The 92,313-nt window shown below is 64.3% G+C and carries 94 protein-coding genes and 1 pseudogene (1 of these 95 only partly in view); 55 read left to right on the top strand and 40 right to left on the bottom strand.

Features of this window, described 5'->3' with window-relative positions; genetic code table 11:
* Positions 1-133: 133 nt before the first annotated feature.
* The 12 genes from GGR45_RS14850 to GGR45_RS14795 form a co-directional block, all read right to left on the bottom strand.
* The gene (locus GGR45_RS14850) at positions 134-3,271 is read right to left on the bottom strand and encodes an efflux RND transporter permease subunit (RefSeq protein ID WP_018251208.1); all 3,138 of its coding nucleotides are present in this window, start codon (positions 3,269-3,271) and stop codon (positions 134-136) included.
* Positions 3,268-4,767: an efflux RND transporter periplasmic adaptor subunit gene (locus tag GGR45_RS14845; protein WP_043060764.1), complete on the bottom strand. Its 1,500-nt coding sequence runs from the start codon at positions 4,765-4,767 to the stop codon at positions 3,268-3,270. The genes GGR45_RS14850 and GGR45_RS14845 overlap by 4 nt, the downstream gene beginning before the upstream one ends.
* Positions 4,764-5,993: a TolC family protein gene (locus GGR45_RS14840; RefSeq protein WP_017980777.1), complete on the bottom strand. Its 1,230-nt coding sequence runs from the start codon at positions 5,991-5,993 to the stop codon at positions 4,764-4,766. The genes GGR45_RS14845 and GGR45_RS14840 overlap by 4 nt, the downstream gene beginning before the upstream one ends.
* 885 nt (positions 5,994-6,878) lie before the next feature.
* A complete protein-coding gene (locus tag GGR45_RS14835; protein WP_017980778.1) occupies positions 6,879-7,331 on the bottom strand; it encodes a DUF411 domain-containing protein in 453 nt (150 codons plus the stop codon).
* Positions 7,332-7,399: 68 nt separating this feature from the next.
* Entirely contained in the window at positions 7,400-7,765 is a 366-nt protein-coding gene (locus tag GGR45_RS14830) for a DUF305 domain-containing protein (RefSeq protein ID WP_018251211.1), read from the bottom strand.
* A gap of 160 nt (positions 7,766-7,925) precedes the next feature.
* The gene (locus tag GGR45_RS14825; RefSeq protein WP_017980780.1) at positions 7,926-8,663 is read right to left on the bottom strand and encodes a PepSY domain-containing protein; all 738 of its coding nucleotides are present in this window, start codon (positions 8,661-8,663) and stop codon (positions 7,926-7,928) included.
* A 25-nt stretch (positions 8,664-8,688) separates the two neighbouring features.
* Positions 8,689-9,273: a c-type cytochrome gene (locus tag GGR45_RS14820; RefSeq protein WP_024310687.1), complete on the bottom strand. Its 585-nt coding sequence runs from the start codon at positions 9,271-9,273 to the stop codon at positions 8,689-8,691.
* Positions 9,274-9,288: 15 nt separating this feature from the next.
* Positions 9,289-10,581, bottom strand: coding sequence for a copper resistance protein B (locus tag GGR45_RS14815; protein WP_043060765.1), 1,293 nt, complete (start codon positions 10,579-10,581; stop codon positions 9,289-9,291).
* A complete protein-coding gene (locus GGR45_RS14810; RefSeq protein ID WP_018251213.1) occupies positions 10,578-12,611 on the bottom strand; it encodes a copper resistance system multicopper oxidase in 2,034 nt (677 codons plus the stop codon). Before GGR45_RS14810 ends, GGR45_RS14815 begins: the two co-directional genes overlap by 4 nt.
* Positions 12,612-12,678: 67 nt before the next feature.
* Positions 12,679-13,248: an RNA polymerase sigma factor gene (locus GGR45_RS14805; protein ID WP_018251214.1), complete on the bottom strand. Its 570-nt coding sequence runs from the start codon at positions 13,246-13,248 to the stop codon at positions 12,679-12,681.
* A 10-nt stretch (positions 13,249-13,258) separates the two neighbouring features.
* A complete protein-coding gene (locus tag GGR45_RS14800; protein WP_017980786.1) occupies positions 13,259-13,699 on the bottom strand; it encodes a periplasmic heavy metal sensor in 441 nt (146 codons plus the stop codon).
* Positions 13,696-13,965 carry a hypothetical protein gene (locus GGR45_RS14795; RefSeq protein WP_020486670.1) on the bottom strand — a complete coding sequence of 90 codons (270 nt, stop codon included), beginning with the start codon at positions 13,963-13,965 and terminating at the stop codon, positions 13,696-13,698. The genes GGR45_RS14800 and GGR45_RS14795 overlap by 4 nt, the downstream gene beginning before the upstream one ends.
* A gap of 127 nt (positions 13,966-14,092) precedes the next feature.
* Here GGR45_RS14795 and copC point away from each other — a divergent pair, with 127 nt between their 5' ends.
* The 3 genes from copC to GGR45_RS14780 are packed head-to-tail and all read left to right on the top strand — an operon-like array spanning position 14,093 to position 15,714.
* Positions 14,093-14,461: a copper homeostasis periplasmic binding protein CopC gene (copC, locus tag GGR45_RS14790; protein WP_020486671.1), complete on the top strand. Its 369-nt coding sequence runs from the start codon at positions 14,093-14,095 to the stop codon at positions 14,459-14,461.
* A gap of 4 nt (positions 14,462-14,465) precedes the next feature.
* Positions 14,466-15,392: a copper homeostasis membrane protein CopD gene (gene copD, locus GGR45_RS14785; protein WP_017980789.1), complete on the top strand. Its 927-nt coding sequence runs from the start codon at positions 14,466-14,468 to the stop codon at positions 15,390-15,392.
* A 52-nt stretch (positions 15,393-15,444) separates the two neighbouring features.
* Complete coding sequence (locus GGR45_RS14780) at positions 15,445-15,714, top strand: flagellar biosynthetic protein FliQ (RefSeq protein WP_017980790.1); 270 nt, start codon at positions 15,445-15,447, stop codon at positions 15,712-15,714.
* Positions 15,715-15,759: 45 nt separating this feature from the next.
* Here the strand turns inward: GGR45_RS14780 and GGR45_RS14775 are convergent, their stop codons facing one another.
* From GGR45_RS14775 to GGR45_RS14765, 3 genes are all read right to left on the bottom strand, one after another.
* Positions 15,760-16,092, bottom strand: coding sequence for a four-helix bundle copper-binding protein (locus tag GGR45_RS14775; protein ID WP_017980791.1), 333 nt, complete (start codon positions 16,090-16,092; stop codon positions 15,760-15,762).
* 89 nt (positions 16,093-16,181) lie between these two features.
* Entirely contained in the window at positions 16,182-17,060 is an 879-nt protein-coding gene (locus GGR45_RS14770; RefSeq protein WP_017980792.1) for a DUF4396 domain-containing protein, read from the bottom strand.
* Between the two features lie 70 nt (positions 17,061-17,130).
* The gene (locus GGR45_RS14765) at positions 17,131-18,444 is read right to left on the bottom strand and encodes a hypothetical protein (RefSeq protein ID WP_017980793.1); all 1,314 of its coding nucleotides are present in this window, start codon (positions 18,442-18,444) and stop codon (positions 17,131-17,133) included.
* Between the two features lie 331 nt (positions 18,445-18,775).
* On the opposite strand from GGR45_RS14765, the gene GGR45_RS14760 reads away from it, so the two are divergent.
* Both GGR45_RS14760 and cueR read left to right on the top strand, forming a co-directional pair.
* Entirely contained in the window at positions 18,776-21,133 is a 2,358-nt protein-coding gene (locus tag GGR45_RS14760; protein ID WP_371262954.1) for a heavy metal translocating P-type ATPase, read from the top strand.
* Positions 21,130-21,513, top strand: a complete 384-nt coding sequence (gene cueR, locus GGR45_RS14755) for a Cu(I)-responsive transcriptional regulator (protein WP_017980795.1) — start codon at positions 21,130-21,132, stop codon at positions 21,511-21,513. The genes GGR45_RS14760 and cueR overlap by 4 nt, the downstream gene beginning before the upstream one ends.
* Positions 21,514-21,565: 52 nt before the next feature.
* Here cueR and GGR45_RS14750 read toward each other — a convergent pair whose 3' ends face one another.
* On the bottom strand, positions 21,566-22,087 hold the full coding sequence (locus tag GGR45_RS14750; RefSeq protein WP_017980796.1) for a DUF6118 family protein: 522 nt from the start codon (positions 22,085-22,087) through the stop codon (positions 21,566-21,568).
* 212 nt (positions 22,088-22,299) lie between these two features.
* Here GGR45_RS14750 and GGR45_RS14745 point away from each other — a divergent pair, with 212 nt between their 5' ends.
* Positions 22,300-23,547, top strand: coding sequence for a cytochrome P450 (locus tag GGR45_RS14745; protein ID WP_017980797.1), 1,248 nt, complete (start codon positions 22,300-22,302; stop codon positions 23,545-23,547).
* Between the two features lie 73 nt (positions 23,548-23,620).
* Here GGR45_RS14745 and GGR45_RS14740 read toward each other — a convergent pair whose 3' ends face one another.
* Positions 23,621-24,037: a MerR family transcriptional regulator gene (locus tag GGR45_RS14740; RefSeq protein ID WP_017980798.1), complete on the bottom strand. Its 417-nt coding sequence runs from the start codon at positions 24,035-24,037 to the stop codon at positions 23,621-23,623.
* A 62-nt stretch (positions 24,038-24,099) separates the two neighbouring features.
* Between GGR45_RS14740 and GGR45_RS14735 the strand changes: the two genes are divergently transcribed.
* The 3 genes from GGR45_RS14735 (at position 24,100) to GGR45_RS14730 (ending at position 26,202) form a co-directional block, all read left to right on the top strand.
* Complete coding sequence (locus GGR45_RS14735) at positions 24,100-24,516, top strand: mercuric transporter MerT family protein (protein ID WP_017980799.1); 417 nt, start codon at positions 24,100-24,102, stop codon at positions 24,514-24,516.
* The gene (locus tag GGR45_RS19850) at positions 24,516-24,737 is read left to right on the top strand and encodes a GDCCVxC domain-containing (seleno)protein (protein WP_081609171.1); all 222 of its coding nucleotides are present in this window, start codon (positions 24,516-24,518) and stop codon (positions 24,735-24,737) included. Before GGR45_RS14735 ends, GGR45_RS19850 begins: the two co-directional genes overlap by 1 nt.
* 262 nt (positions 24,738-24,999) lie before the next feature.
* A complete protein-coding gene (locus tag GGR45_RS14730) occupies positions 25,000-26,202 on the top strand; it encodes an aspartyl protease family protein (protein ID WP_081609172.1) in 1,203 nt (400 codons plus the stop codon).
* Here GGR45_RS14730 and GGR45_RS14725 read toward each other — a convergent pair.
* Positions 26,196-26,612, bottom strand: coding sequence for a MerR family transcriptional regulator (locus GGR45_RS14725; RefSeq protein ID WP_004212867.1), 417 nt, complete (start codon positions 26,610-26,612; stop codon positions 26,196-26,198). The genes GGR45_RS14730 and GGR45_RS14725 overlap by 7 nt on opposite strands.
* Positions 26,613-26,690: 78 nt before the next feature.
* Here GGR45_RS14725 and GGR45_RS14720 point away from each other — a divergent pair, with 78 nt between their 5' ends.
* The 13 genes from GGR45_RS14720 to GGR45_RS14660 all read left to right on the top strand — a co-directional run bounded on the left by GGR45_RS14720 (position 26,691) and on the right by GGR45_RS14660 (position 41,335).
* Positions 26,691-27,317 carry a cation efflux transmembrane domain-containing protein gene (locus tag GGR45_RS14720; protein ID WP_004212870.1) on the top strand — a complete coding sequence of 209 codons (627 nt, stop codon included), beginning with the start codon at positions 26,691-26,693 and terminating at the stop codon, positions 27,315-27,317.
* Positions 27,317-29,284 (top strand): cytochrome c/FTR1 family iron permease, encoded by a 1,968-nt coding sequence (locus GGR45_RS14715; RefSeq protein ID WP_020486673.1) that lies wholly within the window; start codon positions 27,317-27,319, stop codon positions 29,282-29,284. The genes GGR45_RS14720 and GGR45_RS14715 overlap by 1 nt, the downstream gene beginning before the upstream one ends.
* Before the next feature lie 73 nt (positions 29,285-29,357).
* Entirely contained in the window at positions 29,358-29,654 is a 297-nt protein-coding gene (locus GGR45_RS14710) for a hypothetical protein (RefSeq protein ID WP_017980802.1), read from the top strand.
* A 60-nt stretch (positions 29,655-29,714) separates the two neighbouring features.
* Entirely contained in the window at positions 29,715-30,992 is a 1,278-nt protein-coding gene (locus GGR45_RS14705) for a TolC family protein (RefSeq protein WP_004212875.1), read from the top strand.
* Positions 30,992-32,170 carry an efflux RND transporter periplasmic adaptor subunit gene (locus tag GGR45_RS14700; RefSeq protein ID WP_004212877.1) on the top strand — a complete coding sequence of 393 codons (1,179 nt, stop codon included), beginning with the start codon at positions 30,992-30,994 and terminating at the stop codon, positions 32,168-32,170. Before GGR45_RS14705 ends, GGR45_RS14700 begins: the two co-directional genes overlap by 1 nt.
* Positions 32,171-32,173: 3 nt before the next feature.
* On the top strand, positions 32,174-35,419 hold the full coding sequence (locus tag GGR45_RS14695) for an efflux RND transporter permease subunit (RefSeq protein WP_004212878.1): 3,246 nt from the start codon (positions 32,174-32,176) through the stop codon (positions 35,417-35,419).
* Positions 35,420-35,472: 53 nt separating this feature from the next.
* Positions 35,473-35,961, top strand: coding sequence for an SRPBCC domain-containing protein (locus GGR45_RS14690; protein WP_004212879.1), 489 nt, complete (start codon positions 35,473-35,475; stop codon positions 35,959-35,961).
* Positions 35,958-36,335 (top strand): hypothetical protein, encoded by a 378-nt coding sequence (locus tag GGR45_RS14685; RefSeq protein ID WP_004212880.1) that lies wholly within the window; start codon positions 35,958-35,960, stop codon positions 36,333-36,335. Before GGR45_RS14690 ends, GGR45_RS14685 begins: the two co-directional genes overlap by 4 nt.
* 47 nt (positions 36,336-36,382) lie before the next feature.
* On the top strand, positions 36,383-36,796 hold the full coding sequence (locus GGR45_RS14680; RefSeq protein ID WP_004212881.1) for a hypothetical protein: 414 nt from the start codon (positions 36,383-36,385) through the stop codon (positions 36,794-36,796).
* Positions 36,797-36,799: 3 nt separating this feature from the next.
* Positions 36,800-37,486, top strand: coding sequence for a ZIP family metal transporter (locus GGR45_RS14675; RefSeq protein WP_042469170.1), 687 nt, complete (start codon positions 36,800-36,802; stop codon positions 37,484-37,486).
* Positions 37,483-38,091, top strand: coding sequence for a cation efflux transmembrane domain-containing protein (locus GGR45_RS14670; RefSeq protein WP_004212885.1), 609 nt, complete (start codon positions 37,483-37,485; stop codon positions 38,089-38,091). Before GGR45_RS14675 ends, GGR45_RS14670 begins: the two co-directional genes overlap by 4 nt.
* Positions 38,088-40,589, top strand: coding sequence for a heavy metal translocating P-type ATPase (locus tag GGR45_RS14665; protein ID WP_004212886.1), 2,502 nt, complete (start codon positions 38,088-38,090; stop codon positions 40,587-40,589). Before GGR45_RS14670 ends, GGR45_RS14665 begins: the two co-directional genes overlap by 4 nt.
* Positions 40,586-41,335: an HAD-IIB family hydrolase gene (locus GGR45_RS14660; protein ID WP_042469173.1), complete on the top strand. Its 750-nt coding sequence runs from the start codon at positions 40,586-40,588 to the stop codon at positions 41,333-41,335. Before GGR45_RS14665 ends, GGR45_RS14660 begins: the two co-directional genes overlap by 4 nt.
* Positions 41,336-41,531: 196 nt before the next feature.
* On the opposite strand, the pseudogene GGR45_RS14655 reads toward GGR45_RS14660, so the two are convergent.
* Together GGR45_RS14655 and GGR45_RS14650 are read right to left on the bottom strand one after the other, a co-directional pair.
* Positions 41,532-43,175: pseudogene (locus tag GGR45_RS14655) on the bottom strand (Tn3 family transposase); the annotation flags it as partial.
* A 54-nt stretch (positions 43,176-43,229) separates the two neighbouring features.
* Positions 43,230-44,105: an MBL fold metallo-hydrolase gene (locus tag GGR45_RS14650; RefSeq protein ID WP_061780293.1), complete on the bottom strand. Its 876-nt coding sequence runs from the start codon at positions 44,103-44,105 to the stop codon at positions 43,230-43,232.
* Between the two features lie 68 nt (positions 44,106-44,173).
* Here GGR45_RS14650 and GGR45_RS14645 point away from each other — a divergent pair, with 68 nt between their 5' ends.
* The 3 genes from GGR45_RS14645 to GGR45_RS14635 are packed head-to-tail and all read left to right on the top strand — an operon-like array spanning position 44,174 to position 45,801.
* Positions 44,174-44,491, top strand: a complete 318-nt coding sequence (locus GGR45_RS14645) for an ArsR/SmtB family transcription factor (protein WP_042469298.1) — start codon at positions 44,174-44,176, stop codon at positions 44,489-44,491.
* A gap of 4 nt (positions 44,492-44,495) precedes the next feature.
* Positions 44,496-45,014, top strand: coding sequence for a rhodanese family protein (locus GGR45_RS14640; protein ID WP_042469176.1), 519 nt, complete (start codon positions 44,496-44,498; stop codon positions 45,012-45,014).
* A gap of 7 nt (positions 45,015-45,021) precedes the next feature.
* Positions 45,022-45,801 carry a sulfite exporter TauE/SafE family protein gene (locus tag GGR45_RS14635; RefSeq protein WP_042469177.1) on the top strand — a complete coding sequence of 260 codons (780 nt, stop codon included), beginning with the start codon at positions 45,022-45,024 and terminating at the stop codon, positions 45,799-45,801.
* Between the two features lie 23 nt (positions 45,802-45,824).
* Here the strand turns inward: GGR45_RS14635 and GGR45_RS14630 are convergent, their stop codons facing one another.
* Positions 45,825-46,451 (bottom strand): recombinase family protein, encoded by a 627-nt coding sequence (locus GGR45_RS14630; RefSeq protein ID WP_082052512.1) that lies wholly within the window; start codon positions 46,449-46,451, stop codon positions 45,825-45,827.
* A 129-nt stretch (positions 46,452-46,580) separates the two neighbouring features.
* On the opposite strand from GGR45_RS14630, the gene GGR45_RS14625 reads away from it, so the two are divergent.
* Both GGR45_RS14625 and GGR45_RS14620 read left to right on the top strand, forming a co-directional pair.
* Positions 46,581-49,550: a Tn3 family transposase gene (locus GGR45_RS14625; RefSeq protein WP_042491074.1), complete on the top strand. Its 2,970-nt coding sequence runs from the start codon at positions 46,581-46,583 to the stop codon at positions 49,548-49,550.
* A gap of 90 nt (positions 49,551-49,640) precedes the next feature.
* Positions 49,641-50,111 carry a YybH family protein gene (locus GGR45_RS14620; RefSeq protein ID WP_175311066.1) on the top strand — a complete coding sequence of 157 codons (471 nt, stop codon included), beginning with the start codon at positions 49,641-49,643 and terminating at the stop codon, positions 50,109-50,111.
* A gap of 79 nt (positions 50,112-50,190) precedes the next feature.
* Here GGR45_RS14620 and fliE read toward each other — a convergent pair whose 3' ends face one another.
* The 6 genes from fliE to GGR45_RS14585 all read right to left on the bottom strand — a co-directional run bounded on the left by fliE (position 50,191) and on the right by GGR45_RS14585 (position 54,490).
* Positions 50,191-50,643, bottom strand: coding sequence for a flagellar hook-basal body complex protein FliE (gene fliE / locus GGR45_RS14615; RefSeq protein WP_042469180.1), 453 nt, complete (start codon positions 50,641-50,643; stop codon positions 50,191-50,193).
* Between the two features lie 292 nt (positions 50,644-50,935).
* Positions 50,936-51,304 (bottom strand): SOS response-associated peptidase family protein, encoded by a 369-nt coding sequence (locus GGR45_RS14605; RefSeq protein WP_233419826.1) that lies wholly within the window; start codon positions 51,302-51,304, stop codon positions 50,936-50,938.
* Between the two features lie 516 nt (positions 51,305-51,820).
* Positions 51,821-53,110, bottom strand: a complete 1,290-nt coding sequence (locus GGR45_RS14600; protein ID WP_175311067.1) for a Fic/DOC family protein — start codon at positions 53,108-53,110, stop codon at positions 51,821-51,823.
* A gap of 2 nt (positions 53,111-53,112) precedes the next feature.
* Positions 53,113-53,370: a hypothetical protein gene (locus tag GGR45_RS14595; protein WP_042469301.1), complete on the bottom strand. Its 258-nt coding sequence runs from the start codon at positions 53,368-53,370 to the stop codon at positions 53,113-53,115.
* Between the two features lie 128 nt (positions 53,371-53,498).
* Positions 53,499-53,885 (bottom strand): DUF3768 domain-containing protein, encoded by a 387-nt coding sequence (locus GGR45_RS14590; protein ID WP_042469183.1) that lies wholly within the window; start codon positions 53,883-53,885, stop codon positions 53,499-53,501.
* Between the two features lie 305 nt (positions 53,886-54,190).
* A complete protein-coding gene (locus GGR45_RS14585; protein WP_042469185.1) occupies positions 54,191-54,490 on the bottom strand; it encodes a hypothetical protein in 300 nt (99 codons plus the stop codon).
* 274 nt (positions 54,491-54,764) lie between these two features.
* Here GGR45_RS14585 and GGR45_RS14580 point away from each other — a divergent pair, with 274 nt between their 5' ends.
* Together GGR45_RS14580 and GGR45_RS14575 are read left to right on the top strand one after the other, a co-directional pair.
* A complete protein-coding gene (locus GGR45_RS14580) occupies positions 54,765-55,274 on the top strand; it encodes a hypothetical protein (RefSeq protein ID WP_231738850.1) in 510 nt (169 codons plus the stop codon).
* Positions 55,275-55,279: 5 nt separating this feature from the next.
* Complete coding sequence (locus GGR45_RS14575) at positions 55,280-55,645, top strand: hypothetical protein (RefSeq protein ID WP_042469187.1); 366 nt, start codon at positions 55,280-55,282, stop codon at positions 55,643-55,645.
* Positions 55,646-55,811: 166 nt separating this feature from the next.
* Here the strand turns inward: GGR45_RS14575 and GGR45_RS14570 are convergent, their stop codons facing one another.
* The 10 genes from GGR45_RS14570 to GGR45_RS14525 all read right to left on the bottom strand — a co-directional run bounded on the left by GGR45_RS14570 (position 55,812) and on the right by GGR45_RS14525 (position 67,987).
* Positions 55,812-57,641 carry a ParB/RepB/Spo0J family partition protein gene (locus GGR45_RS14570; RefSeq protein ID WP_042469188.1) on the bottom strand — a complete coding sequence of 610 codons (1,830 nt, stop codon included), beginning with the start codon at positions 57,639-57,641 and terminating at the stop codon, positions 55,812-55,814.
* 44 nt (positions 57,642-57,685) lie between these two features.
* On the bottom strand, positions 57,686-57,877 hold the full coding sequence (locus tag GGR45_RS14565; RefSeq protein WP_042469189.1) for a hypothetical protein: 192 nt from the start codon (positions 57,875-57,877) through the stop codon (positions 57,686-57,688).
* 949 nt (positions 57,878-58,826) lie between these two features.
* Positions 58,827-59,144, bottom strand: a complete 318-nt coding sequence (locus GGR45_RS14560) for a DUF6488 family protein (protein WP_042469191.1) — start codon at positions 59,142-59,144, stop codon at positions 58,827-58,829.
* A 44-nt stretch (positions 59,145-59,188) separates the two neighbouring features.
* Entirely contained in the window at positions 59,189-59,791 is a 603-nt protein-coding gene (locus GGR45_RS14555; RefSeq protein WP_042469192.1) for a hypothetical protein, read from the bottom strand.
* Positions 59,791-60,438, bottom strand: a complete 648-nt coding sequence (locus GGR45_RS14550; RefSeq protein ID WP_042469303.1) for a HupE/UreJ family protein — start codon at positions 60,436-60,438, stop codon at positions 59,791-59,793. Before GGR45_RS14550 ends, GGR45_RS14555 begins: the two co-directional genes overlap by 1 nt.
* A 107-nt stretch (positions 60,439-60,545) precedes the next feature.
* Entirely contained in the window at positions 60,546-63,779 is a 3,234-nt protein-coding gene (locus GGR45_RS14545; protein WP_042469194.1) for an efflux RND transporter permease subunit, read from the bottom strand.
* The gene (locus tag GGR45_RS14540) at positions 63,776-64,930 is read right to left on the bottom strand and encodes an efflux RND transporter periplasmic adaptor subunit (protein WP_042469196.1); all 1,155 of its coding nucleotides are present in this window, start codon (positions 64,928-64,930) and stop codon (positions 63,776-63,778) included. The genes GGR45_RS14545 and GGR45_RS14540 overlap by 4 nt, the downstream gene beginning before the upstream one ends.
* Entirely contained in the window at positions 64,927-66,186 is a 1,260-nt protein-coding gene (locus tag GGR45_RS14535; RefSeq protein ID WP_042469198.1) for a TolC family protein, read from the bottom strand. Before GGR45_RS14535 ends, GGR45_RS14540 begins: the two co-directional genes overlap by 4 nt.
* Before the next feature lie 53 nt (positions 66,187-66,239).
* Positions 66,240-66,614 carry a hypothetical protein gene (locus tag GGR45_RS14530; RefSeq protein ID WP_128130747.1) on the bottom strand — a complete coding sequence of 125 codons (375 nt, stop codon included), beginning with the start codon at positions 66,612-66,614 and terminating at the stop codon, positions 66,240-66,242.
* Between the two features lie 47 nt (positions 66,615-66,661).
* Entirely contained in the window at positions 66,662-67,987 is a 1,326-nt protein-coding gene (locus GGR45_RS14525; RefSeq protein WP_084280083.1) for an MFS transporter, read from the bottom strand.
* Between the two features lie 86 nt (positions 67,988-68,073).
* Between GGR45_RS14525 and GGR45_RS14520 the strand changes: the two genes are divergently transcribed.
* Positions 68,074-68,343: a metal-sensing transcriptional repressor gene (locus GGR45_RS14520; protein WP_042469202.1), complete on the top strand. Its 270-nt coding sequence runs from the start codon at positions 68,074-68,076 to the stop codon at positions 68,341-68,343.
* 61 nt (positions 68,344-68,404) lie between these two features.
* Here the strand turns inward: GGR45_RS14520 and GGR45_RS14515 are convergent, their stop codons facing one another.
* A complete protein-coding gene (locus tag GGR45_RS14515) occupies positions 68,405-69,295 on the bottom strand; it encodes an Abi family protein (RefSeq protein ID WP_232252443.1) in 891 nt (296 codons plus the stop codon).
* 423 nt (positions 69,296-69,718) lie between these two features.
* Between GGR45_RS14515 and GGR45_RS14510 the strand changes: the two genes are divergently transcribed.
* Entirely contained in the window at positions 69,719-70,207 is a 489-nt protein-coding gene (locus GGR45_RS14510; RefSeq protein WP_061780290.1) for a helix-turn-helix domain-containing protein, read from the top strand.
* 337 nt (positions 70,208-70,544) lie between these two features.
* On the opposite strand, the gene GGR45_RS14505 is transcribed toward GGR45_RS14510, so the two are convergent.
* Together GGR45_RS14505 and GGR45_RS14500 are read right to left on the bottom strand one after the other, a co-directional pair.
* Entirely contained in the window at positions 70,545-71,105 is a 561-nt protein-coding gene (locus GGR45_RS14505; protein WP_004213255.1) for a recombinase family protein, read from the bottom strand.
* 170 nt (positions 71,106-71,275) lie between these two features.
* Complete coding sequence (locus GGR45_RS14500) at positions 71,276-71,698, bottom strand: MerR family transcriptional regulator (protein WP_014072603.1); 423 nt, start codon at positions 71,696-71,698, stop codon at positions 71,276-71,278.
* Positions 71,699-71,774: 76 nt separating this feature from the next.
* Here GGR45_RS14500 and GGR45_RS14495 point away from each other — a divergent pair, with 76 nt between their 5' ends.
* The 24 genes from GGR45_RS14495 to virB10 all read left to right on the top strand — a co-directional run.
* Positions 71,775-72,170: a mercuric transporter MerT family protein gene (locus GGR45_RS14495; RefSeq protein ID WP_014072602.1), complete on the top strand. Its 396-nt coding sequence runs from the start codon at positions 71,775-71,777 to the stop codon at positions 72,168-72,170.
* A 12-nt stretch (positions 72,171-72,182) separates the two neighbouring features.
* Entirely contained in the window at positions 72,183-72,512 is a 330-nt protein-coding gene (locus tag GGR45_RS14490; RefSeq protein ID WP_082052513.1) for a heavy-metal-associated domain-containing protein, read from the top strand.
* A gap of 79 nt (positions 72,513-72,591) precedes the next feature.
* On the top strand, positions 72,592-73,968 hold the full coding sequence (gene merA / locus GGR45_RS14485; RefSeq protein ID WP_021222959.1) for a mercury(II) reductase: 1,377 nt from the start codon (positions 72,592-72,594) through the stop codon (positions 73,966-73,968).
* A gap of 91 nt (positions 73,969-74,059) precedes the next feature.
* Complete coding sequence (locus tag GGR45_RS14480; protein WP_042469208.1) at positions 74,060-77,029, top strand: Tn3 family transposase; 2,970 nt, start codon at positions 74,060-74,062, stop codon at positions 77,027-77,029.
* Positions 77,030-77,216: 187 nt separating this feature from the next.
* Complete coding sequence (locus tag GGR45_RS14475) at positions 77,217-77,549, top strand: ArsR/SmtB family transcription factor (protein WP_042469209.1); 333 nt, start codon at positions 77,217-77,219, stop codon at positions 77,547-77,549.
* Positions 77,550-77,560: 11 nt separating this feature from the next.
* Positions 77,561-77,989, top strand: coding sequence for an arsenate reductase (glutaredoxin) (gene arsC / locus GGR45_RS14470; protein WP_042469211.1), 429 nt, complete (start codon positions 77,561-77,563; stop codon positions 77,987-77,989).
* Complete coding sequence (locus GGR45_RS14465; protein ID WP_042469213.1) at positions 77,989-79,275, top strand: arsenic transporter; 1,287 nt, start codon at positions 77,989-77,991, stop codon at positions 79,273-79,275. The genes arsC and GGR45_RS14465 overlap by 1 nt, the downstream gene beginning before the upstream one ends.
* Positions 79,272-79,706: an arsenic resistance N-acetyltransferase ArsN2 gene (gene arsN2, locus GGR45_RS14460; RefSeq protein ID WP_042469214.1), complete on the top strand. Its 435-nt coding sequence runs from the start codon at positions 79,272-79,274 to the stop codon at positions 79,704-79,706. The genes GGR45_RS14465 and arsN2 overlap by 4 nt, the downstream gene beginning before the upstream one ends.
* Entirely contained in the window at positions 79,706-80,482 is a 777-nt protein-coding gene (arsH, locus tag GGR45_RS14455; RefSeq protein ID WP_042469215.1) for an arsenical resistance protein ArsH, read from the top strand. Before arsN2 ends, arsH begins: the two co-directional genes overlap by 1 nt.
* A 207-nt stretch (positions 80,483-80,689) precedes the next feature.
* Positions 80,690-80,959 carry an HU family DNA-binding protein gene (locus GGR45_RS14450; protein ID WP_042469217.1) on the top strand — a complete coding sequence of 90 codons (270 nt, stop codon included), beginning with the start codon at positions 80,690-80,692 and terminating at the stop codon, positions 80,957-80,959.
* A 261-nt stretch (positions 80,960-81,220) separates the two neighbouring features.
* Positions 81,221-81,988 (top strand): hypothetical protein, encoded by a 768-nt coding sequence (locus GGR45_RS14440; RefSeq protein ID WP_042469218.1) that lies wholly within the window; start codon positions 81,221-81,223, stop codon positions 81,986-81,988.
* A gap of 361 nt (positions 81,989-82,349) precedes the next feature.
* Entirely contained in the window at positions 82,350-83,108 is a 759-nt protein-coding gene (locus tag GGR45_RS14435) for a helix-turn-helix transcriptional regulator (protein WP_004212758.1), read from the top strand.
* A gap of 422 nt (positions 83,109-83,530) precedes the next feature.
* Positions 83,531-83,845 carry a hypothetical protein gene (locus GGR45_RS14430; protein ID WP_246358241.1) on the top strand — a complete coding sequence of 105 codons (315 nt, stop codon included), beginning with the start codon at positions 83,531-83,533 and terminating at the stop codon, positions 83,843-83,845.
* Complete coding sequence (locus GGR45_RS14425; RefSeq protein WP_004212760.1) at positions 83,842-84,510, top strand: lytic transglycosylase domain-containing protein; 669 nt, start codon at positions 83,842-83,844, stop codon at positions 84,508-84,510. Before GGR45_RS14430 ends, GGR45_RS14425 begins: the two co-directional genes overlap by 4 nt.
* The gene (locus GGR45_RS14420) at positions 84,507-84,848 is read left to right on the top strand and encodes a TrbC/VirB2 family protein (protein WP_004212761.1); all 342 of its coding nucleotides are present in this window, start codon (positions 84,507-84,509) and stop codon (positions 84,846-84,848) included. The genes GGR45_RS14425 and GGR45_RS14420 overlap by 4 nt, the downstream gene beginning before the upstream one ends.
* Before the next feature lie 7 nt (positions 84,849-84,855).
* Positions 84,856-85,194 carry a VirB3 family type IV secretion system protein gene (locus GGR45_RS14415; protein WP_004212763.1) on the top strand — a complete coding sequence of 113 codons (339 nt, stop codon included), beginning with the start codon at positions 84,856-84,858 and terminating at the stop codon, positions 85,192-85,194.
* Positions 85,187-87,598 (top strand): VirB4 family type IV secretion/conjugal transfer ATPase, encoded by a 2,412-nt coding sequence (locus GGR45_RS14410; RefSeq protein WP_037512064.1) that lies wholly within the window; start codon positions 85,187-85,189, stop codon positions 87,596-87,598. Before GGR45_RS14415 ends, GGR45_RS14410 begins: the two co-directional genes overlap by 8 nt.
* Before the next feature lie 4 nt (positions 87,599-87,602).
* The gene (locus tag GGR45_RS14405) at positions 87,603-88,313 is read left to right on the top strand and encodes a TrbJ/VirB5 family protein (protein ID WP_004212766.1); all 711 of its coding nucleotides are present in this window, start codon (positions 87,603-87,605) and stop codon (positions 88,311-88,313) included.
* Positions 88,310-88,555, top strand: coding sequence for an EexN family lipoprotein (locus tag GGR45_RS14400; RefSeq protein ID WP_080604529.1), 246 nt, complete (start codon positions 88,310-88,312; stop codon positions 88,553-88,555). Before GGR45_RS14405 ends, GGR45_RS14400 begins: the two co-directional genes overlap by 4 nt.
* Entirely contained in the window at positions 88,555-89,499 is a 945-nt protein-coding gene (locus GGR45_RS14395; protein ID WP_004212767.1) for a TrbL/VirB6 family protein, read from the top strand. The genes GGR45_RS14400 and GGR45_RS14395 overlap by 1 nt, the downstream gene beginning before the upstream one ends.
* Before the next feature lie 20 nt (positions 89,500-89,519).
* A complete protein-coding gene (locus tag GGR45_RS14390) occupies positions 89,520-89,837 on the top strand; it encodes a hypothetical protein (protein ID WP_004212769.1) in 318 nt (105 codons plus the stop codon).
* Positions 89,838-89,839: 2 nt separating this feature from the next.
* Complete coding sequence (locus GGR45_RS14385) at positions 89,840-90,529, top strand: VirB8 family type IV secretion system protein (protein WP_004212771.1); 690 nt, start codon at positions 89,840-89,842, stop codon at positions 90,527-90,529.
* A gap of 23 nt (positions 90,530-90,552) precedes the next feature.
* Positions 90,553-91,383, top strand: coding sequence for a P-type conjugative transfer protein VirB9 (gene virB9 / locus GGR45_RS14380; protein WP_037512078.1), 831 nt, complete (start codon positions 90,553-90,555; stop codon positions 91,381-91,383).
* 5 nt (positions 91,384-91,388) lie between these two features.
* Positions 91,389-92,313: the 5' portion of a type IV secretion system protein VirB10 gene (gene virB10 / locus GGR45_RS14375; protein ID WP_175311069.1), read on the top strand. 314 nt of this gene lie beyond the right edge of the window; 925 of the gene's 1,239 nt are visible here — the first part of the coding sequence; its start codon is at positions 91,389-91,391; its stop codon lies off the right edge, out of view.

The following is a 92,313-nucleotide window of genomic DNA, read 5'->3' as shown; positions in this document are numbered from 1 at the left end:
GCTCGTCCGTCAGCCAAAACAGGTCGCTCATTACCAGTCTCCTCACGGAGCCTGAATCAGATCGCGACGCTCACATCAATGGGTCCTGACCCTAGTAGCATGAATGCGGCGCGCATGGAGAAAGTGGCTTTCATCAGATCTTCCTTTCGGGGCGGGTTGAAGCTCGCCGCCGCAAGAGCAAGTAGGCGGCTGGCAGGATGAACATGGAGAGGAAAGGGGCGGTCAGCATTCCACCGATCATCGGCGCGGCGATCCGGCTCATCACCTCCGATCCGGCGCCATGCCCGATCAGCACGGGGAACAGCCCGGCGACGATGACAGCGACGGTCATCGCCTTGGGACGTACCCGCAACAGCGCGCCCTCCCTGATCGCTTCCGATACTTGCTCGCCCGACGGTGACGGCCCGCGCTCGGCCAATGCGTGTTTCAGGTAGATCAGCATGACGACGCCGAACTCCGCCGACACGCCGGCGAGCGCGATGAACCCGACACCTGTGGCGACCGATTGCGCATAGCCGAGCAGCCATAATGTCCAGATGCCGCCGGTCAGCGCGAAGGGCAGTGTGCCCATGATAAGCGCCGCCTCGTCGAGGCGACCGAAGGTAAGGTAGAGGAGAAGGAAGATGATCGCGAGTGTCGCCGGCACGACGAGCATCAACCGAGCCTCGGCACGCTGCAGATACTCGAATTGTCCGGAATAGGCGATCGAGACGCCGGGGCTGAGCCGAACATCTTTGCCAACAGCACGGCGCAGATCGGCGACCGTGGAGGCCAGGTCGCGCCCGCGCACGTCGACATAGACCCATGTCGAGAGTCGACCATTTTCCGTCTTGAGCATCGGTGGACCTTCCGCGATCGACACGGATGCGACGGTGCCGAGTGTGATCTGCTGACCCGATGCGGTGACGATTGGGAGAGTTCGCAGTCCCTCCAGACTGTCACGCAGCTCGCGGGGGTAGCGGACGCTGATCGGGTAGCGGGCAAGGCCCTCCACCGTCTGGCCGATCGTCTCGCCGCCGATCGCGCCGGACACAATCTCCTGCACATCGGCGATGTTGAGACCGTAGCGCCCCGCGGTCACCCGATCGATATCGACATCGACATAGCGGCCTCCGGTCAACCGTTCTGCCAATGCCGAGCTGACGCCCGGCACGGTCCTGGCTACACGTTCGATGCTGCCGGCGATGCGGTCCAGCTCGGAGAGGTTGGACCCCGACACTTTCACCCCGATGGGACTCTTGATGCCGGTCGCGAGCATATCGATCCGATTGCGGATCGGAGGCACCCATACGTTCGTGAGGCCGGGCACGCGCACTGTGCGGTCCAGCTCCTCCACCAGCTTTGCCGGCGTCATCCCCGCGCGCCATTGATCGCGCGGCTTGAATTGGATGGTCGTCTCGAACATCTCGAGCGGTGCCGGGTCGGTCGCGGTCTCGGCGCGTCCGGCTTTGCCGAACACGGTTTTGACCTCGGGAACGGTTTTTATCAGCCGGTCTGTGCGCTGGAGCAGGGCCGAGGCGCTCGCGGCCGAAAGGCCGGGAAGCGCGGACGGCATGTAGAGCAGATCGCCCTCATCCATCGTCGGGATGAACTCGCCACCCAATCGGGTCAGCGGCCATGCCGTCGTCGCCAGTACCAGGGCGGCGATGCCGATCGCCGCCCAAGGCCGCGCCAACACGCGGTCGAGCGCCGGGCGATAGGCACGGGTGAGCACGCGGTTGATAATGTTGTCGTTCTCGGCCGGAATGCGTCCCCGGATCAGCCATCCCATCAGGACCGGCACGAGCGTTACCGACAGGATCGCCGCTGCCGCCATCGCATAGCTCTTGGTGAAGGCGAGCGGGGCGAACAGCCGTCCCTCCTGCGCTTCGAGCGTGAACACCGGCACGAACGACAGCGTGATGATGACGAGGCTGAAGAACAGCGCCGGCCCGACCTCGGCCGCGGCCTCGGTGATGACGCGCCAGCGTTCCTCGCCCGCCAGCGCCACGCCCGGATGGTCGTGTTCCCATCGCTCGATCCGCTTGTGCGCGTTCTCGATCATCACGATCGCGGCATCGACCATCGCGCCGATCGCGATGGCGATACCGCCCAAAGACATGATGTTGGCGTTCACCCCCTGCACACGCATGACGAGCAAGGCCGCGAGCACCCCCAGAGGCAAGGTGACGATCGCGACCAGCGCAGACCGGACATGCCACAGAAACAACCCGCAGATGATCGCGACGACGACGAACTCCTCGATCAGCTTGCCCGTCAAATTCTCCACCGCGCGGTCGATCAATTGCGAGCGGTCATAGGTGGTGACGATCTCGACGCCGGGGGGAAGGCTCGCTTTCAGTTCCGCGAGCTTGGCCTTGACGGCTTCGATCGTCTGCCGTGCATTCTTGCCCTGACGCAGGATGACGACTCCGCCCGCGACCTCGCCTTCGCCGTTCAGCTCGGCGATGCCGCGGCGCATCTCGGGGCCGATCTGGATCGACGCGACGTCGCCCAAGGTAACGGGGACGCCGGCACCGGCGACCTTGAGCGGGATCGCGCGGAAATCGTCGACGGTGCGCAAGTAACCTGACGCGCGCACCATATATTCGGCTTCGCCCAGCTCGAGGACGGACCCGCCGGCCTCCTGATTGGCGCGGCGAATGGCATCGACGGCCTGAGTGTGCGTGACACCGAATGCGGCGAGCCGCGTCGGGTCGAGCAGCACCTGATATTGCTTCACCATTCCGCCGATGCTCGCCACCTCCGCAACGCCGGGCAGCGTTTTCAGTTCATAACGTAGGAACCAGTCCTGCAAGGATCGGAGCTGCGACAGGTCACGGCGGCCGGTGCGGTCCAACAGCGTGTATTCATAGACCCAGCCGACCCCCGTCGCATCAGGACCCAGCGCGGCCTGCGCGCCTTGGGGAAGCCGTCCCTGCACCTGGCTCAGATACTCCAGCACGCGTGAGCGCGCCCAATAGAGGTCGGTCCCATCCTCGAAGAGGACATAGACGTAGCTGTCGCCGAAGAACGAATAGCCGCGCACGGTTTTCGCGCCAGGCACGGACAGCATCGTCGTGGTGAGCGGATACGTCACCTGGTTCTCGACGATCTGCGGGGCTTGGCCCGGCCAGCTCGTGCGGATGATGACCTGCGTGTCGGACAGGTCGGGGAGCGCATCGACGGGGGTGGCACGCATTGCGAACACCCCGGCCATGGCGAGCGCGATGGCCGCCAGGACGACGAGGAAGCGGTTCGCGACCGACCAGCGGATGATCGCGGCAATCATCGCCCAGCCTCGCGCGTCATGCGGCGCAGCGTTGGACCATCGGCGGGTTGATCAAAGCCGAACCGCACCCGCTCACCCTTGCGATACCCACGCACCAACGCGGGATCGGCGACGCGGAACGTCATTGTCATGGCCGGCCAGCCGATCGCCGGAACGGGCTGATGGGACAGGGTGACGGAACTGCGATCGATCGCCTCGATGCTGCCGACCGTCTCGTAGATCGACGCGGTGGGTTTCACGGCCGGCTTTGTTGCGGGTGACGCTTCGACACCAATCGGACGCGCATCGAGGCCAGCGAGGCTCGCTTCGGAGTCGATCAGGAACTGGCCCGACGCGACAACCTTCTCACCCTCGGTCAGGCCGGCGACTATCTCGGTTTTGCCGCCGCCTTCTGCGCCAGTGCGAACCTCGGCGGGTCGAAAGCGTCCACCCGGCCCTGCCAACATGACGAGTGTGCGCCGGCCGGTCCGGATCACGGCCTCACTCGGAACAAGGAGTGCATCGCGGCTCCCCTGGTCGAGCGCCACGCTGGCGAACATACCGGGGCGCAACCGGCCGGCACGGTTGGGGAGCTCGACGCGGATTGTGAGCGTGCGGCTCGCTGCCTCGGCCTGGGGCAGGATCGCAGCGATGCGGCCCCTGAAGCTTTCGCCCGGGAAAGCCGCCAGCGTGGCGATGACGGGCGTGCCGATCCGCAGGTTTCCTGCGAGGGCCTCAGGGACAGCCGCGTTCAGCCACACGGTGGCGAGGCCGTTCACCTCCGCCAGTGTCTGTCCTTGCGCGACCGTCATCCCCTGTCGGACGCCGAGCGTCTTGATGACGCCCCCCACGGGCGTGCTGATCGTCGTCACACCTTGCGGTCGGCCGCGCCACTCCGCCGATGCAATCGATCCGGCGGGCATCCCGAGAAGCAACAGGCGCTCTCGTGCCGCCCGCGTGAGCCCGGCATCCCCGGTGCGGCGCACGGCGAGATACTCCGCCTGCGCGCCCGCCCATTCGGGCACAAGGATATCGGCGAGCGGGGCGCCTGCCGGCACGACATCGCCTGGCGCGCGCGCATAGACGCGCTGAACGAAGCCGCCGCTGCGTGCCTGCACGACCGCAACGTTGCGGTCATTGAACTCGATGCTGCCGGTTGCCGAGGCCGAGTTTGACAACGATCCGCGTTCGACCGTGACGATCCGCGCGCCGAGCCGCTGGAGGCTGGCCGGATCGATCGCTACGCCCGGTGCGGCGCTACCGCCTGCGCCCTCGTCGGCATAGCGGGGGATCAGTTTCATCCTCATCGACGAGAGACCCGGGCCGTCGTGCCGCTCCCCCGGGATCATCGGATCATACCAGTAGAGGATCTTCTTCTGCGGGGCTGGGGATGCCGTTTGATCGGCAGCCGAAGACGTGCCAAGTTTCGCGAGCCCGAAGCCCACGCCCCCTGCGACCAGCACCAGCGCGCTTACCGCGGTGACAAGGCGGGCGCGGGTAATGGTAGTGTCGCTCATCGATCGGCGCTCCCGAAGGTAATGGTGAGGCGGACAGAGTCTGCGGCGACGAGCGCCTCACGGTCGAGCACGGTCAGCTCGGCGTCGGCGAGCGCGGTCTTGGCTTCGATGGCATCCGCAAGACTCGCGCGACCGGCAGAGTAGCTCGCTATCTCCAGATCGGCTCGCTTCCGAGCGAGCGGAAGGAGCACGTCGCGCGCGCGCTGCCATTGGCTGTGATGCATTTGGTGGTCCGCCAGCGCGGCCTCCAGATCGGCTGCCAATGTGCGCCGGGTTTCTTCGCGCGCGGCCTCGGCCTGCGCCTGTGCGGATTTGCGGGCTTCGATGCGCGGGTTCTGACGCGATCGAGCGAACAGCGGCAGGCTCATCGAAACTCCCGCCGACACCATGTCGCCATACCGGGGGTCACGGCGTTGATAAGCTACCTCTACCCCCCAATCGGGTCGCTTCTCCGCTCGCGCCGCATCCACGTCGGCCTGGGCGCGCTGAATACCGGCCTCGGCGAGAACCATGTCGGAGTGAAGGCTGAGCGCGTCCCGCAGCCGCGCCGGAGCCAGATCGATCGCGGGCATATCGCCGGCAATCTCGGGCGCCGATACGCCGGTCCAGCGAGCCAGCATCGCGCGGGCGCGCGCAACGGCGGCCATCAACTCGTCGCGGCGGTCGTCGAGTGCCGCGATCTCCTGATCGGTCGTCAGTGTCTGACCAGGGCGGACCGAACCGGTCGTCACGGCGGCCCGCGCAGCGGAAGGGAGAGATCGAAGGAATAGCAGAACGGTGTCGAGGGCAGCTAGTCGACGCTCGGCATAAGCAAGGTCGATCCATGCCTGCCCCGCTCCCAATCGCACCTCCCGGAGCTTGGTCGCTTGCGATGCTTCTGCCGTTGCGATCACGGCGCGTGCCTGCGCTTGCGCGGCATGACGCTTGGCAAGGTTGGGTAGGTCCTGTTGGAAACCGACACGCCCCATCGTCATGTCGTCTCTGGATAGGGAGAAGGCGGGTGGCCCAGAGACAGGATAATTCTCGATTCCGATCGACACACGGGGGTCCGGAAGGCTTCCCGCCGCACGTGCATCGGCTTGGGCGGCGCTGACCCCCGCGCGACCGGCAACCGCTCCCGGGGCGTTGGCAACCGCATCGCGCAGCGCTTGGTCATAGGTAAGTGTCTGCGCGTGCGCGGCGCTCGTCGTGAGCGCGGCGACCGCGAGCATCATGGATGCGCGCATCCCTCTAGTCCCTTCATGTCATAATGATGGCCGGGCTCCAAATGGTTGATCGGAGCCCGGCACCTGTTCAGGCTCGCCAGCTTAAGTTGACTGGCCGCCCTTCATTGACATGCAGGCGTCGCGACCGCGTTCCATCATCGGGCACACGCAGGCGCTCGACTGGGGAACGTCCGTAACCCATACGCGACGTGGGGCTTGAAGCGGCGCCCGCGGGCCCGGCTGGTAATTGGAACGCCACTCCCAATGACCATTGCTTTTATTTTCAGATGTGGCCGCCGTCGCTGCCGACGCGGCGAGGCTAGCGGCAAATACCGCCAAGATGAACGTTTTCATGTCACTTTCCAATTTGATCGAGATTTAAAATCGGCAGAGCCGCAACCGGCGAACGGCTGCAGCCTGACACGGCTTGACTCGATCAAACGGTAGGCGGTTCGGGCTCGGGAGCGACGTTGAGGCCGGCAAGTGCCCGGCTGGCAGGCCAGATAACGATTTGAGATGCGATCGAGCGCTTCAGCACTCTTGCCGGCTCCTCAAACGTCATGGGAACAACGCATCCCATTTGGGCGATACACGCCAGCGTCAGTCCTTTGCATGGGTGTTCCGATGACGGATCCGGGGTCGCCATACCCGCGCAATCCATGCGGGATGGGGTGACATGGCTCATCGCCATCTTGGGTGAGAGCGATGGGCCGGCCGCATACGCAATTCCTTGGCCCAAAAGGCCAAGCAACGCTCCAACAAGAAGCAAGAGAGAAAGACGAGCTTTCAACACCCGGATACTATCCCAATTGTCAACGCCGAGGTCAATACGGGTGGTTTGCCGGGTGCCGTAGTGCCGGCATGAAGCGCCGGGGAAGATTTGCCGCTCACAAGACAACCTGTCGTTTAGGCGCCGTGGCTAGCAAAGACACGCCGGCCAGCGGCACCGAACGCAATGACGTCATAGGGCTGGGTTCTCATGCCGGGCACCTCCATGCCCGGTGAGCCCATCGGCATTCCGGCCACGGCCAAGCCGCGCACGCCTTTAGGATGCTGGGCCAGCGCGCGCTTCATGTCCGCGATCGGGACATGTCCCTCAAACGCCATGCCGTCGATGATCGCGGTATGGCAGGACGCGAGGTCAGCGGGCAGGCCGATCTTACGCTGCAGCACCTCACGGCGATCATCGTCGATGATCTGGACCTTGCGGCCGAACTGCTGACGCACCTGCGCCGCCCATTTCTCGCAACAGCCGCAACCCGGATCGCGGTGCATGGCGATGTCGGCCGCGGCCGATGCGACCGCTGGGATGGTCATTAGCAAGGCGGCGACGGCGCCACGAACACCATTCTTCATCATCAGCTCCTAAAAGGAAATCCCCGCCCTGCCGGGGGGTAGGGGGATCGACAGGGCGGGGCAGCGCTCCCTTATTGCGGGCGCTTGCCGTGCTTGCTGAGCCACGCCTGCAGCTCGGCAATATCCTTTTCCTGTTTCGTGATCGTCATCTGCGCCATGCGCTTGGTCTCGGCGTCGCGCGCGTCACGCACCGCAACGCGCGACATGGCGATGGCGCCTCGGTGATGCTCGATCATCTTGCGCGTCCACATTTCGGCCGCGTCGCCCTGCTTGGCCGCCATCATCTTCTGATGCATGTCCATCTCGGCCTGGCCGTAGGGATTGCCGGCCATCATGCCCGCCATGTCGTCGTGGTTCATGCCGGCCATCTGACCGTGGTTCATGCCCTGCATTCCGCCGCTCTGCTGCGCGAGGGCGGGCGTGGCGAGCAGCGCCAAAGCTGCGAATGTTGGTGCGAAGCGCATTATTGATCTCCCTGGGTTCTAAGACTTCTACGCGTGCGAGGCGGCTATCCCTCACCCGGGGTGCTAGAACGCGCGAGAAATTGTCAGGAAACAGGACTTTATTTCCGAGGGCTACGCTCCTGAGCCGCGTATATTATGCCTCGATCACGATGTTGCGACGCCGCGTTTTGGGCCATCGCATGTAGAGAAGCACTGCCCCCCCTAACCAAAGCGCAAGCCCACCGATCGCGAAGGCGAGCAGCCAGGGCGTGTTGAAGTTCTCGTGATTCGTCCAATCCATGATGTGAAGGCCCCAGAAGAAGTCGTAGAGCCGCCAAGTGCCGGTTCGGACAGCCGAGATCCGACCGGTGTCGGCCGCGACAAAGACGCGGGTGGAATCGAGGTCGGCGAACGCGACGCGCCAGGCGGGGAGCGTGCCGCGATATTCGGGGCTGGCGCGCTCGATCCGCTCTACCTTCGCCGCTGGTCGAGCACCGCCACGCCATGCCAAACGCGCGATCTCCTCGGCCTCACGAGCCGTTGGTGCTGGCAGCGCTTGGCCCGTCGCGGCGTCGAACAGGCGCGTTCCCTTGGCTGTCGCGACCTCGGCGACCGGGCGGCCAAGCCACATGCGATAGGTGATGGCCTCGATGGGCGCATCTGCTGCGCCTACGATCGCCGATGGTGGGGCGAACGTGCTGCCGCGGGGAAGGGGCGCCGCGGCTTTGCGGTCAACGAGGTGATCGCCATGCACCCGATCGATCGGCAGGAAGCTCATCAGGGCGCCGCTTGCGAACCATAGCAGGAGCTGCGCGCCGATGATGATCGCGAGCCATTTGTGCGTGCGGCTCGCGAGTAGATGCAGCCTCAGTTTCGCGCTTTTCAGAACCACTCCTCCCTCAACCTCGTCGCCGGGGTCACTTCATACCCGGCATGTCCTTCATCATCTCGTCGTGATCGGCCGGGGCGCTCGCGACCAGTGCCTTATACTGTTCGGGCGTCATGCCGGGGAGCTTGCGGACGAACGCGACCATATTCCAAATTAGGGGGTCGGGATGCGTCTTGCCCCATGCCGGCATGGCGCTGAGCTTCACCCCGTGCTTGATGATCCAGAATTGCTGGGCGGGGGTGAGATCTTGAGCGCGCGCGAGTTCCGGCGCCTGTGGATAGAGGCCCTGGCTCATCTCGGATTTCTCGACGCCGGGGCCGAGATGGCAACCGGAACACATTTCTCCGTAAAGGCCCGCGCCGACTGACACGCGCTGCGCCGATGCCAGATCGGCCGGGGGTGTTATGCCGCGCGCGCGTGCCTCAATCGACCGATCGCGCAGGCGTTCGAGCATTGAATAGACCGCCGGCGTGTGCGGTTCGTCGGCCGCGATGTTATACACGCCAAGGTAGATAAACGCGGCTGCGCCCAGCGCCAGGACGATCGCCAGGGCGCCTACGAACGGCAGGCTCGGGAAGTGCTGCCTTATCGAGCGCCTGCCGTCTTGAGCCATCTGTTCCTCCATCGATCAGAACCAGACACGAACGCCGGCGACGATGCTCTTGGACGTTGCGCGATCCCCATCGGCGCGCGCGTAGCGGGCGGTGTCGCCGAAGCGGCGATCCCATGACACGCCGACATAGGGGGCGAACTCGCGCCGGATCTCATAACGCAGCCGCAATCCAAGCTCGGCGTTGGATAGGCCCGATCCGATCCGGTTTTCCGGCACGTCCTGCGCAGCGAAATTGAGCTCGGCGCGCGGTTGCAGGATCAGCCGCTGGGTGATGCGCTGGTCGTAATAGCCCTCAAGCCGCCCTAGCAGGTCGCCCTTGTTGGACAGGAATACCGCGCCCTCTAGCTCGAAGAAGCCCGGTGCCAGCCCCTCCAGCCCGACGGTCGCATAGGTGCGTTTCGGGGACGGCCCCAAATCCTGGCGGACACCCGCTTGTAGATTGAAATAAGGGCCAATGGTCCGGCTATAGAGCGCCTGCACCTCGGCGCTCTCGATGCCCTCGCGGAAGGCTCCCTCGCCCTCAGACTTGATGAAGAGGCGGTTGATGTCACCCCCGAACCACGCCTCGCCATCCCAGCGATAGCCGTCACGACCGTTGCGGAATTGATACTCAGCGAGGTTCAATAGCACCTGGCTGAAGTTTTGACCGCCGTGATGCTGCTGAAGGTGATGGCGACCCATCGCCATCGCGTCCGCGCCGTAAACGCTGTCGGCCGCATGGTCGGTCGGCAGGGGCGGGGCGGGGGCGTTTCCTGCGGGAAGCGCGGTGCCAGTCTGCTGCACCCCATCGGCCGCCATGCCTGGCATTCCGGCCATTCCCGACATGCCCTGCATGTCGTGGCCGCTGTGCTGGTCGGCTGGCATGGTCATCCCCGGCATCGCCGAATGGTCCATGCCCTGCATCGGCTGCTGGGAGCCCTGAGGGACCGTTTGGCCGTTTCCGGGCATCTGCATCCCCGGCATGGCTTCCATGCCCTGCTGTGAGCCCTGCGGAGCCGCATGGTCCATGCCGGGCATAGACGAGTGATCCATGCCCGGCATGGTCCCGTGATCCATACCATTCATGCCGGCCGTTGGCGCGGCGCGGCGTTTCGTCGTCGAAGCTGATGGTCGCCTCGCAGGAGCTGACCTAGTCTTGGCCGGCTTGCCTTTGGCCGTGGGCTTCACCACCGGCTTCTTTTTCGCAGGCATCGGCATGGTCATGCCCGGCATTGCCGAATGATCCATGCCCTGCATCGACTGAGCGGCGACAGGACCGGCGATGCCGAGCATGGTGGCGGCGGCGAGCGCCGCGGTCAGCCGGTTCATGCCGCCTCTCCCGCGAACGGGCGAACGGTGACGACGCGCATCATGCCTGCGGTCATGTGGTAGAGATTGTGACAGTGGAACGCCCAATCGCCGGGTGCATCGGCGGTCAGATCAAAGGTCATCTTGCCTCCAGGCGGCACGTTGACGGTGTGCTTGCGCGGCGCATGATTGCCGTGCCCCGTCACCAGCTCGAAGAAATGGCCGTGGAGATGGATGGGGTGCGGCATCATCGTATCGTTGACCAACGTCACCCGCGCCCGCTCGCCTTTGCGGAACGGGATGGGGTCGGCGGGATCGCTCAGCTTCTGCCCGTCGAAGCCCCACATGTAGCGCTCCATGTTACCGGTCAGATGGATCTCGAACTGACGCGACGGCGCGCGCACGTCGGGGTTGGGCGCGAGCGAAACGAGGTCGCGATAGGTGAGGACGCGGTGATCCAGGCCCTCCAGACCCTGGGGCGGTTCACCGCTACGGTCCTTCGGCATCGGGGAGATGGTCTGCACGCCCGGCCCCATCTTCACGCCCGGCGCATTCTTCGGGTCGCGCATGTTCATGTTCATGCCGCCACCCGACCCGTGGTCCATCCCGGCCATGCCGCCAGCCTGGCCCGATCCGCCCGACATGGCACTATGGTCCATGCCGGCCATGCCAGCACCGCCCGCTGCCATTTGGCTATGGTCCATCCCGGGCATTACAGCGCCGCCCATCTGGCTGTGGTCCATGCCCGACATGCCGGACATGCCCGCCATCGCTGCGCCTGCCGCGACCGTCCCGTGATCGGTCGGCCCCTTCCAGCCCGTCAGCTTCCAAAGATTGCGCGAGGCGTTCTGCATCAAGGTGGGGTCCGGCCCGCGCGTGGCGACCGGGCTCTCGTCCTTCATGCCGGACATGCCCTGCATCCCGCCCATGCTCCCCATGTCCATGCCCATATCGGTCATGGTCAGCAGCGTGCGCGGACGAAGCGGCGGGACCGGGGCGACCATCCCCTCACGCGGGGCGAGCGTCGCCCGGCCCATGCCGGAGCGATCGATAGCCTCGGAGACGAAGCTGTAGGCCCGGTCCTCGGGCGTCACGATCACGTCGAACGTCTCGGCAACGCCGATCTGGAACTCGTCGATCTTCACCGGACGGACATTCTGCCCATCGGCCTGCACGACGGTCATCGGCAGGTCGGGGATGCGGACGTTGAAGTTGGTCTGCGCCGCGGCGTTGATGATCCGCAAGCGGACCCGCTCGCCCGGCTTGAACAGCCCCGTCCAGTTGTCATACGGCCCGTAGCCGTTGACCAGGAAGGTATAGGTCGAGCCGGTGACGTCGGCGATGTCGGCGGGGTCCATTCGCATCTTTCCCCACTCGATCCGGTCCTTGAGCGGCATTTCCCGACCCGCGAGCAAGCCCGCGAGGGTCGGCCGCTGATAGTTGAAATAGGCGCCGCCCATCTGCTTCAGCTTCCGGAAAATCTGCTCGCCGGTCATCTGGCTGTGGTCGGACAGCACGATCACATGCTCGCGGTCGAACGCGATCGGATCGGCACCGGCCGGGTCGATCACGATCGGCCCGTAAAGTCCGCCCTGCTCCTGCTCGCCGGAATGGCTGTGATACCAGTAGGTGCCCGACTGGATGATCGGGAACTCGTAGATGAAGGTCGAGCGCGCCTTGATGCCGGGGAAGCTGATGCCGGGCACGCCGTCCATCGCGAACGGCACGAGCAGCCCATGCCAGTGGATCGAACTGTCCTCGTCGAGATTGTTGGTGACGGAGAGGCGGACCTTTTGCCCCTCCTTCAAGCGAATGAGAGGGGCCGGCACCGTGCCGTTGACGCCGATTGCGGGCGTCGACTTGCCGTCGACGGGAAGTCTGAAACTGTCGATCGTCAGCGCGATGTCAGTGCCCGAGACGGTCGGCAGCGGTTTGACGATCCCGCCCGAGACAGGCTGCGCCCACGCGGGCATATAGGCGGTCAGCGCCATGCCACCGCCAGCAAGGGCGGCGCCGCGAAGCATCTGGCGGCGATCGATAGTGCGGCTCATACGGTCCTCAAGGCTCTCGAACGGGAGTGTCCCTCTAGCCTTGATACGCAGCTCAGGGCGCTATCCCTCAGCGCCCGCCCAATCGCTCCAGCAACTTCGATCGCGCGCGATAGAGGCGGGTTTCTACCGCCTTTTCGCTGATCGACAACACTGCCGCGGTTTCAGCCTGGCTCAACCCCTCGATCGTGCGCAGCACCAAGGATTCCTTCAATGCGGTCGGCAAGCCCGCAATGGCGCGCGTCACGCGGTCGAGTTCCTGTCGGTCGCCCGTCGCGTCGTCGATCGCCACCTGGTCGTCTGCAATGGCTTCGGCTTCCGGGCCGATCGGTGCGGCGAACGCCAGAAAGCGCCGCACGGTGCGCTTGCGCCCCCAATCGCGGCACTTGTTGATCGCGATCGTCGATAGCCACGCGCGCATCGATCGATCGCCGTCGTAGCGGGGCAGGGCCTGATGCGCCGCGACGAAGGTCTCCTGCAGAAGGTCCAGCGCCTCGTCGGCCTCGCCGACGCACGCGCGCACCATGCGGAAGATTGACTGCCGATGGCGGCGCATGATCTCGGCGAAGGCGGCTTCGCGCCCGGCGATGCTGAGGGTCGCCAGCTCGCCGTCCGTAAGCGTGGTCCAGTCGAGGCTCACGCGCCGAACCTCAACGTGCGTCGTCGGTGAGCGCCTTCACCACGGCCTGATCGAACTGGCCGGTCTGATTGGGCCGCAAGAGCTGGCGCATGGCGAAGATGTGCGCCAGCGTCGCTTTCTGGAGCTCGCCCATGACGGCGTGGCTCTGGTCGACCGCTGCGGCGACGCGCGGCCCGTTGCCATGCTCGGCCTCGATCGCTTCAGCGAGCCGGGCATTGTTCGCCCGCAATTCCAGCTCGAATGCGCGCCGCTGCACGGCGAAACGCTGCTCCAGCACTTCAAGTCGCGCTTCCTGGTTGGCGTCCAGCGCCAGCTTATGATGCAGCACGTCGTGCAGCTCCGAGCCGGGCTGGGCACGTGGCGGAAGTAGCGCCCGCCCCACGAACACACCGATGATCGCGGCGATGAAGCACGCGACAATGCCAAGCAGAAGGCGGATGCGGCCGCTCATTGCACGCCGACGAGCAGCGTGGAGGGCGCGAGCGGCGACACCGGCCCCAAGGGCGATAGCGAAGCCGCGCTGGCTTCCTTCGCGGGCACACCGGCACCGAAGATGCCCATGACGAGCGCCGCAGCGATCGTCATTGCCCCAACGCCTAAGCCGGCGCGCGCCGCTGGACGTGCGGCGACCCGCGCCAGCACGCGATCTTCCATGCCATCAAGGCTCGCGGGCACGGGTGCTTGCGCCAGCCTCATCAATACTGCGTCGAGGTCCATGTCGTTCACTCCACCCCTCTAGCATGGATTACGCAAGCGACGCGCCCATCCCTCAAATCCATCCGTGAGGGGTGGTCGATCGGGGCGCGTAATGAAGGACAGGAACCCTCCTGTCGAAAGGCCCCCTATGCGCCGCCTATCCGTTCTGACTGCTGCTGCCGCTCTCGTCATGTTCGCCGGAACGGCGAACGCCCATCCTAAGCTGGTGTCGGCATCGCCGGCCGCCAATGCGACGGTCGCGAAGCCCGCTCGTATCGAACTTCATTTCAGCGAGAAGCTGATGCCAGCCTTCTCCAAGGCCGATCTCACGATGGCAGCGATGCCCGGCATGGCAGCCATGAAGATGGCCAGCGCCTCCGCGCTCTCGTCCGATGGCCGGACCCTCGTCATCACCCCGAAATCGCCGCTCCCATCGGGTCGGTATAGCGTCGCGTGGAATGTCGTCTCGACCGACACCCACAAGGTCGCAGGAACCTACGTCTTCGCGGTGAAGTGAGGCGATGGGGGACTGGTCGCTTATCGGCGTCCGCTTCGCGCTCTACGTGACGCTGGCTGCGCTGTTCGGCCTTGCCGCATTCAGCCTTTATGGGCTGCGGGCGCGCGAGCGCGGCGACGCGCTCGCGCTGCGTCCCTGGTTCATCGCCAGCGCTGGCCTGAGCCTGTTGTTTTCAGGCGCCTGGGTCGTGCTGATGGCCTCCTCAATGGCCGGAACGCCGGCCTGGCCGATCGACCGTGAAGCAGTCGGCGCGCTGCTCACCGGCTCTGCGATCGGAGCAGCATGGAAGCTGCGCATGGTCATGGTGGCCCTCGCGGCGCTGGCAGCGCTGGTCGCGGGCGGGCGCGGCATCTGGCTGAGCATCGTCGCGCTCTGCTCGGCCGTGGCACTCGCAACGCTGGCGTGGACCGGACACGGCGCGATGGACGAAGCCGTGATGGGCTGGGTCCACCTCATCGTCGACATTCTCCATCTGATCGCCTCGGGCGCTTGGGTTGGCGCACTACTGGGGCTGCTCCTGCTCGTCTCCCGACCCGCGGCGCGCGTAGACGCGGCGCATCTGGGGCTGACGCACCGCGCGCTGCACGGGTTCGGCGCGATCGGGACGGTTGTGGTCGGCACGATCCTCGTCACCGGCCTGGTCAATGGCTGGATGCTGGTCGGGATCGGCAACCTCGCCACGCTTCCTGCGACGCTCTATGGTCAGCTCCTGATCGCAAAGCTGGCGCTGTTCGTCGCCATGCTAGGGCTCGCCTCGCTCAACCGCTTCCGGCTCACGCCGGCATTCGAGCGGTCGATCGCAGCGGACGATCACAAGGGCGCCCTCGGCGCGCTGCGGACAAGTCTGGCGATCGAAACCGCCTGTGTCATCGCGGTTCTCGGGCTGATCGCCTGGCTCGGGACGCTCGCGCCGCCTGCATCGGCGATGTGATGCGCGGCCGGGGAGCCCTCGCGGTCCCCGGCCGTTCACGGGGCCGCGCCTGATGGATCAGTCGATCCTGCTCGACGAGACGGGGAGGATGCTGGCCGTGGCCGGCCTGATCTGCGTGGTGCTGCTCGTGCCGATGATGATCGTCGGGCTGATAATCAGCATCATCCAGGCGGCGACGTCGATTAGCGAACAGACGCTGAGCTTCGTGCCTAAGCTGATCGCGCTAGGCGTATGTTTGGTGATTTTCGGGAGCGCAGCGACCGAGCTCCTGACCAAGTTCACGGCCGAGCTGTTCGCTGTGATCGCGAGCATGGGCCGTTGATATGCAGATAGCTGCGCGGGCGGGCGACCGCCCGCGCAAGCCCCGCTATGCCGCCATCCGATCGCAGGAATCGGCGCACTTCCGGCACGCTGCCACGCAATCCTCCATGCCGCCCAGGGCCTCGCAGCTCGCTGCGCAAGCCCGGCAGATCTCGGCACACTCGCGGCAGATATGCTGATGGTGGGCGGACTTGCGCGCCATGAAGTCGATCGCAACCGCGCAAATTTGCGCGCAGTCGGCCATGATCTTCATATGCTCGGGCGCGGCGTGCTGGCCGCCCATTTCGAGGCAATGGTTCATCGCCATGTGAAGACAGGTCACATGGCATTCGTGGCAGGCGTCCATGCACGCCTTCATGCCGGGGTCGATCTGGTGCATCGCATTATCTCCGTATGAGCCCCCGCCTATTCCTAGATACGCGCGCCGCGCGATCACCCCTTGCCGCGATCTCCGTCGTTCGCGGCAAGTTACATGGCCCACCGACCGAACAGCGTCGCAACGATGATGCCCGCGCCAAGCATGATGAGCGTCAACACTGTCATCGCGGCGATCTGAGGTCCGGTCACGCGCGCGCCGGCCGCCATGCCGCTCATCCCTGCCATTGCGTCGTGTCCCATGTCCGGCATCGGCGTGGCCGATTGCCGGTCCGCGCCGACTTCGTGTCCGCCATGCCCCAGCGCGCGCACCGTGCCCATGCCGTGCTTCAAGCGCACGCCAACCAGCCAAAGGTTGATCGGATAGGCGACTGCGAACCCGACGAGTGTCGCCAGCGACATGACGCCCCAAAAGCGGAGCGAGCTGGCGTGCATCGCGGCCATGTCGCGGCTCATCAACACCACCATCGTCGGGATCATGCCGGCCATGACGGCATTCATCGACAGCCATTCGGGGATGAACGACATGCGAAGCGCGCCCCAATAGGAACCGCCCGCCATGTCGCGCATGAAAAGCGCCTGGAAAATCAGCAGTCCGAACGCGAAGCCGAACACATATTCCGCGATCACGTCCTGCCACATCGGCAGGCCGAGCGCCGTGGTGATCGCGGCTGCGGCGATGACGCCGGTTGCATCGCCCGCCATGCAATGGATGGCCGAGCCGAACGCCTGCTTCCAGAGCGGTCGAACGAAATCCTCGTGCCGCTCGTTCGCCGGCTCCTGGCAGGACAGGACATAGGCCGCGGCCATGATCGGGCCACCATAGAGCGTGACCAACAGCCACCCCCATTTCATCACGCGCAGCTCGGGGTTGCGGGTGAAGGCATCCCACGCGACGTAAGCGACCGAAAGGGCGGTCAGCACGAACCACCCGATCAGCACGGCGTCGAGCCAGGGGGCCGGGGATGGCATCGTCACGGCAGCACTCCTCTACATGCTAGAGGATACGCGGCTCTCCGGATCATCCCTTGCGCGGAGCGGGCTAGGCGAGCTTGCTGGAAACGGCCTTGATCGCTTTCAGTCCCGATCCGAACCGCGCGATGGCCTCCCGGTTCTTCTCCAGCTCGCCATAGGGCAGGTAGGATATGTCGAGGTCGGCTACGCGGCTGAACGCGGGCCGCTGCAACTGCGCGCGAACGTCCGTCTCGCGCGCGTCGGGCGCGACAAGGAACAGCCCCGCGGTCGCGTGAAGGTCGCCACCGCTCAAGGCCAGGTCGAGCATCCTGACGATGCCCGAATAGATCGAGGTCGAATGCTCCACCTCGAACGCCGCGGCGACATGATCGCCGGCCTTCTCAAGCCACAGCACGTCGATCAGCCGGATCGAGTCAGCGCCCTTCGACGTCGCGATCGTGTCGGGCAGGCGCTCAAGGCATCCTGCGCCCAAGGGTGATCCGTCGAAGGCGCGGCTGCGGTCGTTCGCGGCGATCCATACGTCATAGCCGAGCGCCAACCCTAGATCGCGAAGCCATGCCTGGATTTCGGTATGGGTGCGCTCGTTCTCGCCCTCGCGCTGAGCGGCCTTGCTGAGCGTGCGCGCTTCCTCGCGCGCCGCCTCAAGCCGCTGCCCCCAGCTCGCCAGCGTCGCGCCGCTCACGTCGAGGGGCGGAGCCGGATAGCGATCGGAGCCGATGTCGAACAACAGACCGCCGATCGCGCCTAAATCATTCGATAGCAGCTCGCGGAAGCGGTCGTTGAGATCGAGGATGCCGGTCCGCATCGCCAGAAAATGCTCCCAGCTCCCGAGCTTCACATTCGCCCCCGTCAGCGCGTTGTAGCCCTTAACGATTGCGGTGTTGAAGGGCGGCACCAGCGTCGGGTGAAGGAAGTAGAGGAGGTTGGCGACCGCCGGACCCAGCCCCTTGATCTTCAAACGGTCGATCGCGTGGATATGGCTGATGATCTCCTCGGCCGTGTCGCAACAGGAACAGGCGTCGAGCAAGCGGCCGAACGCGCGCTGATTGTCGGGGCTCTCGTAAATGTCGGGGATGCGGAGCTTCGGCTTCCAGAGGAACGCATGGTCCGCGCCCTTGAAGATTTGCCGCTGCTCGGCGACGGAATGGACGACGGTTTCGAGCGACGATCCGCGGTAGGCGACGCCGAACGTGCCGCGCTCGATCTCGCCGACAACCTGGGTGATGCCGCGCCGGATTGATCGGAAGTTCTTCAACCGCTCGTCCCAAAGAAACCAGCTCCGATAGGTCGCGCCCTGATCGTCACGCCAGCGGGCAATTAAGCGGCGCACCAGGCCGTCATGGTCGGTGCCAGTAGAAAGACTGTCGATCTGCGCTGCCATATGTCCCCGATTGCCCCCGGCCCGCGTTTGGCGAGCTAGTAATAGACCTAAGCTGCGGCCCTTATGGCGTCGAGGGTGTAGAGCTGGCCCCCGCAATATGAGGGCAACGCCGCTCCCGCGCGTAGATTCAACATACACGCCAGCGGTGCCGACAGGGCCTTGACCCTAACACGGTGTCATACCCTACATGCTCTCGGGTCGAAGGAGTCTTGCCATGAACGACCCTCATTCCCATTCCCAAGCCGGGGGTTGCGGCTGTTCGAAGCCTGCGCCTGAATCGGTCTCCACGCCCTCATCCTGTTGCGGGGGCGGCTCGGCCGCTCCCGCAAAGATCGAGCACGAACATCATCACACCGAAGCGGGCGGCTGCTGCTCGGGCAGTAAGGACAACGATGCCGCAGCAGCAGTGATCGACGCGGTGTGCGGCATGACGGTCGATCCCGCAAAAACGACACACCATGCCGAGCACGCTGGTCATGCCTATCATTTCTGTAGCGCAGGGTGCCGGAGCAAGTTTGTCGCCAATCCTGACGCCTATCTGAGCGATAAGCCGAAACCGGAGCCGATGGCGACGCCGGGGGCGATGTGGACGTGCCCGATGCACCCGCAAATTCGCCAGGAAGGGCCGGGAACTTGCCCAATCTGCGGCATGGCGCTCGAACCCGAAGAACCGTCGCTCGACGATACTCCCAACCCTGAGCTGGTCGACTTCACGCGCCGACTGTGGGTGGCGGGCGCGCTCACGATCCCGCTGCTCGTCGTCTCGATGTTCGCGGAAATGTTAGGCCTGCATGTGGTTAGCCCTGCGGCCTCGCCTTGGGTCCAGCTCGCACTCACCGCGCCGATCGTGCTGTGGGCGGGCTGGCCGTTTTTCGAGCGGGGGTGGACATCGCTTCGTACCCGCCATCTCAATATGTTCACACTGATCGCGATCGGCGTAGGTGCCGCCTTCCTCTATAGCGTGGTCGCGACGCTCGCGCCGGGCATCTTCCCAGCGACCTTCCGCACGCATGGGAGCATGGTTCCCGTCTATTACGAGGCGGCCGGCGTCGTGGTGACACTGGTGCTGCTCGGGCAAGTGCTCGAACTGCGCGCTAGGGCGGCGACAGGGCGCGCGATCCGCGCTCTCATGGATCTCGCCCCCAAGACGGCGCGACGCTTGCAGCCTGACGGTTCTGAAGAAGAAGTCGGGCTTGCCGACGTGGCAACCGGTGACCGGCTGCGGGTCCGCCCCGGTGAAGCCATCCCGGTCGATGGCGTCGTGGTCGAGGGTCGTTCGTCGGTCGACGAAGCCATGCTCACCGGCGAACCCGCGCCGGTCCTCAAGGAAGTCGAGGCGATCGTTACCGGGGGCACCGTCAACGGGACGGGCAGCCTGGTGATGGAAGCCCGCGCGGTTGGTTCGGACACGATGCTCGCGCGTATCGTCCGCATGGTCGCGGAAGCGCAGCGAAGCCGCGCCCCGATACAGGCGGTCGCCGATCGGGTTTCAGGATGGTTCGTGCCGCTCGTCGTGCTGATCTCGATTGCGACCTTCATCACTTGGTCGCTGGTCGGCCCTGAGCCGCGCATGGGCCATGCCCTGCTTAACGCCATCGCAGTGCTGGTGATCGCCTGCCCGTGCGCGCTCGGGCTCGCCACGCCCATGTCGATCATGGTCGGCACGGGACGCGGCGCTCAGGCCGGCGTGCTGGTGAAGAACGCGGAAGCCTTACAGGGGCTGGAAAAGGTCGATACCCTTGTCATCGACAAGACGGGTACGCTCACGGAAGGCAAGCCCAAGCTGATCGCGGTCGAGACGGTCAGCGCGGTCGGAGAGAACGACATGCTCGCGCTTGCCGCGGCCGTCGAAGGCCAATCCGAACATCCGCTCGCGCACGCAATCGTCGTTGCCGCCAAAGAACGAGGATTGCAGCTCGGCACAGTCGCGGACTTTGCCTCGCAAACCGGGCTGGGTGTCAGCGCCACGGTGGGCGGCCGCTCGGTCGTGATTGGCAATGCGGTGCAAATGAGCCGGATCGGCGCTGATCTCAAGCCGGTCGACGCCGCGGCCGATCGTCACCGTGGCGAAGGCGCGGGCATCATCCTCGTCGCGATCGACGGGGCGCTCGCCGGTCTGCTCGCAGTCGCCGATCCGGTGCGCGCATCGGCGCGCGACGCTATTGCCGCGCTTCGCAAGGAGGGCCTGCGGGTCGTCATGCTCACCGGCGACAATCGTGGGACGGCCGATGCTGTCGCGCGCGCCGTGGGCGGTCTTGATGACGTGCGCGCCGATCTGCTGCCGGAAGACAAGGCGCGTATCATCGGCGAGCTGAAAGCGAGCGGCGCAAGGGTCGCAATGGCGGGCGATGGGATCAACGACGCCCCGGCGCTCGCCGCCGCGGATGTCGGCTTGGCGATGGGAACGGGAACAGACGTGGCGATCGAAAGCGCCGGCATGACGCTCACGCGCGGCGATCTCTCGGCGATCGTGCGCGCCCGCAAGCTCGCTCGCGCGACGATGCGAAATATCCGCCAAAACCTGTTCTTCTCGTTCTTGTTCAACGGAATCGGCGTGCCGGTTGCGGCCGGCGTGCTTTACCCGGTTGCCGGTATCCTGCTGTCGCCGATGCTGGCCGGTGCAGCGATGGCGCTCTCGTCCTTCACCGTGGTCCTGAACGCACTGCGGCTCAACGCGGTAAAGCTGTGAACATCGGAGCGGCGTCGGACGCCAGCGGCGTCTCCCAACGCATGATCCGCCACTATGAAAAGATTGGTTTGGTGCCCGCGCCGCCACGGCGCGGGAACTACCGGGACTACGCCGACGCTGACGTTCATCGGCTGCGATTTATCGCCAACGCGCGCGACCTGGGGTTCCCGATCGAGGAAATCCGCACGCTGCTGGGGCTGTGGTCGGATCGCGATCGGTCGAGCGCGGAAGTGAAGACGCTGGCGGAAGCCCGCGCTGCCGAACTGGGCCGCAAGGTCCGCGTCTTGGACGCCATGCGCCGCTCGCTTACCGGGCTCGCCCAAGCCTGTCATGGCGATGATCGGCCTGATTGTCCGATCATCGAACGCTTGGCTGAATAACTTGCGCGGCTAACTTTTACTCCACTTGAGCGTGATCGTGCGTCGCACCGTTTCACGCGTTTCGCGCTGCGGCTTTGCCGCACCCCTCGATCGCCGCGCGGTTGGCCGTCACGATCCTGTCGGCCCCGACGATGGCGCGGAACGCGGTGGGACTGGCGCTCTGGATCATACGCTGCCCGGCTTCCCAGCGGGGCAAGTCGAGCGTCCGCGCCGCCATGCGCTCGGGCCATTGCCAGCTCGCCGGTGCGATCTCGCGCGCGACCAGGCCCGGCACGATCGCCCATGCGAGGATGCCGGCCGCCACCCCACCCAGGGCAAACCATAGCTGCCGATTCTTCTGGTCGGCGCGTGTCCATGCGGACCCGGCGATGGCGCGAAGATCGGCCATGATGCGGGCCTTGTCCTCGCCCGCCTTGGCGAGCGCCGCCTGATCCTCGCGCCGGGCGGCGCTGCCCGCCGCGGCGATGCGCTGCGCCATCTGCTCCGGCGTCATCGCCAGCGCCGGGGCCGCTTTCAGGAATTGGCCGATGCGCGCGACGTTCTCGCCTGCCGTGTTCACGTTCTGCTGGAGCACGCCAAGCGTCTCGGTATGGTCGGGTATGTCGATCGCCGCGCTCGGCCGCCAAGCCCTCCACGGCGCAGCGCCAGCTCGCCGCGCATGGCCTCGAACGCCTCGGCCGCGCCTGCTCCGCCCTGATCGTCCTCGTTCGTCACCTGTCGTGAGCCTGCAACCCGTGATATTCCTCCGAGTTAATCAAAGGAGACCCAACAATCACCGGACCGGTCATGCCTAAGACACCACACACGAAAGGCCCGGACGAAACCCTTTCTCTCCTCGCCGATCCCTATCGGTTCATCTCCAGGCAGTGCCAGCGCCTAGGCGCAAACGCTTTTGAATCCCGTTTCCTGCTGAAAAAGACCAACTGCCTTAAGGGGGCCAAGGCCGCCGAAATCTTCTACGATACGACCCGCTTCGAGCGCGAAGGTGCCATGCCGGTCGCTATTCAGAAGACACTGCTGGGCCAAGGCGGCGTTCAGGGTCTGGACGGCGAGACCCATCGGCACCGCAAGCAGATGTTCATGGGCCTGATGACACCAGAGCGCGTGCGGGCGCTGGCGCAATTGTTCGAGGCCGAGTGGCGCAGGGCGGTGCCGGGCTGGACGCGCAAAGGAGAGATCGTCTTCTATGACGAGTTGCATGAGCCGCTGACGCGAGCGGTATGCGCTTGGGCGGGAGTTCCTCTTCCGGACGATGAAGCCGGCAACCGCGCGGGCGAGCTGCGGGCGCTGTTCGACGCCGCCGGCTCGGCGAGCCCAAGGCATCTTTGGTCACGGCTGGCCCGTCGTCGCGTCGACGCATGGGCGAAGCGGATCATTGAAGGCATTCGGGCCGGGAGCATCGGCTCGGGCTCGGGGACCGCGGCTTACGCGATAGCCTGGCATCGCGACCGGCACGACGATCTTCTTTCGCCGCACGTCGCAGCGGTCGAACTGGTAAATGTCCTTCGCCCGACCGTCGCGATCGCAGTGTACATCACCTTCGTCGCCCACGCGCTGCAAACCTGTTCAGGGATCAGGGCGGCCTTGGTTCAGCAGCCGGACTATGCCGAGCTCTTCGTCCAAGAGGTCCGCCGATTCTATCCCTTCTTTCCCGCTGTGGTGGCGCGCGCGAGCCAAGATTTCGAGTGGGAGGGGATGGCCTTTCCGGAAGGGCGTCAAGTGGTGCTAGACCTTTATGGGAGCAATCACGACGCAGCGACCTGGGCCGACCCCCAGGAGTTTCGCCCTGAGCGTTTCAGGGCTTGGGACGAAGACTCCTTCAACTTCATTCCGCAGGGCGGCGGCGATCACTATCTCGGCCATCGCTGTCCCGGCGAATGGATCGTCCTCGCGATCATGAAGGTGGCGGCACACCTCCTCGTCAACGCGATGCGCTATGACGTACCGGACCAAGACCTGAGCATCGATTTCGCCAGGCTGCCAGCGCTTCCGAAAAGCGGCTTCGTGATGCGCAACGTCCACATAGGTGGCTAGGGCCGCGTGCCGTGGTGATGGTGATCGGCTCCGTTATCGACCGTTTGCGCGAGTACGGGGTGCGATGCGACATCTACGCAGTCGAATGTTGGTTCAGCAAGTCGATCACGGCGCACCTCGCCGCCCCGTCGCCTTCGCAACGGTCGATGGTCGCAGCCAGCAGGCTTTCTAGTTGCGCCAGATCCTCCATCTTAGCGCGCACACGCTCTAGATGGTGAGCCGCGATCTCGCGGACCTCACTGCATGACGCCTGCGCAGAACCGCCAAGAGACAGGATCGCGCGCACCTCGGCCGGGGAGAAGCCGAGTTCGCGCGCGCGACGGACGAACCCAAGTGCGCGGACGTGACCGGTCCCATATACCCGCCGCCCGCCGCTTGTGCGGGGTGGCGTTGCGAGAACACCAACGCGCTCGAAGTACCGGATCGTCTCGATATTCACGCCAGTCCGGCGAGACAGCTCGCCGATCGTGATGCTTTCCTCAACGCGCATATATTGCTTGCTCCTGTAGTCACTACAGGATGCATAACGGGCTAACCCGCTAGAGGCGATAGATGAACCAAGAGACCATCCCGCGTGAACCCCTAGGCGCACCAACGTCACGACGTCGCGCCGACACGGGGCTATCCGCCCTCGGCGCGCTTGCGAGCTTAGCCGCTGTTCTAGCTGCGGCGTCATGCTGCGTCCTGCCCCTCGCACTCGCGGCGCTCGGCCTGGGGGCGGGCCTGTCCAGCAACTTCGCCGCGCTGATACCACTACGGTGGCCGCTAACGGCGACCTCCCTCATCGGCTTGGCTGCTGGGTGGTGGGCCTACGCGCAGCGGCGGAGGTCCTGTGCTGGGGACCGGTCCTGCACAATGCCGCTGCCCTCGCGCGCGACACCTATCCTGCTCGCGATCGGAACGGTTCTGACGCTTATCGCGTTCGCCTGGGACCTCCTAGAAGCGCCGCTGATGAACGCGCTTTCCTGATGCAGCTCACCTCAACCCTGACCTGTCCCAAATGCGGCGGGGTGGCCACCGAAAGGATGCCCACCAACGCCTGCCAATTCTTCTATGATTGCCGGCATTGCGCGGTGGTGCTGCGGCCCCTGGCTGGCGACTGCTGCGTGTTCTGCTCATTTGGCGATGTCCCATGCCCTCCGATCCAGGAAGCGAAAGCAAACGGGACTGTGGCGGGCTGCTGCGGGTGAGGCGATAGCTTCACGTTTCTTCGTGAACTGGGGTCCTGCTCGCCAAGGTCGCGCAAGCGAAATTGCCTACTTCGGTCTTATTCGACCGGTTCCTGACCTGCCTCAACTGCTCATTTTCGAGAGGGCATTTGAACAGGATAGCATTTCGGGCGCTTCAAAAACCCTTGCTCCTCCAGTTGCTAGAGCATGTAACCGCAATTTGCTCTCCTGCGGACGGGGGGCTGGAGGTGGCTTTTTGACGGCCCGTGTTGAAGCAATCGGTATGTCTCGACGCTCATTAGTGGCGCGGCTGGTGGCCTGTGGAACCGGCTTGGTGCTCGGTTCTCCAACGCTCGCGCGACAGACTTCCCGGTCTGCGGCCTCGTGGAACTTCGGCGCGGCTCACCTCGAATGGGAGCCGCTGGAAGTCGGCACGGGTGATACCCTCCTTGTTTCGGCACAAGTGCGCGGAGTGCCGGCGCGGGCGGTGCTCGACAGTGGCAGCGGCGCGTCGATCATGAGCACGGCGCTCGCGACGAAGCTCGGCTTGAACAATGGTGAGCGGCGCATGATTAGCGGGCTGAGCGCCAAGGCCCCGGTGCTGCTGGTCCGCGACATCGACGTACAGCTCGCCCGCGAAACCCGTCGCTTACCCTTTGCCGTTGTTGGTGATCTGAGTTCAGTGTCGGCGGCCTTCGGACGACCGATCGACGTTCTCCTCGGTGCCGATATGTTCACGGGCAGCTGCATCGCGCTCGATTTCGCGAACAGGCGTATGGCGGTCGTCAAGTCAGGCACGTTTCTCGCCGGCCCCGACTGGCGCGCTGTCGCGCTCGGACGCGGTGCCAAGCAGGAGCTGTTCATCCGGGCCTCCGTCGAGGGCCTGTCTCCCGTGCCCTTGATGATCGATCTTGGCAGCTCGGCCGCGCTGATGCTCTCGTCGGCCTATGCCCGCGATCAAGGGCTGTTGAACGGGAAGCTCGTCTCGACCGCGGCGATCGGCGGCGTCGATGGCGTGCGGGTCAACGATGCTTTCACAACCCAGAACATCAACATTGAAGGGCTTGGCGTCTCGAACGTCCCCACACTCGGGATGAGAGCTTGGCTCTCCACCAGCACGGTTGGCAATGTCGGCCTACCGCTGATCGCTCAATTCGACGTGGTGTTCGACGTGACCGCCGGATTCGTGTGGCTCCGGCCACTCGGTCCTCGTCGTCGCCTGCCGATGCTGAAGGACCGTAGCGGCCTTGGCCTCGCAGCCTCACCAACGGCGCTCACCGTCGTTCATGTGGCGGCGAACAGTCCCGCGGAAAAGGCTGGCTGGGCGGTTGGCGACCGGATCGTGGCGGTGAACGGCCATTCGATCGATGCGAACTATACGCGTGGGGAGCTCTGGCAAGTGCGCTCCCGGCCTGCTGGCACCCTCGTAAAGCTGACGATAGCCTCGGGTGATGTGCGCGACCTCAGGCTAGCCGACTATTACTGATCGGCTTGAGGGTGGCCTTTGCCGATCGCCTTCATGATCCGACAATCGGCCATGCGCGCCTTGGTGCAGCTCTGGCTGAGCATTGCCAACTCATCCCGCAACACCGCGAGTTGCGCCAGCCTCTCCTCAACATCCTTGAGGTGCTGAGCAGCGATAGCTGAGGCGGCACCACAATCCTGGTCCGGGTTCTGCGCCAGCCCCATCAACGATCGTATTTCGTCGACCGAAAAGCCGAGCCGGCGACCGTTGCGGATGAAGTGCAAACGCTCGATGTCGCTGGCATCATAGGTTCTACGGCCCGACGCCGTGCGCGGGGCGGAGCGCAGCAACCCGATCGACTCATAAAACCGGATCGTCGTCACTTTTGTCGACGTCTCGCTGGCGAGCTGCCCAATCATCACCGGCTTCATCATGCCATCCTTGCTAATGCGAACGTGTCGCACATTTCGCTTGCTTCTACAGCGACTGGAGGTGGTAAGGAAGGCCGCATGAATGCTTCTACCGAAAGCTGCGGGTGCCACGGGGAGCCCGCGCGCGCGCAAACCGATCCGGCCTATCGCCGTGCGCTGCTGACCGTCGTGGTGCTCAACCTCGGCTTCGGAGTCGCCGAGCTGTTCGGCGGGTTCATCGCCGATAGCCAAGCGCTGAAAGCGGATTCCCTCGATTTTCTCGGGGACGGGTCGATCAGCCTTATCGGTCTTCTCGCGCTTGCCTGGTCCGCACGGGCGAGGGCAAAGGTCGCGCTGACGCAGGGGTTGTTTCTCGGTGCGCTTGGCGTGGGCGTAATCGGTTTCGCGATTTGGCGCGCCCTGAACGCAACCGCGCCGGATGCCGAACTGATGGGCACAATCGGCGTTGTCGCGCTCGCGATCAATGTCGTGTCCGCCTTGGTGCTTGCGCGTTTCCGGGAAGGGGACGCCAATGTTCGCGCGATCTGGCTGTTCAGCCGCAACGACGCGCTCGCCAATGTCGCGGTGATCGCCGCGGCCGGTCTGGTGGCGTGGACAGGAAGCGCCTGGCCGGACCTCGCCGTCGCCGGCCTCATCGCCCTCCTGTTCCTCCACTCCGCTTATGAAATCGTCACTGGCGCTCGGCGCGAACTGGGAGAGCGGTAGTGCGTCTGCTCACCTTGATCCGGGCAATGCTCTCGCTGCGGCTGCTCGCCGCGCTCGCTGCGCTGCTGATCCCTGCTGCGGCATTCGCCGAACCCGGCGACGTGCAAACCGCATGGCGGCTGCTCGACTATATGGCCGTCGATTATGGAGGCGCGGTCGCGAACGGTCGGATCAAGAGCGCGTCGGAATACGCCGAAATGAATGAGTTTGCCGCGTCGGTCTCGACACGGCTTCAAGGCCTGCCGGCGAAGCCGGAGCGCCAAGCCCTCATTCAGCGGGCCGCCAACCTCCAAGCGGTAATCGCGGAAAAGGGATCGACTGAACAGGTGGCAACACTGGCGCACGGGCTCGCGGCCGATCTGCTGCGCGCCTACCCGGTGCCGCTCGCGCCCGATAAGGCTCCGAACCTCGTCTCCGGCCATGCCCTGTTCCAACAATCCTGCGCGTCCTGTCACGGCATGACGGGCAACGGCCGTGGCCCCGACGCCGCCAAGCTCGCGACACCCCCGATCGCCTTTACCGATGCCGAACGTGCGCGCCAGCGCAGCGTCTTCGCGCTCTATCAGGTGGTGACGCAGGGCATCGACGGGACGGCGATGCAGAGCTTCGCCGATCTGCCGAACGATCAGCGCTGGGCGGTAGCATTCCGAGCCGGGAGCTTCGCCTTCACGGACGCGCAGGCGCGCGAAGGCGAGCGGCTGTGGAAATCCGATCCGACCCTTCGCCGTCGCATCCCGGACCTGAAAACCCTGGTCGCACTCACCCCGGCCGCGCTCGGCGCGGCGATCGGCGACGCCAAGGCTGACGCCGTGCTCGCGTTCCTGCGTCGCCACCCTGAACAGGTGATGCAACAGGCTCCCGGCTCGCTCGCGGTCGCCCGCGCCAAACTCGCCGAAAGCGTGGCCGCTGCCCGGCGTGGCGATGCGCGGATGGCAAAAGAGCTGGCGCTGTCAGCCTATCTCGATGGGTTCGAGCCGATCGAACCAACGCTCACCGCGCGCGACGCGACGCTGATGGGCCGAATCGAGGGCGCCATGGGGGAGTTCCGCGCCGCGATCGACCGGGGCGCATCGCCCGATGATCTCGCGGAGAAGGTCACGGTGCTGGGCGGCTTTTTCGATGATGCAGAAGCGGCGCTCGCGCCCGATGCCGCCACCGAGGCGTCCACGTTCCTGGGCGCGTTCACGATCCTGCTGCGTGAAGGGCTCGAAGCCCTGCTCATCGTCGTCGCCATGATCGCGTTCCTGCGTAAAGCCGAGCGCGGCGAGGCGCTGCGGTACGTGCATGGCGGCTGGGTCAGCGCGATCATCGCGGGCGGGATCACCTGGGCGGTCGCCACCTATGCGATCGGGATCAGCGGTGCGAGCCGGGAGCTGACGGAAGGGTTTGGCTCGCTGTTCGCCGCGGTCGTGCTGCTCTCGGTCGGGATTTGGATGCACGGCAAGGCGCAGGCCGATCAGTGGCAGCGCTATATTCGCGAGAAGATGTCGCGGGCGCTCTCGGGCGGGTCGGGCTGGTTCCTGTTCGGGCTGGCGTTCGTCGTAGTTTATCGCGAGGTCTTCGAGACGATCCTGTTCTATGCCGCGCTTTCGGCGCAAGGTGACAACGGGATGCTTCTCGCGGGGGCCGGGTCGGCGATTGGACTGCTCAGCCTGATCGCTTGGGCCATGCTTCGCTACAGTCGCAAGCTGCCGATCGCGCAGTTCTTCCGCTATAGCTCCTGGCTCATGGCGGTCCTGACCGTCGTGCTGGCGGGTAAAGGCGTCGCCGCGCTCCAGGAAGCCGGCCTTATCAACATCGCACCGCTCGCGGACGTGCCACGGCTGTCGATGCTCGGCGTGTTTCCCACTTGGCAATCGGTGCTGGCGCAACTCCTGATGGCGGTCGCCATTGCGGTCGGGTTCGCCTGGAACGGGCGCGACCGATCCCGCTCGGGTTCCGGCTCAGTGACCCTTGGTTCGAATTAGTGCAATGACATGAAAACCCTTCCGTGATAGAGGCAAGCTAGTGCGAGCCTTTTTGCCTTTCCTGACATGCCTGATGCTGGTCCTGACCAGCTTCTCCGGCATGGCCCATGCCGCCGATCTGGCGGGGGGAAGCATCGCGGGCATTGAGTTCACGGTCCATACCGCCGGTGACATCGATCAGGTGCCATCGGACTCGGACAAGAATGTCCCGCATCATCACAATTATTGTCACGGACACGACGTCGGCGCGCCTGCGCGCACGACGATGGAATATACCCCCGTCCTCACAGTGCCCAAGCCGACAATCTCCGCCTCTGCGTCGCTCGACGGCCGCACCGGCATGGTCCATTTGAGGCCCCCCCAAGCCTGACGTCCGATTTGGGCGTGCGTTGGCGCGCCCCTGTCGATCATCGTCAGGAGTCCTATTTTCATGAATCGTATCCTCGCGGCCATGCTGGCCGCAGCGTCTTGCGCCACGATGGCGCAGGCGCAGGTCGGACCGTCCGCGCCTGTTGCGCAGGATGCGCCGGTCTACACGCTTGACCAAGCGGTCAGTGCAGCGGGCGGTTCGGCCCCTGCTGCGGAAGCGGCGACAGCTGGAATCGACGCGGCCCGTGCAGGTCGCACAGTCGCCGGCTTGCGGCCCAATCCGGTGGTTCAAGGCCAAGTCGAGAATGTCATCGGCTCCGGGCCGTATCGGGGGGTCCGCAGCGCGGAAACCACGGTCGGCTTTGCGATCCCGATCGAGCTAGGCGGCAAGCGCGGCGCCCGCGTCGCGGTCGCCAATGCGCAATTGTCCCGGGCCGAGATCCAGGCCGCGATCATCGCGGCGGATGTCCGGCTTCAGGTAACGCAGCTCTATGTCGAAGCGGTCGCGGCCGATCGCCGGGTAATGACAGCCCGCGATCAGGCCCGGATCGCCAGCGATGCGCTGCGGGCCGCGAGCGTTCGCGTGCAGGCAGGGCGGGCATCGCCACTCGAGCAACAGCGCGCGGATGTCGCGCGTATCAATGCCGACGCCAATGTGGAGCGGCAGCTTCGCTTGGCCGAGGCGGCCCGCGCCAATCTGGCGCGTCGGATCGGACGGCCGATCGACGGCCTGCTCGATGACACGCTGCTCGATCGCCTTCCCGGTGTGAACGTCTATGGGCCGTTGGCACCGGTCAACACGACCGGCACACTCGCGCTGGCGGCAGCCAACGCGGATTTCTCCATTGCCGAAGCCGGCGTGCGGCTCGCGCGCGCCAATCGCGTGCCTGACCTGAACGTCGGGCCGTCGATCCGCCGCCTGGAAGCGACCAACGACATGGCGGCGGTGTTCAGCGTGTCGATCCCGATCCCGGTGTTCAACAATGGTCGCGCCGCGATTGCGCAGGCGACCGCGCAGCGGACCCAGGCGGATGCGCAGCGCCGCGTGACCGCGCTCGACATCGAACAGGCGATCACGGACGCGCAGGCGCAGGCGGCCAATGCCGCAACGACGGCTCGTGCGGCGTCGGGGCCGGCGCTGGCGGCTGCACAGGAGGCCGCCCGCATCGCGCGGATCGGCTATCGCGAGGGCAAGTTCGGCCAGCTCGAATTGCTCGATGCTGAACGCACGCTCGCCGAAACGCGGGTCGCCGCGATCGACGCGCTTGCCAATTACCAGAATGCCCGCGCGCAAGTGGAGCGACTGACCGCTCGTGCGCCCAATGGGGGGAATCAGTGATGAAGAGCTTTTATCTCGCGGGCGCGGCGTCGCTCGCCCTGCTCTTGGCTGCCTGCGGCGGCAAGGATGGCGGAAACGAGGCAACTGCCGAAGGCGCAGCTGCCAATGAGACGGCAGCGGGCACGGAAAAGGGCGGTGCTGAAGGCGGTCATGCCGGTGAAGGCGTCGTCACATTGGGTGCCGACCAGATCGCCACAGCGGGCGTCCAGGTCGGACGGCCGATCATCGGCGGGGCCGGGACGATCGAGCTGCCCGCGATCATCGAGGGCGACCCACAGGGAACGCAGGTCGTCTCGGCCGCAATTGCGGGACGCGTGGTCGCGCTCACCCGTAACCTCGGCCAATCGGTCGGACGCGGCCAGACCATTGCGGTCATCGAAAGCCGCGAGGCGGCGCAGATCAAGGGCGAGGTCGAGGCGGCGCGGGCGCGGCTTCAGCTCGCTAATTCGAACCTCGCGCGCGAACAGCGGCTGTTCGCGCAGAGAGTCTCCCCTGAACAGGATCTGATCGCCGCCCGCACAGCGGCGACGGAGGCGCGGATCGCCCTGACGCAGGCGCAGAGCATGGTTTCGGCGGCGGGTGTCGGCGGCGGCGGGCTCAACCGGCTCGGCATTGCCGCGCCGATCTCGGGCCAGATCATTGCGCGCCCCGTGACGCTGGGACAAACGGTCGCGGCGGATGCCGAACTCTATCGCATCGCCAACCTGAGCCAGGTGTCGATCGCGCTTAATCTCAAGCCCGAGGATGCGGGCCGGGTGCGTCCCGGCAATACGGTGCTGGTGAAGGCGGCAGGCCGTCAGGCGACCGCCCGCGTGACCTTCGTGTCGCCGGCGCTTGATCCGCAGACGCGGCTCGTGCCTGCGCTCGCCACCCTCGACAATCGCGGTGGCGAATGGCGGGTCGGCGAGCCTGTGACGGCAGCCGTGCAGCTCACGGGCAGCGGCGGGAGCGGGGCGGTCCGCGTGCCGACGACGGCGGTCCAGAGTTTCGAGGGCAAGTCGGTCGTGTTCGTGCGCACGCCCACCGGCTTCAAGGCGACCCCGGTCCAGCTCGGCGATGCGTCGGGCGACACGGTGATCGTCCGGTCGGGCCTGACCGGCAACGAACAGATCGCCACCACCGGAAGTTTCACGCTCAAGGCCGAGATCGGCAAGGGCGAAGCGAGCCACGAGGATTAAGCCATGATCGCCCGTATCGTAACCTGGGCGGTCGAGAAGCGCTGGCTAGTCCTGCTCCTCACCGTCATCGTCGCCGCCATCGGCGCCTTTTCCCTCTACCGGCTACCGATCGACGCGGTGCCGGACATCACCAACAATCAGGTCCAGATCAACGTCCGCGCGCCTGCCCTCTCGCCCGAGCTGGTCGAGAAGCAGGTGTCGTTTCCAATCGAAACCGCGCTCGCCGGCACCCCCGGCCTGGAATATACGCGCTCGTTGAGCCGCAACGGCTTCGCGCAGATCACGGCGGTCTTTTCGGACGCGACGGACATCTATTTCGCCCGCCAGCAGGTGGGCGAGCGTCTGCGGGGCGTGCAAGAGAATCTGCCCGACGGCGTGAACCCTGAAATGGGTCCGATCGCGACAGGCCTGGGCGAGGTGTACATGTACACCGTTCGTCTCGATCATCGCGAGGACGACAAGCACAAGCCCGGTGAACCGGGCCAACAGCCCGATGGCAGCTACATCACGCCAGAGGGCGAGCGACTGACGACCGAAGAGGACAAGGCGACCTACCTGCGCACCGCGCAGGACTGGATCGTGACGCCGCTTCTGAAGACCACACCGGGCCTCGCCGGTGTCGACTCGATTGGCGGTTACGCCAAGCAGTTCCTCGTCGTGCCCGACGTGCAGAAGCTGGCCTCGCTCGGCATCACGCTGACGGACCTGGGAAATGCGCTGGAGCGCAATAACACCAGCGTCGGCGGTGGCTTCGTCAATCGCAATGGCGAAGGTCTGGCTGTTCGCTCGGATGCGCTCGTTCGCAATGCCAGCGAGTTGGCCAGGACCGTGATCGCGACACGTAACGGCGTGCCGATCACGGTCGAACAAGTTGCGACTGTGAAGACGGGTCAGGCGATCCGCATGGGTTCGGCATCGGAGAACGGTACCGAAGTCGTCGTCGGCACGGCGATCATGCGGATCGGCGAGAACAGCCGCATCGTGTCGACCGCGGTCGCTGAGAAACTGAAGACGATCAACGCTTCGCTGCCTCCTGACGTCGTAATTCAGCCGGTGCTGAACCGCACCGAGCTGGTCAATTCGACGATCAAGACGGTCGCGAAAAACCTGTCCGAAGGCGCGGTGCTGGTCATCGTCGTGCTCTTCCTGCTGCTCGGCAACTTCCGTGCGGCCCTGATCGCGGCGTTGGTCATCCCGATCACCATGATGCTGACAGGCTTTGGTATGCTGCGCGCTGGGGTCTCGGCCAATCTGATGAGCCTTGGGGCTTTGGACTTCGGTCTGATCGTCGACGGCGCCGTCATCATTGTCGAAAACGCGCTGCGCCGGCTTGCCGAGCAACAGCATCATGAAGGCCGATTGCTCAGCGTCAAGGAACGGCTCGCGACCGTGGCAGCCGCTGCGCGTGAGATGATCCGTCCCTCTGTGTACGGGCAGGCAATCATCATCCTCGTCTACGTACCGCTGCTCACGCTGACCGGCGTGGAGGGTAAAACGTTCGGACCGATGGCGCTGACCGTCATCATCGCGCTCGCCTTCGCCTTCATCCTCTCTCTCACCTTCGTGCCGGCGATGATTGCGATCTGGCTGTCGAAGAAGGTCGAGGAGAAGGACGGCCGCATCATCACGTGGCTGAAGAAGCGCTACGAACCCGGTCTCGACCGGGCCATGAAGCGCCCGACGCTGACGATCGGTGCGGGTGTGGGAAGCCTTGTGGTGGCGGCGCTTGCTTTCACTACGCTCGGCTCGGTGTTCCTGCCGCAGCTCGACGAAGGCGATTTGCTGATCCAGTCGCTCCGCATTCCGGCAACGTCGGTCCAGCAGAGCCAGGCGATGCAGGTGCCGATCGAGCGGATGATGTCGAAGCAGCCGGAGGTGCAATTCGTCTATTCCAAGACGGGCACCGCCGAGCTGGCGGCCGACCCGATGCCGCCGAACGCGACCGACATGTTCGTCATCCTGAAGCCGCGCAAGGATTGGCCGGATCCTGAGCTTCCCAAGGAGGAGCTGGTCAGCCGGATCGAGGGTAATCTCGCGAAGATTCCGGGAAATGCCTACGAGATCACCCAGCCCATCCAGATGCGCTTCAACGAGCTGATCGCCGGCGTGCGCGGCGACATCGCGGTGAAGGTGTTCGGGGACGACTTCAACCAGATGAACCGGACGGCCGAGCAAATCGCGGCGGTGCTGCGCAGAACGCAAGGCGCAGCGGACGTGAAGGTGGAGCAGACGACCGGTCTTCCCATGCTCGACATTCGCGTCAACCGCGACGCGATGGCGCGGTTGGGCGTTACGGCTCAGGATGTGCAGGACACCGTGACTGCGACGATCGGCGGGCGAACATCGGGCCAGATCTTCGAGGGCGACCGTCGCTTCCCCGTGGTGATCCGCCTGTCGGAGGCGCAGCGTGCCGACATCGGCCTGCTCCAACAGGTGCAGGTGCCGGTGGCAGGCGGCGGCTATGTACCGCTGTCCAGCGTCGCCGAGATCAAGGTGGTCGATGGTCCGAACCAGATCAGCCGCGAGAACGGCAAGCGGCGCGTGGTGGTGCAAGCCAACGTGCGTGGCCGCGACGTCGGATCCGTCGTGGCGGATGCGCAGGCGGCGATCGGCAGCCAACTCCGGCTGCCTGCCGGCACCTATCTCGAATGGGGCGGCCAGTTCGAGAACCTCCAATCGGCAAGCGAACGGCTGAAGCTGGTCATTCCGGCTTGCTTCATCTTGATCCTGCTGCTCCTCTACGGGGCGTTGGGATCGGTCCGCGACGCCGCGATCGTGTTCACCGGCGTGCCTTTCGCGCTGGTGGGCGGCGTCCTGTTGCTGTTCCTGCGGGGCATGGACTTCTCGATCTCGGCGGCAGTGGGCTTCATCGCCCTCTCGGGCATCGCGGTCCTCAACGGCCTCGTCATGGTCAGCTCGATCCAAGATCTGATCCGATCAGGGATGAGCCGCGAGGAAGCCGCGCATGTTGGCGCGATGCAGCGTCTGCGACCCGTCATCATGACCGCGCTAGTCGCCAGCCTCGGCTTCGTGCCGATGGCGCTGGGCGAAGGCGCCGGCGCAGAGGTTCAAAAGCCTTTGGCGACGGTCGTCATCGGCGGTCTGATCTCGGCGACGCTTCTTACGCTGTTCGTGCTGCCGACACTCTATGCCCGGTTCGGGCAGAAAGTGATCGAGAAACCCGAGCACTACAATGAGGAGCATGAAGGGGACGACCACGGTCAGACCTTCGTGAACAACTTGGCCTGATGGATGGGCGGGGCGATCCGCGATCGCCCCGCCCATCTCTGGGAGATGGGGATATGCCTCGCACCATAACCAGCTCGATGCTTCACGGCGGGCCACTGCGCATCTGGTCGGCACTCACCGATCCGGATCATCGCCGGGCGTGGAGTCCGCTCGTATTTCTCGATGATCCGTCCCGGCTCGGCGACACAGAATGCACCTTTGCGATCCAGGGCATCACCCGGCCAATTCGGACGCCAGCACGGATTGATCGATTCGATAAACCGCACGCCTTCGCTTGGTCCTGCGGCATCCCCTATCTGTTCACGCTCGAAGAGCGGTACGAGCTGGCGGGGGACGATGGCGGCACCAGGCTAACGCATAGCTGCACGCTGCGCGGGGCGCTCTCCCTGCCGTTCGCGGCGATGATGTTGCGCCGCCTGCGATCCCTGATGGTCGAATCTGACGATCGCCTCGCAACCTATCTCCGCTGGCGGGTAGGTCAGCCTGCCCGGGCTATCAATCGTCAGCGCGTCCCCTTCCGCTACAGGAGGAAGGCGCGATGATGATGCACTGTAAGCGGGTGCTGCCCGCCGTCATCCTCGTTGTCGGGCTCGCGGCGTGCTCGGAAAGAAAGCCGCCAGCCCCGCCAACGGAGCAGCAGATCCATTCGTCCGACAGCGCCGTGGCGACCGGGGAAATGGGGCGGCATAGATATCGCTGTTCCGACGGGGAACCGCTGTTCGTCGATTACAAGGACAACGGCCTGCAGATCGATTTGCGGCGCTCCAACGGGGGACCGCCGATGATGCTGACCGCGCCAGCGCAGGGCCTGCAATATGTCGGCGAAACAGCCACCGCGACCTTCAAGGGGTCGCAGCTCACCATCGTGGAAGGCGATGGCCGTACCCGGATCTGCGAGCGGGAAGGCACGCGATGAACTGCCCTGCCTTCGAACGCCACAGGGCGCTTCGTCGGAAGAGACCGATGTCTGACACGTCGATTTCAAATGTGACAACCTTGTGCGGCCTGAATCGGGCCGGTCTGGCGATCGCGCGCCTCGGCGTCGTTCTCGTCTCCGGGGCGGTTATAGGGGCGTGTAATCCAGCGCCGACCCAGCCTACCGAGCCGGCGCATGAAAAGCATCTGACGTCGAAACTAATCGCGCAGCGCATCATGTACTGCGACGACGGCACACGCGCCGATGTCGACTTCATCGATGACGGCTTGAAAATGGCCGTCACCTGGCTGCCGAAGGGCAGGACCGAGATCCTGCGCGCGCAGCGAACCGGTGACGAGTTTCGCGGCGACCATTCGCGGGCTGTCGTGGCGGGCGGATCGATCGCGTTCACGCGACGCGGGAAGATCCGCGTCTGCCACCGAACCCCGGAGGAGTCCTAGGAAATGCAGGCACTGCTCTATACGCTTGCGCCTGTGCTGGCGGTCGTGCTCGGCGCGATTGTCGCGAGCCGCACCAAGTTGAAACCTGGCCTCGTGGCGGGCCTACAGCATCTCGCTGCCGGCGTCGTGTTCGCGGCGGCAGCGACCGAAATCCTGCCGCAGGTCAAGCATGAGGCATCGCCCAGCGCGACGTTGATCGGCGGGGCGGCGGGCGTCGCGACCATGCTGGGGCTCAAGGCTCTTGAGGCCCGCTTCAAGGGGCTGATGGCGCTACTCGCCGCGATCGGCATCGACATTCTGGTCGACGGCCTGGTGCTCGGCCTCGCTTTCGTGGCGGGCGAGAAGGCAGGTCTCCTGCTGACGATCGCGCTCACTCTGGAAGTGTTATTTCTGGGACTGACGCTGACCGACGAGCTGGCGGAAACCTATCGCTCGCGCTTGCGCATCATCGTGATCGTCTCGGCATTGGCCCTGCTGCTGCCGATCGGCGCGCTCGCTGCCGTGCCGGTCGCCGCGCTGTCGCCGGTGATGATCGCCGGCTTCCTCAGCTTCGGGCTGATGGCGCTGCTCTACCTCGTCACGGAGGAGTTGCTGGTCGAGGCGCACGAGAAACCCGACACCCCGCTCATCAGCTCGATGTTTTTCGTCGGCTTCCTGGCCCTGCTGACACTTGAGGAGATGATGGGATGATCCCGGGCAACGACAACAATGGCGGGCAGGAGCGCCGCACACTGTGGATCGTCCTGCTGCTGAACGCGGCGATCGCTGCGGGCTTCTTCGTTTCCGGCTTCTTCGCGGACTCGAGCGCGCTGATCGCCAACGGCGTCGACAACCTGTCCGATACGGCTGTGTATGCGCTGAGCCTTGTGGCGCTCACCCGGGGCCAGACATGGAAGACACGCGCCGCGGTCGCTTCGGGCGTCATGCTGCTGATCTTCGCGGGCGGCATCTTGATCGATGTCGGACGGCGCTACGTGCAGGGCAGCGAGCCCATCGGACCTACCATGATGGTCATGTCCGCGATCGCCGGCGTCGTGAATTACCTCTGCCTGCGGCTGCTCCAGCGCCTCAAGGATCCGGACGTCAATCTCCGGGCCGCAACCACCTTCAGCTTCAACGACTTCATTTCCAACGGCGGCATCCTGATCGCCGGCGTGCTGGTGCTGTGGTTGGGTACCAATTGGCCGGACCTGCTGGTCGGCTTCGCCACCGCCATCATCGCCATCAAGGGCGGTGTCGAAATCCTGCGCGACGCGCGCGCCGAAACCAAGAAAAGCGAAAGGAGGTCGTCATGAACGACAAGCTCGAACTCGACATTCCAGTGTTGTTGCCGGACCTTCCTGACGCGGCCGATGCCTGCCTGGACCGTCTCGTATCAACCCTGTCAAAGCGCGAAGGTGTCGAGCGGGCGCATGTGATCTGTCTCGACGGCAACACGCCAGCGGCGCTGTGCATCCATTTCGATGCCGCCAAGCTGCCGCTGCCACGGTTGCGCGAAATGGTGCGCGCCGCAGGTGCCGAAATCACCGAGCGCTACGGCCATGCGATCTGGCAGGTGACGGGGATCAACCACGAACGTCGGGCGCGCACGGTCAGCGATGCGCTGTGCGCCTTGCCCGGCGTGGTCCAGGCAAGCGCCAGCACCAGCGGGTCTGTCCGGGTCGAATATGATCGCCGCGAAACCACCGAAGAGGAGGTGCGCGCTGCGCTTCGCAAGCTGAAGGTGAGGGTGGGCAAGCGGGTCGCTGCCGATGAACATGCCGGCCACGACCACGGCCCCGGGGGCCACGGCGCGGGCGAAGAGAAGCACGGCCCCGGCGATGGCCACGACCATAGCCACGCCGAATTTCTCGGCCCCAATACCGAGCTGATCTTCGCGCTCGCCTGTGGCGCGCTGCTGGGGATCGGCTACGCGATCGAGAGGCTGGTCGCTGGCGCGCCCGAATGGCTGCCGACCGCCTGCTATATCGCAGCCTATTTCTTCGGCGGATTCTTCACGCTGCGCGAGGCGATCGACAACCTCCGGATGAAGAAGTTCGAGATCGACACGCTGATGTTGGTCGCTGCGGCCGGCGCCGCTGCGCTGGGCGCATGGGCCGAAGGTGCGCTGCTGCTGTTCCTGTTCAGCCTCGGCCATGCGCTTGAGCATTATGCAATGGGCCGCGCCAAGAAGGCGATCGAGGCGCTGGCGAAGCTCGCGCCCGAAACCGCGACCGTGCGACGCGGCGGGCAGACCAGCGAAATCCCGGTCGAGCAGATGGTCGTCGGGGACATTGCCATCGTCCGCCCGAACGAGCGCCTGCCTGCCGACGGCTTCGTCATCAAGGGCACCAGCGCGATCAACCAGGCCCCGGTCACGGGTGAAAGCATCCCGGTCGACAAGGTGCCGGTCGCAGATGCCGCAGCGGCACGCGCCAAGCCCGATGCAGTCGACGCGGAAAGCCGGGTTTTTGCTGGTACGATCAACGGCGGCGGCGCGATCGAGATCGAGGTGACACGCCGTTCCAATGAAAGCGCGCTTGCCAAGGTCGTGAAGATGGTGAGCGAAGCGGAGACGCAGAAGTCGCCGACGCAGCGCTTCACCGACCGGTTCGAACGGATCTTCGTGCCCGCCGTCCTGGTCCTGTCAGTGCTCCTGCTGTTCGCATGGGTGGTCGTCGACGAGCCGTTCCGCGACAGCTTCTATCGCGCGATGGCGGTGCTGGTGGCGGCAAGCCCGTGCGCGCTCGCGATCGCAACGCCGAGCGCGGTCCTGTCGGGCGTTGCCCGTGCAGCGCGGGGCGGCGTGCTCGTGAAGGGCGGTGCACCGCTCGAAAACCTCGGGTCGCTCAAAGCGATCGCTTTCGACAAGACGGGCACGCTGACCGAAGGTCGTCCGCGCATCACTGATGTCGTGCCCGTCGATGGCGCCGATGAAGGCGAGTTGCTGGCGCTGGCTGTCGCCGTCGAAGCGTTGAGCGACCATCCCCTGGCCCAAGCGATCGTCAAGGACGGCCGCGAACGTCTGAACGATCGTGCCGTGCCGACTGCCGGCGACCTCAAGAGCCTGACCGGTCGGGGCGTCACCGCGAGCGTGGATGGCGAGACGGTGTGGATCGGCAAGGCCGAGATGTTCGGAAGTGAGGGCATTCCGGCGCTGGGGCAGGGCGCGCAGGACGCAATCGCGAAGCTGCGCGAGAACGGCCGCACGACAATGGTGGTCCGCAAGGGGGACCGCGACCTGGGCGCGATCGGCCTGATGGACACGCCTCGCGAAGCTGCCAAGACCGCGTTGCGTCGGCTGCACGAGATGGGCGTGTCGCGGATGATAATGATCTCCGGCGATCACCAGAAAGTCGCCGAAGCGATCGCCGACGAAGTCGGGATCGACGAAGCGTGGGGCGACCTCATGCCCGAAGACAAGGTTGCCGCGATCAAGAAGCTCGCCGGCGAAGACAAGGTCGCGATGGTGGGCGACGGCGTGAACGATGCGCCGGCGATGGCAAGCGCCACGGTCGGCATCGCGATGGGCGCGGCGGGGTCGGACGTTGCGCTGGAGACAGCCGACGTGGCGCTGATGGCCGACGATCTGGCGCACCTGCCATTCGCAGTCGGTCTTAGCCGCCATACCCGTGGAATCATCCGGCAGAACGTCTTCGTCAGCCTGGGTGTCGTCGCCTTCCTGGTGCCTGCTACCATCCTCGGCCTCGGCATTGGGCCAGCGGTGGCGGTTCATGAGGGATCGACGCTGCTCGTCGTCATCAATGCGCTCAGGCTGCTCGCCTACCGCGATCCGGCAGGGAAGGCGGCATGAAGTGGCTGATCGCCTTCGACCTCGACGGCACGCTTGCCGAGAGCAAGCGGCCGTTATCGGAGGATATGGCCGCAATCCTCGCCCGATTGCTCGCCATCACGGATGTGGCGGTGATCTCGGGCGGGGACTGGCCGCAGTTCGAAAAGCAGATCGCCTCGCGCCTTCCTGCCGGCGTCGCGCTCGACCGTCTCTGGTTGATGCCGACCACAGGCACGAAACTCTATCGGTTCATCAATGGCGCTTGGCGCGCGGTCTATGCCGAACTGTTCGACGACGCGGAGAAGGCGAAGATCCGCATGGCCTTCGATCAGGCGCTGACCGATGCCGGTCTCGCCGACGAACGTATCTGGGGCGAACGGATCGAGGACCGGGGCAGCCAGATCACCTTTTCGGGCCTGGGGCAGGCAGCGCCGCTGAAGGAAAAGGAAGCGTGGGATCCTGACCGAAAGAAGAGGACCGCGTTGCAGGCCACGTTGCGCGCGAAGCTGCCGGAGCTCTCGATCAATCTCGGTGGCACGACATCGATCGACGTGACCAGAGCAGGGATCGACAAGGGCTATGGCCTGAAGCGCCTGAGTGCCGAGAGCGGTGTCCCGCTCGACGGGATGCTGTTCATTGGGGATGCGATATTCCCCGGTGGGAATGACTATCCCGCTGCTGAAATCGGCCTCGACACAGTGAGGGTGCGCGACGTCGCGGAAACCACCGCCGTCGTGACCGCCATCATCGCGTGTCTGCACCGATAGGATCAAGATACATGGTCGGCTCCATCGCGGAATGCCGCATTGTCAAAGCTCTGGCTTCTGTCGCTTAGGGCAGCGCTTCCTAAAACGAAAAGAAGGCAATGTGCGCGTCTCCGCGAACAAAGCCTCCAGCGATCAATCTAAGAGATTCCGCCGCGCTTCTCAATCGTAGGGGGCGTTTGCGGGAGGGGGCGGAATCCTACGCTAAGGATTTGGGCCAGCGATATTCCCCGGTTGGATTGATGTGTTCCCATCCCAACGGCGAGACGTGGGCGAGTAGATCAGGCGCGATATGGGTACCGCTGGCGGCCCGGGTATTGACGACCTCGCCGAGCTTCATGGTGTTCCAGAATATGATGATGGCGGCGAGCAGGTTCATTCCGGCGATGCGATAGTGCTGGCCTTCGCCGGATCGATCCCGGATTTCACCTCGGCGGTGGAAGCTGATGGCGCGCTTTAGGGCGTGGTGGGCCTCACCCTTGTTGAGGCCGATCTGAGCCTGGCGCTGGAGGCCGGCATCAAGAATCCAGTCGATCATGAACAGGGTTCGCTCGATGCGGCCCACCTCTCGCAATGCGAGGGCCAGCTCATTCTGGCGCGGGTAAGAGGCGAGCTTGCGAAGAATCTGGCTGGGGGCGACGATCCCCGCTGCGATCGTCGCCATGATGCGCAGGATGTCGGGCCAGTTGCGCTCGATGTGCGGTTCATTGATCTTACCTCCGACCAGCGCTCGCACATTGGCCGGCGTCGCGTTGGGCGTGAAGGCATAGAGTCTTTTCTGAGGGAGATCGCGGATACGGGGGGCGAACCTGTAGCCGAGCAAGGCGCAGGCGGCGAACACATGATCGGTGAAGCCGCCCGTGTCGGCAAAATGCTGGCGAACGCGGCGGCCCGCGTCATTCATGAGCAGCCCGTCCAGGATATAGGGAGCCTCGCTGACCGTTGCCGGGATCACCTGGGTTGCGAACGGCGCATATTGATCGGACACATGGCTGTATCCCTTGAGGCCCGGGACGTTGCCATATTTCGCGTTGATCAGATTCATCGCCTCGCCCTGCTCGGTAGCAAGGAAGAACTGCCCGTCGCTGGATGCCGATTGCCCTTGTCCCCAGAAGGCGGCCATGGGCAGGGCGGCGTGGGCCTCCACGATCATGGCGAGCGCCCGATCATAGGCGCTGCCTTCGACATGCCAGCGCGCGATCCGCAGCAATTCCCAGAAGCTGTGCGTGTTGGTCGCCGCCGCCATCTTGCGCAAACCGAGATTGACGCCTTCCGCCAGCAACACGTTCATCAGGCCGATCCGGTCGCTGCAGGGCGCGCCGGTGCGCAGATGCGTGAACGCCTCGGAAAATCCGGTTCGCTCATCGACTTCCAGCAACAGATCGGTGATCCTCGCGGGCGGGAGCTGTTAATAGAGATCGAGCACGAGATCCTCGGCCCCTTCGGGCGTGTCGGCCCTCAGCTTGTCGATGTGCAGCTTGCCGTTCTCGATGATGCCGCCTGGGATCGTGCCGGTTCGCGCCGCGCGGCCAAACTCCTTCAGCCGTGTATCCAGTCGAGCCCTGCGCTCGGCCAGCCATTCGCCGGGTCGCAGCGGCACGGCGAGCCGCGCGGTCTGCTCTATCGCCTGTGGCGGGACCAGAAGCTGCTTGAGGTCGCCATAGCGGCGCGATCCCGCCAACCATATGTCACCGGACCGGAAGGCGTCGCGGATGTGGAACAGCACCGCGATTTCCCAAAGCCGGTGGTCGCCGCTGGGCTCAGCGCGAAGATGACGATGCCATTTCGAGTTGGGACGTAGAAAATCCACCGGCGGATCGACCTTGATCCGGGGACCGGTGAGAGGATGGTCGAAAACGTACGCTAAGCACAAAGCCGTGTCAGCGATCGTATGACATCACGGATGGCCGGCTTTCCATTTTACCGGAATACGCAAGTAGGTGACACCGTTCGCCTCCGCCTGATCGAAATGGCCCGCGCGGATGTTGACCTGGATCGAGGGCAGCAGGAGCTTGGGCACGGATAGCCCGGCGTCACGCTGCTCGCGCATGGCGACGAAGTCGTCCTCATTCACACCGTCATGGACGTGGACGCTCGACCGTCGCTGCTCGCCCACCGTCGTCTCCCAGCGATAGTCGTCGCGACCCGGTGCCTTGTAGTCGTGGCAGAGGAACAGTCGCGTCTCGTCGGGCAGCGCCAATAGCCGGCGGATCGAGCGATAGAGCGTCCGCGCATCCCCGCCCGGGAAGTCGGCGCGGGCGGTGCCATAGTCGGGCATGAACAGCGTATCCCCGACGAACGCCGCATCGCCGATCAGATAGGTCACGTCGGCCGGGGTGTGGCCGGGGACATGCAGCACCTCGACCGCCAGCGCCCCGATCGCGAACTGGTCGCCATTCTCGAACAGGCGGTCGAAGTCCGAGCCGTCCGTTTTCAGATCATCCATCGCGAACACGGGGCGGAAGATTTTCTGCACGTCGCGGATATGCGCGCCGATCCCGATCCATGCGCCTGTATGCGCCTTGATGAAGGGTGCGGCCGACAGATGATCGGCATGAGCGTGCGTCTCCAGCACCATCGCGATCCGCCAGTCCTGCTCGCGGGCGAAGGCGACGATCCGCTCGGCCGAGCGCGTGTCGGCGACGCCGCTCGCCATGTCGAAGTCGAGGACTGGATCGATCACCGCCGCAGTCCGTGTCGCGGGATCGCCGACGAGGTAGCTAATCGTATTGGTCGGCTCGTCGAAAAACGCCTCGATGAGGGGCTGAGTCATGATTTTCTCCGTTAGCGCTTGCTAATATATTAGCTGGTGCTACATAAGCAACACCTAATGGAGTGGCGATGATGCTCAAACCGCCGATGGACCTGGCGACATTCGAGGCGAAGGCCGGGCAGGTCGCCGACACGCTGAAGGCGATCGGCAATGCTCGCCGGCTGATGCTGCTGTGCAAGCTGGTCGAGCATGGCGAGATGACGGTCGGCGATCTGGCCCGTGATGTCGGCTTGTCGCAGTCGGCCTGCTCGCAGCACCTGGCCAGGATGCGCGACGAGGGTCTCGTCACCTACCGGCGGGAGAGCCAGACGCTCTGGTACGCCATCGCGGATGCCCGCGTCGAAACGCTGCTCGGCACTCTCTACCAGCTCTACTGCAAGGATTGATGCGATGACGCTCGCGACCCTTTCTCCCGACGATACCCGTGCCGCGATCGATGCCGGTGCGCGCCTGATCGACATTCGCGGTGCCGACGAGCATGCGCGCGAACGCATTCCCGGCGCGATGAACGTGCCGCTCGACCGGATCGGCGATCTCCCGCGCGACGATCGTCCGGTCGTCTTTCACTGCAAGTCCGGGATGCGCACCGCCGCCAATGCGGCGCAGCTCGGCGCGGCAGCGGGTGGCGCGCCGGCCTATATCCTGGGCGGCGGCATCGATGCGTGGCGGCAGGCAGGACAGCCCACCGTCGCCGATCGGTCGCAGCCGTTGGAAATCATGCGGCAGGTGCAGATTACCGCCGGTGGGCTGGTGCTGATCGGCGTTCTGCTCGGCACGTTCGTCGCTCCCGGCTTCTTCGGGCTGTCGGCGTTCGTCGGGGCGGGGCTGATGTTCGCGGGCGTGACGGGGTGGTGCGGCATGGCCAACCTGCTGCGCGTCATGCCCTGGAACCGGCGCGCGACAGCCTGAGGCGATCGTGGACACCGCTGCCACCCTTGCCGCGCTTGCATCGGGCGGCGTGATTGGCCTGATCCTCGGCCTTGTCGGCGGAGGCGGGTCGATCCTCGCCGTGCCACTCCTGATCTATGTTGTCGGCGTCGGATCACCGCACGCTGCGATCGGGACGGCCGCTGTCGCCGTCACCGTCAATGCGCTTGCCAGCCTGGTCGGCCATGCGCGAGCGGGCCGCGTGAAATGGCGGTGCGCCAGTGTCTTCGCCGTCTCCGGAATGATCGGCGCGGCGCTGGGGGCGGAGTTGGGCAAGGCGTTCGACGGCAAGCGACTGCTTGTCCTGTTCGGGCTTCTGATGATTGGCGTCGGTTTGTCGATGTTGCGCAAGCGCCGCACGGCGGAAGCGCCGGACGTGCGACTGACCCGCGATAGCGCCTCGACGCTGCTGCCGCGCTTGGTTCCGATCGGGCTGGGCGTCGGGCTTGCCGCCGGCTTCTTCGGGATCGGGGGCGGCTTCCTGATCGTGCCGGGGCTGATCCTCGCGACCGCGATGCCGCTGCCCTTCGCGATCGGCACGTCGCTGGTCGTCGTCAGCGCGCTGGGGTTGACCACCGCCTTGTCCTACGCCCTGTCGGGGCTGGTCGACTGGAGCGTGACCGCGATGCTGGTCGTGGGCGGCGTCGCTGGAACGATCGGCGGTATTGCATTGGGCAAGGTTCTCGGCACCCGTAAGGGGCTGCTCGAACGTGGCTTTGCCGCCGTCGTGATTGCGGTAGGAACCTACGTTACGGCATCGTCGCTCTGAACCTGAGCAGCTTCAGCCGACTGCTATCGGCGCCCTCGCGCCAACAGCTTTTCACCATCGGGCCTGATCTCGCCCTTCGGCGTGACGTGTCGGTAGAGTGTTTGGCGCGTCACGCCGAGTTCGGCGCATAGCTCCGCGACCTTGGTTTCCGGTTTGCCCATCGCGGCCTGGGCGAGACGCAGTTTGGCCGGCGTCATCTTGAACGGACGCCCGCCGTGCCGACCGCGTGCCCGAGCGGACTCCAGACCGGCGCGCGTGCGCTCGACGATCAGTTCTCGCTCGAACTCGGCGAGGCCGGCGAAAATCGCGAAGATCAGCCGACCGTTGGCGGTGGTTGTGTCAATCGACGCGCCTTCGCCCGCCAGCACCTTCAACCCGATGCCACGCTTCGTCAGATCACCAACCGTATTGACGAGGTGGCGCAAATCGCGGCCGAGCCGATCGAGTTTCCAGATGACCAGCGTGTCGTCGCGGCGCAGCGCCTTCAGGCAGGCGTCCAGTCCCGGTCGCTTGTCGAGCCGGCCCGATGCGGCATCCTCATAGATATGCTCGGGATCGACGCCGGCCGCGACCAGCGCGTCGTGCTGCAGGTCGTGGACCTGGCTGCCGTCCGCCTTGGACACCCGCGCGTAACCGATCTGCGTTGTCACATATACGTCCGTTCACGTGACGGAGCGGCATTGCCCGTCGATCAATCGCGATAATGTCACATAACCCGTCTTCTGGTCTATGCTCCATGAACGGGTACGCTTTCCTGTTTCGTGACGAACAGGAAGCCGATGCCGACCAAGACCATCCTGTCGCCCGCGCAGCGTGCTGTGATCTTCGACCCGCCTGCCGATCGCGCGACGATCGAACGGCTCTATACGCTCGGTCCCGACGATCTGGCACAGGTGGCGCGACGTCGGCGCGGGGCGAACCGGCTCGGCTATGCGGTGCAGCTTTGCTACCTGCGTCATCCCGGTCGCAGGCTACTGACGGGGGATGCGGTGCCCGCCGCCATGCTCGCGCTGCTCGCCGATCAGATCGGGTGCGTAGCCGACGACTTCACCGGCTATGCCACGCGCCCCACGACATTGCGCGAACACCGGGCCGAGATCGAAGCTCTGCTCGGTCTGCGCGCCTTCGCGCGGGTGGATGTACGGGCGATGCTGGCGCTGGGATCGGAGATTGCCGCTTCGACTGATAGAGGTGAGACGATCGTCACAGGCATGGTCGATCGCTTGCGGGCGGACCGGATCGTACTGCCGGCGACATCGACGCTGGAACGGCTCGCCCTCATCGTGCGGACACGGGCGCGCAAGGCGGCCCATTCCAATCTGATCCGCGACTGTTCGACCGAACAGGAAGCCGCACTCGAACACATGATCGCCTCCGACGATGATGGGCGCACCCGGCTAGGATGGATACGCGAATGGCCGGAAGCACCATCGGCCGCGAACCTGAAGGGAATCGTCGAACGGCTCGACACCGTGCGCGGCATCGGGATCGCGGCTGATCGAGCACGACGTATCCATGCTGCTCGCTATGCCGTCATTGCGCGGACCGCCGGCATCGTCACCGCCCAGCACCTGCGGCGTCTCGAACGTCCGCGCCGGCTCGCCATGCTCGTAGCTTCCGTGATCGAGATGGAAGCGACGTTGACCGACGCCGCGCTGGTCATGGTGGAGAAGATGGTGGGCGCGCTGTTCCGCCGTGCCGACCGCACCCGCTCCGATCGGCTGCTCGGCCAGGCACGGATGCTGAAGGACACCGCGCGTTTCCATGCCCGGCTCGGTCGGCTGCTGGTAGATGCTCGTGCGAGCGGGCGCGACGCCTTCCGCGCGATCGACGCGAAGATGGGCTGGGATCAGCTCGAACGCAGCATCCGCTTTGCCGAGGATCTGACGCGCTCGGCCGATGACGGGCTGGAAGAAGTGGTCGAACGCTATCCCGCCGTGCGGCGTTTCGCCCCGACGTTTCTCGCCGCTTTCACCTTCCGCACCGCGCGGTTGGCTGATCCGCTGCTCGGCGCGATCGAGGTGCTGCGCACGATGTACCGCGACGGTCGATCGGTCCTGCCGAAGCGAGTGCCGACCAGCTTCATCAAGCCGCGCTGGCGCAAGGTCGTGCAGCCGGCGGAAGGGACGATAGACCGGCGCGCCTATGAGATCGCAGTGATCGCCCACCTGCGCGAGCGGCTCGGCTCGGGCAGCATCTGGGTGGACGGCAGCCGCGCCTATCGCACGCTCGACGACTATCAGCTGCCCATGCCCGCCTTCGAAGCGATGCGCGCGAGCGGCGATCTGCGCCTGGTTGTGCCGACCGACTTTTCCAAATGGTACGAGGAACGCCGCACCCTGTTGGCCCGGCGCATGACGGAGGTGGAGCGCGCAGCCGCAGCGGGCGAGCTGGTCGATGTGACGATCGAACGCGGGCAGTTGCTCATATCGTCGATCCGGCGATCCCCGTCCGACGATGCCGATGCGCTAAAGGCCCGGCTCTACGCGATGCTGCCGCGCGTCCGAATCACCGATCTGCTGGTCGAGGTCGCCGCATGGTCGGGATTCGCCGACCGTTTCGTCCATGCGCGCAGCGGCGCCCCCGCCTCCGACCAGTCCGCGCTGATGGGTGCGATCCTCGCCGATGCGACCAACCTCGGCCTGGGCCGCATGGCCGAAAGCTCGCGCGGGCTGACGTTGTCTCGCCTGCGCTGGACGGCGGAATGGCATGTGCGCGACGAAACCTATCTGTCGGCGCTGGCGGCGATCGTCGATTGCCATACCGCGCATCCGCTCGCGGCGGTCTGGGGACCGGGCGATACATCGTCGTCGGACGGGCAGTTCTTTCGTGCCGGTGGTCAGGGCGAGGCCCGCGCCGATCACAACGCCCGCTATGGCACCGAACCAGGCGTGCTGTTCTACACCCACGTCACCGACCGCTTCACGCCGTTCCACACCAAGGTCATCGCCGCCAATGCCGGCGAGGCCGCGCATGTCCTCGACGGCCTGCTCGACCATGAAAGCGAGCTGGTCATCCGCGAACATGCGACCGATACCGCCGGCGCGGTCGATCATGTCTTCGGCCTGTGCCATCTGCTCGGCTTCCGCTTCGCGCCCCGCATCCGCGACCTCAACGAGCGCCGGCTCTACAGCCTGTCGCCGCTCGACTCGTGGCCGACGCTGCGCCCGCTCGTCGCCGGTCCGGTCAAGATCCGCGCGATCGAGGAGAACTGGGACGAAACCCTGCGCCTTGCCGCCTCGATCCGCGCCGGCACGGTGAGCGCCTCGGTCATGCTCCGCAAGCTGGCGGGCTTCCCGCGTCAGAACTCGGTCGCCCGCGCGCTGCGGGAGATAGGTCGGATCGAACGCACCCTGTTCATGCTCGACTGGTTCGATGATCCCGACCAGCGTCGTCGCACCGGCAGCATTCTCAACAAGGGCGAGGCCCGCAACGCGCTCGCCCGCGCCATCTTCTTCAACCGCCTCGGCGAACTGCGCGACCGCACCTTCGAGAACCAGCGCCATCGCGCCTCCGGCCTGACCCTCGTCACCGCGGCCATGACGCTCTGGAACACCGTCTATCTCGACCGAGCTGTCCGTCATCTGCGCGGCAGCGGCGTCGACGTGCCCGACGAGCTGCTCGCCCACGTCGCCCCTCTGGGCTGGGAGCATATCGGCCTCACCGGCGACTATCTCTGGGGCGAGATCGACAAACCTCGCGAGCGGTTCAGGCCGCTGCGCCTCCACCAGCAAAGCCGGGACGCTTAGCGTACGTTTTCGACCATCCTCTCACCGGTCCCCGTATTGCCTCAAACGGCGATAGCCTAAAGTGGAGAGTTTTATTTTGGGAGATCAGGAATGAACATCGGGATGAAGACGATCATGGCGTTGTCAATTGCTCTGCCCGCCGCGGCGTGGGCGCAGTCTGACGCTCGAGCCGCTGATGCGCGCGTCGTGAAGGCTGTGCTGTCGTCGTACAAGAAGGCGATCGAAAAGCTTGACGCCGCTGGAACCGAGCGACTGTTCACGACCAACGCGCAGATTTTCGAGACAGGAGCATCTGAGGGCAGCTACACCACGTACTTGGCTCATCATCTCGGTCCCGAGCTGAAGCAGTTCAAATCGTTCCGTTTCTCAGACTACAAGGTCGACGTCCGCTTCGAGGGACCGGTTGCCCTTGCAACCGAAACCTACCGTTACCGGATTCAGCCCAAAACCGGTGAGGCGGCCGAACGGCTCGGTGTTGCCTCAAGCGTACTTAAAAAGGTGGGCGGCAGCTGGAAGATCGTGTCCATGCACAACAGTGCTCGTAAGCCGAAGGGAAGCTAATGGAGGTAGGCGGAGGCTGGTGCGTGAACGTATTTCTCAGCAGGGATTAACGACTCAGGGAGGTGCTTTCGGGATTGCGCTACACCGGCATGCTCATAATGTCCTTGTAGGCGGACAGCACTTTGTTGCGAACCTGCAACGTCGCCTCGAATGCGATTGAGGACTCCTGCCGCGCAAGCATCACCTTCGCGATGTCGGTTTCCTCTCCGCGTTCGTAGGCAACCGTCAAAGCACCAGCGCGCGCATTGATCGCATTAATTTTTTGAAGCTGCGTCTGAAAAGTAGCGGCGAAGCCGCCTAGATCGGCGTGTCCTGATTGCGAAACGGCCGCCGCTCCGCCCACGCCTGAGACAGAATTTGGGCTATCCGCCTTTCCCAGCGCGGTGTGCATCGCTGCGTCAAAAGCCGCTCCTTTCGCAGCCCCGGACACGGAGACAGAGTTCGGGTTGCTTGCTACGTTCCGAAGCGCCGCGTTCTTGTCGAGGACAGCGTTCCGCAAAGCCATGACATCATTGATGGAGATGCTGCTCATATTTTACCTCGGTGCGCCTTCAGCGCACCGACATGTCGCATTGAAACCGTTATGGCATGGTTAATTGAACTTAGTACTGATTGCCTATTCATGAAGCTATGCACCGATCCCTCGCGCAACGTCTCGTCGCGGATAGGTTCGAGGGTATTGTCTTGATACCAGCGTCGCCCCTCGATCCGGCTCCCGGTGCGAAGCACGCCGGTCGCATAGGCAGCGCGGTCCGCATCATCCATCATAGGGTCGCACCAGCGCCAGCGCCGTTTCGTGGGGCCCGTCAAGCTATGTGGTGAAGTCACGCAGATGGAGGATTACCGGCATCGCCTTGGGATGCCATGGCGAGACGATCGCGTTCGGCGAAGGCGTAGGCTTCGCTACGCACAGTCGGTCGCCATATGCCGACGAAGAACGCGATCGGCTCATTGGGGATCAAGAACCACATCTGCCGGGGCTTGCCATCGTCGCCAGTCCCGCCCTCGGGGTGGGGTCCGGCGAAATGGGTGAACGGGACAAGGCAGCGCCGCTCCGGGTTGGCGAGCGACGGCTTCCACATCGATGAAGCGAGGTTGCGGCCATGGGTCACATACTTGTCCAGCTTCACGACCGGGTCGCGCTTGCTCGGCGCCTGGATCGCGAAGCCCCATTCCATCGTGACCGGCTCCAATGGCCGGTTGCCCGGCGACGATCACCGCACGCCCAGGCGCACCGAGGGGTCTTCTTCTCGGTAGGGAAGACTTCGCGCGGCACCGGGGAGGTCTCATCCCCAGGATTGGCAGACGTATCGCTAAAGCGATCCCCGGCAATGGGGTGCGGGTTCGATCCCTGCCGCTGACGTTAAGACCGAGCAAGACGGATCATGGATGTCAAAAATCGCGACTACGCGGTTTTAATCAAGAGAACGCAATAAAAGTTTAGCGTGAGTATTTTGCGCTCTCGATCTGATATTTCCCAACCCGGAAATGAAGTTCTTTGAAGCATGGAGGGTTGATATCAATTCTGAATGCCGGAAGCAGGCACTTTGAGATATTCGACACGAAGGTGACAACTCACGTTTCATCTGTGACGGTGACCGTATCAGGTTTCACGACCGCATCTCCTTGCGTTGACAATCCGGTTCCCGCTTGCGGCGGGGACCGCAATCACACAACCGATTGCACATTCCCCCGTCCTCCAAAAGCTGTCAGCGACTCCGGTCCTTATCGCGCGGTGCTGGCGCTTGCGCCGGGGTCGCGCGGCCGATTTTGACGTCCAGCGATCCGCCCGCTTTGATCCGATCGGCGACGAGCTGGCGCGTCGACTCCGCGATGGCTCCGACCATGCGCGCGCTCTCGCCCCGATCGCGCGCGGTCTTCATGGCCGCGTCGACGATTGCCTGGGCGGGCGCAAGGCGCGGATCGGCTTGGTTCTTCTCCGGCGTGTTCTTCAGGAACAGCTCGGCAAGCCGCTCCTGCCCCGGCGAGTGACCAGGGGGCAGGATCGGCCGCTCCAGCGACCGCACGGCGCGCTGGAGCTGGGCCGGCTGCTGGTTGTTGATTTGAACACCGAGTGCTGCGCCGATCTCCCGCACGCGCTCCAACGGCGTCTGCTGCGGCGTCACGACGGCATCGACCTGACGGACACCTAGATAGGTGAGAAGGTGCGATTGATAGATCGGCCCTTTGGCATGGCGGACATAGGCGAGTTCGGTGCGCGCGTTGGCGATGGCGGGGGAGGGGGCACCCTCCTTAATCAACCCACGCAGCCGATCGGCCGCCTGTTGGCGAGCGGCCGGCAAATAGCGTTCCAGCTCCTCGCGCGCCTTGGTCAGCGTCACGCGGTAGCGTTGCCCCTCGGGCGGCGCGCGCTTGGGGAGCATGGCGATCCCTGCGGGGCCAATCCGCGCCTCGGGCGCGAGGTCGCGCTTGATCGCCGCTGCGGAGAGAACCGCCGCCATTCCGCGATGATCGCCGGTAAGAAAGCCGTGACGGGACGCCTCCATCCAACGGTCCTTGTCGATCGCGGCGATGCGGATCGGGTGGCCGGCTTCGCGGGCGAGCTGGGCGGCATGGTGGCGCATGGTGCGCCCGTTCCCTTCGCGGAAGGGATGAATGGCGTTGATCTCGTTGATGTGGTTGCCGAGCCGATCGAAAAACTCGTCGCGAGGAAGCACCCGCAAGCCGCTCTGCGCTCCTACCTCGGCGAACCGCTTGTCGAGTTCGCGCGGGATGTAGGGGACGGCGGCGAAGCTCGATCCGCCCTTGGCGATGTTGACGGTGCGGTCCTGGCCTGCCCAATCGTAGAGGTCTTGGAACAGGTGTTTGTGAAGGGCACGGTAGCCGTCGGCGGTGGCTGGAAAGGTCAGGCGCGCAGCCTCCGCGCCGCGCGCCTGCGTCAGTCGTCGTTCGGCCTCGGTAAGCGTTTTGTCTTCCGTAATCCCGAGCCGGTTACGAAGCGTCTCGGTGCCGGGATATGTATAAGGATCGCTTGCCAAGGTCAGGCAGCGATCTGGCGGGTTCCGGGCTGATAGAGACTGAGGATAATCGAGGGCATGAGGGCGGGCGGAACGCCCTCGTCGAGCATCATCGAGAACATCGCGTCCTCGTCGATGGTCGGGGTCATATCCTCGATAACGAGATTGGCACGGGCTTCCGCTACGTCCTCGCGCCAAAGCGCAACCTGTTCAGGGCTGCCGCGCTCGAAATCCATCTGGCGGATGCGCTCGCGCAGCGTTTCAAGATCGATCTGGGCCATCGCGGTCATCCTTTCTGCTCATAACCCTACGCCTTCCAACGCGATTCCTCAACAAATCACGTGCGATAAGAGCCGGTCGGTGCGTCGCGATCCGCGCTCGCTTGAACGCGGATCGCACGCCGGGGACGTCAGTATTCGCTCGCGAGCATGATCGTCAGCACGCGCTTGGTCTGTTGCTCATCCCACGGCGCTTCGCTGCCATAGGTAAGCGTGTTGTCGTAGTAGTCCACCTTCCAGAAAACGGTTTCGGCGATTGCCTTGTCGTCGCTCGGTCGCTCCTGCGTCCACGTTCCCGTCGCGAGCCGATAAACCGCGCCGAAATCATGTTCTCCGTGAGGATCGTTGTCGCCGGTGAATTGCGAGAAGCCGACGATCGCCGCCAGCGCCGCGAAGCGATCCGCGTCGGGGAGAGACTGGAAACCCAGCGTGACGTTGGCGATGGATGCGGTGCCCGGTTGGCTCCGGGCTAGGTCATTAAGGCGACGGATGGTGTCGAGTTGTTCGGGGCTGCACATCACTGATCCTCCTTCTGGCATGGGCCGCAAGGCCGCTCGGCCTCACGGCCCTGCCTGTCCGGCGAGGACGGGATGGGGAGGGGGAGCGAGAATCTACCGCTGGTGCGGGCGAGCCGCCTAGCGCGGCCGAAGCCTCCGGCGACGGGTGCCGCGGTTGGCGGATTACACGGGCGGTCGATTGTCGTTCGGGAACGAAAGGGCAGCGCCCTTGGTGTTCCCCTAGCGCCGGTCGCGCGCATCGCGATCGGCGAGAGTTGCGCGGTGCGGATCTCCGCACGGCACTATCGCGCGCAAGCGCGCCCCCGTCAGGAGGGCGCGTTGCGTGCGTCGCGGGCGGCGATCACCAGATCGACGATACGCGGCTGATGGAACAGCTCGCCACGCTCGACAACACCGAGACCGGGACCATCGAGAACGTCGCGGATGCGATCCTGCACGACCTCCTCCAGGTCTCCGGCGAGAACCCAAAAGTGGCGCGGGTCACGATCGCGGCCATCGGCGCGGAACTGGTCGCTTTCGACGACGGCCTGGACCAGCGCGTTCAGCGCGGCCATCCCCAGCGCGCGCTCGAAGGCGAGCTGCGCGAATAGGCGATGATGGGACATGGAAACCTCCGTGTTGCCGTGATTGGCGACGACGGCGGGAGGGGCGCGGAACGCCGGGTCATAGGACCGCGCCAGCGGCCGGCTTGCCGGGCAGCGGGGGAGCCGATTTGCGCAGCAAATTGGGGGGACCGCTGATCCTTGAGGCGGCGTTCCGCGCCCCTCACGATGGGCGGAGACTGACGGACTGCCTCTACAAACCAACGCCCGCCCACGGGGCGGACCGCTAGCCGATTTTCTGCTTTCGTTCTCGACTCGGCTGACTCATAGAATCGTCATGCCGATCATGGCCGAACATCGCTGGCTCTACCCGATCGACTGGCCTGAGTTGTCGAGGCTGATCCGGTTCGGCCGCGCCAAGGGGCGCTGCGAGCATTGCCAGCGCCCGCACGGCCGGCGGGTGTTCCACTTGGGTGACGGACGCTGGTGGGACGCTGATCGCCACCAATGGCGCGACGGGCGCGGTCGCCGGGTGCGTGCGCCTAAGTCGGACGTGGCGACGATCGTGCGCATCACGCGGGTCTATATCGCGTGTGCGCATCTGAACCATGACCCCACCGACAACGCACCACGCAATTTGGCTGCACTCTGTCAGCGATGCCATATGATCCATGACGCGGCCGAACATCGGCGCCGGCGATGGCTGAATGCTTACAGACGTCGGGCCTTGGGCGATCTGTTCGCATGGTTCGAACCACGCGCGATCTTGGTGAGGAATGGCGGCGGTCGTAGTATCAGCTTGGGTGACGGGCTGCGCGGCTCACACGCGAATAGCAGAATGGAGTGATAGCAATGGATACCTTCAACGCTGGCGTCCAATACAACGACTTCAAGGGAACCGTTGCCGCGGACATTTCCGATAATGTCGCGCTTGCCGGCCATCTGGTGTCTTTGGGAAAAGCTGAAAGCGACGAGCGTGTCATTGGATTCAGGATCGCTTCTGGGGAGAACCAGGGGACACCCGTGACCGATGTGTCGCTGGTGGCTTATCTTCTTCGGTCTGCTGAGTTTGAGCCAGCCCCGGCAGAGGTGCGTGCTGTCGAATTGCGCATCACGCCGGGGGAAGCGCTCGCATTTTTCAAGCGTTTCGACCTCGTGGCAGTTCGGCGCGGCGTCGATTTGAGCGGCACTCACGTAGATGGCCCGCATTACGATTAAACTCGCCATCGCGCCGCCCGTCCCTTGTGGGCGGGCGGCGTGCGCTGATCTGCAAGGGCAGCGCGCGCGACGGCCATGCAGAGCATGGCTGTCGCGCCGGCGAGGGGGCTGATGCTGGGCGGTTGGTCGAGAAAAGGGGGTGATTATCACCGCCCCCCGTATCCGTTTACGCCATTTCGTCGGCCTCCATGTCCTCGCCATCGAAGGCATCGGCGTCGGGATCGTCCAGTTCGTGCCGCTCGGGCTGGTCGAACGCCCCGATCTGCATCGGCGCGGGAAGCCAGTGCGAAGCGAGCCGCCCCGACACGTTGACCGCCAAGTCTGCCTTCTTCTTGATGGTTGCGCAGTTGTCGGCGCTGGCATCGCCGCATTCGGCGCGGAGTAGGTCGATAAGGGCCGCACGGCGCATCTTGTCGAACAGGGCGATGGGGGCTTGCCAGCGGGTCGCAATGTCCACGCCTGTCGCGCGGGCCACCTGCTCAAAGTGATGGTGACGCGCACCGGGGGCACCGCCTGCGAACAAGGTGCCGTCCACCGTCATCGCCACCAATCCGGCGAGTAGCGCCATCTTGTCGTCGTGACTCATGGCGCGAATGACCTCGAACCGGCCATCTGCTGGGACCGATGCGAAGCGGTCGGCCATCGTTTCTTCGACCTCCCGCACGTCGCTGGTCGCCATAAGGTCGTCGGCAACATCGGTCGCGATGGTCTTGGCCTGCACGTCTATCGCCATCTGATAGCTGTGCGCGCCGTGGAGTAGCTGACCCGCAAGGCTGTCCAGCAGCACATCCAGCGCCAGCGCCGGGTCGGCTGAAACCGCCTCCTGCACGATGCGGGTCTTGATCCGCGACAGGTCTGCAACAAGGCTGTTGCTGTAGAGCGGCTGCGGCTCGCCGCTGCTCGCCTTGGGCTTCGGCTCGGCCTTCGCGCGATAGAAGCTCTTGCCGAGCGATCCGTCATGCGAAACCCAGAGCGCCACGCCCCCGACCGCGACCTGCTCGGCATTGAACCCGCGCAAGCCCTCAGTGATCGCATCCCGCTGATCGGACAACGGCGCGATGCGGTCGCTGTCCTCGCCCTCGGCCTCGGCGATCTGTTCGATAGCGACGTCGATTGCCTCGATCCGCGCGGCCTCGTCCTCGGTCGGCTCGCGCGTGGCCGGATACAGGCTGCCCTTCATGTAAAGGTCGTAGGGCCGGTCCAGCGTGGCGCGGACCTCATGCCAACCGATCGCGCGATACTCGTCGGCGATACCGTCCAGCTTGTCCTCCGCCAGTTCCTGCACAAGCTCGGGATGGTCGGCAAACCCCTCGGCCCCTTGGCTGAACAGGTCTACCGTGATCGTCCCGCCCTTCGCCTCGTAGGCGTCGCGCCCGACGAAGATAAACGCGCCGCTGGTGGTGTCCACCTTCTCGGTGGTGAGCATCCGCCGGATGGTGTGGGCGTGGCCGTTCGCCGCCTTGCATACCTTCACCTGTTGGTCGTGGTCGTCAGTGAGGGTGAGCGCGCGCGCCGCCTCAAGCGACAACTGGTCCTTGGCGATCAGGTCGATCAGCGCCGGTGCCAGCGCGGAAAGGCGAAGCATCTTATAGACGAAGCTGACCGCCTGACCGAACCGGGCAGCGATTTCCTCGGCGTCCATGCCGGTATCGCGTAGCGCCGCAAAGGCGCGGATGCTGTCTGCCGGGTGCATGTCCTCGCGCTGGAAGTTCTCCGCGAGCGACAGTTCGATGGCCTCTTCCTTGGTGCGGACCTCGACGGGAAACGCGTCGCTGTTCTTGATCTGCTTGCGCTTCGCCAGTTCTTTGAGGCCGCGATAGCGCCGCCCTCCGGCGAACACATAGAACAGGCCCTCGTCCTCATAGGCGACAAGGTTTTGCAACAGGCCGTGCGCGGCAATGTCGTCGGCCATGCTCTCGACGGCGGAAGGCTTCACGCGCCGCTGATTGAGCGGGGAAAGGCGAAGCTGCGACAGCTTGACGGTGATGATACCCATGATGATGCTCCTGATCTGAATAAGGTTCGGTGATGGGGGAGGGGTCAGCCTTCGAGGCTCGCGAGTTCGTCAAACTCGGCCGATGCGCGCGCCGCGCCGTCCCCTGCGTAGGTCGCGCCGGAACGCGGATAGAAGAACACGCGCTCGCCACGGCGGTAGGGGGTGCCGTCCGCGCTGGTCCCGTCCACATTGGCCCGTTTCCAGTAGGGATCGCCCTTGTATCGGGTGTAAGCCATTCTCTTTCCTCCTTCTTCCTGCGGCTGAAAGCCGGTTGCCGCAGCAACCGGGTCTGCCTCTCCGGCGAGGAGCGGGATGGGGAGGGAGGAGGAAAATCGATGGCCTGGCGCGGGCAGGCCGCCTTAGCGCGGCCGACGCCCCTTAGGGCGTCGGGTGCCGCGCTTGGCGGACCACACGGGGCCGTCTATTTTCCTTCGGGAACGAAAGGGCAGCAGCCCTTGGTGTTCCCCGCGCTGGCGGGCCTCCGGGGGAGGGCCGTGGCGCTCTACAGGGGAGCGTCTCGCATCTTTGCGCGTCCGCAGGTGTGCCACGTGGCACACCTCACGCGAGGATCGTTACCCTTTGGGACGAGACGCCGGGACGGTGGCTCGGTCGGCGCGAACGCGCCGATAGGGCCGTGCCCGTCAGGGTCGCGCAGGGTCTTCAAGCCTGATGGTATGGATTTCGCCGTCTTCACCGCCGAAGCGTCAGACCCGCTCATTATCATCGGTGAGGATGTTGGCAGATGCGTAGGAGAGTGCGACCGCGCTCGAATGCGATCGTTCCTCCGGCCATGATCGCACGCGTGTGACGCCCCGTGAAGGGCTCTCCTGTCTTGGACGCCGCCAGAATCTCGGTCGGCCCGGACGGCAACCATGTCACGGCCATGCGCAAACCGTCGTCGAGGAAATCAATGTCGGCCCGGCTGCCGTCTGCGCATGTGACGTATCGCTGTTCCAAGACCCGCGTCATTGAGTGAGGTCGGTGTATCTCCGACGTGTCGCGAGTATTTGGTGACGGCTCCGAACAGCCAACGGTCATCATAAGTAGCGTGGCGGCGCAGATGCGCACGTCAACCATTCCGCTTCCTCATTAATCCGGACTCACGCCTCGCGGGTCCGTCGCCAAGTTGGCCGGCAACCCCGAAGGGCTGCCGGCTCGGGTATGGTCCCGCAACGAGCCGATTATTCAGCTCGCCGAAGGGTTGGCGGAAACAACCTTGCCGTCCGCACCAATCACGACGTGAAGCGTGCGCCGTGCGACAGGCTCGGAGGGATTGGTGAAAGTCACGACGGTCTGACGCGCGCCGTTGGCGGTCCGCTGCGCGGTGCCCTCGACCTTTGCTTTGGACCAGCTCGGGGCGAGCTTGGATTGCGTCACCATGCGAACGACGTGCTGACGCGCCACCTCGGCGGGCGCTTGGCTATGCGCTTCCTCGTCGTGAACGGGATGGGCGGCGGCGGGGGCTGCGGCCAATACCGCGACGGCTAGGACTGCGTATTTCATGGGTAGTCTCCTCGTGGTGGAAAGGGTGGAGTGCATCGCTACGATCAGGATTTCGGCTTCGCAGCGAAGCTGCGGAACGTGCCGGTCGCCGTCACGGTGATGGTCACGGGCGCAGTGGTGCGGTTGCGCCAATACCATCCGTGCATCCCGTCGAAAGGAGCCTGGAAATCGCCCTTCTCGCCGGCGGACGATCCTTTCTCGTAGCTGGTGTATTTATCTGCCGGCGCGTCGTGTTCCTCGCCGTGAAGCTCGAAACGGACCTCCGGTCCGCCGGTCGACCAGGCGTAGGCGATCCGGTCGCCAGCGCGCATGTCTGCCTTCACTTCGCGACCTTCGTCGGGCTGGAGCGTGATCTTCACCTCGGCCGTCTGCGCGGTCGCCGGCACGCTCGACCTTGCAGCCGGCGAAGCCGGCGCCGTGGTCGCCGGGACTGTGGCGGTCTCGGCTGCATGTTCGGCCTGCTTGACCTCTCCCATGCGAGTGAGGCCGAGCAGGCGGCCCGTCCCGATCGGATCGACGCCGTATTCGGCGGGCAGGATCGTCGTCGCGAGCAGCGCGACGGCGACGCCGAAGGCAAGCGCCGTTGCCCGGTTGAGCTGGCGCAGCGTCGGGAGATCGCCGACGTTTGGCAGATTGGCGTTTTTCATCAGGCGTTCCCTTCGAGAATGAGGCCGGCGAGCTGGTAGCCGGTAAGGACGAAGCCCGCGGTCATCAGGACCACGTTCGCGGCAAAGGCATGTCGGCGGAAGCTGGCGGTGCGGCGCCAGTAGCCCATGACGATCAGGATCGCGGACAGAGCGAGTAACTGGCCGATTTCGACGCCGACGTTGAACGACAACAGATTCACCAAAAGGCCGTTCGATGGCAGCGCGAAGTCCTGGAGCTTGGTCGCGAGGCCGAAGCCGTGGAACAGGCCGAAGATCAGGACCGCGGCCTTGGCGTTAGGCTGGACGCCGAACCACCGCTGATAGGCACCGAGATTGTCGAGCGCCTTATAGACCACCGACAGACCGATAATCGCGTCGATCGCATAGGGACTGACGTGGGTGCCGAGCAGAACGCCGGCGATCAGCGTCGTGCTGTGGCCGATCGCGAACAGCGTCACGTAGGCGGCAACCTGCTTCATCCGGTAGAGGAAGAAGATCACCCCGAACAGAAACAGCAGATGGTCGTAACCTGTGACCATGTGCTTGGCGCCGAGATAGAGGAAGGCGCCAGGGGCGGGTCCGTTGATCGTTTCGATGAATGCCTGATCGCCTTCGGCGACCCCATGTGCATAGGCGGCGCTTGCCATGAACGTCGCGGTGGCGACGGCAAGGAACGTCGTCACCCCTCTCAAGTGCAGCGGGAGGCGCCACGGGCGGTTGGATGATGTTTCCACGGTAAATTGTCTCCGCTTCATCACGCGAGCGCGTGCGTCGGGGTGGCAGGGTCGGGGCGTCGCCGTTGCGACCACCGGCCCGCCAGGGCGGTGATCGCTGGCAGCACCAGCAAGGTCAGGGCGGTCGAAGTAATGAGGCCGCCGATGACGACGGTTGCGAGCGGCCGTTGCACCTCGGCACCTGTGCCGGTGGCGAGCGCCATCGGCACGAAGCCGAGCGATGCCACCAGCGCGGTCATCAGCACCGGGCGGACGCGCTCCATTGCGCCGTCCACGATCGCGTCATCGTCGCTCGCCCCTTCCTCGCGATGCTTCCCGATCGCGCTCATCATCACGAGGCCGTTGAGGACGGCGACGCCCGACAGGGCGATGAACCCGACCGCTGCGGTGATCGAGAAGGGGATGCCGCGCAGCAGCAGCGCAAACACGCCCCCGGCAAGCGCCATCGGCACCGCCGAGAACACGATCGCCGCCGACACGAAGCTGCCGAGCGCCATGTAGAGCAGGGCGTAGATCGCAATGAAGCAGATCGGCACCACGATCAGCAGGCGTAGCCGAGCCGATTGCAGGCTCTCGAAGGTGCCGCCCCACTCGGTATACATGCCAGCGGGGAGCTGCATCTGGCCGATCTTCGCCTGCGCTTCCTCGACGAACCCGCCAAGGTCGCGCCCACGCACGTTGATCTGCACGACCACCATCCGCTTGCCGTTCTCACGACTGATCTGGTTCAACCCTTGGGTGTAGTTGAACCGGGCGACCTGGCTTAGCGGGATCGAGCGCGCCACCTGACCTTCGGCAGCGGGCAGCATCACCGGGATCGACCCCAGCGTCTCAAGGTCGTCCCGCTGCGCGTCGGGCAGGCGGACCACGACGTCGAACCGCCGGTCGCCCTCGAACAGCAGCCCGGCCTCACGCCCGCCAAGCGCAGCCGAGACGGTGTTCGCCACCTCCTCGACCGACAGGCCGTAACGGCCCGCCGCCTGACGGTCGATCTGCACGTCGAAGGTCGGCGCGCCGGACGTCTGTTCGGCACTCACGTCGCCAGCGCCGGGGATCGTGCGCATGACGGCGGCGATGCGCTTCGCCTGTTCGCTCATCGCGTCGAGGTCGTCGCCGTAAAGTTTGATCGCGACGTCGGCGCGAACGCCGGCGATCAGCTCGTTGAAGCGCATCTGGATCGGTTGCTGGATCTCCGTCCGGTTGCCGATCAGCGGCTTCATCCGCTCCTCGATGCGGCGAAGAATGTCCTCCTTGCTTTTCACCTCCGTCGGCCACTCGTTCTCCGGCTTGGGGATGACGTAGGTATCCGACGCATTGGGTGGCATCGGATCGGTGCCGAGGTCGGCGTTACCGTTCTTGGAGAAGACCAGCGCCACCTCCGGCAGCGTCTTCAATGCATTCTCGATCTGGAGCTGCATCTGCGTCGATTGGTCGATCGACGCAGATGGCACGCGGAAGTTGGTGACGGTTATGTCCTTCTCGTCGAGCTGCGGCATGAACTCCTCGCCGAGGAAGCCAAAGCTCAGCACGGCCGCGACGAACACGCCGACACCGCCCAGGATGAAGGGCATCGGGCGGGCGACAGCCCGGCCCAGCACGGGGGCGTAGCGTTCCTTGAACCAGCGGATCGGCTTCACTTCCGTCTCACTGACCCGGCCCTTGACGACGATCGCGATCATCGCGGGAACGAAGGTAAGCGACAGGACGAAAGCAGAGGCGAGCGCCACCATCAACGTGATCGCCATCGGCGCGAACGTCTTGCCCTCAACGCCCTGGAAGGTGAGCAGCGGCACGAAGACGAGGAAGATGATGAGCTGACCATAAACGGTCGGCCGCACCATCTCCTTGGCCGCGAGCGTCGTTTCCTCCATCCGCTCTTCGCGGGTGAGAAGCCGGCCTTCATGCTCCTGGCGTTCGGCGAGGCGGCGAAGCGCGTTCTCGACGATGATGACGGCGCCGTCGACGATCAACCCGAAATCGAGCGCGCCGAGGCTCATCAGATTGCCCGACACGCCCAGCCCGTTCATTCCTGCGGCCGTCATCAACATGGTAATCGGGATGACTGCGGCGGTGATGAGCGCAGCGCGGATGTTGCCGAGCAGCAGGAACAGCACGACGATGACGAGCAGCGCGCCTTCGGTCAGGTTCTTTTCCACCGTCGCGATCGTCGCGTTGACGAGCTTTGAGCGGTTATAGACCGGCTCGGCGAACACGTCGGGCGGCAGCGCCTTGTTGATCTGCGTCAGCTTCTCGGCGGCGTCTGTCGCGACGATGCGGCTGTTGTCGCCTACCAGCATCAGCACGGTCGAGATGACCGCTTCCGATCCCATGCGACTGCCGGAGCCGGTGCGGACCGCACCGCCGATCACCACCTGGCCCACGTCCTTGACGCGAACGGGGACGCCGTTGCGGGTCGCGACGACGGCTTCCTGAATGTCTTCGATCGACTTCAGACGAGCATCGGCGCGGACAAGGAAGCTCTCGCCAGCGCGGCGGACATAGTTCGACCCGGCGGAGAGGTTGGCCCGCTCCATCGCATCCGCCAGCTCCGTGACGGACAATCCATAGCTGGCGAGCGCGTTGAGGTTCGGCTCGATCAGATATTGCTTCACATAGCCGCCGTTGGAATCGACGCCGGCGACGCCGCGCACCGCCCGCATCTGCGGGCGGATGATCCAGTCCTGCACCGTGCGGAGATAGGCGGCCTTCGCCAGTTCGGTGGTCAGCCGCTCGCCCTCGGGGGTGAGGTAGCTGCCGTCCGACTGCCAGCCCGGTTTGCCGTCGACCGTCTTCAGGCCCTTGCCGTCGGGATGGCGGAAGGCGACCGAATAGAAGAAGATCTCGCCAAGCCCGGTGCTGAGCGGCGCGAGGATCGGCTGCGCGTTGGCGGGAAGGCTGTCGCGCGACTGTGCGAGCCGTTCCGTCACCTGCTGGCGCGCAAAGTAAATATCGGTGCGGTCGGTAAAGACCGCTGTCACCTGGCTGAAGCCATTGCGTGAGATGGAGCGGGTCATCTCAAGCCCTGGTATTCCGGCAAGCGCCGTCTCCACCGGGAACGTCACCTGCTTCTCGATGTCGACCGGCCCCAGCGTCGGCGCGAAGGTGCTGATCTGGACCTGCCGGTTGGTGACGTCGGGCACGGCGTCGATCGGCAGCTTGGTGATCTGCCAGAGGCCGAAGCCGATGACGACGAGGGTCAGGAAGGCGACAAGCCATCGCATCCGGACCGAAAGGGAGAGGATGCGGCCGATCATTCCGCCGACTCCTTCTCGATCTCGGCCTTGAGAAGGAAAGCGTTGGTGGTGGCGATCTGCGTGCCGGCGGCAAGGCCGCCGGTGATCGCCACCATCCCGCCCGATCGGCTGCCGATCTGAACCGGCTGCGCGCGGAAGCCCTGGCCGGTGCGGACGAACACCACGCTGTCGCTGCCAAGCGTCTGCACCGCGTCTTGCGGCACCATCACGCCGCTCTTTGCGGCCCCGCCACTGGCGAGGATGCGAGCCTGAACAAGCTGGCCCGGGGCAAGCGTGCTGCCGCCGGCGGTCGGCGTGACGACGACCGTCGCGGTCCGCGATTGCGGATCGACGACGCCGGTCGCCGAACGCACCCGCCCTTCTATCGTGCGACCGTCTGTGGTGGTCAGCTCTACCCTGTCGCCTTCTCGGACACGGCCAGCATCGGCAGGCGGGACGCTTGCGGTAATCTGAAGCCGGCTCGGATCGGCGACGCGGAACAGCTCGGTTTCAGCCGCGACGAACTGGCCGAGATTGGCACCGGCATTGGTAACGCGCCCCGAAACGGGGCTGACGACCGCAACCGATCGACCGTCGCCCGACACGCGAGCCGCGCCCGCGGCGGCGCTAGCCCGGCGAGCGTCGGCCTGGGCGACGGCAAGGTTGGCCTGTGCCGATTCATAGTCGGCGCGGGGTGTCACACCCTGCGCGAGCAAACCGCGCTCTCGTTCGAGCTGACGCGCGGCGAGGGTGACGCGCGCGGATGCGGCCGAGCGGTCGGCTGCGATTTGTGAAGCGTCGCGGCTCTCGACCAATGCAAGGGTCTGGCCGGCGCGAACCGGATCGCCGATGCGGACCATGATACGGCTGACCGTGCCTGGCGCGCGCGCGGTCAGCACCGCCTCGGCGTCGGGCGTCGCCTCGACCGTGGCGGAGGCAAGGATCGCGGCGTCCAGCTCGCCGGATGCCGCCGGGGCTACAGTGATTTGCGATGCTGAAAGCGCCTGTTGCGTCATCGCGACCGTGTTCGACGGCTTTGCTGGCGCTGCGGCTTCCGTAGGGGCAGGGGCGGGGGTGGACGATTGGGTGAGGCGCGCAGCGCCGAACCCAAGCGCAGCGGCAGCGACCAGGCCAATGGCGGCGCCGGTGTAGAGACGATTTTTATCGGTCATTGCACCGCTTCTCCGGTGATGGTGAGGCCCTGCAGACGGGCCAGATTGGCGCGAGCGTCGAGGCGCGCTGCGGCGGCGTCGAGGATGACGCCACGGGCGACCCCGAGATTGTGACGCGCGGCAAGGAGTTCGATCAGCGGGCTTTTGCCCGCCTCGTAGGCCACGCGAGCGAGGCGATAGCCCTCTTGGGCGGTCGCCAACGTCCGCTGCGCGGCAGCGGCGCGAGCGTCGGCTGCCTCTACCAGTGCGAGACCAGCGCGTGTCCCCGCCTCGGCTTCGAGCCGGGCTGCTGCGGCACGCGCCTCGGCACCTTGCAGTTCGGCACGTGCCGCCGAGATGTTGCCCCGGTTGCGATCGAAGAGGGGCAGCGGGACGGATATGCCGGCAACGACGGCGGGGCCGCTCGCGACGCGAAGCTGGCGCACGCCGAGCTGCGCGGTGACGTTGGGGATGGCGAGGCGCTGTTGCACCGTCACCGCTCGCGCTGCGGCGTCCCGTTCGGCTTCTGCAACGCGCACCATCGTCGCCTGCATAGGGTCGATGGGGCCGAACGCCGGCTTGGCGTCGAGCCGATCCAAGAGTGATTCCGACAGGCCGGTGAAGGGGGTTGTAATACCGGCCAGCGCGGACAGGCGTGCCAGCGCGGCCGTCTTGAGGGCGCGCGCGTTTTCGAGGTCGGCCTGAAGCGTGTTGAGTTCTGTTTCAGCCTGCACCTGCCGGAGGCGGGCTTCCTTGCCAGCGCCGACCAAGGCGCGGGCCACCTTCAGGTCGTCGGTCGCCTCCTCAACTTCGTCCTCGGCAATAGCGATGCGCCGATCGGCGATCTCGGCGCCGGCATAGGCGCGTGCCAGCTCGGTCGCATAGACAAGGCGACCATCGCGATTGCGCGCCTGCGCCGCGACGATGCCGGCTTCACCGGCGGCGATCCGGGCTGATCGCTTGCCACCCAGCTCGATGGGCTGATCGATCTGGAACGTCGTTTGCTGCTGGTTGCGCGCGTTGCGATCGAGGTCGCCCGCGAAATTTTCGGCATAGACGTTGATCGACGGGTTAGGCCGCGCGCGAGCTTGCTCGGCAAGGCCCCGCGCGCGGGCGACGTCGGCTTCCAAGACCGTGACGCGGGGCACATCGCGCGTCTGGTTCAGAAGCTGTGCGAAAGGGGGCGCGGTCTGCGACCACGCTGCACCCGCGGGCCATAGCGCCGCGAGCGTGCCGGCCAGCGCAAGCACGCGCTGCCGGCGATAACTGCCGTTCATAATCCATAATCCTCCAGGGGTAAGTCTGTCGGCGCGTCACGCGCCGGCGAGACTCATCCGCGGGGAGGGCGCAGGAGCTTGGAAGGATCGATACCGCTCGCCAGCGATGTGGTGAGGATCGACCACGCGCGAGCGGCGACGATCGCCGGCACTTTCGCAGTCGTCGGCCCGTCGAAGGCGACCCAATGACCAGCGGCATGAGCGAGAACATGCACCGGACTGTCGCCGCCAGTCTGCTTGGCGGGAGCGTGATCGTTATGCTCGGCCGCAGCCGCATGGTCATGGTCATGGTCATGGTCGACGGCGGCGACTTGCACGGGCACATGGTCATGGACCATCGCGCTGTGCCACGACGACGCCGCGACGAGGCCGAGCATGGCGACGAGCGCCAGCACGGCTCCGAACAGCGCGGAAGAGGAACGACGCATCGCCATCGTGCGCAGCGTAGGCGGACGTTGGGAACGGGGCAAGGAAATCACTTACCCGGCCATTTTGGATGGCGACGGTCGATCACATAGGGATGTTCGCCGTGGCTGTGGACCGCGAGATGCGGATCATCGGCGGCGAGGTCGCTATGTTCATGCGCGATCACGTCGGGGTCGTTCGCGGGCCATATACGGACGGCGACGAGGGTGCCGATCGCAGCAAGAACGGCCATCGCACCGAACGCCGCCTCCATTCCGACGCGAGCGCCGAGCTGGCCGTCGAGCGGATAGCAGACCAGCCAGCAGACGTGGCTGAGTGCGAATTGTGCCGCGAACAATGCGGGGCGATCATCGGCGTTCGCCGACCGACGTAGCAGCCGTCCCGATGGCGTGACGCTCGCTGAATAGGCGACGCCCAGCACCAACCATCCGCCGAGCAGGACATGCCAGTAGGCCGGGCCTGGCTGCATGATGGCGGTGATCGCGGCGAGGGCCGCGAGCGCCAACGTCAGGATAGCGGCGGCGACCAGCATGACGGTCCGATCCGCAATCCGATCGAGGATACGAGGCAGGGTCAGCGCAGCGGTGATCGAGCCGCCCCCGAAGGCGGCGAGGGTCAACGCGACGTCGCGCTGGCTTAGGCCCATGCCTTTCACGATAACGACGGTGTTGACGATCACCATTGCGCTCGCGGCGGCAGCGGTGAGGGTCAGCGCCAGCAATCCGCGCAGGCGAGGCGTCGCGAGGTATATACGCGTGCCCCGCGTCGTCTTGTCGTAGATGCCGCCCTCGGCCTCAACCGGCGCCGGTCGGGGCAGGACGGTCGATACGACCAGCAGCGCCGACGCGACAAAGCCTATCGCGGTGCCCGAGAACAGCCAGTGGTAGCTCATCACCGTCAAAAGACCGGCCGCGAGGATCGGGCTCGTCAGGCTCTCCATGTCATAGGCGAGGCGGGACAGGGACAGCGCGCGGGTATAGTCGCGTTCCTCCGGGAGGACGTCCGGGATCGTAGCCTGAAAGGTTGGCGTGAACGCGGCCGATGCCGATTGCAGGACGAAGATCAAGATATAGACCTGCCAGACTTGGTTCACGAACGGCAGGCAAATGGCGACACCGGCGCGGATCACGTCCATTCCGACCAGCAAGGCACGGCGTGGCACGCGATTGGCGAACGCGCCGGCGATCGGCGCGACGCCGATATAGGCGACCATCTTAATCGCAAGCGCAGTCCCCAGCACCGCCCCGGCACTGCCGCCAGCTATGTCGTAAGCGAGCAAGCCGAGCGCGACCGTCGCCAGTCCCGTTCCTACAAGCGCGATGATCTGCGCGAGGAAAAGGTGCCGATACGTGCGGTTGGCGAGGACACTGAGCATGATCGCGCTATATCCCCCCGGGGGATCGAGTCTATCCCCCCTGGGGGATACTCGACAGCAGCCCCTCACGCGCACTAAATAAGGGGATGGCCCATCACGCTCACACCAGCCACCCCGCAATCGTCAAACGGCTCAACCGCGTCGCTGGTCATCTGCGTAGCATCGTCGGCATGATCGAAGAGGAGCGCCCCTGCGTCGATATTGCGCAACAGCTTCAAGCGGTCGAAAACGCCATCGCCAGCGCCAAGCGCGCGCTCATCAACGATCATATCGACCATTGCCTAGTCCATGCCGAAGAAGGTGAGGGGACCAAGGCGGCGGTGGAGCAGTTCCGCGCGATCTCAAAATACTGGTGATGCGCCGCGCGGCGAGGGGTGTGCCACGTGGCACACCTCCTGAAGACCGCTACCGGGCGCATTAGGCCCAGATCGCTTCCTGATCCCAGCCTTCGAGAAACCCGCCCTGCGCGGCGCTGGCGAATGGCATTTCGGGGAAGGAAAGCCAATGTGCTTTCATCCGGCCACTCCACGATGTGCCCGGATTGATCCGCTTGGCGAGATAGGAGGCAACTGCCGCCGCGCCATAGACACGGTTCCGCTGCACGACGTCGTTGCCGATATGGACCATGCGCGGCGCCTCGAACGCTTTGGGCACCTGGGGCTGGTTGATGATGCCGGTATTCCACAGCCGGGAATGATGCGCGCTGATGTTGCGCACGAAGGCAAGGCTCTTGATCCAGCTCACCAGCGTGTCGGGGAGCAGATTATAGCGTTTTGCGATGGCGAAACGGTCGTTGGGATGCGCCATTTCGAGCAGCCAGGATAGCGTTCCAAAATCCCATGCCTCGACAGCCATCCAGATCGGCATTGGCGGCGTGTAGGTATTGTAGAACTCCGACACCCAATCGTCTTTACAGCGGTCGACGGAATCGTCCGCCTTCGCCAACCAGCTCAGGTGCCGGGTCGTGCCTTTAAAATTAGCGTTCGCACGATTGGGATCGAGGTAGGCGACCGATCGATGGGCGAACAGGTCACGATTCCCGAGCGCATGGGCGAGATCGACGCGCAGCGCGACTTCGATCCGTTCGATGGCATCGAGGAAGAGCAAGCGGAGCTGCTTGTCGAAGAGATAGAGATCGACGGCATGGCGAAACTCGGCACCGGCTTGAAACTGGTCGGTGCGAATGGTGCGCGTGGCATCGTCGGGATCGGGGATGCGCTCTTGCAGCGGTTGCCAATAGGGCGACAGGCGACCGTAGCCGATTCGCTCAAGATGGCGGATGGCTTTGGCTTGGTCGGTGACGCCCAAACCGCCGCCTTCAAGGAGGGCGAGCTGGTCGGCGAAGCTGAGATGGGGTTTGGCGTAGGGCGGAAGCATCGCCCCAGATATGAAGAAGGCCGCCCCTTGATGCCATAGGCAACAGCGGGGACGGCCATGTTGTCCTCTATCTAGATGTTCGGGTCTGAGGATTCAATTAAAAATTGACGGCGGGTCGCCGCGTGACCGCTCGGGCGAGGCAAACGCGCTCCGACAAATTTTGGGGGAGGCAAATCTGTCTCCGCCCTATATGCTTCCTTATCCTGATTACACGGTATCGTGTTTACGGGCTCACTGTGCTTCGTGAGACATTGGTGCCTCCCTCACTAGGGACAACAATGTCTCCGAGTGGGCGACGTTTTTGTCTCCCCACCCCCTCTGGAAATGGTGCGCGAATGTGCTATTTCCACCATCATGAGCAAGCAACCCGACGATACCACAAAGGAGGCAGGATCGAACGTCTTTTCGATCGCGGCGGTGGCGAAGCCGAAGAAGCGGAAGGACAAGTGGCCGGATGCCGTCCTGTCGCGTGGCTACAGCATGATCCCGTCGATCCTGTTGTGGGGCCAGGCCAAGATGGGTCTGAAGCCTGACGAGTTGAACGTGCTGCTTCAGCTCATCAGCCATTGGTGGTCGGCCGATCACGATCCGCATCCTGCCAAGGACACGATCGCCCGCCGTATGGGCAAGGACGCACGGACGGTTCAGCGGCACCTGACCGCGTTGGAGACGAAGGGTTTCATCAAACGGGTCGAGCGCTTCAAGCGGCACAAGGGCCAGGACAGCAATGGCTACGATCTGTCCGGACTGATCGCCAAGCTGGAGACGATCGCGCCGGAGTTCGAGAAGGTGACGGATCAGAACAAGCGCCGACGCGCGAAGGCTGAGACGAAAACGGCATAGGTTTCAAGGATCGCGCGCCGCGAAAGCGGCGTGTGGGGCCGGTCAGTCCAAGGCCGGTTCGGAACGTAGGGATTGGCGCTTCGGGCAGAAGCATGGCCCCCTTCCAAAAGGGGTAATGACGCCGCCAATCCCTACGCTCGCTGATTTAGCACAGCGGGGCGCTGACCCCAAACCCCGGGGAAGCTCATGAGCTATACCGAAGAGACACGCCAATCGACCTGCCCTTCATGCGGCAAGCTCAACCATGTCATCGTGGCCTATGCCGGGGACTATCGGGCGTCACCTCAAGCTTTGTACGCTGAACAACGATTTTCCGGACATAATGTGAACATTGGTGTCAGGCAGCGGCGCGAAGGTACTGGTAGAGGGTTTCGCGGCTGATGCCCATGTCGCGCGCGATGGTCGCCTTGCGTTCACCGGCGGCAACGCGGCGGTGCAGATCGGCAATCATCTCATCCGAGAGCGACCGTTTCCGCCCCCGATAGGCGCCGCGCTGCCGAGCGATCGCAATGCCTTCGCGTTGCCGTTCGCGGATCAGGGCGCGCTCGAACTCAGCAAACGCACCCATGACCGAGAGCATCAGATTGGCCATCGGGGAGTCCTCCCCCGAGAAGGACAGGCTTTCCTTCTCAAACTCGATCCGGATACCTCGCTTGGTGAGGCCCTGGACCAGCTTGCGCAGGTCATCCAGATTGCGGGCCAACCGATCCATGCTGTGGACGACGACGGTATCGCCTTCGCGGGCGAAAGTGAGCAGAGCCTCAAGCTGGGGGCGGTTGACGTCCTTGCCCGATGCCTTGTCGGTGAAGGTCCGATCGAGCGACTGACCTTCCAATTGGCGATCCACATTCTGATCGAACGTGCTGACCCGGACATAGCCGATCCGTTGCCCCTTCACTGCGCACTCTCTCCATCAAAATGTCAGGTTGAAATCTATGATACGCAACGACATTCGTCAACAAATTCCGTTTAGTACCCTAATCTGACAGAAACCGCGGTAGCGCCCTGACGTCCGGTTAGGCTATACTCCAAGCTGACATCACAAAATCAAATCCCTCAAAGATGGCGTCAATTGCCTTGATGGGGTAAAAACTGGAGTGCTTCCAGGATGGGACATTCGGCAACGTCATCTCCAGTGCATCTGGCTAACGTGGTCGCCAGCGTCACCTCTATCTTCTGCAAATCTGCAATGCGGCGGCGGACATCTTCAAGGTGGAGTTCGGTTCTCGCCATAACCTCCGCGCAGGTTTGTGCACCGGTATCGGTGAGCGACAACAATGACCGTATCTCATCCATTGCATAGCCAAGGTCGCGCGCGCGCAGGATGAACTGCAACCTTTGCACCAGTTCCGGCGAATAGACGCGGTAGCCGTTGGAACTGCGAGGCGGCCCCGGCAGCAATCCCACCTTCTCGTAATAGCGGATGGTTTCGAGATTGCAGCCTGTTTTCCGGGCAAGCTGGGCACGCAAGATGCCGACCTGTTGCTCCATGAAAATACCTCTTGAGTCTGTAGTGGCTACAGAGCCTACACTGCGAATCACTCAGTTGGAACAAGGGATTCAAGCCATGGTCTCAACGCCGGAAGCGGGACAGCCAGCCCTCACCGAAAACCACGAGCCGAAGCAGGCAAACTGGGTTGCGGCGGGCGCATTGATCGGCGCGGGGCTCGCCTCGGCTTGCTGCGTCGTCCCGCTACTGTTGGTTATGCTCGGAATTTCCGGCGCGTGGATCGCCAACCTGACGGCGCTCGAACCTTACAAGCCCTATGTCGCAGGCGTAACGCTCGCGCTGCTCGGCTACGGCTTCTGGCATGTCTATTTCAAGCCGAAACCGCCCTGTGAAGACGGTTCCTACTGCGCTCGTCCACAATCGGCTTGGACCACCAAGGCGGTGCTGTGGCTGGGCCTTGCCGTCGCCATCCTGGCGCTCACCATCGACTGGTGGGCACCCTGGTTCTATTGAAAGGAAATACCCATGAAAAAGACAGTATGTATCGCTATGGCCGTGCTGGCTATGGCTGGCGGCGGGGTCGCCTATGCAGTTAGTGGCACGGCGCAAGATCGCCCCGCGGCTACCGCAACCGCTCAGAAGCAAACCACCTTTGCCATAGAGAACATGACCTGCGCCACCTGCCCGATCACCGTGAAGAAGGCGATGGAAGGCGTCGCCGGGGTAACGGCGGTCACGGTCGATTTCGCAGCCAAGACCGCGCGCGCAACCTATGACCCGCGCCGCACCAATGCTGCTGCGATTGCCGCTGCATCAACCAACGCGGGTTATCCGGCGCGCGCTATTCAAAACTGAGCGGGGCGCCGCCAGCGCCTCAAGAAAGCGATAAGCAATGAACGACTGTTGCAACCGCCCCGGGCAGGAAGGATTTGACGTGGCCGTCATCGGCGCGGGTTCTGCCGGGTTCTCCGCCGCGATCGCCGCTGCCGATCTGGGCGCGAAAGTGGCGCTCGTCGGTCACGGCACGATTGGCGGCACCTGTGTCAATGTTGGCTGCGTTCCTTCCAAGACGCTGATCCGCGCCGCCGAAGCGGTGCATGGTGGGCTTGCCGCCGCGCGCTTTCCCGGCCTTGGGGGCGCTGTCCAGATGGATGACTGGTCCGTATTGGCGGCGTCGAAGGACGATCTTGTCACGACGCTGCGCCAAAAAAAATATGTCGATCTGCTGCCCGCCTATGACGGTGTGAGCTATATCGAGGGCAAGGCACGCTTTGCCGATGGTGCGCTGATTGTCGGCGATGCGCCCATGAAGGTCGGCAAGGTCATATTGGCGATGGGTGCGCACGCCGCCGTGCCGCCGATTCCGGGGATGGACAGCGTGCCCTACCTAACCAGCACATCGGCGCTGGCGCTGGATCGCTTGCCCAAATCGCTGCTGGTGATCGGTGGCGGGGTGATCGGGGTAGAACTGGGACAGATGTTTTCGCGTCTGGGCGTTGATGTCACCATCTGCTGCCGAAGCCGCCTGCTCCCCGAAATGGACCCGGAAGTGAGTGCCGCGCTGAAAAACTATTTGGAAGCCGAGGGCGTGCGGGTTTGCGCAGGTGTCGGCTATCAGCGTATCGCCCAAACACAGAGCGGGGTCGAATTGACCTGCGAGGGGCATTGTGACACCGTCGCGGCGGAACAGGTGCTCATCGCCACCGGACGCCGACCCAATAGCGACGGGCTTGGGCTGGAGGAGCGCGGCATAGTGCTTGCCCGTAATGGTGGAATCGTCGTCGATGACCACCTCGAAACGTCGGTTCCAGGCATTTACGCGGCGGGCGATGTAACGGGACGGGACCAGTTCGTCTACATGGCCGCCTATGGCGCAAAACTGGCCGCGCGCAACGCGGTGACGGGCAACCAATACCGCTACGACAATTCCTCCATGCCATCCGTCGTCTTCACCGACCCGCAAGTCGCCAGCGCCGGCCTCACTGAAACGACAGCACGGGCGCAAGGCCTGGACATCAAGGTTTCGCTGCTCCCGCTCGATGCTGTGCCAAGGGCACTGGCAGCACGCGATACGCGGGGTCTCATCAAACTGATTGCCGACAAGGCGAACGACCGTTTGCTGGGCGGCCAGATCATGGCACCCGAAGGCGCGGATTCGATCCAGACACTGGTGCTGGCGATCAAACACGGCATGACCACCCTGGAATTGGGTGCAACGATATTTCCTTACCTGACCACTGTGGAAGGCCTCAAACTGGCGGCCCAAACGTTTGATAAGGATGTCGCCAAACTGTCTTGCTGCGCCGGGTGATTGCTCGGGGATCAACCGGCAACGAATGGCCTCCCTCCAGTGCAAGCCGCTTTGGTGTCAATTTTGTTATTCGCCTCAGCGGGAGAGCAAAATGGCACGACGCCGACTTCTGACCGGAGACGAGCGCCGGCGCCTGTTCGATCCTCCTGTCCAAGAAACCGCGATCATTGGGCATTATACCCTTTCTGCGGAAGATGTTGAATTGGTTGGGCGCCGCTATGGTCCAGCAAATCGCCTCGGTCTGGCTGCACAAATCGCTTTGATGCGACATCCCGGCTTTGGTCTGCAACCCGAGATCGGGCTTCCCGACGTCATTCTTCAGTACCTCGCGGCACAGTTATTCGTCGATCCTTCCTCCTTCTCTGCATATGGTCAGCGCGCGCAAACCCGTACCGATCATGCCGATCTCGTGGCGCGTTATCTTGGCATACGCCCGTTTCGACGCGGCGACCTGGCACTTGCCCTGAATCTTGCCGCGCAAGCCGCCGAGTATACAGACAGAGGTGAACCGATTGTTCGCGCCCTCATGGTTGGCCTGAAGGGTGAGCGGTTCATTCTTCCGTCGGGCGACACACTGGAACGCGCCGGTCTTGCTGGCCGGGCACGCGCACGCAAAGCTGCCGCAGCCGCAATCGTCGAAGGCCTCAGCTCTGCTGAACTGACACGGCTAGACGAACTCGTAATCAACAACCCGGATTTCGGCATGACACCGCTGGCGTGGTTGCGTAATTTCGAAGAAGCCCCGACTGCGGCCAATATCAATGGCTTGCTTGAGCGCCTGCGCTATGTTCGCGGCATAGGTATCCACCCGGTAGTTGGGGGCGCCATTCCGGAATTCCGCTTTGCCCAATTTGTCCGCGAGGGCGGCGTGGCACCGGCATTCCTGCTTTCGGATTACAGCGTCAATCGCAGGCGGGCGACGTTGACGGCCGCAGTGATCGACCTTGAGGCCAGACTTGCCGATGCCGCGATCCAAATGTTTGACCGACTTATCGGCGGCATGTTCACGCGCGCGCGGCGTGGGCGCAAGCGTCGCTACCAAGATAGTATTCAGTCGGTGGGGCAACTCATGCGGCTGTTTGGCGCCACGATTACAGCACTTGATGAGGCTGTCCAGAATGGCGGCGATCCGCTCGAATTGATTGACGAAGCGGTGGGCTGGCACCGGCTTGTTGCGGCAAAGGCCCAAGTAGATGCCCTTGCTGATCTTGCCGGCGAGGACGCACTGGTAACGGCAACCGAGCGTTACGCCACGCTACGGCGTCTCAGCCCGGCATTTCTGGACACCTTCACCTTCAAGGCGTCTGGAACAGGGACGGCACTGATCAAAGCCATCGATGTCATTCGCGATGCGAACACACGAAAGTCGCGCGACCTTCCCGATGGCGTTCCACTGCCATTCCCCAATCGGCAGTGGAAGCGTCTCATCACCGAAAGCGGCCGTATCGACCGCCGACGTTATGAAATTGCGATCATGGCAACCTTGCGTGATCGTTTGCGCGCCGGTGATGTATGGATCGAGGGAACCCGCAACTATCAGCGCTTCGATGCCTATTTGCTGGGTCGGCGCGACGCCGCCAAAGTGGCGGATGTGCTTCCGTTCGGTTCAAATGCTGCATCCTACCTCGCTGACCGGGCACGAAATCTTGACTGGCGGCTGCGCCGATTTGCCAAGCAGTTGAAAACAAACAAGCTTGAGGGAGTGTCGCTCGAACGAGACCGGCTCAAGCTTCAGCAAATGCCGCCTGTCACCCCACCGGAAGCTGAAGCCCTCGATCGCAAGCTCGATACCCTGCTTCCCCGCGTGCGCATCACCGAGCTGCTGCTTGAAGTCGCCGAACGCACTGGTTTTTTGAACGCATTCCGTGACCTGCGCTCAGGCAAGGAGCACGACAACCCCAGCACGGTACTCGCCGCAATTCTGGCTGATGGCACCAACCTCGGGCTGGAGCGGATGGCCAATGCCAGCGAAGGCGTCAGCTATGCCCAACTCGCATGGACCCACAACTGGTATCTTTCACCCGAGAACTATCAGGCCGCGCTGGCCATGATCATCTCAGCCCATCACGAATTACCCTTCGCGCGGCATTGGGGCGCTGGCACCAGTTCGTCGTCCGATGGCCAGTTCTTCCGGTCGGGGCGGAGCCGTTCAGGGGCGGCGGACGTCAATGCCAAATATGGCGCCGAACCTGGCGTGAAAATCTATTCTCACCTTTCCGATCACTTCGCATCATTCGGATCACGGATCATGTCCGCGACGGCAGGTGAAGCGCCTTACGTGCTCGACGGGCTTGTCCTGGGCGCCGGCAACCTTCCGTTGCATGAGCACTATACCGATACCGGCGGCGCCACCGATCATGTTTTCGCACTCTGCCACCTACTCGGGTTCCGCTTCGCGCCCCGGCTGCGCGATATTGGCGACCGCAAGCTGGGTTCGATCGCTGCGCCATCGACATACAAGGGCATCAAAAATCTGATGGGCCGCACCATCAAAACGGCAGCGATCGAGGCCGATTGGGATGACATCGTCAGGATTGTCGCCTCAATCAAGGATGGCACGGTGGCGCCGTCAGTAATCTTGCGAAAACTTGCCGCCTACAAACGCCAGAACAGGCTGGATTTTGCATTGGCTGAACTGGGCCGTATCGAGCGCACTTTGTTCACGCTCGATTGGCTTGAACAACCGGAACTGCGACGTGCCTGTCAGGCCGGTCTCAACAAAGGCGAGGCGAGGCACACGCTTGCCGCCGCCATCTATACCAACCGGCAGGGTCGGTTCACCGATCGCTCGCTGGAAAATCAGGAATTTCGCGCATCTGGGCTGAACCTGCTGATTGCGGCGATTTCCTACTGGAACACGGTCTATCTCGACCGGGCCGCCCAGCACCTCAACGCTGTCGGCACGACGTTCGATGCGGCACTGCTTGCGCACCTTTCTCCGATGGGCTGGGCGCACATCAGTCTGACCGGCGATTACCTCTGGGAGCAGGCCAGGCGACTTCCAGCAGGTGAATTCCACCCACTCAACGAGCCAATGGCGCGGTTGAAGCGTGTAGCGTAGCCCATGTTCCGCTTATGTCCGAGAAATCGTTGTCTGGCGAACAAACCTTGAGGTGACGCCTGGTAGCCGCAACAGGGTCGCTGCTTGTCGCATCAACCAAGCCCTGGCCCCAACCATCCCGGCCAACGACCGGTAAGGCAGGGTATACGGGGCTGGACACACCAAGCATATCCATTATGCTGGATATATGGAAAACGAGGATGCCATCTCGGCGCTGGGTGCTCTTGCACAAGGAACGCGCCTTGACACGTTCCGCCTCTTGGTACGGCACGAACCGGATGGTTTGGCTGCCGGCGATATCGCGCGTCAGCTCGACGTGCCGCAGAACACCCTGTCGGCGCACCTCGGCATCCTCGCCCGCGCTGGCCTGGTCCGCTCCGCACGGCATAGCCGCTCGATCATCTACCGTGTAGATCTGGACGGCCTGCGCGCGCTGACGCTGTTCCTCGTCAAGGACTGCTGCGCCGGCAATGCGGAGCTGTGCGCGCCGCTCGTCGCCGAACTCACCCCCTGCTGCTGAAAGGACGCCCTGTGGCCGTCGATGTCGTCGTCTATCACAACCCCGAGTGCGGCACGTCGCGCAACACGCTCGGCCTTATTCGCAACGCCGGCATCGAGCCGCACGTGGTCGAGTATCTGAAAACCCCTCCAGCCCGCGCGTTGCTGGTCGAGCTGATCGATCGCGCCTGCATGACACCCCGCGAACTGCTGCGCGAGAAGGGGACGCCCTATGCGGAGTTGGGCTTGGGCGACACGTCGCTATCCGACGACGCGCTGGTGGACGCGATGATGGCGCATCCGATCCTCATCAACCGGCCGCTGGTCGTATCGCCGCTCGGCGTGAAGCTCTGCCGGCCCTCCGAAGCCGTGCTCGACCTGCTGCCGACCAATCAGCTCGGAGCGTTCGCAAAGGAAGACGGCGAGCAAGTGGTGGACGCATCGGGCCAGCGCGTCGCCTGATGCTCCTTGCTGTCCTGATCTTCGTTGCGACGATCGCGCTCGTCATCTGGCAACCCAAAGGCCTCGGGATCGGGTGGAGCGCGATGGGCGGGGCCGTCGTGGCGCTGCTTGCAGGCGTCGTCACGCTGTCCGACGTGCCGGTGGTGTGGGGCATCGTCTGGAACGCGACAGCCGCGTTCGTCGCGATCATCGTTATCAGCCTACTCCTCGATGAAACCGGATTCTTCGAATGGGCGGCGCTCCATGTCGCGCGCTGGGGGAGGGGGCATGGTCGCCGGCTGTTCGTTCTGATCGTGCTGCTCGGTGCGGCGGTGTCCGCGCTGTTCGCCAACGACGGCGCGGCGCTGATCCTGACGCCGATCGTCATCGCCATGCTGCGGGCGCTGGGCTTCAACGACAAGGCGACGCTGGCGTTCGTCATGGCGGCGGGGTTCATCGCCGACACCGCCAGCCTACCGCTGGTCGTGTCGAACCTCGTCAACATCGTGTCGGCCGACTTCTTCCGGATCGGGTTCGGCGACTATGCGTCCGTGATGGTGCCGGTCGACCTGGTGTCGATCGCAGCGACGCTTGGCGCGCTGCTGCTGTTCTTCCGGCGCGACATACCGGCGGATTATGACGTAGGCGCGCTGCGCGCGCCGCGTGACGCGATCCGCGATGCCGCGACATTCCGCGCGGGCTGGATCGTTCTTGCACTGCTGCTCGCCGGCTTCTTCCTGCTCGAACCGCTCGGCGTCCCTGTCAGCGCCGTCGCCGCTGCCGGCGCGATCCTGCTGCTGGTGATCGCGGGGCGAGGCCATGTGATCCCAACGGCCAAGGTGCTGCGCGGCGCACCCTGGCAGGTCGTGATCTTCTCGCTCGGCATGTACCTGGTCGTCTATGGCCTGCGAAACGCCGGCCTGACCGACCATCTGGCAGCACTGCTGGATCGCACCGCGCAAGGCGGCGTGTGGGGCGCGGCGCTAGGAACGGGCGTCATCGCAGCGGTCCTGTCGTCGGTTATGAACAATATGCCGACGGTGCTGGTGGGCGCGCTCTCGATCGACGCCACGCACGCGAGCGGCGCGATCAAGGAAGCGATGATCTACGCCAATGTGATCGGCTGCGATCTCGGCCCCAAGCTGACGCCGATCGGCTCACTCGCGACGCTGCTCTGGCTCCATGTCCTCGGGCAAAAGGGCGTGCGGATCGGATGGGGCTATTACTTCCGTGTCGGCGTCACGCTCACCGTACCGGTGCTGCTCATCACGCTCGCGGCGCTTGCAATCAGGATTAGCATCGCATGACCAGAACGGTCGCCACGTTGCTCGAACCTGCCGGTCTGGCTGGCTTGGCACAATTGCTCGATGCCGCGGACCTGCCGAGTGCCGATATCGCCGATCCCGGCCGCCTGATCATCCGGATTGAGGCCGATAGCCTCGTCGGTTTCGGTGGGCTCGAGGGAGAAGGGTCCGACCGCTTGCTCCGCTCGATCGTCGTCGTCCCCGATCGACGTCGACATGGCCTCGGGCGGGTGTTGGTCGCCGCCCTCGAACGACAGGCACACGACCTCGGGGTGGAGCGCCTGCACCTCCTGACGACCACGGCCGCACCATTCTTCCGGGCGCTCGGCTATGCCGATGCCGATCGCGGCGCTGCTCCCTCGGCCATCGCCGCATCGCGCGAATTCACCGCACTGTGCCCCGCGTCGGCCGCCTACCTCGTGAAAGCCCTCTGATGCCGCTCCGCACGCTCGCCGATCCCAATATCATGCCGGCGCTCGATCCGGCCTATGCCATCCAGCGACCCGCCGTGAGGCTCGGCCCGCTCGATCCCGCGCCGCGTATCCTTCTGCTCTACGGTTCGCTGCGCGAACGGTCCTTCTCCCGGCTGTGCGTTGAGGAAGCGGCACGCCTGCTCCGGTTCTTCGGCTGCGAGACGCGCATCTTTGATCCATCGACCCTGCCGCTGCCTGACCAACATGCTGGCGACGACCATCCGGCCGTCCACGAGCTGCGCGAGCTGTCCTTATGGTCGGAAGGGCAGGTGTGGTGCAGCCCGGAGCGGCATGGCCAGATCACGAGCATTATGAAGCTTCAAATCGATCATCTGCCGCTTTCTATGGGCGGGATGCGTCCGACACAGGGGCGCACGCTGGCGGTCATGCAGGTGTCGGCCGGATCGCAATCGTTCAACAGCGTCAACACGCTGCGCGTGCTGGGTCGCTGGATGCGAATGATCACGATCCCGAACCAATCGAGCGTTGCCAAGGCGTTCAACGAGTTTGATGACGCGGGGCGCATGAAGGCGTCCAGCTACTATGACCGGATCGTGGATATGATGGAGGAACTGGTGCGGTTCACGGTGCTGCTGCGCCCGCACGCGGTTCAGCTTGTTGATCGCTACTCAGAGCGGAAAGCGGCGGGCGTGCCAATCGACCGCGCGACCGATCTGTCGAGCATAGCGATTGCGGCCAAACCGCGTGGCCGGCACGCCGTCAAGGCAGGCGGCTGATGCGACGTTTGCCGAAGCGAGCCACGCTAATGTGGTCCCGCCGGCTAATCCGGCTTGTGCTCTGCGCTTTGAGAAACCTACGGGTTTCAACCTGCGTGGCCGGCCTCCCCAGGCGTCAGCTGGATCGTCGAGCGCTACCTGTCTTGCGCTGACGCGATTATCGCTTCAGGTCGCTACAGCGACAGATGAAGGGGAGCGTGCTTGACGATGAACACCAAGGATCTGGCCAAGGACGTTGCCGCCAAGCGGGGCGTCACCGAGAAGCAGGCCCTCGAGGTCATGGCTGGGCTCCTCGAGGGTATCGCGGAGGCGGCCGCCAAGGGTGAGGAGATATCGCTTCCCGGCTTCGGCAAATTCAAGGTGAAGGACACGCCCGAGCGCTCCGGGCGCAATCCGTCGACCGGCGAGGCGATCACGATCGCGGCGTCGAAGAAAATCACATTCACGCCGGCCAAGGCGCTTAAGGACCGACTGTAGGCTCGACAGCACCGGCCGGCGTCGCCCGGCCACGTGTTGGATGTTCACGAATTATTCGCTATCTAAGGCGTTGGAGAATGACAGGCGCGTGAACACTGCCAAATCTATGCGGCTGGCCCGGCAGGTGAAGGGGAGGTTCGGCACGTGGGCGGCCGTGCGTCAGGCCTCGCGCGTCGAGAACGGCGTATATGTGGTCGATCCAAGCGCTGGCGGTGACCGCGACAGCAAGGATGTAGCGGTTCCCGCCACGGCGTAACGGCCGTGACGTTCAGCTACTCGCTGTTCCTCGCACTGCTGCTGCTTTTCCTGGGGCTCTGCTTCTGGGCAGGGTGGCGCGTCGGCGAGCGCACCGATTTCCTCAGCCCAACCCCGGACCGGCCGAACTCTACGGTGACGCTGTTCATCGTGGTGTTCGGCACCATCGCAGGGCACCTTCTGGGAACCGGCTTCTTCGCCGCCCAGGCGGCATGGTGCCGGGCGACAAGCGTCTGTTTCGACCCCGGCTTCGATCCAAATATCTATCGCGCGCTCGCCCGCGGCGGCGCTGGGGCACGCGATGCGTCCGACCTCGCGCTGGAAATGTGGCTTTTCGCGATGCTCCTCATCGGAGCCGCGACGGGCTCGATCGCGCACTGGTTGGTGCAGCGGGAAGCAGTTAGCGGGAAGACCGACGCGATCGCGTTCGGCTGGCTCAACCCGGCCGTCCAAGCGGTCAAGAAGGGAGACTCGTTTGTCGTCGCCTATGTGCTGACAAAGACGAGCCACGAGTGCTTCACGATCGCATACGAGGGCACCGTCCAGCAGCTCGCGCTGGACGAGGAACAATCGATCAGATTCGTCGTCCTGAACGACGTCGACCGATTCCTCGTCAAGATATCTGAGAACGGCCTCGAGCGTGTGGACGCGCCGTCGACGCCGATCACGCAGCTTCAGATCACCGCGGTCGAGATCGCCAACGTCGCGCTTGAGGTAGTACGGGCGCCAGACATGGATGTTGCGGCAATCGAGGCTGAAGACGCGGGTTCATAACGCGGCGTTCGAGATCGTCAGACGTCCGTCAGACCTGTCTCCATCCATAAAGTCTAAATCCAAAAAGCTCTGCATTTAACATAATCTTTGTTATCGAACCGGTTGAGGGTCAACGGCTGGGGATGGTGAAACCTGCCGGGATCTCCAAGGCTGGTGGCCCAACGCAGGCTTCCAGCGCGGTGGCTGAGCCAGCAGAAAAATACGCCGCGTGTTGCTTGTTTGTTTCAGAAAGGGAGAGCCTATTTCCGGATCGCCTGACTGACACCACAATATCTCAGGCAGCACGCATCTGATCGCAAATATCAGTAAACTCACCGATTTTGGGCTAGACGTCGTCTATCCGTCCGTCGAGCCTGAATTCATGCAGGGCACGCGCGACATCGGCCGCTTGGCGACTATCGGCGCCTTCGAGCAGAGTTCAAAACTGGCGACAACGCTCGACCAACTTTCAAACCTCGTGGACGCAATTGTCAGGGACTTTGGTTTCCGCTGGTTTGCCCTCCTGCATAATGTCGATCTGGTACAACGCAGCAAGAATGCGCTGATGCTGACGACATATCCTGTCAAATGGCTCGACGAAGTGATCGAGACCAGGCTCTACCTCGATGATCCGGTCCACGCTGCCGTGGGCAAAACGCCGTCCGGGCTGAACTGGAACCAGATCGGGGAATTCATCGATCCCAGCACCCGCCAGATTGCTACATTGGCAAAGGGGCGCGATCACGGGCTGCGCCAGGGCTTCACTATGCCGATCCGCATGGCTGATGAGCCCGACGCGCTTTTCTCTGTTGCACGCGCAAACGATGACGAAATTTCGGGAGAGGATGCTCTTGCCGCCCGCTTGATCGGCACGATCGCTTTTGATCGCGGTCGCGCGATCCTCGGAGAGGAGCGTCTGAGCTATGAACCGGTGCCGCTCAGCCCCCGACAGATCGACTGCATCGCGCTCGTCGGACAGGGTAAAAGCGATTGGGAGGCAGCCCAGATACTCGGGCTCAGCCGCGACACTGTGCATGAATATGTCGAGGGCGCACGGCGGCGCTATGGTGTGCGGCGGCGGACCCAGCTTGTGCTGCGCGCGGTGCGAGACGGGCATCTCAATATCGACGCAATGCTGTAACCAGTAGCGTCGCAACCCGAACACTACCCCCTCGTCATCACCGAGAAGCCGCGAGCGATGCTCGACTGATCGAGCAGTAACTGTCCTCTATCATCGCGTCCCCCACATCTGAATGATTACGCCGACGAAGGCCCCTCACCCTCGTCGGAATGCTCAATTCTGCTGTCGATAAAGTCAGGTCCAACTGGGCATGCGTCGTGCGCGGCCTTGTGGCTTTCCTACAGTCCGTCGGATGAACCAGAGCCAGGTGCCACCTCGTTCCCCCTAAGTGGGGGGATTGCGTCAAACGGCGCTAAACGGCTCAAAAGTAGCGCGACTTTCATTCAAATAAGCCGCTGTCCTTGCCCTGCACTGACAGCGGCATGGAGGCAAGCATGCTGCATAGGCGTCACGCCATCATCGCATCCGCCATGGCACTGTGCATGCCCGCAACACCAGCGCAGGCCAATGATCTGGGCTGCCAGGTGTTGCTTTGCCTCTCAAACCCCGGCGGGGCGACGCAATATGGTGCTTGCGTCCCGCCAATGGTGAAGCTCTGGGAACGACTTGCCCTGGGCGGTTCATTCCCCGGCTGCTCTGGCGGGGGCGTTGCCAAGACCAAGGTCTATGATCGCAACTCGGCGACGCGACGCCGCGTGGTCATGACCTTCGCCGACGGCCGCCAGACGACCTACTCGCTCGCCAATATAGAGCGCTTGCCCCAAGCCGCCATCGAACCGGGAACGACGCCCCGATGATGCTCGAGCTTGCAGCCGTGGTCGCGCTCGCGCGGCAATGCGCGCCCACGGTCGCGGCAGAAACTCTCGTCTCGCTGGTTTACACCGAAAGTCATTTCGATCCCTATGCCATCGGCGTGAACGCCAAGGGCGTCGCGGCGCCGAAGGTGTCCGATCGCGCGTCGGCCATCGCGTCCGCCCGGTCGCTGATCGCGCGCGGCTACAATATCGATCTCGGCCTTGGCCAGATCAACAGCGCGAATCTCAAGCCGTTGAACCTGTCGATCGAGGACGCTTTCGAACCGTGCCGAAACCTCGCCGCATCGGCACGCGTGCTCGCCGAGAATTACACCAGTGTGGCGAAGTCCAGCCGCTCCACCGAGGATGCGATCGCCACGGCCATGTCCATGTATAATACCGGCAACCGCTGGAAGGGTTTTGCCAATGGCTATGTCGGCAAGGTCTACGCCTCGTCGAGCAGCATCATACCGCAAATCCGGCAACGTGCAGGCATTGCCATGGCAGACGCGCCGATAGCGAAAGCGGCACAGAGCCCGGCTCCTACCCCCTCGCCAGTAGCGGATCCACCCGATCAAAGCTGGAACACCTCGGCCGTCGCGCAAACTGCGACGCTGATGGTGTTCGGCTCGTCTCAAACCGCCCCATTGAAAGGACAGCCCGAATGATCGCCACACCGCCCTTGCCTGCTGCTGCGCACTCCGCGTCTGCGCGATCATTCTCCCAGTATTTCACGCTGCTTTTAGCGGCGGTTCTCGTCTCGCTTGTGCTGACAGACCCGGCCTATGCGCAGGCCGCCGACGGCATCACCTCCATGGCGGACAACATCAAGACCTGGCTGACCGGCACGTTTGCGAAGACGATCGCGGTGATCGCGGTGGTCATCGTGGGCTTCATGTTCTTCACTGGCCGCGCCAGCCTCGGTCTTCTCGTCACCGTCATCGTCGGCATCTTCATCGTGTTCAGCGCGCAGTGGATCGTCGACACCATCACCGGCGGTGCGTGAGGCCATCATGGTCAACGACGACAAGCTGCGTGAAGAAACGCTCTTCCTGGCAGTGACGCGGCCGACGATGTGGATGGGCGTTCCGATCGAAGCGTCGCTGCCTATCGCACTCGCATCCTGCCTGACCCTCATCATAAGCGGCAATCCGCTCTACGCTTTGGCACTCGCAGGCGCGTTTCTTGCGATCGCCCGCCTGATCGTCCGCCACGACGCCAATGCCTTCCGGCTGCTGTGGCTTTGGACGATGACGAAGGCGCGATGCCGCAACCGCGGTTGGTGGGGTGGCAGTTCCTACTCTCCCCTCCCCACTCAGGGCGCACGCCGAAAGGGCTTTCTGCATGGCTAGTCGTGCCTTCTCGCGCGATGCGGCGCGTACTCCGTGGCGCATCCTCAAGAACGAGGCGGATCCTGCGCGCTATCTGCCTTATGCGCGGCACGTCGATGCGCAGGTGATCGCGCTCGACGGGCGCGACCTGATGATGATGTTCAGGCTGGACGGCATCGCCTTCGAGACAGCCGATCCCGCTCAGCTGAACGACTGGCATGAGAAGCTCAACGGGACGTTGCGCAACATCGCCGACGATCGTCTCGCGATCTGGACGCATATCGTGCGCCGCCCGGTCACCGACTATCCCGAGGGCGAGTTTCGCTCTACGTTCGCCGCCGATCTCGATGCCAAATATCGCGCGCGGGTCACCGCTAAGCGCATGTTCGTCAACGAGCTCTATCTGACGCTGGTGATGCGCCCGTCCGTTGGCTCGGCCGACCGCACAGGGGTCTTGCTGCGTCGCCTGTCCAGTGCCCGCAAAGAGGGAACCGAGGTCGACGAGGACGAGCTCGTTCGTTTCGAGGACAAGGCGCGCGATATAGAGAAGCTGCTCGCGCGTTGCAGGCCACAGCGACTGGGTTTGTACGAACATCGCGGCCTCATGTTCTCGCAGCCGCTCGAGGTGCTGGAACTCGTCATGATGGGGCGCGCGACGCGCGTCCCGCTTGTTCGTGGTCATCTGGGATCGGCGATCTACGGCGAAAGGGTGATCTTCGGCCGCGAGACGGTCGAGGTTCGCGCCCATGCCGATAGCCGCTTCGTCGGCCTGTTCGGTATCCGCGAATATCCGGCCATGACGCGACCGGGGCAGGTCAACGCGCTTCTCTCGCAGGATTTCGCGTTCGTCGTCACCCAGTCCTTCGCGTTCATGGGCAAGGCGCGTGCGTCCGAGCGACTGCGCAGGCGCCAGAACCAGATGGCATCGACCGAAGATGCGGCAGCGAGCCAGGCGCTCGAGCTCGCCGATGCCGCCGATGATCTGCAGAGCAATCGGTTCGTGCTGGGCGAGCATCACTTCTCGCTCGCCGTGTTCAGCGAAGACCAGAAGCGGCTCGCCGAAAATCTCTCGACGGCGCGCGCCGCGCTGGCCGATGCCGGCCTGGTTTCAGCACGCGAGGGACCAGCGCTGGAGGCCGCCTTCTGGTCGCAGTTGCCGGGAAATTTTGCCTGGCGCGCCCGACCTGCCGCCATCACGTCGCGCAACTTCGCCGCCCTGTCACCCTTCCACACCTTCCCTGCCGGTCGGGCCGATGGCAATCATTGGGGCGCTGCGATCGCACTGATGAAGACCGCAGCCCAGTCGCCCTATTATTTCAATTTCCACGTCAACGATCTCGGCCACACGCTGATCATCGGCCCGTCGGGTGGCGGTAAGACCGTGGTGCAGAATTTCCTGATGGCGCAGCTCGAGAAGACCGGCGCCCAGCAGATCTTTATCGACAAGGACCGGGGCGCGGAAATCTATGTACGCGCATCGGGCGGCACCTATCTTGCCCTGCGCAATGGCGTGCCGACCGGCTTCGCGCCCCTGCGTGCGCTCGATCAGTCACCGGGCAACATCACGTTCCTTGGTCGACTGATACGCCAACTGGTCACGCCCGTTGGTGGCCAGCTCGGTGTCATGCAGGAGCGCATGATCGACGATGGCATCCTATCGATCGGCCGATTGCCCCCCGAAGAGCGATCGATCCTCGCCTTGCGGCAATTGCTGGGGCAGCGCGATCCCGAGGGCATCGGCGCGCGTCTCGAGAAATGGGCGCGCGGCGGCGCGTTGGGCTGGGTGTTCGACAATAACGCAGACGAACTGACGCTCGAAGCGCGGTTCATCGGCTTCGACATGACTGATTTCCTCGACAATGCCGAGATCCGCACGCCGCTCATGATGTATATGTTCCACCGCATCGACGCGCTGCTCGACGGCCGCAGACTGGTGATCGACATCGACGAATTCTGGAAAGCGCTCGGCGATGAAGCCTTCCGCGCGTTCGCGCAGGATGGTCTGAAAACCTACCGTAAGCAGAACGCCTTTCTGGTGTTCGGCACGCAAAGCCCGGCCGACGCGCTGCGCTCCGACATTTCCCACAGCATCATGGAACAGGTCGCGACCAAGATCCTGCTGCCCAACCCCTATGGCCGGGAGTCCGACTATATCGATGGCCTCGGCCTCACCCGCGCCGAGTTCAAGCTGATCCGCAGCGATCTGATCCCCGAGAGCCGGCGCTTCCTCATCAAACAAGGCCATGACTCGATCGTCGTCGAGCTTGATCTCGCCGGTCTTGGTGACGAGCTTGCGGTGCTCTCCGGCACCACGGCGACGGTTGGAATTCTTGACGCAGTGCGCCGCGAACATGGTGACGATCCGGCGCGTTGGTTGCCCATTTTTCACGAGCAGCGGGCGACCGCGAACAGAAGGAAAGGATAGAAAGATGAGAGCTTTTTCGATCCTCGCGATTGGCGGTTTGCTGGCGCTGAGCACCCCGGCCAGCGCTCAGGGCATCCCCGTCTACGATTCCAACACCTTCCTCCAGACCCTTTCGACCGTGAAGAACACGCTCGCGATGATCGAGCAGGGCAAGGCGCAGATCGCGCAGGCGACCGATATGTTCGACAGCGTCAACAAGCTGACCAACGTCAACAAGATTGCCAGTTCGCTCAGCACCGACGCTGTCCGGCATCTTCTGCCGAGCGAGGCTCGCGACATTCAGCGATTGATGTCGTCGGATATGAGCGGCTTGGGCAGTCTTGCCAGCTCGGCCAACCGCATCCGTTCGGCCAACCGGGTCGATCTCCCCGATTTACGGCCGGATGCGACCGCTTACGAGCGCTCCGGCCGTGACACCATTTTGCGCAATGGGGATCTGGCATCGCGGGATGCGGCTATTGCCGAGGCAGCCTATGGTGTGACCGCTCAGCGTACGGCCGGTCTGGAGGAGCTGCGCACTTCGCTCGATTCAGCGTCCGACGCCAAGGATGTGATGGATATCCAGGCCCGCGTCGGTGTCGAGAATGCGCATATCCAGAATGATTCCGTCCAGCTTCAAGCGCTAGCGATGCGACAGCGAGCCGAACAAGACATTCGGTCGCAACAGGAAAGCGAAAGAATTCTGGCGTCAAAGCTCGGGAGCCTCAAGCCATGAAGCCCCTTGCATCCGTCTTGGTAGTCTTGTCGCTGCCTATGCTGCTCCTCGCGTGCCAGCAGCCTCCAAGGGGAAAGGAATATTTGAAGTCGCATCCTGAAGAACTCGCCGAAGTGCTGAAAAGTTGCGCAGATGGGACCCATCCCGACCCTCAGGAGTGCTCGAACGCTCAAAGCGTGAGAACCTTGGACTTGAAGCTACGTTCGCTATCGCCTCGTCCAGGAAAATCGGACGTTCGGTAATGGAGGACGGTCTCTTCACGACGCTCTATGTTAGCATCGACGGCAAGCTCGATCTGTTCCTCAACGAGCGCCTGACCAACGTCATCGAGGTCGTGCGCGGCCCGCTGGCGCTCGGGCTAGTCATCTATATCGCCCTGTTCGGCTACATGGTCATGCGCGGGATCGTGAGCGAGCCATGGGGCGAACTCTTCTACCGAATGGTGAAGCTCTGCCTGCTATACCTCGCGGCCACGACCGTGGCGTATTCGGAATGGATTACAAACCCCCTCTTCCACGGGATGCCCGACGCTATTTCGCAAGCCCTCGCGGGGCGTACAGTGACCAGTGTCGGAAACGTCTTTGATGATTATTATGGTCAGGCTGATGCGATCATTGCGCGGATTGAGACCGAAGCCGCGACATACAGTGACATTAATCCATATAAACTTGTACTCTATACCCTAAGTCTAGGCCTGAAGGCTTTGGCCGGTCTATCGGCTGCGATTGGGTTTTCCATCACCGTATTCGCCAAGGTTGCGCTTGCGATCATCGTTGCGCTTGGGCCGATATTTATCGCCCTATCTCTATTCGAAACAACACGCCGCTTCTTCCATGGATGGCTGGGGCAGGCTTTTAACTACATCGTTCTGATGGCAGTGATCATCGCAATTACGGCGCTGATTACCGATCTCGGCGCACTCGCCATAACCTCCTCAGAAGGTGTGGCCGATGCGGCACTCGGCGCAATCATGTTCGCCGTCTATATCTTCCTCGGCACGATCTTCTTTTTCCAGGCGCCGTCGATCGCGACCGGCATAGCCGGCGGCGCGGCCGCAGGTGTCGGCGCATTCGCGGGTTCGGCGTGGAGCACCATGGCCGCGCCCTTCCAGCAGCGCCGAATCTCCCGAAACAGCCGCAATCTCGAACGTGCCGCGCAACGCGGCGGCACGGTGAGCCGCGCATGATGATCATGAGGAATACGCCAATGTCCAAACCGCTGACGACACGCATCCTCCAGGGCGTCGCGCTCCTCGCCGCTGTCGCACCGATGGCCACACATGGCGCGTCGGGACCCAAGAAGCTGCCAATCTGCAACGGCAGGCATCTACGCGACGCCAATGTCTACGGCAGCGTGCTGCCCGGCTCGCCTGTCCCAGCGGTCGTCGCGCCCCCTGCCCCGCCCCCGGTGCCGCAGGTCAAACCGCCGGCCGGTGGATCGCCGCCACCGCCGGTCCCAGCCTCCGCGCCGCCGCCCGACAAGATTTCGTCGCGAGATCAGACCACCACTTATGGGAGCTGTTGATCATGCGGCGTCAAAGCGAGGGCGTGCCAGCAAGCGACGCCGAACTCTATTTCGGCCATGCACGCTCATGGGACCAGGATCGTCAGCGCAAGTCGCTGCGCTCGGAACGGATCGCCTGGGGCGTCGCCGTCCTCGCATTGCTGGCATGCACGGCCGAGGCACTGGCGCTGGCAGGCCTCGCGCCGCTCAAGACGGTCATGCCCTATATCATCCGGGTCAACCAGACGACGGGCGCGGTCGATGTGCAGACGGCCCTCACCCAGCAGCCGATGCGCTACGACGAAGCCGTCACTAAATTCTTCCTCGCACAATATGTCCGGGCACGCGAGAGCTGGCTGCCGGCGGCGGCCGAAGAGAATTTCCGGGCGGTGGCGATCCTGTCCGAGCCGGGTGAACAGCAGCGCTGGGGCCGGTTTTTCAACGACGACAACCCGTCGAGTCCGCAGGTGACATGGGGCAAGGGAGCGACGGTCCAGGCCCGTGTTCGCAACATCAGCTTCATCAACGACCGCGTCGCCAATGTCCGGTTCACCCGCACGGTCCAGACCGACACCAACATCCAGAACAGCGACTGGATCGCGACCATCACCTTTCGCTACACCAATGCCCCGATGGCGGAGGGCGATCGCTATCGCAATCCGCTCGGCTTCCAGGTCGAGAATTATCGAGCCGATCCGGAGGTGGTCCGGTGAAGCGGCTCCTGACCCTTGCAGCAATGTGCCTCCTCGGTGCCCAGCCCGCTCTGGCCGAGGACACACCTCGCGGCGGACCGGCCGACCCGCGGGTCAAATTCGTCGATTATCAGGAGACGCAGGTCTACCGGATTGTCGGCACCTTCCGCACGGCGACCCAGATCGTGCTCGGCGACGGCGAGACGATCGAGCATGTGGCCCTTGGCGACACCGTGTCATGGGAAGTGGCCGTTGCCGGACATATCCTCTTTCTCAAGCCGCGCGAGCGCGCTGGCCCCACCAACCTCATCGTCACCACCAACCACGGCGGAGAACTGCGCAACTATGCGTTCGAGCTGACCACCCGGCGCGGCGCGATCAGCAGCGCAAGTTCGGATGCCTTCTTCCAGGTGCGCTTCCGCTATCCCCGCGATGAGGCGGAACGCGCAGCCCGGATGCAAGCCGCGCAGGAAGCCCAGCGCGTCGCTGCGATGCAGGCAAGCGCAGTGCGCGGCGCACTCGACCACGGCGTCATCGAAGGTCCGCGCAATCTCAACTACAAGGTCCAGGGCTCAAGCGCGCTGCAGCCCTCCGAGATCTCGGACAACGGCAAGTTCACGGTGCTCCGCTTCCCGGGCAATCATGAAATTCCCGCCATCTACATGGTGCGCCCGGATGGGTCGGAAACGCTCGTCCCGTTCGACGTCCGCGATGAATTCGTGGTCGTTCACCTCGTGGCGACCCAGCTCCGGCTGCGGCGCAATCGCGAGGTGCTGTGCATCTATAACCAGGCGCCGACACCCTATGGTCTCGACGCCGGCACCAACACGGCATCGTCGCATGTCGACCGCACCGTACAGGACCCGAAGGAGTGAGCGCGATGGACGAAACCGCGTCGGACGATCGCCGCCCGATCACTGGAGATCCTACGCCCGAGCGCGACGAGATCCTGCGCGACCGGGGTATCGATCCCATCGGCGGCATGACGCCGGCGAAGCGCAACACCGCGCTAATCTTCGCCGGCACCGCGATGGTGCTCGGTATCTTGTGGGTCAATTCAGGCCCGAGCGGGAAACCGGCGGCCAACCTGATGGCGAAGCCCGAAGCCACCGCCAAGCGCACGGACCTGTCGGCACGCGAAACTGTCGCCTATGACGCGGTCGCGGCGCGACCCAAGCCTCTTGGCGCCCCGCAGTCCGATTCCAATGCGCCGGTCCTCAACCCCGGGCCGGATGGCCAGGTGGTCGGATCCGACGGGCAGATCGTGCCGGCGATGCAGCCTGGCGCTACGCCTGCGCCTTCGGCGCAGAACAATCGTCAGAACATCGCCGAACAGGCCCGGCGCTCGACACTGATTGCCTATGGCGGGCGATCCCAGGGGCTCGCGACGTCGGCACCGGACGGTACTGGCAGTGGCAGGCCGGGTTCTCTTATGGCGCCCGGGGAGGATGTCGACGGCCAGCCACAGCGCGGCGCGCCCAATGCACTGGATGCGCTTCGGCAAAGTTCGCCAATCGGCGAGGCACGCGCCTCGATGCTGCCTAATCGCAACTATCTCGTCACCGCCGGCACCTTGATCCCGTGCGTTCTTCAGACAGCGATGAATTCCGCCCAGCCCGGCTACACATCGTGCCTTATCCCGCGCGATGTCTATTCCGAGAATGGGCGCGTCGTCCTCATGGAAAAGGGCACCAAGGTCGTCGGCGAATATCATGGCGGGATCCAGCAAGGTCAGAACCGCCTGTTCGTGCTGTGGACCCGCGCGGTCACACCGCAAGGGGTGCGCATCGACCTCGCATCGCCAG

The organism is Sphingomonas zeae, assembly GCF_014197135.1.
Classification (GTDB): domain Bacteria; phylum Pseudomonadota; class Alphaproteobacteria; order Sphingomonadales; family Sphingomonadaceae; genus Sphingomonas; species Sphingomonas zeae.
This window is presented reverse-complemented; position numbering and strand designations above follow the sequence as displayed.

What these genes read in the sequence shown, in the direction of transcription:
- GGR45_RS14850 (WP_018251208.1), bottom strand. Translation starts at nt 3,271, where the DNA reads ATGATTGCCGCGATCATCCGCTGGTCGGTCGCGAACCGCTTCCTCGTC.
- GGR45_RS14845 (WP_043060764.1), bottom strand. Translation starts at nt 4,767, where the DNA reads ATGAGCGACACTACCATTACCCGCGCCCGCCTTGTCACCGCGGTAAGC.
- GGR45_RS14840 (WP_017980777.1), bottom strand. Translation starts at nt 5,993, where the DNA reads ATGCGCGCATCCATGATGCTCGCGGTCGCCGCGCTCACGACGAGCGCC.
- GGR45_RS14835 (WP_017980778.1), bottom strand. Translation starts at nt 7,331, where the DNA reads ATGATGAAGAATGGTGTTCGTGGCGCCGTCGCCGCCTTGCTAATGACC.
- GGR45_RS14820 (WP_024310687.1), bottom strand. Translation starts at nt 9,273, where the DNA reads ATGGCTCAAGACGGCAGGCGCTCGATAAGGCAGCACTTCCCGAGCCTG.
- GGR45_RS14815 (WP_043060765.1), bottom strand. Translation starts at nt 10,581, where the DNA reads ATGAACCGGCTGACCGCGGCGCTCGCCGCCGCCACCATGCTCGGCATC.
- GGR45_RS14810 (WP_018251213.1), bottom strand. Translation starts at nt 12,611, where the DNA reads ATGAGCCGCACTATCGATCGCCGCCAGATGCTTCGCGGCGCCGCCCTT.
- GGR45_RS14800 (WP_017980786.1), bottom strand. Translation starts at nt 13,699, where the DNA reads ATGAGCGGCCGCATCCGCCTTCTGCTTGGCATTGTCGCGTGCTTCATC.
- GGR45_RS14795 (WP_020486670.1), bottom strand. Translation starts at nt 13,965, where the DNA reads ATGGACCTCGACGCAGTATTGATGAGGCTGGCGCAAGCACCCGTGCCC.
- copC (WP_020486671.1), top strand. Translation starts at nt 14,093, where the DNA reads ATGCGCCGCCTATCCGTTCTGACTGCTGCTGCCGCTCTCGTCATGTTC.
- copD (WP_017980789.1), top strand. Translation starts at nt 14,466, where the DNA reads ATGGGGGACTGGTCGCTTATCGGCGTCCGCTTCGCGCTCTACGTGACG.
- GGR45_RS14780 (WP_017980790.1), top strand. Translation starts at nt 15,445, where the DNA reads ATGGATCAGTCGATCCTGCTCGACGAGACGGGGAGGATGCTGGCCGTG.
- GGR45_RS14775 (WP_017980791.1), bottom strand. Translation starts at nt 16,092, where the DNA reads ATGCACCAGATCGACCCCGGCATGAAGGCGTGCATGGACGCCTGCCAC.
- GGR45_RS14770 (WP_017980792.1), bottom strand. Translation starts at nt 17,060, where the DNA reads ATGCCATCCCCGGCCCCCTGGCTCGACGCCGTGCTGATCGGGTGGTTC.
- GGR45_RS14765 (WP_017980793.1), bottom strand. Translation starts at nt 18,444, where the DNA reads ATGGCAGCGCAGATCGACAGTCTTTCTACTGGCACCGACCATGACGGC.
- GGR45_RS14745 (WP_017980797.1), top strand. Translation starts at nt 22,300, where the DNA reads ATGCCTAAGACACCACACACGAAAGGCCCGGACGAAACCCTTTCTCTC.
- GGR45_RS14740 (WP_017980798.1), bottom strand. Translation starts at nt 24,037, where the DNA reads ATGCGCGTTGAGGAAAGCATCACGATCGGCGAGCTGTCTCGCCGGACT.
- GGR45_RS14735 (WP_017980799.1), top strand. Translation starts at nt 24,100, where the DNA reads ATGAACCAAGAGACCATCCCGCGTGAACCCCTAGGCGCACCAACGTCA.
- GGR45_RS19850 (WP_081609171.1), top strand. Translation starts at nt 24,516, where the DNA reads ATGCAGCTCACCTCAACCCTGACCTGTCCCAAATGCGGCGGGGTGGCC.
- GGR45_RS14730 (WP_081609172.1), top strand. Translation starts at nt 25,000, where the DNA reads ATGTCTCGACGCTCATTAGTGGCGCGGCTGGTGGCCTGTGGAACCGGC.
- GGR45_RS14725 (WP_004212867.1), bottom strand. Translation starts at nt 26,612, where the DNA reads ATGAAGCCGGTGATGATTGGGCAGCTCGCCAGCGAGACGTCGACAAAA.
- GGR45_RS14720 (WP_004212870.1), top strand. Translation starts at nt 26,691, where the DNA reads ATGAATGCTTCTACCGAAAGCTGCGGGTGCCACGGGGAGCCCGCGCGC.
- GGR45_RS14710 (WP_017980802.1), top strand. Translation starts at nt 29,358, where the DNA reads ATGCTGGTCCTGACCAGCTTCTCCGGCATGGCCCATGCCGCCGATCTG.
- GGR45_RS14705 (WP_004212875.1), top strand. Translation starts at nt 29,715, where the DNA reads ATGAATCGTATCCTCGCGGCCATGCTGGCCGCAGCGTCTTGCGCCACG.
- GGR45_RS14700 (WP_004212877.1), top strand. Translation starts at nt 30,992, where the DNA reads ATGAAGAGCTTTTATCTCGCGGGCGCGGCGTCGCTCGCCCTGCTCTTG.
- GGR45_RS14695 (WP_004212878.1), top strand. Translation starts at nt 32,174, where the DNA reads ATGATCGCCCGTATCGTAACCTGGGCGGTCGAGAAGCGCTGGCTAGTC.
- GGR45_RS14690 (WP_004212879.1), top strand. Translation starts at nt 35,473, where the DNA reads ATGCCTCGCACCATAACCAGCTCGATGCTTCACGGCGGGCCACTGCGC.
- GGR45_RS14685 (WP_004212880.1), top strand. Translation starts at nt 35,958, where the DNA reads ATGATGATGCACTGTAAGCGGGTGCTGCCCGCCGTCATCCTCGTTGTC.
- GGR45_RS14680 (WP_004212881.1), top strand. Translation starts at nt 36,383, where the DNA reads ATGTCTGACACGTCGATTTCAAATGTGACAACCTTGTGCGGCCTGAAT.
- GGR45_RS14675 (WP_042469170.1), top strand. Translation starts at nt 36,800, where the DNA reads ATGCAGGCACTGCTCTATACGCTTGCGCCTGTGCTGGCGGTCGTGCTC.
- GGR45_RS14670 (WP_004212885.1), top strand. Translation starts at nt 37,483, where the DNA reads ATGATCCCGGGCAACGACAACAATGGCGGGCAGGAGCGCCGCACACTG.
- GGR45_RS14665 (WP_004212886.1), top strand. Translation starts at nt 38,088, where the DNA reads ATGAACGACAAGCTCGAACTCGACATTCCAGTGTTGTTGCCGGACCTT.
- GGR45_RS14660 (WP_042469173.1), top strand. Translation starts at nt 40,586, where the DNA reads ATGAAGTGGCTGATCGCCTTCGACCTCGACGGCACGCTTGCCGAGAGC.
- GGR45_RS14650 (WP_061780293.1), bottom strand. Translation starts at nt 44,105, where the DNA reads ATGACTCAGCCCCTCATCGAGGCGTTTTTCGACGAGCCGACCAATACG.
- GGR45_RS14645 (WP_042469298.1), top strand. Translation starts at nt 44,174, where the DNA reads ATGATGCTCAAACCGCCGATGGACCTGGCGACATTCGAGGCGAAGGCC.
- GGR45_RS14640 (WP_042469176.1), top strand. Translation starts at nt 44,496, where the DNA reads ATGACGCTCGCGACCCTTTCTCCCGACGATACCCGTGCCGCGATCGAT.
- GGR45_RS14625 (WP_042491074.1), top strand. Translation starts at nt 46,581, where the DNA reads ATGCCGACCAAGACCATCCTGTCGCCCGCGCAGCGTGCTGTGATCTTC.
- GGR45_RS14620 (WP_175311066.1), top strand. Translation starts at nt 49,641, where the DNA reads ATGAACATCGGGATGAAGACGATCATGGCGTTGTCAATTGCTCTGCCC.
- fliE (WP_042469180.1), bottom strand. Translation starts at nt 50,643, where the DNA reads ATGAGCAGCATCTCCATCAATGATGTCATGGCTTTGCGGAACGCTGTC.
- GGR45_RS14595 (WP_042469301.1), bottom strand. Translation starts at nt 53,370, where the DNA reads ATGGCCCAGATCGATCTTGAAACGCTGCGCGAGCGCATCCGCCAGATG.
- GGR45_RS14590 (WP_042469183.1), bottom strand. Translation starts at nt 53,885, where the DNA reads ATGTGCAGCCCCGAACAACTCGACACCATCCGTCGCCTTAATGACCTA.
- GGR45_RS14585 (WP_042469185.1), bottom strand. Translation starts at nt 54,490, where the DNA reads ATGTCCCATCATCGCCTATTCGCGCAGCTCGCCTTCGAGCGCGCGCTG.
- GGR45_RS14580 (WP_231738850.1), top strand. Translation starts at nt 54,765, where the DNA reads ATGCCGATCATGGCCGAACATCGCTGGCTCTACCCGATCGACTGGCCT.
- GGR45_RS14575 (WP_042469187.1), top strand. Translation starts at nt 55,280, where the DNA reads ATGGATACCTTCAACGCTGGCGTCCAATACAACGACTTCAAGGGAACC.
- GGR45_RS14570 (WP_042469188.1), bottom strand. Translation starts at nt 57,641, where the DNA reads ATGGGTATCATCACCGTCAAGCTGTCGCAGCTTCGCCTTTCCCCGCTC.
- GGR45_RS14565 (WP_042469189.1), bottom strand. Translation starts at nt 57,877, where the DNA reads ATGGCTTACACCCGATACAAGGGCGATCCCTACTGGAAACGGGCCAAT.
- GGR45_RS14560 (WP_042469191.1), bottom strand. Translation starts at nt 59,144, where the DNA reads ATGAAATACGCAGTCCTAGCCGTCGCGGTATTGGCCGCAGCCCCCGCC.
- GGR45_RS14555 (WP_042469192.1), bottom strand. Translation starts at nt 59,791, where the DNA reads ATGAAAAACGCCAATCTGCCAAACGTCGGCGATCTCCCGACGCTGCGC.
- GGR45_RS14550 (WP_042469303.1), bottom strand. Translation starts at nt 60,438, where the DNA reads ATGGCAAGCGCCGCCTATGCACATGGGGTCGCCGAAGGCGATCAGGCA.
- GGR45_RS14545 (WP_042469194.1), bottom strand. Translation starts at nt 63,779, where the DNA reads ATGATCGGCCGCATCCTCTCCCTTTCGGTCCGGATGCGATGGCTTGTC.
- GGR45_RS14540 (WP_042469196.1), bottom strand. Translation starts at nt 64,930, where the DNA reads ATGACCGATAAAAATCGTCTCTACACCGGCGCCGCCATTGGCCTGGTC.
- GGR45_RS14535 (WP_042469198.1), bottom strand. Translation starts at nt 66,186, where the DNA reads ATGAACGGCAGTTATCGCCGGCAGCGCGTGCTTGCGCTGGCCGGCACG.
- GGR45_RS14530 (WP_128130747.1), bottom strand. Translation starts at nt 66,614, where the DNA reads ATGCGTCGTTCCTCTTCCGCGCTGTTCGGAGCCGTGCTGGCGCTCGTC.
- GGR45_RS14525 (WP_084280083.1), bottom strand. Translation starts at nt 67,987, where the DNA reads ATGCTCAGTGTCCTCGCCAACCGCACGTATCGGCACCTTTTCCTCGCG.
- GGR45_RS14520 (WP_042469202.1), top strand. Translation starts at nt 68,074, where the DNA reads ATGGCCCATCACGCTCACACCAGCCACCCCGCAATCGTCAAACGGCTC.
- GGR45_RS14510 (WP_061780290.1), top strand. Translation starts at nt 69,719, where the DNA reads ATGAGCAAGCAACCCGACGATACCACAAAGGAGGCAGGATCGAACGTC.
- GGR45_RS14500 (WP_014072603.1), bottom strand. Translation starts at nt 71,698, where the DNA reads ATGGAGCAACAGGTCGGCATCTTGCGTGCCCAGCTTGCCCGGAAAACA.
- GGR45_RS14495 (WP_014072602.1), top strand. Translation starts at nt 71,775, where the DNA reads ATGGTCTCAACGCCGGAAGCGGGACAGCCAGCCCTCACCGAAAACCAC.
- GGR45_RS14490 (WP_082052513.1), top strand. Translation starts at nt 72,183, where the DNA reads ATGAAAAAGACAGTATGTATCGCTATGGCCGTGCTGGCTATGGCTGGC.
- GGR45_RS14480 (WP_042469208.1), top strand. Translation starts at nt 74,060, where the DNA reads ATGGCACGACGCCGACTTCTGACCGGAGACGAGCGCCGGCGCCTGTTC.
- GGR45_RS14475 (WP_042469209.1), top strand. Translation starts at nt 77,217, where the DNA reads ATGGAAAACGAGGATGCCATCTCGGCGCTGGGTGCTCTTGCACAAGGA.
- GGR45_RS14465 (WP_042469213.1), top strand. Translation starts at nt 77,989, where the DNA reads ATGCTCCTTGCTGTCCTGATCTTCGTTGCGACGATCGCGCTCGTCATC.
- arsN2 (WP_042469214.1), top strand. Translation starts at nt 79,272, where the DNA reads ATGACCAGAACGGTCGCCACGTTGCTCGAACCTGCCGGTCTGGCTGGC.
- arsH (WP_042469215.1), top strand. Translation starts at nt 79,706, where the DNA reads ATGCCGCTCCGCACGCTCGCCGATCCCAATATCATGCCGGCGCTCGAT.
- GGR45_RS14450 (WP_042469217.1), top strand. Translation starts at nt 80,690, where the DNA reads ATGAACACCAAGGATCTGGCCAAGGACGTTGCCGCCAAGCGGGGCGTC.
- GGR45_RS14435 (WP_004212758.1), top strand. Translation starts at nt 82,350, where the DNA reads ATGCAGGGCACGCGCGACATCGGCCGCTTGGCGACTATCGGCGCCTTC.
- GGR45_RS14430 (WP_246358241.1), top strand. Translation starts at nt 83,531, where the DNA reads ATGCCCGCAACACCAGCGCAGGCCAATGATCTGGGCTGCCAGGTGTTG.
- GGR45_RS14425 (WP_004212760.1), top strand. Translation starts at nt 83,842, where the DNA reads ATGATGCTCGAGCTTGCAGCCGTGGTCGCGCTCGCGCGGCAATGCGCG.
- GGR45_RS14420 (WP_004212761.1), top strand. Translation starts at nt 84,507, where the DNA reads ATGATCGCCACACCGCCCTTGCCTGCTGCTGCGCACTCCGCGTCTGCG.
- GGR45_RS14415 (WP_004212763.1), top strand. Translation starts at nt 84,856, where the DNA reads ATGGTCAACGACGACAAGCTGCGTGAAGAAACGCTCTTCCTGGCAGTG.
- GGR45_RS14410 (WP_037512064.1), top strand. Translation starts at nt 85,187, where the DNA reads ATGGCTAGTCGTGCCTTCTCGCGCGATGCGGCGCGTACTCCGTGGCGC.
- GGR45_RS14405 (WP_004212766.1), top strand. Translation starts at nt 87,603, where the DNA reads ATGAGAGCTTTTTCGATCCTCGCGATTGGCGGTTTGCTGGCGCTGAGC.
- GGR45_RS14400 (WP_080604529.1), top strand. Translation starts at nt 88,310, where the DNA reads ATGAAGCCCCTTGCATCCGTCTTGGTAGTCTTGTCGCTGCCTATGCTG.
- GGR45_RS14395 (WP_004212767.1), top strand. Translation starts at nt 88,555, where the DNA reads ATGGAGGACGGTCTCTTCACGACGCTCTATGTTAGCATCGACGGCAAG.
- GGR45_RS14390 (WP_004212769.1), top strand. Translation starts at nt 89,520, where the DNA reads ATGTCCAAACCGCTGACGACACGCATCCTCCAGGGCGTCGCGCTCCTC.
- GGR45_RS14385 (WP_004212771.1), top strand. Translation starts at nt 89,840, where the DNA reads ATGCGGCGTCAAAGCGAGGGCGTGCCAGCAAGCGACGCCGAACTCTAT.
- virB9 (WP_037512078.1), top strand. Translation starts at nt 90,553, where the DNA reads ATGTGCCTCCTCGGTGCCCAGCCCGCTCTGGCCGAGGACACACCTCGC.